Annotated in this window: 67 protein-coding genes (2 of these 67 only partly in view); 60 read left to right on the top strand and 7 right to left on the bottom strand. The window is 35.7% G+C overall.

Annotation, left to right across the window (positions count from 1 at the left end):
- Positions 1–1,465, top strand: the 3' portion of a protein-coding gene (locus SLW70_RS14510; protein ID WP_320889339.1) for an alpha-L-fucosidase. The gene continues 56 nt to the left of window position 1, outside the view; 1,465 of the gene's 1,521 nt are visible here — the last part of the coding sequence; the start codon falls outside the window, past its left edge; the stop codon is at positions 1,463–1,465.
- Between the two features lie 334 nt (positions 1,466–1,799).
- Here the strand turns inward: SLW70_RS14510 and SLW70_RS14505 are convergent, their stop codons facing one another.
- Genes SLW70_RS14505 through SLW70_RS14495 form a run of 3 tightly spaced genes read right to left on the bottom strand, consistent with a single transcriptional unit; the run spans position 1,800 to position 6,668 of the window.
- The gene (locus SLW70_RS14505) at positions 1,800–2,723 is read right to left on the bottom strand and encodes a hypothetical protein (protein WP_320889338.1); all 924 of its coding nucleotides are present in this window, start codon (positions 2,721–2,723) and stop codon (positions 1,800–1,802) included.
- On the bottom strand, positions 2,689–4,104 hold the full coding sequence (locus tag SLW70_RS14500; protein ID WP_320889337.1) for a hypothetical protein: 1,416 nt from the start codon (positions 4,102–4,104) through the stop codon (positions 2,689–2,691). Before SLW70_RS14500 ends, SLW70_RS14505 begins: the two co-directional genes overlap by 35 nt.
- A 5-nt stretch (positions 4,105–4,109) precedes the next feature.
- Positions 4,110–6,668: a glycoside hydrolase family 3 C-terminal domain-containing protein gene (locus SLW70_RS14495; protein ID WP_320889336.1), complete on the bottom strand. Its 2,559-nt coding sequence runs from the start codon at positions 6,666–6,668 to the stop codon at positions 4,110–4,112.
- A gap of 388 nt (positions 6,669–7,056) precedes the next feature.
- Between SLW70_RS14495 and SLW70_RS14490 the strand changes: the two genes are divergently transcribed.
- The 3 genes from SLW70_RS14490 (at position 7,057) to SLW70_RS14480 (ending at position 12,045) form a co-directional block, all read left to right on the top strand.
- Positions 7,057–8,229 carry a helix-turn-helix domain-containing protein gene (locus tag SLW70_RS14490; protein ID WP_320889335.1) on the top strand — a complete coding sequence of 391 codons (1,173 nt, stop codon included), beginning with the start codon at positions 7,057–7,059 and terminating at the stop codon, positions 8,227–8,229.
- 531 nt (positions 8,230–8,760) lie between these two features.
- Positions 8,761–9,462 carry a hypothetical protein gene (locus tag SLW70_RS14485; protein ID WP_320889333.1) on the top strand — a complete coding sequence of 234 codons (702 nt, stop codon included), beginning with the start codon at positions 8,761–8,763 and terminating at the stop codon, positions 9,460–9,462.
- Between the two features lie 150 nt (positions 9,463–9,612).
- Positions 9,613–12,045 carry a T9SS type A sorting domain-containing protein gene (locus SLW70_RS14480; RefSeq protein WP_320889332.1) on the top strand — a complete coding sequence of 811 codons (2,433 nt, stop codon included), beginning with the start codon at positions 9,613–9,615 and terminating at the stop codon, positions 12,043–12,045.
- A gap of 310 nt (positions 12,046–12,355) precedes the next feature.
- Here SLW70_RS14480 and SLW70_RS14475 read toward each other — a convergent pair whose 3' ends face one another.
- Entirely contained in the window at positions 12,356–13,369 is a 1,014-nt protein-coding gene (locus tag SLW70_RS14475; protein ID WP_320889331.1) for a LacI family DNA-binding transcriptional regulator, read from the bottom strand.
- Between the two features lie 284 nt (positions 13,370–13,653).
- On the opposite strand from SLW70_RS14475, the gene SLW70_RS14470 reads away from it, so the two are divergent.
- From SLW70_RS14470 to SLW70_RS14400, 15 genes are all read left to right on the top strand, one after another.
- Positions 13,654–15,300 (top strand): sodium:solute symporter family protein, encoded by a 1,647-nt coding sequence (locus SLW70_RS14470; protein ID WP_320889330.1) that lies wholly within the window; start codon positions 13,654–13,656, stop codon positions 15,298–15,300.
- A 26-nt stretch (positions 15,301–15,326) separates the two neighbouring features.
- Positions 15,327–17,606, top strand: coding sequence for an FAD-dependent oxidoreductase (locus SLW70_RS14465; protein ID WP_320889329.1), 2,280 nt, complete (start codon positions 15,327–15,329; stop codon positions 17,604–17,606).
- 10 nt (positions 17,607–17,616) lie between these two features.
- Positions 17,617–20,637 (top strand): glycoside hydrolase family 2 TIM barrel-domain containing protein, encoded by a 3,021-nt coding sequence (locus SLW70_RS14460; protein ID WP_320889328.1) that lies wholly within the window; start codon positions 17,617–17,619, stop codon positions 20,635–20,637.
- 25 nt (positions 20,638–20,662) lie between these two features.
- Entirely contained in the window at positions 20,663–21,991 is a 1,329-nt protein-coding gene (locus SLW70_RS14455; RefSeq protein ID WP_320889327.1) for a family 16 glycosylhydrolase, read from the top strand.
- Between the two features lie 6 nt (positions 21,992–21,997).
- On the top strand, positions 21,998–23,251 hold the full coding sequence (locus SLW70_RS14450; protein ID WP_320889326.1) for a family 16 glycosylhydrolase: 1,254 nt from the start codon (positions 21,998–22,000) through the stop codon (positions 23,249–23,251).
- Between the two features lie 3 nt (positions 23,252–23,254).
- Complete coding sequence (locus tag SLW70_RS14445) at positions 23,255–24,949, top strand: glycoside hydrolase family 2 protein (RefSeq protein ID WP_320889325.1); 1,695 nt, start codon at positions 23,255–23,257, stop codon at positions 24,947–24,949.
- A 65-nt stretch (positions 24,950–25,014) separates the two neighbouring features.
- Positions 25,015–26,295 (top strand): glycoside hydrolase family 117 protein, encoded by a 1,281-nt coding sequence (locus tag SLW70_RS14440; protein ID WP_320889324.1) that lies wholly within the window; start codon positions 25,015–25,017, stop codon positions 26,293–26,295.
- Position 26,296: 1 nt separating this feature from the next.
- Positions 26,297–28,480, top strand: coding sequence for a glycoside hydrolase family 3 C-terminal domain-containing protein (locus SLW70_RS14435; protein WP_320889323.1), 2,184 nt, complete (start codon positions 26,297–26,299; stop codon positions 28,478–28,480).
- Between the two features lie 7 nt (positions 28,481–28,487).
- Positions 28,488–29,768, top strand: coding sequence for a glycoside hydrolase family 117 protein (locus SLW70_RS14430; protein WP_320889322.1), 1,281 nt, complete (start codon positions 28,488–28,490; stop codon positions 29,766–29,768).
- Positions 29,755–30,858 (top strand): glycoside hydrolase family protein, encoded by a 1,104-nt coding sequence (locus tag SLW70_RS14425; RefSeq protein ID WP_320889321.1) that lies wholly within the window; start codon positions 29,755–29,757, stop codon positions 30,856–30,858. The genes SLW70_RS14430 and SLW70_RS14425 overlap by 14 nt, the downstream gene beginning before the upstream one ends.
- A gap of 3 nt (positions 30,859–30,861) precedes the next feature.
- The gene (locus SLW70_RS14420) at positions 30,862–32,421 is read left to right on the top strand and encodes a sulfatase (protein ID WP_320889320.1); all 1,560 of its coding nucleotides are present in this window, start codon (positions 30,862–30,864) and stop codon (positions 32,419–32,421) included.
- A 10-nt stretch (positions 32,422–32,431) separates the two neighbouring features.
- Entirely contained in the window at positions 32,432–33,709 is a 1,278-nt protein-coding gene (locus tag SLW70_RS14415; RefSeq protein WP_320889319.1) for a glycoside hydrolase, read from the top strand.
- 58 nt (positions 33,710–33,767) lie between these two features.
- Positions 33,768–34,883 carry a glycoside hydrolase family protein gene (locus tag SLW70_RS14410; protein WP_320889318.1) on the top strand — a complete coding sequence of 372 codons (1,116 nt, stop codon included), beginning with the start codon at positions 33,768–33,770 and terminating at the stop codon, positions 34,881–34,883.
- Positions 34,883–36,331, top strand: coding sequence for a sulfatase (locus tag SLW70_RS14405; protein ID WP_320889316.1), 1,449 nt, complete (start codon positions 34,883–34,885; stop codon positions 36,329–36,331). The genes SLW70_RS14410 and SLW70_RS14405 overlap by 1 nt, the downstream gene beginning before the upstream one ends.
- A 10-nt stretch (positions 36,332–36,341) precedes the next feature.
- A complete protein-coding gene (locus tag SLW70_RS14400) occupies positions 36,342–37,400 on the top strand; it encodes a glycoside hydrolase family protein (RefSeq protein ID WP_320889315.1) in 1,059 nt (352 codons plus the stop codon).
- A gap of 5 nt (positions 37,401–37,405) precedes the next feature.
- On the opposite strand, the gene SLW70_RS14395 is transcribed toward SLW70_RS14400, so the two are convergent.
- Positions 37,406–37,636: a substrate-binding domain-containing protein gene (locus SLW70_RS14395; protein WP_320889314.1), complete on the bottom strand. Its 231-nt coding sequence runs from the start codon at positions 37,634–37,636 to the stop codon at positions 37,406–37,408.
- Between the two features lie 307 nt (positions 37,637–37,943).
- Here SLW70_RS14395 and SLW70_RS14390 point away from each other — a divergent pair, with 307 nt between their 5' ends.
- The 19 genes from SLW70_RS14390 to SLW70_RS14300 all read left to right on the top strand — a co-directional run bounded on the left by SLW70_RS14390 (position 37,944) and on the right by SLW70_RS14300 (position 73,170).
- Positions 37,944–39,458, top strand: a complete 1,515-nt coding sequence (locus SLW70_RS14390) for a sulfatase-like hydrolase/transferase (protein WP_320889313.1) — start codon at positions 37,944–37,946, stop codon at positions 39,456–39,458.
- A 29-nt stretch (positions 39,459–39,487) separates the two neighbouring features.
- Positions 39,488–42,709: a glycoside hydrolase family 2 TIM barrel-domain containing protein gene (locus SLW70_RS14385; RefSeq protein WP_320889312.1), complete on the top strand. Its 3,222-nt coding sequence runs from the start codon at positions 39,488–39,490 to the stop codon at positions 42,707–42,709.
- 2 nt (positions 42,710–42,711) lie between these two features.
- Positions 42,712–44,112 carry a sulfatase-like hydrolase/transferase gene (locus tag SLW70_RS14380; protein ID WP_320889311.1) on the top strand — a complete coding sequence of 467 codons (1,401 nt, stop codon included), beginning with the start codon at positions 42,712–42,714 and terminating at the stop codon, positions 44,110–44,112.
- A gap of 25 nt (positions 44,113–44,137) precedes the next feature.
- Entirely contained in the window at positions 44,138–45,829 is a 1,692-nt protein-coding gene (locus SLW70_RS14375; protein ID WP_320889310.1) for a hypothetical protein, read from the top strand.
- Positions 45,830–45,939: 110 nt separating this feature from the next.
- Positions 45,940–49,116: a glycoside hydrolase family 2 TIM barrel-domain containing protein gene (locus tag SLW70_RS14370; RefSeq protein ID WP_320889308.1), complete on the top strand. Its 3,177-nt coding sequence runs from the start codon at positions 45,940–45,942 to the stop codon at positions 49,114–49,116.
- Between the two features lie 47 nt (positions 49,117–49,163).
- Complete coding sequence (locus SLW70_RS14365; RefSeq protein ID WP_320889307.1) at positions 49,164–51,002, top strand: sulfatase-like hydrolase/transferase; 1,839 nt, start codon at positions 49,164–49,166, stop codon at positions 51,000–51,002.
- Between the two features lie 385 nt (positions 51,003–51,387).
- Complete coding sequence (locus SLW70_RS14360; RefSeq protein ID WP_320889305.1) at positions 51,388–53,145, top strand: arylsulfatase; 1,758 nt, start codon at positions 51,388–51,390, stop codon at positions 53,143–53,145.
- 217 nt (positions 53,146–53,362) lie between these two features.
- The gene (locus tag SLW70_RS14355) at positions 53,363–55,567 is read left to right on the top strand and encodes a glycoside hydrolase family 3 C-terminal domain-containing protein (protein WP_320889303.1); all 2,205 of its coding nucleotides are present in this window, start codon (positions 53,363–53,365) and stop codon (positions 55,565–55,567) included.
- Between the two features lie 63 nt (positions 55,568–55,630).
- Entirely contained in the window at positions 55,631–58,177 is a 2,547-nt protein-coding gene (locus SLW70_RS14350) for a glycoside hydrolase family 2 TIM barrel-domain containing protein (protein WP_320889302.1), read from the top strand.
- A gap of 123 nt (positions 58,178–58,300) precedes the next feature.
- Positions 58,301–60,097 carry an alkaline phosphatase D family protein gene (locus SLW70_RS14345; RefSeq protein ID WP_320889301.1) on the top strand — a complete coding sequence of 599 codons (1,797 nt, stop codon included), beginning with the start codon at positions 58,301–58,303 and terminating at the stop codon, positions 60,095–60,097.
- A 22-nt stretch (positions 60,098–60,119) separates the two neighbouring features.
- Positions 60,120–61,406 (top strand): beta-porphyranase D, encoded by a 1,287-nt coding sequence (locus tag SLW70_RS14340; protein ID WP_320889300.1) that lies wholly within the window; start codon positions 60,120–60,122, stop codon positions 61,404–61,406.
- A 39-nt stretch (positions 61,407–61,445) separates the two neighbouring features.
- Positions 61,446–62,933: an arylsulfatase gene (locus SLW70_RS14335; RefSeq protein WP_320891802.1), complete on the top strand. Its 1,488-nt coding sequence runs from the start codon at positions 61,446–61,448 to the stop codon at positions 62,931–62,933.
- Positions 62,934–62,937: 4 nt separating this feature from the next.
- Positions 62,938–65,304 (top strand): glycoside hydrolase family 3 N-terminal domain-containing protein, encoded by a 2,367-nt coding sequence (locus SLW70_RS14330; protein WP_320889299.1) that lies wholly within the window; start codon positions 62,938–62,940, stop codon positions 65,302–65,304.
- Positions 65,305–65,638: 334 nt separating this feature from the next.
- On the top strand, positions 65,639–67,057 hold the full coding sequence (locus SLW70_RS14325) for a sulfatase-like hydrolase/transferase (RefSeq protein WP_320889298.1): 1,419 nt from the start codon (positions 65,639–65,641) through the stop codon (positions 67,055–67,057).
- A gap of 147 nt (positions 67,058–67,204) precedes the next feature.
- Positions 67,205–68,488, top strand: coding sequence for an MFS transporter (locus SLW70_RS14320; RefSeq protein WP_320889296.1), 1,284 nt, complete (start codon positions 67,205–67,207; stop codon positions 68,486–68,488).
- Between the two features lie 19 nt (positions 68,489–68,507).
- Positions 68,508–69,665, top strand: coding sequence for a mandelate racemase/muconate lactonizing enzyme family protein (locus SLW70_RS14315; RefSeq protein ID WP_320889294.1), 1,158 nt, complete (start codon positions 68,508–68,510; stop codon positions 69,663–69,665).
- A gap of 37 nt (positions 69,666–69,702) precedes the next feature.
- On the top strand, positions 69,703–70,707 hold the full coding sequence (locus tag SLW70_RS14310; protein WP_320889293.1) for a sugar kinase: 1,005 nt from the start codon (positions 69,703–69,705) through the stop codon (positions 70,705–70,707).
- Complete coding sequence (locus SLW70_RS14305) at positions 70,704–71,339, top strand: bifunctional 4-hydroxy-2-oxoglutarate aldolase/2-dehydro-3-deoxy-phosphogluconate aldolase (protein WP_320889291.1); 636 nt, start codon at positions 70,704–70,706, stop codon at positions 71,337–71,339. Before SLW70_RS14310 ends, SLW70_RS14305 begins: the two co-directional genes overlap by 4 nt.
- Positions 71,340–71,781: 442 nt before the next feature.
- Positions 71,782–73,170, top strand: coding sequence for a family 43 glycosylhydrolase (locus tag SLW70_RS14300; RefSeq protein ID WP_320889290.1), 1,389 nt, complete (start codon positions 71,782–71,784; stop codon positions 73,168–73,170).
- Positions 73,171–73,355: 185 nt separating this feature from the next.
- Here the strand turns inward: SLW70_RS14300 and SLW70_RS14295 are convergent, their stop codons facing one another.
- Together SLW70_RS14295 and SLW70_RS14290 are read right to left on the bottom strand one after the other, a co-directional pair.
- Positions 73,356–77,570 (bottom strand): two-component regulator propeller domain-containing protein, encoded by a 4,215-nt coding sequence (locus SLW70_RS14295; protein ID WP_320889288.1) that lies wholly within the window; start codon positions 77,568–77,570, stop codon positions 73,356–73,358.
- A 106-nt stretch (positions 77,571–77,676) separates the two neighbouring features.
- Entirely contained in the window at positions 77,677–78,759 is a 1,083-nt protein-coding gene (locus SLW70_RS14290) for a LacI family DNA-binding transcriptional regulator (protein ID WP_320889287.1), read from the bottom strand.
- Positions 78,760–78,916: 157 nt separating this feature from the next.
- Here SLW70_RS14290 and SLW70_RS14285 point away from each other — a divergent pair, with 157 nt between their 5' ends.
- The 22 genes from SLW70_RS14285 to SLW70_RS14180 form a co-directional block, all read left to right on the top strand.
- Positions 78,917–79,930 (top strand): zinc-binding alcohol dehydrogenase family protein, encoded by a 1,014-nt coding sequence (locus SLW70_RS14285; RefSeq protein WP_320889286.1) that lies wholly within the window; start codon positions 78,917–78,919, stop codon positions 79,928–79,930.
- Between the two features lie 11 nt (positions 79,931–79,941).
- A complete protein-coding gene (locus SLW70_RS14280; protein WP_320889285.1) occupies positions 79,942–81,591 on the top strand; it encodes an altronate dehydratase family protein in 1,650 nt (549 codons plus the stop codon).
- A 96-nt stretch (positions 81,592–81,687) separates the two neighbouring features.
- Complete coding sequence (locus SLW70_RS14275; protein ID WP_320889284.1) at positions 81,688–83,148, top strand: tagaturonate reductase; 1,461 nt, start codon at positions 81,688–81,690, stop codon at positions 83,146–83,148.
- 4 nt (positions 83,149–83,152) lie between these two features.
- Complete coding sequence (locus tag SLW70_RS14270; RefSeq protein ID WP_320889283.1) at positions 83,153–83,980, top strand: amidohydrolase family protein; 828 nt, start codon at positions 83,153–83,155, stop codon at positions 83,978–83,980.
- 5 nt (positions 83,981–83,985) lie between these two features.
- Positions 83,986–84,936, top strand: a complete 951-nt coding sequence (locus SLW70_RS14265) for an aldo/keto reductase (protein ID WP_320889281.1) — start codon at positions 83,986–83,988, stop codon at positions 84,934–84,936.
- A gap of 98 nt (positions 84,937–85,034) precedes the next feature.
- Positions 85,035–86,357: an L-fucose:H+ symporter permease gene (gene fucP, locus SLW70_RS14260; protein WP_320889279.1), complete on the top strand. Its 1,323-nt coding sequence runs from the start codon at positions 85,035–85,037 to the stop codon at positions 86,355–86,357.
- Positions 86,358–86,361: 4 nt separating this feature from the next.
- Positions 86,362–86,706, top strand: coding sequence for an L-rhamnose mutarotase (locus tag SLW70_RS14255; RefSeq protein WP_320889278.1), 345 nt, complete (start codon positions 86,362–86,364; stop codon positions 86,704–86,706).
- 413 nt (positions 86,707–87,119) lie between these two features.
- Positions 87,120–90,209: a TonB-dependent receptor gene (locus SLW70_RS14250; protein WP_320889276.1), complete on the top strand. Its 3,090-nt coding sequence runs from the start codon at positions 87,120–87,122 to the stop codon at positions 90,207–90,209.
- A gap of 33 nt (positions 90,210–90,242) precedes the next feature.
- Entirely contained in the window at positions 90,243–92,033 is a 1,791-nt protein-coding gene (locus SLW70_RS14245) for a RagB/SusD family nutrient uptake outer membrane protein (protein WP_320889274.1), read from the top strand.
- A 50-nt stretch (positions 92,034–92,083) separates the two neighbouring features.
- Positions 92,084–93,682, top strand: a complete 1,599-nt coding sequence (locus tag SLW70_RS14240; RefSeq protein WP_320889272.1) for a hypothetical protein — start codon at positions 92,084–92,086, stop codon at positions 93,680–93,682.
- 229 nt (positions 93,683–93,911) lie between these two features.
- Positions 93,912–97,058: a TonB-dependent receptor gene (locus SLW70_RS14235; RefSeq protein WP_320889271.1), complete on the top strand. Its 3,147-nt coding sequence runs from the start codon at positions 93,912–93,914 to the stop codon at positions 97,056–97,058.
- 47 nt (positions 97,059–97,105) lie between these two features.
- On the top strand, positions 97,106–98,878 hold the full coding sequence (locus SLW70_RS14230) for a RagB/SusD family nutrient uptake outer membrane protein (protein WP_320889270.1): 1,773 nt from the start codon (positions 97,106–97,108) through the stop codon (positions 98,876–98,878).
- Positions 98,879–98,911: 33 nt separating this feature from the next.
- On the top strand, positions 98,912–100,522 hold the full coding sequence (locus SLW70_RS14225; RefSeq protein WP_320889268.1) for a hypothetical protein: 1,611 nt from the start codon (positions 98,912–98,914) through the stop codon (positions 100,520–100,522).
- A gap of 460 nt (positions 100,523–100,982) precedes the next feature.
- Entirely contained in the window at positions 100,983–102,665 is a 1,683-nt protein-coding gene (locus SLW70_RS14220) for a sulfatase (protein ID WP_320889267.1), read from the top strand.
- Positions 102,666–102,676: 11 nt separating this feature from the next.
- Complete coding sequence (locus tag SLW70_RS14215; RefSeq protein ID WP_320889266.1) at positions 102,677–104,305, top strand: DUF5060 domain-containing protein; 1,629 nt, start codon at positions 102,677–102,679, stop codon at positions 104,303–104,305.
- 112 nt (positions 104,306–104,417) lie between these two features.
- Positions 104,418–105,965 carry an alpha-L-fucosidase gene (locus SLW70_RS14210; protein WP_320889265.1) on the top strand — a complete coding sequence of 516 codons (1,548 nt, stop codon included), beginning with the start codon at positions 104,418–104,420 and terminating at the stop codon, positions 105,963–105,965.
- Between the two features lie 76 nt (positions 105,966–106,041).
- Positions 106,042–108,231 carry a glycoside hydrolase family 3 C-terminal domain-containing protein gene (locus SLW70_RS14205; RefSeq protein ID WP_320889264.1) on the top strand — a complete coding sequence of 730 codons (2,190 nt, stop codon included), beginning with the start codon at positions 106,042–106,044 and terminating at the stop codon, positions 108,229–108,231.
- 3 nt (positions 108,232–108,234) lie between these two features.
- Positions 108,235–109,824 (top strand): ThuA domain-containing protein, encoded by a 1,590-nt coding sequence (locus SLW70_RS14200; RefSeq protein WP_320889263.1) that lies wholly within the window; start codon positions 108,235–108,237, stop codon positions 109,822–109,824.
- Positions 109,825–110,079: 255 nt separating this feature from the next.
- Complete coding sequence (locus SLW70_RS14195; RefSeq protein ID WP_320889261.1) at positions 110,080–112,716, top strand: right-handed parallel beta-helix repeat-containing protein; 2,637 nt, start codon at positions 110,080–110,082, stop codon at positions 112,714–112,716.
- Positions 112,713–113,399 (top strand): hypothetical protein, encoded by a 687-nt coding sequence (locus tag SLW70_RS14190; protein ID WP_320889260.1) that lies wholly within the window; start codon positions 112,713–112,715, stop codon positions 113,397–113,399. The genes SLW70_RS14195 and SLW70_RS14190 overlap by 4 nt, the downstream gene beginning before the upstream one ends.
- A 26-nt stretch (positions 113,400–113,425) precedes the next feature.
- Positions 113,426–115,105 carry a sulfatase-like hydrolase/transferase gene (locus tag SLW70_RS14185; protein WP_320889259.1) on the top strand — a complete coding sequence of 560 codons (1,680 nt, stop codon included), beginning with the start codon at positions 113,426–113,428 and terminating at the stop codon, positions 115,103–115,105.
- A 201-nt stretch (positions 115,106–115,306) separates the two neighbouring features.
- Positions 115,307–115,343: the 5' end (the start) of a VPS10 domain-containing protein gene (locus SLW70_RS14180; RefSeq protein WP_320889258.1), read on the top strand. 2,522 nt of this gene lie beyond the right edge of the window; the window shows 37 of its 2,559 coding nt (coding positions 1–37); its start codon is at positions 115,307–115,309; the stop codon falls past the right edge of the window.

Here is a 115,343-nt window from a genome sequence, read left to right as displayed (position 1 = left end):
GTTACAACAATCACAATCAACTCAAGTACATCATTACGAACCTAATCATGAATCACTAGCCAAACATAAAGCAGCTCCCGAATGGCTAGCCGATGCAAAATTGGGAATGTATTTTCATTGGGGACCTTATAGTGTGCCCGCTTATGGAAGCGCTTGGTATCCTAGTCATATGTATATGAAAGGTGGTCCAATAAATAAATGGCATGAGGAACATTTTGGCCCTATAGAAGAATTTGGATATGAAAAGTTCATTCCGATGTTTACCGCAACTCATTTTGATCCTGAAGAATGGGCCGATTTATTTCAAAAAACAGGAGCCAAGTTTGCGGGACCTGTTGCAGAGCATCACGATGGTTTTGCTATGTGGGATAGTAAAATCAACCCTTGGAATGCCGCTAGTATGGGACCTAAACGTGATATTTTAGGCGAATTGTTTCAATCTTTAGAAAAAAGAAATATAAAAACATTGGCAACTTTTCACCATGCCCGAAACGGACAGCGTAATGCCAATACACCCGAACATTGGGGTAAAAATGGGTACAACAGTCATTATCCCTATCATCCGGATTTGCCTACTGCGACCAAAGACCCTATGTTGCGTAAATTATTTGGAAACTTTGAAACGATTGATGAATTCAATACGTACTGGTTAGACCAAGTCAATGAAGTAGTCAAAAAGTACCATCCAGATTTAATTTGGTATGACTCGTGGTTGAATCTTATTCCAGAGAAAACCAGATTGGAAATGGTTTCGACTTATTTTAATAATGGAGTTAAAAACGGTCAGCAAGTGGTTATTTGCCGCAAACAAGATGATTTACCATTAGATTATAGTATTGAGGATATTGAACAAGGCGGACGCAAAGATATTTACCCCACTACTTGGATGACTGATATTACTCTAGGGGAAAGTAGATGGATGTATGTGGAAGGACATAAATACAAAAGCGCCGATTTAGTCATTCGAAACATGATTGATGTATGGAGTAAGAATGGGGTGGTGTTGTTAAATGTATCTCCTCGCGCTGATGGGGTTATCAATCAAGAACAGCGCGATGTTTTAAAACAAATTGGGAATTGGTTACAAATAAATGGCGAGGCGGTGTATGGCAGTCGTCCTCATACTATTTTTGGTTATGGACCAGCCCAATCAGAAGATGGATCTCATGGTGGTCAATCTTCCAAAATTCAGTACACCGCTGATGATGTTCGTTTTACAGTCTCTAAAAATAAAAAAGCAATGTATGTCTTTTTCTTGGGGAAACCCAAAGTGGGAAAACGAATAGAAATGCGTGCTATAGGTGGTTATCACCGCAACATACCGCCTAGTCCCATCAAGAATGTGACACTGTTAGGTTCATCGGCGAAGGTTAAATGGGAACATACCACCGAAAGTTTTTTCTTGACTATTCCTGATGTTCGGTTGGATGATTTAGCCAACGTTTTTAAATTTGAATTGGAATAAACGGCTAAGTGTTTTTTAAGAAAGGTTTTCCAAATAGTTTAAAATTTTGGCGAACTGTATTCGTGAAGTATTGAACCCAAAAACAACATTAGGATTTTATTGGTTTTTTTACACTGATCTGACTGAAAACACCAGCCTAGACAGATTTCTGCATATTTGATGATGTAAAATATATAAAAAATCTGCGTAAATCCGTTTTATCTGTGTTATCAGTGTTCCAATGCATTTTTCGGTAAAGAATACAAAAAAAAAACAATGAAACTGCAGGGAGTTAGATAAATGATCTAAAAATCCACTGCAGTTTCATTTATTTATAAACTAAGTTTTTTTTGGGCTACTTTTTATTTCTTTTTGTTGGAATACCTTCCCCAATAAAAGCTTTAAACTTTTCAGGATTTCCTTTTTCATCTCCTATAAGAAGGTAATACAACAAACCACAATCAGAAATATCAGCTACACCATGACTATGCGCTTGCATGCGGGTATACAACCACTGAATGTTTGGGTCAGCATGATCGCGCATCCAGTACCAAACCGAAAAATCTTTATCTGAATTCCATAAGTCATTGGGATTGTTTTTGTTGTTTTGATCTATGATTTTTTTGTATTGCAATTTATTCCCGGATAGTTTTTGAATATCACTCCAAGTGTGGTGGTAGGGACGTCTTTTTTCGTTTTCATTAAAACCACTATGAGACAGTACATAGACATGCTTTAAAGCCGTTGAATCCTTTGATTTCGCCACCAGCTCAACTGCTTGGTACACAAATTCAGATAGCCCAGCGTGCATGAAATACAACGGATCTTTAGCGGTTGATTTAGCCATTTCAGCGGCCAAATGTTTTTTGGCTTTTTCTAATTGCGTAGTGACATCAAAGAGAACGGATTTATTAAAATTCCAACGCTCGGCTCCTCCTTCTAGGCTGATTTTGAGTTGGTTTTCACTATCTGGACCTGCGGGTGCATCAATGAAATTATTATACGAACAATGAACCAGTTGTTTTTGAAGGTTTAATTTGGCTAAAATGGCAAGACTTGCCGCCGAAGCACCCCAATCATCGGGGTCGCCAATAGGCCATTTATACTGATTGTCTGCCGCACTATTGCCATCGAAACTAATGGCAATACGATTGTTATTGTACTGCCAATTTTGAGCAAATCCACAAAAGGAAATGAGTAACAATATTACTAGAGTAGGAGTGGGTTTCATCATAAAAATAGACTTAATAGTTAGTGATTTCAAGTGCTGTAATGGCATTGGCAGCTAATTTCAATTTGAACGGCTTTTTGTTGACAGTAACTTCAAAAGTTTTGTCTTGTGGATTCGTATTTTGAAACAATACCTTGATGGTCCCCTCAGGAGATTTTACGGTAATCATAGGATATTTTCCTTTATTCATAGAAGCAATTCTAATATCTCCTGGTTGAATAAATTTACTAATGATATACATGGCATTGTAATCAGGATTGTATTGTATTTCTGCTGTTTTCCTGTTAATATTGATAAGCGAATTTTGAGTCCAGTCCCAACCGCTTTTGGTGGTTTCGTTCAAAATCATATTCCAGTAAGTAAAAGTCGTACTACCGCTATTAATATAACTAGCCACTTCTTCCAAACGATTTTTAGCTTGTTCTATCGAATTTTCTCCGTTGTAGCAATTGCCTTCGGTATGAAATAGTTTAAGATTAGGCATAAAGGTTTTAGCGTCTGTCAATAAGCGGGAATCGGTGTATTGAATCCCTACACCTGCCAGTTTTTTGGTGTTTTTGCATTGTGTAAAATCCAATACATCCATTCCGAGAGCGGCTCTAAAAGTACCCGCATAAATGGCTGTTTTTACCCTGTTTTTTTTAAAAGCGGGAATTAAATAATCATTGGCAAATGCCACCATCTCTTTGGCGGGGAATACACAACTAGGATATTTTGTATTGGCATCGTTTTCGTTCTGAATACAAATGCGGTCAATTTTCACCCCGTTTTTTTCATATTCTTCTAAATATTTGACAAAATACAAGGCATAAGCTTTATATATTTTGGAGTCATCTATCAGTTGATTAGGCTTTTGTTTCAAACCTTCCATTTCGCCGCTTAGTTTCATCCACCCCGGAGGACTCCAAGGAGAGGCGAATAAAGTTAGGGCTGGATTTTCTTGTAAAGCACTTTTGAGGTAGGGTAAAACGTATTTTTGGTCTCTTTCGATAGAAAAATGCTCCATTTTAAAATCATTAGGAACCATGGCATAACTATAAGCATCAATACCAAAATCACTAGCTCCAATGGCGGTTCGACAAAAACTAAAGCCCGCTCGGTCAGCTGCAAATAAATTTCGCATGAGTTCCTGTTGTTGTTCTTTTTTTAAACTCAACAACGCTTCTCCACCTATTTCGTTAAAAGCACCTCCAATACCTTCCATTTTTTGAAAAGTGATTTCTGGCTGAATAAAAATTTGATTTTTCCATTCCACTTTTTCCTCACTGTATTGGGTTTTAATTTCCTTAAGAGGCATTGCTTGCCCTTGTGTAATGGGAACTTCCCACAGTTTTACAGAGCTAGTTTGTTGCGCAAAAAGGGAGGCCGTAAACAAGAGCGAGGCTATGATTTTTTTGTTGGATGAGCTAATCATCGTTTTCTTTGTCATGATTCTTATTGGTTTTTTGGGTATATAAGATAAGGTTTTACATTCCCTGGAGGTATAATTTTGATAGACTCAATAGCTATTTTTCCTTTTAACGGAATCGCTTTTAGAATCACCTCTTTACCATATTCAGGTGGAATAGGAATTTTTACTGATAAAGTTTGTACTTCATCATTTCCTTTACTGACTTTATAAGTATCAATTTCATTGTCAAGCATGGACAGTTTAAAAATAGCTTCGTCAGTTTTGAGTTTTAAATTAACTACAGCATCCCAAGTATTTACATAAAAACCAGGGTCAGTAAAAGTGGTTTTGAACTCGATTCCTTTTTCTTCTTTGGTTGTCGCTTCGCTGTTTTCTAAAAATGATTTGTCTTCATAAATTGCATCCCAATTTTTAGAGCGATTCGGGTCGTTTGGATTAAAATAAGCCGATTTGTTTTTGACATTAATAACAGGAATTGTTCCTGATTTGAGCTGGATTGTTTCTTTTACCAATAGGTTGTCTGAAGAATTACCCACCAAGATTTCAAAGCTACCATTTTTGACTTCAAAACGCTGACGTGCTACATTATAATAGCTAAAGGCTTGATAAGGAACGCTAAGTTGGACTGTTTTTGTTTCTCCTTTTTTTAAATGAATACGCTCAAATCCTTTTAACGCTTTTGCAGGAGCCTCATTAGCTGAGTTTAAATCTCGTATGTACAATTGCACTACTTCGTCGCCATCTACTTTTCCGGTATTAGTCACTTGTACGGAAACAGATAGATTTTCGGTACTTTTTAAGGCTTTTTTATCTAGTTTTAAATTTTTGAATTGGAAGCTAGTATAGCTCAAACCATAGCCAAAAGGATACAATGGTTTGCCTTTAAAATACATATACGTTCGACCATTTTTGATATTGTAATCATGCATATCAGGTAAGTCATTGTCTGAGGCATACCAAGTAGAATTTAGTTTCCCACCTGGGTTATATTCTCCCCAAAGTACGTGAGCAATAGCATTTCCTTGTTCTTGTCCGTTAGGCCAAGCACAAATAATTCCAGGTAGTTCTTTTTGTGCATTTCCAAGGGTAGTTGCACCGCTCGGAATCATAATTACTACTGTGTTTTTGTTAACTTTTAAAACCTCTTCAATCAATTTTTGTTGTGCTCCAGGTAAACTTAACGATTGACGGTCTTTATTTTCAGTAGCTGTTTTTTCATCGTTTCCAACAAAAAGTAAGGCTACTTCTGATTTTTTGGCCGCTTCTACAGCTTCTTTGATTTTTTGTTCATCCAAAGGCGCAATTACATCACAACCTTCAGCATAATTCACAGTTGCCTGTGTGTATTTCTTGATTCCCTGTAACGGACTTACTTTACTTTGAGGGAAGCCTGAGTAAATTCCCATCCAGCAACGATTAGCAAATGGTCCTAGAACTGCGATTGATTTTATATCTTTTTTTAGCGGCAGGATCCCCTCATTTTTTAATAATACAATGGATTGTTCAGCTGCTTTCAATGCTAATTTTTTATGGGCATCACTTTCAAGAACGGTTTGTGGTATTTTATGCCATGGATTGGCTTCGGGTTTATCAAAATCGCCTGTCAAGAAACGCAAACGTAACAATCGCGCCACAGACTGATCTAATTCGGCTTCCGTAAGCAAACCTTGTTCAATGGCTGGTTTAAGATTTTTGACCATTGGCGAAGCTTTAGGACGGAAACATTCTTGGTCACAGGTCGCTTTGATGGCCAGTGCTGCCGCTTCAGGATACGATTTGGCATATTTTTGATTTTTAAACATACCTGAGGCCGCATTCCAATCGGCTACTACATAACCTTCAAAGCCCCATTCTTTTCGCAAAACGTCATTGAGTAGCCAGTTATGCCCTGAACTAGGAATCCCGTTTAATCCATTGAGTGCCGACATGATACCACCTGCTTCTTCATCAGCCACACAGGTGCGATACGCTGGCATATAGTATTCGCGTAAATCTTTTTCGTTTATATTCGATTGGATGGATTCTCTACGATTTTCGACATTATTTGCAATATAATGCTTTACAGTACAAACAGTTTTAAGGTATTTTTTATCATTTCCTTGCATGCCACGTACATACATTCGTGCCATTTCAGACATCATAAAAGGGTCCTCACTATAGCACTCTTCGTTACGTCCCCAGCGCGGATCACGAGCCATATTAATCGTAGGGGAGAACATCATCACTTCCTTTTGACCACTATTTTTTAAAGCACGTGCCTCATTTGAAATGGCTGTTGCTACATCAAACATTAAGTTAGGATTCCAAGTAGCTCCCATGGCAATATTTTGTGGAAACGAGGTGCATTTCCAGGCAATAACACCGTGTAAGGCTTCGGCGTACCACATATAAGAAGGGATTCCTAAACGTTCTATGGCCGGAATATCTGAGCTACATTGACTAATTTTTTCTTCTAGAGTCATTTTTGACAATAAGTCTTTTACACGATCATTTACTGGCGCATTGGGATTTTTCCAAGTTTGCGCATTCAAACAATGAACGAACAGGAAGGCTGTAAGGGCAATTTTATTTAATTGTTTCATATTGCTTTATAAAAATTATTTAAGTTGTTGAAATTTTAAGCTGTTAGGTTAAGGGACTTTTCGATTTTAATCTATTTCAAAAGAAAAGCGATGCAGTCCATTTATTTTTTGATACTAAAAAGGAAGCGGGTTGATATACACGAATTGTGATGTATCTCAAACAGAGAGAAGTTAGGCATATGTTTTTTTGGTTTATTTGGTTGGTTTTATTTTAATAGAACAAGTTTAGTGTATTTAGTCGCCATTAAGCGTCAAATTAGTCTAAAAACGGTTGCTATCACTGTAGTTTTAACGGTTAAAATAGGTATTAAGTTGTTGTTATTTAATCATTTGTATTTGTTATTTTGCTTTTCTTTGTTTTCTGTAAAAAAGCTTTAATTTTGGTTTCATGAGTAAAGGTATAGATCCAATTGTAGTACAAGAAGCCCTTCAGCGAATGAGTAAACATCCATTGTTTATTAATTCGTCTGTGTATAGTAGATTGTTGGCCTACTTGGTTGAAAAGGCATTAAAAAACGAAGAAGTTAAGGAGTTTACTATTGGTGCCGACCTTTTTCAAAAAAACTACAACTACGATAAAAATGATGGTACTGTACGCTCTCATATGTACAACTTGCGGAAAAAATTAGCCGAGTACTATCAAAAAGAAGGAGCCTCTGAACTTCTTATATTTACGATTAGTAAAGGACAGTATAATCTAGACTTTATTTGGAGAGAAACAGTTACCAAACAGCAGTTGTCTCGGGAGCGGGTGATTCGTGTTCCCATTTCATATATCCGTTGGGGAGTGTTGGTGACAATAATTCTTTTGGTAGTATTTTGGGGCGTAAAGCAATATTGGAATCAACCACCACCTTTTTGGGAAGCTTTTTTTAAACCAAATCAGAAGAATTTAGTAGTAATTTCAGATCAATATGTAGTTCACGAAAAACTTGCCGATGGTAACTGGCATACGGTTCTTTATGGCGACATCAACAATAATGAAGATTTGATTGATTATACTACTAAAACGGCTCGAGACCTAAAGATTACGGATTATACGTTAATGTCCAAAATGGCGCCTTATTGTGTTAAAAACATATCCGAATGGTTTTTAGAACATCAACAAACATTTGATTTAAAATTAGAGAGCAATCTTAATTACGAAGATATTCGTGATGTCAATCTTATATTTATTGGACAATTTAAAACAATGAATATATCAAAAAACTTTTTTTTAAAGGATAGCCGTGATTTTAGACTGTACCAAGATGGATTTCAATACACCAAAAATGGAATTCAAAAAATATATGATACCCAATACAATCAGAGTAACAGAATAGAATATGCAATGGTTTCTTATACCTCATTGAGTCCCGGAAAATCTGCTTTTTATTTTGTGTCTAACAATGATATTGGTGTGATGGCTACCTTGAGCAAATTCACCGATAAGGAATGGTTGAAAAACTTTCAAAAACAATTAAATAACCAAGATGGGCATTTTAACGCATTGTTTGAAGTGAGTGGTTTACAGCGTACGGAAGTCAGTTGTAAGTTAGTTGCTTTAGAAGAGGTTAAGTAGTGAGAGCACTTGTACTCAAAACAAAAATATAGCCAGAAATAGGTGATGAGTTTTGATAATAGTAATTGACAGCATCGTACTTATTGTTTTTATAATCGCTACAATAGATAAAAGGAAAAGTCAAGGCTTTGGTTGTATAACCGAAGCCTTTTTTGATTTATAGCTAGCGAAGATGAGGTTGTTGCTTTTTTAAGTAAAACCAAAAAATGCGGTTTCTTTTTTTACTTCAAACAGTCTTTATATTTGATACTATTCAAAATAATAAGTTTTAGTATTTGTAACTTTTTAATAATCAATGTAGTATGTTTTATTGGGGAGACCTAAAGGAATAAAACTTAATAAGAATAGGAAGTTGTTTTCTTTATAAAGTAGAGGAAAAATCAAAAAAATCATATGGTGCTTCTTTTTAAACATATGCTTTACTAATAAAAATGGCAGGATTAGATTTACGGATTAAATTTACAAAAGTTAAAATGCATCCTAAGATGCAAGTTAATCAACCAAAAAATAACCAACCAAATTTTTAAAATTATGAAAATCAATTTTTATTTAATGGCCGCATTTTCAGTATTGATGTTGTCGTGTAGCGATTCATCAAATGATGATTTACCAGAAGTAAAAGAAGTTGTAAAGGAAGGCGAAGTAGTTGTTGTTCCTGAAAAAAAATGTCAAATAGTGAACAAGGATGGTCTTTTGATTATTGAAGGAGAGAGTTTTGCTTTAAAAGGGCAGTGGAGAATAAAAGAAGATGCAAAAGCTTCTGCTGGAAAATATATTGAGTATTACGGAAGCAACAGTTATAATGCACCTAATTCAGCTAGTGAAATTTCAGTGAAATTTTATGTGGATAAAGCGGCTACCTATTTGGTTCGTTGGTATATGAGACAACCCGATGAAGCGGCAGGGGATTTATCAAATGATGTTTGGATTTATTTTCCAGGAGATATTGGTTTAGCCAAAAGAGATGGAATTGATGTGACACTAACCAAATTTGAAAAATTTGTAAGTAGAGGAAAAGTTGATTTTACATATGGTGGAGCTTTAGATCTTCATAACCCTACAACAAGTTCATGGATGAGAGTTAAGTTTCCTGCAGCTGGTGAATATACTCTTAAAATATCAGGAAGGTCTTCTTTATTTCAACTTGATAAATTTGTTTTATCATCAGGCATTTCAGATACGGATGCACAAACAAATTCGAAAGAACGCACCGAAGCCATTAAATGTGAATAAATCATTTATTTACTGAATACTGAGAACAGTACGTCAAAATTTCTTAAGAAGATTAAGGAATTGTTTTGTAGCAAAATTCAAATGATAAACAACCCAAATAAATTAAAAACTGAGATATTTTATTTCTAAAATCAAAAAACCAAACCAATTATGAGTAAAAAAAGTACACAAAAAAAACACTACTTATGTTGTTTAGCATTATCCTTACTGTCCCTATTTGGTTTTGCAAAAGACATTCATGTGGCGAAAAATGGTGCAAATGCTTTAACGGGCAGAGGTTCTTCATCAGCACCTTATTTAACCATCAGTTATTTATTTACAAACAATTTGGTTAGTCCTAACGATGTTATTATTATACATGAAGGAGTGTATAGAGAAACAGTTATTGTAAATGTTAGTGGTGTTACCCTTAGAGCTAATACAGGAGAGGATGTTACCATTTCGGGGGCCAATTGGTATGGCGATTCGAGTTGGTCGGATCCTGATGGTGATGGGATTTTTGAATTGGCTTTGAGTACGAGTCAGGTAGAAACCCCTTTTACGCAACTATTTGTAAATGGTCAAGACAAGCAAATTGCTCGTTTTCCAAACAATACGTCTCCTTATAAAAACTACATCTCAGGTTCCAATCGTGAAATGATGGAGCCAAGAGACCAACAAACAGGATTTGCAGTATTATTAAACGCTAGTAAACCAGCTGGTGCCAATCAAACGGGGAATGTAACTTTTTCATGGCATGGCGGAACACCTATGATTCCCAATGTCACTTTTACAAACGAAGCAATTGTACGTGGATTTATTGGGAAATTACGAAATAATATTTTCTCTTATTCTGGAGATTTAGGAGAGGTAACTCGAGCTGGCGATAGACTCGTAACCTTTAAGTCAGTCAATACTCAAGGAAATATTTGGGGAGATACCGATGCGGTAAGTCAGCCAGAAGGTTTTGGTTATATTATGGACTTTTCGGTTTTAGACTACGAAGGCGAATGGTTTTGGCGTAAAAATCTAAATAAAATATATTATAAGCCTGAAGGGGGTACAGTTACGGGGAAAAATTTTGAAATTCAACGAAGAAAATTCACGCTCAAAGTTCAAGCGAATAATGTAAAGATAGAAAACATTGATTTTAAAGTTGGTGAAGTGGAGTTGACCAATGCCAATGCAACGATGTTTACCTATTGTACATTTACGTATTTATCTCCTTATCAATATCGAAGAGAGTATGGTGTTTTTGAACAAGGAATTAAATTAACGAATGCTGATAATACAACTTTTGAAAGTTGCTACATAGGTCATACTTGGGGGAGCGGAATTATCATCACACCAGGATCAGATAACACTATTATAAACAACAGCTATATTGAAGATATCGGTTGGATGGGTCAGTTTACAGTAGCCGTTTTAAACAATGGTAACAATACACAAATTACTAAAAACACCTTTGGTAAAGCCTCTCGTTTTCATATTAGAACGACAGAGTCGGTATTTATGAATGTTACCGATAATGATTTTTTTGGGGCTATGGCAATGGGAGAAGATGCTGGTTCTATCATGTTTACTAGTACGGGTAAAACAGCTGCCTTGGATATGAATGAAACAGTGATTGCGTGGAATAAAATTCGCGATCAGAAGGGAATACCTGCTTTTGAACCTATAGAAAGCAGCCGAAAGTATATGGTAGCACTATATTTAGAAGATGTTGAAAATTACACCGTACATCATAATCTAATTTATAATATTGATGATGAATATACCAGTGTAAGATTAAAAAGTGATGGTACACCTGAAACCTTGCAAAACATTAATTTGGTTGGGTATTTTGGGCCAAGAGATCGAAATATAACTAAGAAAATGGATCTTTTTAATAATACCTGTTGGGGATATAATAAACTCATAAGTTTTTGGCACCGAACTTCCACGGCCGATATTAACGATATGAATCTTAAAAATAATCTTTTTATGACGGGTAAAGAAAGCTCGGTAGGCACTGTTAAAGATACTGATCTTTATAATTTTACTGTTAAAGCTGCAGCTACCTATGGCTATGATATCTCTCTTGAAACGAATGGATTTGTTACGAATGCTGCGGATCATTATGTAGATGCTGCCAACTGGAATTTACGATTAAAACCTGCTTCTGTCTTTAATTCAGGAGGAACTGTTATTCCGGGCATTACAACACAAACTAGCCCTGCTATTGGAGCATGGGAAGGGTCGACAACGGCATTAAAAGATAGGGTTTTTAATGCGGGCTCTAATCTAACGACTGCCTCATTTTTGGGTACAAGTGTGCTTTCAAAATCGTCTTTCAAGTTCACTACTCAAAATGATACGGAAGTAATAATCTATCCCAATCCATTTACAAATTACATAAAAGTTATTATAGAACCTGAGATAGTGTTAAGTCAAAACATTTCTGTGAAAATAATGGATAGTTTGGGTAGAATGGTAGTGCCAGAAACTAGAACCTTGTTAAAAAGTAATGAACTAGTATTGAATACAGAACATTTGAATACAGGTGTTTATATTGTAGAGATTAGTTATAATGGAGGTAGAATCTTTAAAAAAATAGTAAAATAAATTGTAAAGCTTTTATTGCTTTTCGACAATCAATAAGCTGTTGAAAGAAGAGACTCACTATATTTATTGTGTCCAATTGAAAAGCAGTTGTTTTCTAAAAGAAATATCTGCTTTTATTGGTCCCAAAAATAGTTAAAACTATGCACTTTAGTGCATTTCGCTTTAGCTCCTAAAAAATTTTTGCCACAGATTATAAAGATTCAAAGGATTAATCTGTGCTAATCTTTTTAATCTGTGGCTAATTATAGCGTTTTCAAATGCAGACCTTTAGTCTGACAACCAAATCTATGGACTTTCAGTCCTTAGTGGTTTAGTTTCTAATAGATGAGGTTCTAATATTTAATTCCCCATTTAAGGTGATGGTTTTAGGTTTAAATTCTTTGGCGTTTTCAATTTGTTCCAAAAGAATTTTAGCGGCTTCAATCCCAATTTGTTTAGCAGGTTGTGCTACCGATGTTAATTGTGGTTCGATAATCGTAGCCATTTGGGATTCTGTAAAACCTACAAAGGCAATATCCTTTGGAATAGCATAACCATTTTTTTTGAATACTTGCATCGCACCTATAGCCACTGGGTCGTTAGCAGCAAAAATAGCATCAGGAATGTTTCCAGAGTCAATGATTTTTTGTGCGGCTTGTTGGCCATCTGCTAGTGTAAATCCTGTTGGAATAATTTGATTTTTATCAAAAGGTAGTTTGTGCTTTTGATGCGCATCGATAAAACCTCTCATGCGTTCGTTGGTTAATGAAATACCTTCGTTACCTTTTAAATGTACAATTCGGGTATAACCTTGTTGGATTAAATGTTCAGTTGCAAATAGGGCCCATTTATAGTCATTGAATACAATTTTAGAACAAGGAAGTTGGTTGTTCACTCGGTTAAATAACACGATTGGAAAACCGGAATCGATTAAATTTTGATAATACTCCATGTTTTTGGTCTCACTAGAAATGGATACAATTAAACCATCGACCATGCTGTCTTCAAGTGTTTTACAATTTTTTAATTCGGTTTCATAGCATTCACTAGATTGTGTAATGAGCAACTGATAGCCTTTTTCAAATAAAATTTCTTGCACACCTATAATTACTTCTGGGAAAAAAGCATTGATAAACTCAGGAACAATGATACCGATAGTAAAAGAACGTTGTTGCATTAATTTTTTAGCGATAGGATTGGGACGATATCCTAATGCTTTGGCCGTTTTTAATACTAATGCTTTGGTTTCAGGATTGATATCGGCTTTATCGTTAAAGGCTCTCGAAACCGTAGAAACTGAAGTGTTCAATTGTTTAGCAATGTCTTTGATGGTAATGTATTTCATGCGAATTAAACTAGTTGAAAAGATTATTTTACAAATGAAAATGATTAATAGGTTATAAAAATACAATAATTTTCGGTAACGTTCTCGAAAGATTTAATAAGCTTCGGTAACGTTCTCGGTAGAGCTTTTAAAAAATATAATTTAATCCCATTTATTCTATTCTTACTTTTAATAAAAATTAAAAAAAGGTTATGAAATCGCCTTTAAAGAAAGCTTTGCGTATGCAAATAAAATTGGTTAAAAAGCGATTCTATCTATGACCACTAAAAAACAAATTTACTTATATGAAAAACATTGATATTTGGGTGATTCTGATTTTTTCTGCACTCATTTTTGTTTGCGGTTTGGCTTTTTCCAAAACAGGAAAAAACATGAAGTCTTATTTTGCTGCTGGAGGCGCCTTGCCTTGGTGGATGAGTGGTTTATCCTTATTCATGAGTTTTTTCTCGGCAGGAACCTTTGTGGTCTGGGGTTCTATAGCTTATAAAAGTGGTTGGGTTGCAGTGAGTATTCAATGGACTATGGCTATTGCAGGTATCCTAATTGGTTTTTTTATTGCTCCCAAATGGCGCAAGACAAATTCGCTAACCGTAGCCGAATACATAACCAATCGTTATGGTTTTAAAATTCAAAAAACATATACCTATTTATTTCTACTGATTTCTTTATTTACCACAGGAGCGTTTTTATATCCTGTGGCCAAGATTGTAGAGGTTTCTACAGGGATTCCTATTTACACCAGCATCATCAGTTTAGGGATTTTAATTTTAATCTACACCGCCGTGGGAGGACTTTGGGCAGTTATCGTTACCGATGTGTTGCAGTTTGTGGTTTTAACAGCCGTTGTCATAATCATAGTTCCATTAGCTTTTGATAAAATTGGAGGTGTTGACCAATTTATAAAACTTTCACCTGAGACTTTTTTCAATTTGGTAAACGAAGAATATTCCATTGCTTTTATAATTGCTTTTGGACTTTATAATTTATTCTTTTTGGCGGGTAACTGGGCTTATGTGCAACGTTATACCTCTGTTGCGACCCCAAAAGATGCTCAAAAAGTGGGCTGGTTGTTTGGAGCTTTGTATGTGATAAGTCCGTTGTTTTGGATGTTACCTCCTATGATTTACCGCATTCTAAACCCAAATCTTGTTGGAGTAGAGTCAGAAGGTGCTTATTTATTAATGTGTAAAGAAGTTTTACCAGCAGGAATGCTTGGTTTAATGCTTGTTGGGATGATATTTGCCACTTCTAGTTCGGTAAATACCACTTTAAATATCGCCGCAGGAGTATTTACGAATGACCTTTTTAAACATTTCAAACCTCAGGCAAGTGACGCTCAATTGATGCGTGTGGGGAAAACGGCTACCGTTGTTTTAGGCTTGATTACCATTGGGGTAGCTTTGGTTGTACCACTTTTAGGAGGTGTTGTCAATTTTGTTTTGAGTTTAGCAGCGGTAACAGGAGGAGCCATGTTTTTGCCTCCGTTGTGGACTATTTTCTCTAAAAAACAAACAGGGACTAGTATGTTATCGGTTACCTTAATCACCTTATTAATTACGGGTTTTTTCAAATTTTTAGCCCCACAATTACTAGATATAACCCTAAGTCGTAGTGCCGAAATGATTCTAGGTGTTGCTGTTCCGATGGTTTTAATGTTAGTATCAGAATTGTATTTAATCCAAACCAATACATCCCAAGATACTTATGAAGCTTATGCACAAAAAACAGCTATTGGTGAAAATGTATATGAAGACGATTCGGACGGAAGTAATAAAAAAGGGGGAAGAGTCATTGGAATTGGAGTTGCCTTAACAGGAGCTTTAATACTTTCATTAGAATTTATTTCTACTAGTTTAATTCCTATCGTGGTAGGAGTGGGCGCAGCCGTTTGCTTATTAGGCATCTTCATAGTTTATAAAAATAAAGAATAAATACATACGATTTAATTAAGAAAAAAATGCAAGTAGAAAGCTTTAGTTCAAAAGTAAGATCCAATAAAATTACTACAATTCAATCTGATTTAGTCGTTGTTGGCGGAGGATTAGCGGGAGTTTGTGCGGCCATTGCTGCGGCTCGCGAAGGGGTAACTGTAACCCTAGTTCAGGATAGACCTGTTTTAGGTGGTAACGCTTCGAGTGAAGTTCGTTTGTGGACTTTGGGCGCAACCTCACATATGGGGAACAACAACCGTTGGGCTCGTGAAGGCGGAATCATCGATGAGATTTTAGTCGAAAATTTGTATCGAAATAAAGAAGGAAATGCGCTTATTTTTGATACGGTTTTGTTAGAAAAAGTTTCGAATGAGAAAAATATAACGCTGTTATTAAACACCGCAGTTTATGAGGTAGAGAAAGCGGATACCAAAAATATAAGTCAAGTTACTGCCTTTTGTAGCCAAAACTCAACGACCTATATTCTCAAATCGAACTTGTTTTGTGATGCTTCGGGAGATGGAATCGTAGGTTTTCAAGCAGGAGCTGCGTTTAGAATGGGTGCTGAAACGGTGGAAGAATTTGGAGAGAAATTTGCTCCAGACCTATCATACGGAGAATTACTAGGGCATACCATTTATTTTTACAGTAAAGATACGGGAGCACCAGTAAAATATGTCGCTCCTGAATTTGCCTTAAAAGACATTACCGAAATACCACGATATAAAAGCTTGAGTGATAAAGATTCGGGTTGTCGTTTGTGGTGGTTGGAATATGGCGGGCGAAAAGATACCATTCACGAATCCGAAGACATCAAATGGGAACTATGGAAAGTAGTTTATGGGGTTTGGGATTACATCAAAAACTCGGGCGAATTTCCAGATGCTGCCAATTTAACCTTGGAATGGGTAGGAACAATTCCTGGTAAGCGTGAAAGCCGCCGTTTTGAAGGGCATTATATGATTAAACAACAAGATCTAATCGAACAAAATACGTTTGAGGATGCGGTGTCTTTTGGAGGCTGGGCAGTCGATTTACATCCATCGGATGGGGTTTATGACAGTCGTCCGGGTTGTACCCAATACCATTCCAAAGGAGTATATCAGATTCCGTTAAGTACCATGATAAGTCAAAATATAGAGAATTTATTTCTTGCCGGACGTATCATCAGCGCTACTCACGTTGCTTTTGGTTCGACCCGTGTGATGGCAACTTGTGCTCATGCCGCACAGGCTGTTGGATACGGAGCGGCACAATGTGTGACAAACAATTTGAAACCAGCCGAATTATTGAAATCCAATAATCTAAAAGAATTGCAACAAACTCTGAGTATCAATGGGCAAAGCATTCCAGGGATAGCCATTGATAAAACTCAAAATTTATTGAACCAAGCAACCATCCAAGCTTCCTCTACTTTAAAATTAAGCCAAATAGATTTTGATGGTGAATATACCTCACTAGAAGTGGCAGTTGCCCAATTATTGCCTTTCAAAGCCCATCAAAACTATGGTTTTAAAGTAAAAGTAAAAGCCCAAGAAGCTACGTCACTAACAGTACAATTGCGTACTTCGGCCAAAGCCAAAAATTACACGCCCGACATTATTTTAGAAACGATAGAAATAAAAATAAGTCCAGGCGAACAAGAAGTAGCTTTTGAATTTAAAACAGCCACGACTGAAAATCAGTATGCTTTTGTTACTTTTTTGGCAAATGACAAACTGAGTATTCAAAGCAGTACAAAACGATATACAGGTGTTCTATCGGTCTTTAACGGACAAAATAAAGCGGTAAACAACAACGGAAAACAAACACCTCCTGACAACATCGGTATTGATGCTTTTGAATTTTGGATTCCGTTTAGAAGACCTAAAGGACAAAATATTGCCATGCAAATCGAACCAGCCATTGCGTGTTTTGGAACAGAAAATCTAACTAATGGTTTTGTACGTCCTTATGGCAGTGCCAATGCTTGGTTGGCCGACCTTACTGATACCAAACCAACGCTAAAAGTGGAATGGGAAACCGAAGTGGCACTTTCTGAAATAAAACTATTCTTAGACCCTGATTATGATCACCCCATGGAATCGACCTTAATGGGACATCCCGAAGAAGTAGTTCCGTTTTGTGTACAGAATTACACCATCAAAGACAGGAGTGGAACTGTTTTATTCGAAAAAAAGAATAATTGTCAAGCAATTAATACTTGGACTTTCAATTCAAAAATAAAAACTAAAGGATTTACCATCGAATTGGAGCAAAGTAATCCACATGTGCCTGTAGCTGTTTTTGAAATTTTTTGCCAATAAAATTGTTAAAATGAAATATATAGCCCTCTTGATTTTTTGTCTCTCCAGTTACTTTTGTTATGCTCAAAAGCAAACGGATTATGCTATTTCTTTAAACGGTGATTGGAAATTTCATGTAATTGATGGTCAAGGCTCTAATCCTTTGAATGTAGTTGAGGAAAGTTCAGATATTATCATCGATAATAGGAATACCAATCAAGTTGAAATAAAAGGAAATTGGAAACTGAAAACCGAGGGGGCAAGAGGTTCCACAGTATATCAAAAGGATTTTATAGAACGTAATTTTACAGGTAAGGAAACAGAAGCTAATTATGTTCGGTTTTTTCCAAAATTTAAAAAATCAGGTTATTACGAAGCTTTTGTAATGATGCCTTTTGGGACTCATTTAACCGCTCAAGTTAACGTAAAACAAGGAAGTCTAAAAGAAACAGCTTACTTAAACCAACGTGTGCGTTGTGGGCAATGGATTAGTTTAGGGATTTTTAATTTTGATAGCGCAGAAGAAAATTATGTAGAATTGACCGCTATTACCGAAGGCTCTGTAACAGCTGACGCAGTGCTTTTTAAACCTATATCGCAAGCAGCTTATTTGAAAGCCAAAAATGAACCCAAACAAGTTTTTTTAACGAATTATAATGATTCCAATTGGTTAAACTTGAAAGTGCCTGGGCATTGGGGAATGATTAATTCTTACTCTAATTATGTAGGCAAAGCATGGTACCGCAAAACATTCGATTTACCCAAAAACTGGAAAAAGAATCCAAACGACAAAATCCGACTACAGTTTGCAGCTGTGTATCATCTTTCAAATGTATATGTCAACGGGCAATTTGTAGGCAAGAATCAAGGAGGATTTACTCCTTTTGAATTTGATATTACCGATAAATTGTATTTTGATAAACCCAATCTCATTGCGGTTGAGGTAGATAACAACTTTTTGGTAGGTGCAACTTGGAATTGGGGTGGTATTATTCGAGAGGTACAATTGGTCAAAAATCAATCGGTTCGCATTCAAAATCAATACATAAACGCTACTCCAAATTTAAAAACAGGCACAGCCGATTTGAATTTGAAAGTTTTTGTAGAAAACAATAGTTCCATATCAAAATCGGTTGCTATTCAGTCTGTTATTAGTTATAAAAAACAATTGATTACCCTAACTGCAAAAGCAACTATTGCTCCAAATGTAACCCAAGAAGTTGTCTTAAACGGGAAACTAAATGCAAAACAAGTTCAACTATGGCATTTTGATAATCCTGTTTTGTATCAATTAAAAACAAATTTAGTTGAAGAAAAAAAGGTTGTTGATACAAAAAGTAATCCATTTGGAATCCGAAAAATAGAAATAAACGCCTCACAAATGCTGTTGAATGGCGAGCCAGTACGTTTAGGTGGCTTTAACCGTGTCAGTGAACACCGCTATTGGGGAAGTTCTGAACCTTTAGAATTATTAGAAAAAGACATTCATTTGATGAAAGAAGCGGGAGCCAATTTCATGCGCATCATGCACGGCACACAAAACGAAAAGTTAATTCAACTGTGTGATGAAAAAGGGATTTTAATTTTTGAAGAAGTAAATGTGCGTGACCTGACCAATCCAGAATTTGATGTTCCAAAATATACCTTACCCAGACAATGGATAAAAGGCATGATTGAACGAGACTGGAATCATCCATCGATTATTGGTTGGAGTGTGGGGAACGAACTCTCAGACCACAATCAATACGCACGTGATATGATGAAAATGGTAAGAGAATTAGACCCTAACAGATTGGTTACTTGCGTGAGTAATACGGGACAAAAAGCAAGTTATACACCAGAAACTGATCCGAATTCAGACGTGGACATGATTATGCATAATATGTATGCTTGGCAAGGCAAGCCCTTGGAAATATTGGCTACTTTAAGAAAAAAATGGCCCAACAAACCTATTTTTATATCCGAATATGGTTTTGATCCTTTCCCAACGGCTTCCTTAGATAACGACAGAGCTGAAGTTACCGACTGGCACAACAATTTTAGAGGAAAAAATGACTTTGTAATTGGTGCTTCGTTATGGACATTTAACGATTATCGCAGTGGGTATGCCGCTACATCGGCTGAAGAAAATAGGGTTTGGGGTGTTGTTAATGTGTGGCGACAAAAACGCCGACTTTTTGACCGATTAAAACACGAAAATAGTCCTTTAAAAAATATAGAAGTCACCGATATTGATTTTGATAAAAAATCAGCCCAAGTTAAATTGGTGGTTAAAGGTCCTAAAGATTACCCAAGTTTTAGTTTAAGAAACTATCAATTAGTATGGCGTTTTAAAGACAATCAAGGGCGAATAATTTTCGAAAATAGAAAATCATTGCCATTAATTACACCTAGTCAAGGGGAATGGAAAGGAACAATTGAATGGAAAGGAAATCTGACTAACGCACAAAATGTAACGATAGAAGTGGTCAATTCACTAGGCTATTCTCGTGCCGAAAAAGTGGTTGATTTTACTGTTCCAAATAGTCCAGTAATAAAACAAATCATTTCAGGTGACGGAAAGGCTAGAATCCTTTTTGATAGTGTTTCTGGAGCTACAGAATATGGAGCTAGCTATGAAAATGATAAAGGTGAAGTAGTGGTGCTTCCTACCAAAACCATCGCCAATTATATTGATTTGGAAGGTTTGGAAAACAACAAATTGTATTTGGTTAGTGTTTTTGCTTTCAATGAAAAAGGAAAAAGTTTCGATGCTAAAAAAGAAAGAATAACACCCAATGGCAAGTTATTGCCGCCTGTAATTTGGGATACTTTTATTAGAGATAAAAAAATAGTCATAGGTTATTCCTCAGAAAACGAGGATAGTTTATATGAAGTACACTATGGAAAAGCGGCCACGAAATTGGATCAAAATTTCACCACTAATGTAAGAGGCATGTTGTCAATTGAAATTGATGATAGCTCAGTTATGTATTTTAAAATAAGAAGAAAAACAAAGGATAGAGAAAGCAATTGGTCAGAACTGAAACTTGTAAATTCTAAAACCAATTAAAACTAGTCAAAAAACCAAAAAAATTATGAAAAAGATTGTAACATATTCAAAAAACAGATTTGCTACCTTACTGGGAGTTGTTCTGATAAGTAGTTGTAGTACTGGGGATCAAGCAGTTGTTGCACAGCCTAAAGCTGAAGAAAAAATAGTAGCTGACTGCCTTGCAGCCTATCAATACGAATTTGAAAAACCAACGGAATTACACGATAGTTCCAAATGGAAATTAATTTGGGAGGACGATTTTAATTATCCAGATTCTCAGTTAGAAACCAATTGGACTTCTCAAAATAGTTCAAGTAGTCATATACTTTGTAGCCGTTGGAGAGAAAATGCAGTGGTCAAAGACGGGGTTTTAGAATTACAAGCTCGTAAAGAACAACGTGGAAATCTAGATTGGACTTGTGGTAATATTTGGACCAAAAAAACTTTTGGATACGGTTATTACGAAGCTAGATATAAATATGCTGGTGCTAGTGGTACCAATAATTCGTTTTGGTTATTTAATAGCATCAAAGGTACAGGAAATAATAGTAGTGGTGTTACCTGTGAGTTAGATGTTAATGAAGGCCATTTTCCAAACGAGGTGAATACTAATAGACACCACTGGGAAGGAGGAAAAAGTATTGAGAATAACCAACAACCCTATGCTGAGGGATTATCTCCTGCTTATGCGCATTCTTTTAAAACAGCTGTAAAAACTAAAAGGATTCGGTTTTCTTCAAAAAATGCTTCCCATTTTCATATCAGAGAATTTCGTATTTATGAACCCAATTTAAAATGTTATCCTATGAATATCCTTTCTACTTCAGCAGATGCAAGTGTTTCAGGTTTGGTTAATATCGCTAAAGGGAGTGATACTTCAATAACAGCAAGTGGAGTTTATAATAGCGACTCAAAAGCTGCTGCTGTTGCAGATGGAACAACAACTACGAGTTGGGTATCACAAAAGAGTGGCGAAAAATGGTTAGAATTTAATTGGCCTACCGAAAAAAGCATTGGACATATTCAATTTATAAATGGATGGCAAAGTGGAACAACTTGGAATGCCTTAATTTCAGATTATAAAATAGAAGCTTATGTTAATGGAAAATGGGTTGAAATTGCAAGTTATGATGTGAAAACAAATTATAACCATTCACAAGACTATCATGTATATGGTATGGATTGGTCTGCAACTGCTATTAAATTTTACTACGATAACAAGCTCATCCGAACCATTCCAAACACGCTTTGTAATGAAGATTTAAATATTTATTTGAGTTTGGCTATTTTAGAACATGCTGGGGAGGTAACCGATGCTATTAATGGAACCAGTATGAAGATTGATTGGGTGAGGTATTATCAAAAAAAATAATTTCAGATGAAGTTTAAAATGAAGCTCACTTTTTTTTGTTTGTTTAGTTTATTGGTAATGTCCAAGGGACAGGCACAAGAAATAAAACAATTCGATTATTCCAATTGGAAGTTAGTTTGGCATGATGAATTTGAATATGAAAACAAAGACCTCGATACCGAATGGATTTCTGCGAATCATCCAAGTAAAAACCTGTACTGTAGTCGTTGGCGTGAAAATGCCGATGTGAAAAACGGTCTTTTATATTTGGAAAACAGAAAAGAAAATCGTGGCGGTCAAGAATGGACATCGGGGAGTATTTGGACCAAAAAGAAATTTAAATACGGCTATTTTGAATGCAGATATAAATATGCAGCTGCCGAGGCTACTAACAATTCATTTTGGTTGATGACTCAAGGTCCTGAGCCTACTGAAGGAAAAAGATTTGAAATTGATATCAATGAAGGACATTTTCCTAACGAAGTGAACACCAATATTCACCAATGGTCGGATTTTACCATTGATGAAAAAGGAAATAAAAAGCATGCTACCAGCCACAAAGGATTTGCTTTTGGTGCAAAACCAGATTATATGATTCAATTAGAAACACCTATTGAAACGACTAAAATTCGATTTGTTTCTAACAATAAAGCAAAGTTCAATTTAGGTGAATTTAGAATTTATGGCGTGAACAAAGAGGGAAAATATCCAACAGTTCTATCCCAATCGGCTGATACGGATGTTCCAAATTTAGTAAATTATGCCCGAAGCAAAGAGGTTACCATTACTACTAGTGGTTCTTTTAACGGAAAGGATACTTCTCATTTCTTAACAGATGCTAACCCATTCACCTCTTGGACGACTCAAAATGAAGGGCAAAAATGGGTAGAATTTGAGTGGAAGGACAAAATTACCGTGGGAGCTATTCAGTTTGTAAATGGATGGAAAGACAGTAAAGGGAATTGGTTTGGTTTAATTTCTGATTACAAAGTTCAGTATTTACATAAAGGTGAGTGGAAGGTTATTTCGGTGTTAGATATAACTAAAAATTACAATTTTGCAGAAGAATTTCACACTTACGGTTTAGAATGGAATGAAAAAGAGTTAATTTTCTATTTTGACGGAAAAGAAATTAGAAGAGAAGAAAATACTTTTTGCCATAGCGAAACCCCTATTTGGTTGAGTCTAGCCATCATAAAATGGCATGGTACAGTAACCGATGCGATAGACAAAACGTCGATGAAGGTGGATTATGTACGTTATTACCAAGCTAAAAAATAAACAATGAAGAGATATTTAATTTTATTGCTATTCCTAGCAATATGGACGATGGAAGCCCAAACGATTTCATTAAATGGAAAATGGAATTTTAGAGTGGATTCAGATGGTGTAGAAACCTATTTACGTCCTGATTTTTCTAATTGGGATACTATGCAAGTACCTGGGAATTGGGATACCCACGAAAAATATTCGACTTATGTAGGCAAAGGCTATTATCAAAAAAACGTTACTGTTCCTCAAAAATGGCAAGGAAAACAAATCAGAGTTCAGTTTGAAGCCGTTTATGAAACCGCCAAAGTTTGGGTGAACGGAAAATTGATGGGAGAACATGTTGGAGGTTATTTGCCTTTTGAATTTAACATTACCCAAGAGGTAAAATTAGGAGAAACCAATTCGATTGTCGTAATGGCTGATAACTCTTATAAACGTGGCGCTTGGTGGGCTTGGGGCGGTATTAGCCGAGACGTTCGATTAGTCGCTAATAATGATTTGCGTTTGGTTTACCAACATATTGCATCCATACCTGATTTTGAAAAAGGAGAAATTAATTTTTCTATTAAATATAAAGTAGAAAATAATGGTTCCAATGCTGCTACGGCACAAATTCTACCGAAAATTAAGGGGATGGATTTAGCTCCTGTTTCGGTGAAAATAAACGGAAATACAACGACTATTTCTGAAATTAAATTTAAACGTAAGCTGGCTGATTTCAAACTTTGGGATTTTGATAGTCCTAATTTATACCAACTGACTAGCGAACTACAACTTGACGGAAAAAAAGTAGATGGTGCCAAAGATAATTTTGGTATTCGAAAATTTGAAGTTCGTGGTGAGCAGTTCTTTTTAAACAATCAAGCCGTACGTATGAATGGAGTCAATCGCGTACATGATCATCCTAAATACGGGAATACTGAACCTGATTGCTTAATTAAAAAAGACATGAAAGACATTCAGTCTTTAGGCTGTACGTTCTCCAGATTGATGCATGCGCCTTTGTCCAAAAACCTTTTGGATTATTGTGATAAAAACGGTTTTTTATTAGTCGAAGAAATTCCAGTTTGGGGTGATGATGACCCTCAATCGTTTCCAAATAATCCAGTATCTAAAAAATGGATGGCCGATATGATTGAAAGAGATTTTAATCATCCTTCTGTAGTGGCTTGGAGTGTGGGGAACGAATTGCGTGATGCCGTTGCACCTTGGGAAAACAAGGCGTTGACCAAAGACCAATACGGCTATGTGAATGAAATGTTAGATTATGTGGGTAGTTTAGATGCCACCCGCCTCAAAACCTATGTTACCATTACGTCTTATCGCAAGGGCGAAATTGGCACAGAACCTTATGAAAAAGTCGATTTTATTTCGATGAATAGTTATGGAAATGCACCAGTATTGGCACAAAAGACACATCAAAAATTCCCAGGCAAACCCATTTTTGTTTCTGAGATAGGGCTAAGCCAAATAGGAGCAGGGTCAGACGCAGAGTTAAGTAAAGATTTGGTAGGATATATAAAAGAGTTGAAAAAATTTCCATGGATTTCGGGTGTATCTCTTTGGAGTTACAATGATTATAGAAGCAATTACAAAGGCACACCCAAATCAGGTTATAGAGAATGGGGAATTGTAGATGCTTTTCGAAAAAAGAAAAAGAAAGCTTACCAACAATTGAAAACGCTTTATAAAGAATGGGAAGAATAATTTCTACAAAAAAACACATCCTAATACACTAATTGAGCAACCATAAAATAAACACACACGAAACGATGAAATTAGATATTTTAAATAAAAACCGAATTACCACCACATTTTCTATCGGTTTAGCGGCCTTAATTTTAGCCACTTCTTGTGGAAGTTCGAAACAAAAAGAAATTGGCGGTTATCCATGGGATATCCCACAAACCAAACCTAACCGACCTTTGAGCGCGGCTATGGAGCGTTTGTATGACAATTATTTAACCCCAAGACCTGAGGATAACGAACTCTTTTCGAGTTTTAAATATACACAATTAAAGGGGTTTGATTACCGCAATGGTGATGGAACCGTTTCCCGACGTGACCCTTCGAAAATTATTTTCGAAAATGGGAAATACTATGTTTGGTACACCAAACGAGATACTAAAGTACCCCCTATTGGTGCGCATAGAGCCAGTGAAAGTACAGATGTTATTCCGTCCACCGATTGGGATTTATGTGAAATATGGTACGCTACAAGCAAAGACGGATTGACTTGGGAAGAGCAGGGTGTAGCGGTCAAAAGACCACCGATGCCAGAAGTGGGTTGGCGGTCTGTGGCTACTCCGGATATCTTAAAATGGAAAGGGAAATATTATTTGTATTACCAAGGTTTTATGGAAGCTAGTGGGAAAAAAGGAGATCATTGTCCAGTAGCCGCTTCTTATGCGGATTCACCTGATGGTCCATGGACACCCGCCAATAAAGTAATTGTAGAAAATGGCCCAGCAGGAACTTGGGATCAATTTTCGATTCACGACCCGTATCCGTTAGTCTATAAAGGTAAAATCTATTTGTACTTCAAAGCGGCTTATGGTGACCGACCAGATTATTTGGTAGGCAACGGCTTGGCAATGGCCGATAATCCGTTGGGACCTTTTACTAAACATCCGTTGAATCCTTTGTTTAATTCGGGACATGAAACGGCTTTATTTCCTTTTAAAGAAGGTATAGCTGCCTTAATTACTAGCAACGGAAACGAAAACAACACCATTCAATATGCTAAAGATGGTATTAACTTTAATATAGCTTCAGTTTCGTCACTTTTTCCTGCTGCTGCAGGTGCTTATGTACCAGATGCATTTACCAGCAACGGTAACGGAAGAGGGATTAGTTGGGGATTGAGCCATTTTGTAAATGCAGGAACACCAAATAAAGGGTATAGTATTCTAGCCCGTTTTGATTGTGATTTGAGTTTGGATGTCAATGATCCTGAATTGAAAAAAACGCATTTATTTTTAAAACCAGAAGTGTACTTTTCACAAGGGCTTTCAGGAAAACAGTTGGAAAGAATCAAGAAAGAGGCAAAATAGGATGAAAATAAATTCTAAAATAATACTTTTTTTAATGCCATTTGTTTCGATGGCTCAAGAAGTCAATTTTAAATTCCAAGATGCTTCATTGTCAATTGATGAAAGGGTCGAAATTTTGGTTTCACAAATGACTGTTGAGGAACAAATGGGACAATTGCGTAACAATGCACCAGCCATACCAAGGTTGAATATTCCCGATTATGATTGGTGGAATGAAGCTTTACATGGTGTTGCTAGAAACGGAAAAGCGACTATTTTTCCGCAAGGAATTGGTATCGGAGCCACTTTTGATCCAGATTTAGCATTTAGAGTAGCTTCGGCAATTTCAACCGAAGCAAGAGCGAAGTATAATATTTCGCAACAAATGGGCAATCATAGCAAATTTGCAGGATTAACTTTTTGGACACCCAATGTCAATATATTTAGAGATCCTCGCTGGGGTCGCGGACAAGAAACTTATGGAGAAGATCCGTATTTAATGTCTAAAATTGGTGTTGCTTTTGTAAAAGGTTTACAAGGTGAGGATCCTAAATTTTTAAAATCAGCTGCTTGTGCCAAACATTTTGCCGTGCATTCAGGTCCAGAAAGTTTGCGATTGGTGTATAATGCCGTTCCAACCAAACAAGATTTATGGGAAACCTATATGCCTGCTTTTGAAGCCTTGGTAAAAGAAGCCAAAGTAGAAGGAGTGATGCCAGCTCACAATGCTGTATATGGCAAACCGATGGCTGCCAATCCAGAATTCTTGACGGATATTTTACGCACTCAGTGGAAATTTGATGGTTATGTGGTAACCGATTGTGGTGCAGTAAAATGTATTTATGATACACACAAATTTGTTAAGACAGAAGCCGAAGCAGCAGCTGTAGCCTTTAATGCAGGAACTAATCTTTTTTGTGGTGGTAATTTTGGAGAAATGAATGCTGCTTTGAAACAAGGATTGGTTTCAAAAGAAACAATTAGAGAAAGAACCAAACAACTCTTAAAAACACGTTTTAGATTAGGAATGTTTGACAAACCTGATAACAATCCTTATGCTAAGCTTGGAATCAATGAAATTCATTCACAAGAAACTATTGCACTAGCCAAAGAAGCAGCGCAAAAATCAATTGTATTGCTTAAGAATACAAACAACACTTTACCCATTTCTAAGAATGTCAAAATACCGTATGTAACAGGACCTTTTGCCAATTCGTCTGATATGTTGATGGGAAGTTATTATGGCATTAGTCCAGGAATTGTAACAATTTTGGCAGGAATCGCTGATGTGGTTTCGCCAGGAACTTCGTTGAATTATCGCAGTGGTGCTTTGCCTTTTCATGATAATTTAAATCCAAAAAATTGGGCACCCAATGTAGCTAAAGAATCGGACATTACGATTTGTGTGGTTGGTATTACTGCGGATAGAGAAGGTGAAGGGGTAGATGCTATCGCTTCTGACCACAAAGGAGATCGTAAAGATTTGAGTTTACCAGAAAATCAAGTGAATTACGTTAAAAAATTGGCCGAAAATAAAAAAGGACCTTTAGTTTTGGTTATCGCTAGCGGAAGCCCTGTTTCATTGGAAGGAATCGAAGATAAATGTGATGCTATTGTTCAAATTTGGTATCCAGGTGAGCAAGGTGGGAATGCAGTGGCTGATGTGTTGTTTGGAAACGTTTCCCCTTCGGGTCATTTGCCTTTGACTTTTCCTAAAAATCTGAAACAATTACCTCCTTTTGAGGATTATTCGATGAAAGGAAGAACCTATAAATACATGACCGAAGAACCGATGTATCCTTTTGGTTTTGGACTTACTTATTCTAAAACGGAACTTAGTAATTTAAAATTGAATTCGACTAAACTAAGGAAAAACGAAGGCCTTACTGTAAAGGTGGACGTTGCCAATGTGGGAGATTTTGATATTGACGAAGTGGTGCAATTATACATTTGTCCCGAAGATACTTCTGGTGGAATTCCGTTAAAAAGTTTAAAAGCATTTGAAAGAATAGCATTAAATAAATCAGATAAAAAAACAGTATCATTTTCAATTACAGCCGATGATTTAAAAGTTATTGATACCAATGGCAAAAAAGTGTGGCGAAAAGGAAACTATAAAATCGTGGTGGGAAATGCTTCGCCAGGAGCATTAAGCACTAAACTAGGAGCTGCTTTGCCTCAAGAAACAATAATTGAATTAAAATAAATTATTTATGAATACTAATAAAATTGCAACAATTGCTTTATTAGGTTTATCCCTAAGCTTGTCTTTGTTTGTTGAAGCTCAAACAAAAAAGAATACAAAATCAGCTCAAGTTTTCCCGCATAAAATGCCAACCGAAAAACCGAAGTACCCAATGAGTGCGGCTACTGATAGGATGTTTGATTATCCTGCTCCAAGAGTTCAGGATAACGAATTGTATTCGATGTTTAAATACACAGAATTAAAAGGTTTTGATTATAATAATGGAGACGGAACGATTTCCAGAAGAGACCCTTCAAGACCTATTTTGGTTAACGATACTTATTATATTTGGTACACCAAAAGACATACAAAAGTACCACCCATTGGTTCACATCGCGCTATGGAAGCTACTGATGAAATTCCTTCTACCGATTGGGATTTATGTGACCTTTGGTACGCTACAAGTAAAGACGGTTTTAGTTGGGAAGAACAAGGGGTAGCCGTTAAAAGACCCGAAAAAGGACAATTGGGTTGGCGTTCTGTAGCCACACCCGATATATTGGTATGGAAAGGGAAATATTATTTGTACTACCAAGCTTTTAATGAACCTAGTGGGTTAAAAGGAGATTGGTGTCCTATTTCGGTTTCCTATGCTGATTCACCTAATGGACCTTGGACTAATTTAGGAAAACCAATTTTCCCTTTTGGTAAAAAAGGCGAATGGGATCAAGATCAAAGTCAAGACCCTCATTTGATTGTAAGAGACGGGAAAATTTATTTATACTATAAAGCCGCCTTTAATAAATGGCCAGACAACAGAGAAAAGTATGCAGTAGCACATGGTTTGGCTATAGCCGAAGATCCCTTAGGACCTTTTGTAAAACACCCTTTGAATCCAGTATTAAATTCAGGACATGAAACGACTTATTTTCCTTTTAAAGAAGGAATTGCAGCTTTGGCCATTAAAGATGGAAACGAACGTGAATCCATGCAGTATGCAGCTGATGGAGTGAATTTTAAGGTGGCGGCCAATGTTACGCTGACGCCTACCGCTGCGGGCGCTTATACACCAGATGCTTTTACCAATACCAAATATGGTAGAGGGGTAACTTGGGGCATGTGTCATTTTACCAATGCAGGAACAGCTCCTAAAAGTTATTCGATTATGGCACGCTTTGACTGTGATTTGAGTTTGGATCTAAACGATCCTGAACTAAAACATACCCATATGTTTTTAAAGCCTGATGTTTATTTTTTACAAGGACTTTCAAAAAAACAATTAGAACGAATCAAAAATGAAAAAAAGTAATCTAAAGTTTTATTTCGTAGTTTTTGCTAGTTTCCTATTAGGAATTTGTACGGCTCAATCCGTTCAAAATGATAGCCCTATCACCCTTCCTGAAAAATTTGATAAAGCCAATATTATTCAAGAAAAGGATTATAATGTTTGGGGAACCAATATTTTAAAAGGGAAAGATGGCAAATACCACGCTATTTATTCCCGTTGGCTAAAATCGAGAGGACATTTGGGATGGGTGACACATTCTGAAATTGCACATGCCGTTTCGGATAAGCTCACAGGTCCTTATGTATTTAAAAACTTGGTACTTCCTCCAAGAGGAAACAAATATTGGGATGGTGATTGTACCCATAATCCTCATGTGTTAGAATACAAGGGTAAGTACTATTTGTACCACATGGGCAACCATGGTAGTGGTTACTGGGACAAAACAGCAGACACAGTAATGCCGAAATATAGTGACCCAGAATGGTGGGTAAATCGTAATAACCAGCGAGTAGGCCTCGCTGTTACTAATGACTTGAATGGAGAATGGACACGCTTTGAAAAGCCTTTAATCGATGTTAAAGGCAATCAAATGATGACTTCAACACCAACGATATCAATTCGGCCTGATGGTAAACTTTTATTGGCATACAAATATGTAGAGCCGAATGAGAAATTCAAAAACGGAAAAGTGATACATGTGACCGCATTAGCAGATGCTCCTGAAGGTCCGTTTGTTGATACAAGAAAACCTTTTATAATCCATCCTACGGCAAATTTTGCGATTGATGATCATGTAGAATGGGCTCAAAATGGGAAATATTATTGTATAGCCAAGGATTCTGATGGTTCGTGGAGCGATAATCCTCGTGGATCAACTTTATTATTTGAGGCTGATTCTTTCGGGTTTAATTGGAAGCTTTCTAAAAACTTTTTATTACTAAAAGCAGGCGAAATTAAATGGACAGATGGCACCATTACCAAAACAGAACGTACAGCCGATATGCCCAAATTATACATGGAAAACGGCAAACCAAAAGCCTTGATAATTGCCATTTTACCAAAGGACAGTGAAATTTCACATTCATTAGTGATTCCTTTATTAGATAAATAAAATATGATTAAAGTTCTTTATAAATATTCCTTTTTAGTTGCTTTTTGTGCTTTTAGCCTTTTGAGTTTGGCACAAAATAAAACGCCCAAAAATATCATTCTAATACTTTCAGACGATCATGCCTATCAAGCTATTAGTGCGTATAATGATAGATTAGCCACTATTGCGCCAACCCCTAATATAGACAAATTAGCCAATGAAGGGATTCGTTTTGACCGTAGTTATGTTGGGAATTCTATTTGTGCACCCTCACGAGCCACAATTTTGACAGGTAAACACAGTCATAAGAATGGAGTACTTACACTCAAAGAAAGCTTTGATGGCAGCCAACCTACGATAGCGAGTATCTTGCAAAATGCTGGCTATCAAACGGCAATTATTGGCAAATGGCATTTAAAAAGTGAGCCAGTTGGCTTTTCATTTTGGGATGTATTGATAGATCAAGGAGATTATTATAATTCGGATTTTAGAACAGCCAAAGGGACTGAAATTCATAAAGGCTATGTTACTGATGTGATTACTGATAAAGCAATCAATTGGCTTGAAAAAGGAAGGGACAAAAAACAACCTTTTATGATGATTGTTGGGAATAAAGCACCTCATGCCAATTGGATTCCGCCTTTACAGTATTTAAACACTTTTGATAATGTTACCATTCCAGAACCTCAAAATTTATTTGATACACATGATGGTCACATTAGCGAAGCCAAGCAAATCGATATGACTTTAGACGAAATGCCTATGGGATGGTACTGTGAAATTTGGTCAGAACCCAAAAATGTTCCTAATATCTACGAAGATTATGGCGGGAAATTATGGCAAAGAGCTTATGGAAGACTTTCAAAAGAAGAAAAACAAACTTTTGATAGTGCTTTTAAAGATAAAAATGAGGCTTTCGCCAAAGCAAATTTAAAAGGAAACGACCTAATCCGATGGAAGTACCAACGCATCATGCAAAATTATTTGGGTTGCATAAAATCAGTAGATGATAATGTGGGACGTTTGATGGCGTATTTGAAGGAAAATAAATTAGATGAAAACACCTTAGTGATTTATACTTCTGACCAAGGATTGTTTTTAGGCGAACATGGATTTTATGACAAAAGGTTGATGTATGAGGAAGCGTTTAGAACGCCATTGATTGCTTATTGTCCATCAATAATAAAAGGTGGAAAAGTGAGTAATGATTTGGTTCAAAACATCGATTATGCTCCCACTATTTTAGACTATGCAGGAGTTCAAATTCCGAAAGAAATTCAAGGGAAAAGTTTGTTGCCCGTGATGACTCAAAAGAAAGTTAAAAATTGGAGAAAGAGTTTGTATTACCAATATTATGATTTTCCAGGCGGCCACAACATTGCTAAACACGAAGGAGTGCGCACAGATCGTTATAAATTAATTCATTACTATGATTTGAATAAATGGGAATTTTATGATTTGAAAAAAGATCCTACTGAAATGAAAAGTCAATACATCAGTCCAGAGTATGCTAAAGATATTGCTTTACTGAAAATAGAATTAGCTAAACTGAGAAAACAATATCAAGTTCCATCATTAAAATAAAAATGAAGAAATGAAAAGTAAAATTATTATTGCATTAATAGGAAGTGTTTTAGTGTCATGTTCTGCAAAACTAGATACTTCTTCCAAAAAGAAATCAACTAGTGTTTTTCCATTCAAAATGCCTACTGAGAAACCTAACATTTCGTTAAGCACATCCTCTGAGCGTATGTTTGAATATTCAACCCCTAGGGTTCAGGATAATGAATTGTTTTCACAATTTAAGTACACCAGATTAAAAGGATTTGATTACAACAACGGGGACGGAACCATTTCTCGTCGTGACCCTTCAAGACCTATCTTGGTGAATGGTAAGTATTATATTTGGTACACAAAACGACATACAACTGTTCCTCCAATAGGTTGGGATCGTGCTGCTGAGGCTACGGATGTAATCCCATCAACAGACTGGGACTTATGTGATATTTGGTATGCAACAAGTACCGATGGTATTACTTGGGAAGAAAAAGGAGTTGCAGTGTCAAGACCTGCGAAACCACAATCGGGCTGGCGTTCTGTAGCTACTCCTGATATATTAGTTTGGAAAGGGAAGTATTATTTATACTACCAAGCCTTTGATGAACCTAGCGGACTAAGAGGTGATTTATGTCCTGTTTCCGTTTCTTACTCTGATTCGCCTGATGGACCATGGATACACGGAGGTGATAAAGTAATTCCTTTTGGAAAAGAAGGCGAGTGGGATCAAAACGCAACACATGATCCACATCCTATAGTTTACAAGGGTAAAATTTATATTTATTACAAAGCCGCTTATAACAAATGGCCAAATGATAGGTCACATTATGCCGTAGGTCATGGAGTAGTAATTGGAGAAGATCCTTTAGGTCCTTTCAAAAAACATCCATTAAATCCTGTTATGCAGTCGGGTCATGAAACTACCTATTTTCCATTTAAGGGAGGGGTTGCTGCTTTGGCAATTAAAGATGGTAACGAACGTGAAACGATGCAGTATTCAGAGGATGGAGTAAATTTCAAAATTGCAGCAGGATTGTCATTAACCCCTACTGCGGCAGCTCCTTTTTGTCCAGACGCTTTTACTAATTCAGGTAATGGAAGAGGATTTACTTGGGGATTGTGTCATTTTGTTAATGCTGGAACACCTCAAAAAAGTTATTCCATTATGGCTCGTTTCGATTGTGATTTAAGTTTGGACTATAATGAACCCGCCTTCAAAGACACTGGTGTTTGGCATAGGCCCGAAGTTTATTTTGCACAAGGTGTAGAATCTATTTATGAGCATCCAGAAGGCCGTGGCGTGAAAAAAAAGTAGTCTTTTTTATATTGGATTATTAAAGAAATAAATACCATCATTAATATAAAACAAAGGAATGAATAAATCAACTTTATGGTCACTTGTAATCACTTCAATGGTATTGATTTCTTGTGGTAAAAAAAACACCAAAACCAGTTCGACTATCAGTCCCGATTTCAAAATAGAATTTGGAAAAGTAGCCTCAAAATCGGTTTTTAGCGAAAAAGGAATGAGCGTTTGGGGAGGTTCATTAATCAAAGGAGATGATAATTTGTATCATTTGTTTTATTCCCGATGGCCAGAAGCTCCAGGCTGGATTTGGGTTTCACATTCAGAGATTGCTCATGCGGTTTCTACTTCTCCTTTTGGACCATTCAAATTTAAAAATGTAGCCCTTCCCGCAAGAGGAGTAAACTATTGGGACGGTTTAGTGACACATAATCCCACTATCATAAAAGTCAAAGGCAAATATTATTTGTATTATATGGGAAATACAGGGGATGGTAAAGTTTTAGGAGTTCCTGGTAAAGAAGAATTGAACTGGGTACATCGTAACAACCAACGGATTGGTGTAGCAGTTGCCAATGATCCAAACGGCACATTTAAAAGATTTGACAAACCCTTAATTGATGTGAGCAGTGATGATAATGCTCCAGATGCTTTGATGACTTCTAATCCTTCTATTTGTCAACGACCTGATGGCGGTTTTACTTTAATTTACAAGGGAGTGGGTAAAAAATTTCCGTTGCCCAGTGGAGGCCCTGTGGTACATCTTGTTGCCACATCCGACAGTCCAACAGGCCCTTTTGTTAAATCAGAAAAATTAGTTTTTCATTTTGAAGGCGAACGATTTCCAGCCGAGGATCCTTATATCTGGTATCAAGACGGTAGGTACAGAGCCATTGTCAAACGAATTAAAGATACCGGAAAAAGTCGGATATTCTCACTGGTGCAATTTGATTCTGAAAACGGAATCGACTGGCAACCGGCTAAACATCACGAAATTTCGGAACGTATTGTACAATGGGAAAATGGAAGGGTACAGCAGTTTACTCATTTAGAACGTCCTCAAGTATATATCGAAAACGGAAAACCGATTGCCTTACTTTGCGCTGCAGATACTTTGGATGCGAATAAAGTAAGACACTCATTTAATATCCAAATTCCCCTAATTATCAAAAAAGATAAATAATGAAGTATTTTATAAATAGCATTTTTTTAAAAGCATTGCTATTGATGTTAGGAATCAATGGTTTGGCACAAAACCGCCCCAATATTCTATGGATAAATGCGGATGATTTGGGGATAGAATTAGGTTGCTACGGCAATCCAGATGTAAAAACTCCTAATATTGACCGCTTGGCCAAACAAGGAATTTTGTATAAAAGAGCCTATGCCAATGCTCCCATTTGCTCCCCAAGTCGCTCATCGATGATTACAGGTATGTATCCGCCATCTGTAAACAGTCACGACCATAGAACCATAAATATGACTCAGTTACCCCAAGGAACTGCACCCATAACCACTTATTTTAAAGCGCAAGGGTATTTTTGTACGAATGGGAATTCACATAATATGGCAAAGAGTGGGAAAGAGGATTTTAACTTTTTAGCAGAGAACCTTTTTGACGGAACCGATTGGAAACAACGAACCAAAGACCAACCCTTTTTTGCTCAAGTTCAAATTCATGAACCCCACCGCGATTTTGTCCGTGACAAAGATAATCCAGTGGCAGCTGATAAAGTGCATTTACCCGAATGTTATCCTGATTACCCCATTATACGAGCCGATTGGGCTTTATATTTAGAAAGTGTGCAAGAATGCGACAAACAAGTAGGGCTTATTTTAGACCGATTAGAAAAAGAAGGATTGGCCGATAATACGATTGTATTTTTCTTTGGCGACAATGGACGTCCGCATTTGCGCGATAAACAGTTTTTGTACGAAGGAGGTTTGAGAGTCCCTCTGATAGTGCGTTACCCCAATCATTTTAAACCAAAAATAGAGAAAGAAGAATTGGTAAGTTTGATTGATGTAACGGCAACTTCTTTAGCATTAGCAGGAATTGTACCACCAAGTAATTTGCAAGGAACTATTTTTTTAGGCAAAAAAGCGCAGAAAATAAAATACGTTTACGGTTTTAGAGATCGTGCTGGTGATGCTGTCGAAAATATGCGAAGTATTTGCAATGGCAGGTACAAACTCATCTGGAATCGAACTCCTGACGGCCCTTGGATGCAATTGAGTAGTTACAAAAAAGCCCAATATCCTGCCTTTTCTTTGTATAATGTTTTGTATAAAAAAGGAGAATTGACAGCACCATTTAATCAGTTTATGGCAGCAACAAAACCTGTAATTGAATTGTTTGATCTTAAAAAAGATCCAATGGAGTTTAATAACCTAGCCGATTCCAAAAAATATAAAAAAATAAAAAAGCAATTATTTCAAGAGATTTCGACTCAAATGGTGGCTTTTGAAAAAAACAGGATTCCAGAGGATGAAAAGACCATTAAAAAAGCAAAAAAAGAGTCTTTAGAATATTATGTAAAGCAAATAAAAACACATAATCAATCCTTTACAGCCAAAACTACAGATGAAGAATTGCTGAAAGATTGGGAGAATCGATTGTTGAAAAAATAAATTAATTCACATGAAATATATTGGAATAATACTGCTATTAGTATTTGTAAGTTGCAAAACAGCTAAAGTCGACGATGACTTTAAAATAACATTCAAAAAAGTACCATTATCTGCTAAGTTTGAGAATGACAGTATCAGCATTTGGGGAGCTTCTATAGTTAAAGGTGACGATAAACTGTACCATATGTATTATTCTAGATGGGATAAAGAGTTAGGTTGGGCTTGGGTCACGCACTCTGAAATCGCCCATGCGGTTTCCAAAAGTCCGTTGGGACCGTGGAAACATAAAGATGTAGCGTTACCCATTCGAGGGGCTAACTATTGGGATGGCTTATGTACTCACAATCCGACAGTTCACAAATACAATGGGAAATACTACTTGTATTATATGGGAAATACTGGGGATGGAAAAGCGATGGGGAATAAATTAAACCCCATTCATCGAAACAACCAACGCATTGGTGTAGCCTTTGCCGATAATCCAAACGGGCCTTGGCAACGATTAGACAACCCTATTATTGATGTGAGTCCAGATCCCCAAGCGATGGATGCATTGATGGTTAGCAATCCTTCTATTACTCAAAAACCAGACGGAACTTACTTGATGGTTTATAAGGCTGTTGGAAAAAAGAAGCCAGGTATTATGGGTGGTCCCGTGGTGCATTGTGTAGCCACATCGGATAATCCATCAGGGCCATTCAAGAAGTATGATAAACCAGTTTTCTTGGCAGAAGGCCATGATTTTCCTGCAGAAGATCCTTTTATTTGGTACCAAAAAGGAAAATACAGAGCTATTCTGAAAGATATGCATGGTGCTTTTACCAAAGAAGGGAAAGCATTGGTTTTATTTGAATCGAATGATGGTTATGATTGGAAATTATCCAAAAACGCATTGGTTTCTAAATTAGAAATTAATTGGGAAAATGGGAATCTTCAAAAAGTAGAACATTTGGAAAGACCGCAATTGTATATTGAAAATGGTGTGCCAAAAGTATTGCTTTGTGCTTCGGATATTGTTGATGAAAATGGTGTTTTACAGTCTTTTAATGTTCAGATTCCTTTGAAGTAGTTTGGTCAAATAATAATTTTAACCGAAGACTCTCTAATATTTAACATTCCATCTAGGACAATAGTTTGAGGTATAAATGTTTCAGGATTTTCTATCTGTGATAATAACATTTTTGCAGCTTCAACACCAATATTATTTACAGGTTGCATAACCGAAGTTAAGGGCGGGTCAATAAGAGTAGCTATTTTACTTTCTGTAAAAAATCGCTTAATTGTTCTTCTAGCACAAAGTATCAATGAATGGTTTGTATTAGAAACAAATAACTGTCGAGCTATTGTAGTTTAAAATATAATGTAAAAAGGTGTTTGTTGTAATACGCCAATTTTAATTTATTACTATCTAATATTTAGCATTTTGGTACGCTGAATCACTGTATTTTAAATGATTTAACCATTTGTTTCAGTTATAAAACCATTTGAAGCGTCCATTTTAAGATTAAAAATGAATCTTTGTCATGTTAGTTTTAGTTAGTTTGTTTAGTTATAATACTCGCTGCTCTTTAATTATGAGGGCGAGTATTACTTTTTTATTATTATCCCAAAAATGAAAATTAAATCTATTATATTTTTAGTCTTATTAATTACAAACTACAATGTTCATTTGTTTTCTCAAAAAGCCGAAAATAGAAAACCCAATATCGTTTTTATTTTTACAGATGATCAAACCTATACTTCCATTCATGCTTTAGGGAATAAAGAAATTCAAACACCCAATATGGATGCTTTGGTCAAAAACGGAACCACCTTTACTCATGCGTATAATATGGGCGCTTGGAATGGAGCTGTATGTGTAGCTTCACGTGCAATGTTGATTTCAGGCCGTTTTTTATGGAGAGCAAATGCCATTTCAGACGAATGGGCTCAAAAAGAAAAAACAGCACTCACTTGGGGGAAATTAATGGAACAGCAGGGCTATGATACCTATATTACGGGGAAATGGCATGTGGAGGCCGCTGTGGACAAGGTATTTCAACATACAAAGAATATTCGAGGTGGTATGGCAGCTGATGCTTGGAACCACGGCAAAATGGTTGCCACTTTTGAAGCTATTAAAAAAAATAATGGTTCTTTTGATAAGGTGCCAATGCCAAATGGCTACAACCGTCCGTTGAGTGAAGATGACAAATCTTGGTTGCCTTATAATACTTCAAAAGGTGGTTTCTGGCAAGGAGGAAAACATTGGAGTGTAGTTTTAAAAGATGATGCTATTGCGTATATCAATGAAGCAAAAACGAAAGAAAATCCTTTCTTCATGTATCTCGCCTTCAATGCTCCGCATGACCCTAGACAGGCGCCTAAAGAATATCAAGAAAAATATCCATTGCGTAAAATTTCGGTTCCCCAAAGTTTTTTACCAGAATATCCTTTTAGAAGAGATATGGGTAACAATAATAATTTAAGAGATGAGGCGTTGGCACCCTTCCCAAGAACAAAATACGCTGTAAAAGTACATACCCAAGAATATTATGCCAGTATTACCTATGCCGATGAGCAAATAGGTTTGATTCTAGACGCTTTGAAAAAATCAGGTAAAATGGACAATACTTATATCATTTTTACCGCTGACCATGGTTTAGCCATGGGGCGTCACGGTTTAATGGGGAAACAAAGTTTGTTTGATCATAGCATCCGTGCTCCCTTTGTCATAGTAGGTCCTGATATTCCTAAAAACAAAAAAGTTGATGCCGATATCTATTTGCAAGATGCCATGGCAACGGCTTTAGATTTAGCAGGTGCGCCCAAACCAAAATATGTAGAGTTCCATAGCTTGATGGATTTGGCCAAAGGCAAAACCACTAAGAGCAATTACAAAGGGATTTACGGAGCCTATTTGGATCTTCAACGAATGATTCGCAAAGACGGTTATAAGTTAATTGTTTATCCTAAAATCCAGAAAGTATTGTTGTTTGATTTGAACAAAGACCCCGAAGAAATGCAGGATATAGCAGGTCTTTCAGCTAATAAAATCAAAGTAAAAGCCCTATTCCAAAACCTACAACAACTCCAAAAAGAAATGGGTGATCCATTAGATATAAGCAATATATTTCAAACCTTATAAAACATAATTAAATTTTAAATATCAATCCCTTGAAAACTAGTATTCTTTTTTCGGTTCTTTTTTTATCCTTTAGTCTTTTTGCGCAACAAAATGATTGGGAAAATCCAGCGGTGAACCAAATCAACAGAATGGCAGCGAGAGCCACTTTTTATTCTTATGAAAATGAAACTTTGGCTAGAGAAAACCAAAGAGAAAAATCATCTTGGTTTCAATCCTTAAACGGGGATTGGAAATTCAGTTGGGTGGCTAAACCTGCTGATGCTTCGACAAGTTTTCAAAAATCAGATTTTAATACATCGGCTTGGAAATCAATTGATGTTCCTTCTAACTGGGAAATGCGTGGGTATGGAATTCCTATTTACACCAATTCGACCTATCCTTTTTTCAGTGATTTTCCTTTTATCAACCACCATGACAATCCTGTTGGGCATTATGTAAAAACCTTTGATTTGAACGATTCTTGGAAAGACAAAGATGTGATTTTACATTTTGGAGGCGTATCATCGGCTTTTTATGTTTGGGTCAATGGCCAATTTGTTGGTTATAGTGAAGACACCCGTTTACCATCCGAATTTGATATCACCAAACACCTTACAAAAGGCAAAAACAAAATTGCCGTAAAAGTATATCGTTGGTCCGATGGAAGTTATCTCGAAGCCCAAGACCACTGGAGAATGAGCGGAATCGAAAGAGAAGTCTATTTGCAAGCCGTGCCGAAAGTACGTTTGTCTAATTTCACCGTTCGTACCGATTTAGATCAGAATTACGAAAATGCCTTATTGCAAATTCGTCCTGCTTTTGTAGCCAATATTGCCGATAAATACATTGAAAAAGTGGGGCATTTTGGGGATAATCCATTGCATACAACGATGGATAATTGGACTTTAACCACCCAATTAGTAGATGCCAATGGAGTAGCTGTAGGGGATAAAAATGTAATGAAATTGCAAAAGTTTTTTGGCGAATATTATCCGCAACGTGACAATGTCGATTTTGCTATGATTGAAACCGAAGTAAAATCACCAAAAAAATGGTCTGCCGAAAATCCATATTTATATACTCTTTTATTCACGGTCAAAGATGACAAAGGCAATCCTATTCAATACACCAGCACCAAAGTGGGTTTTAGAGAAGTAGTAATTGACAACAAAGGGCGTTTCTTGGTCAATGGAAATCCTGTAAAAATGATTGGTGTAAACCGTCATGACCATCATATGACTAATGGGAAAACGGTTTCAAGAGCCGATATGGAGCGTGATGTGCAATTGTTGAAGCAATTCAATTTTAATGCTGTGCGTACCTGTCATTATCCAAATGACCCTTATTTTTATGATTTGTGTGACCAATACGGAATCTATGTAATGGACGAAGCTAATTTGGAAACCCACGGTATCAGAGGACGATTGGCAAATGAGCCAGAATGGGGTGCTGCATTTCTTGAAAGAGCCATTCGTATGGTCGAAAGAGATAAAAACCATCCGTCAGTGGTGATTTGGTCTTTAGGAAATGAATCAGGAAAAGGACCTAATCATGCGGCTATGTCGGCTTGGATTAAGGAATATGACCCTACAAGATACATTCATTATGAAGGTGCTCAAGGCGATGCGACGGATCCGAGATACCAAAAGAAATTCAATTCTAAAATGGCCAATCCTACCGACCCAAAATGGGTTGATATGTTGAGCCGTATGTATCCAACACCTCAGGAATTACAAGACTTGATTGACGAAACTAGTTTTGATACCCGTCCAGTGGTGATGTGTGAATATGCGCATTCTATGGGGAATTCTACTGGAAATATGAAAACCTATTGGGATGTGATTTACAAAAATGACCGTGCCTTAGGAGGTTATATTTGGGACTGGATTGACCAAGGATTGGTTAAAAAAGATAAAAACGGCAAAGAATTTTTTGCATACGGAGGTGATTTTGGCGACAAGCCTAATAGTGGTAGTTTTTGCTTAAACGGTATCATTACCGCCGACAGAAATCCAAAACCAGCGACCTACGAATGCAAGTACGTAAACCAGCCCGCAGTCATTACAGCTATTGATGCAGCCAAAGGGAATTTTGAAATCTACAATCGCCATCATGCAGTGGATTTGGGACAGTATGATTTAGTGTGGAATCTGACGGAAAATGGTAAATCGATTCAATCAGGAACGCTAGGTGCATTGGCTACAAAACCTTTTCAAAAAGAAGCTTTGAATGTGAATTTGAAAAAGATAAATTTCAAAGCAGGACAGGAATATTTTATGACTATCGAAGGGAAGTTGAAAGAGAACACCCTTTGGGCCAAAAAGGGATATGTGGTATTTGAAGAGCAATTTGAAATAGCAAACCCAAAACAAAAAGAGGTTTCGACTTCGAAAACATCTAGTTTAGAAGTACAGGAATCAGCGCAAAACATTCGCGTAAGCAACAAAATGATTGAAGTGGAAGTTGATAAAAAATCAGGTTATGTACATCAATTGAAAACAAATGGGGTTGAGGTTTTAGCAAGTCCGCTGAAATTAAATTTTTGGAGAGCAGAAACAGAAAATGATGAAGCCTACCGTAATGCTAAAAAGCTTTCGGCTGAACTAGATTGGATGAAAGCAGGAGATCGTTTGGAAGTACAGTCGGTAAAAGTAAATGCAACTGATAAATCAAATGTTGCCGTAACTGTAAAAGGATTGATTGCTAAACCTAAAACTGAAATTACTTTAGTATATACAATCCAAGGAGACGGAAAACTAAAAGTAGATTATTTGGCATCAATTGATAAAAACGCTCCGAATGTGCCTAAAATCGGGATGCAGTTTGATACCAATAACCAATACCGTAATCTAAGTTATTTTGGAAAAGGGCCTTTCGAAAATTATCAAGATAGAAATCTAGGTTCCAAAGTAGGTTTGTATAGCGGAGATGTTTTTGCTTTAGACCAAAGTTACATTTACCCAGAGGAATACGGAAATCGAATGGATACCCGTTGGTTCATTTTGAACAACAAATCAAACAAAGGATTTAAAGTTGCTCAAGGAGAAAAAAGACTCAATTTTAGTGTTGTTCCTTTTAGCACGATGAATTTACAAGAAGCCAAGCACACCAATGAATTAGAAGACAGAAAGGTTTTGACTGTAAATATTGATTTGATTCAAATGGGTATTGGCGGAGATGATACTTGGTCAAAAAGAGCAGAACCTCACCCTCAATTTATAGTAAAGCCAGGCACTTATTCCTATTCATTTTATATTCAATCAAATAATTAAAAATGATTCAATCAAAAATTGCTGTAGCTTCAATATTGGTTTCAGGGATATTTTTATCCACTGTTATTCAAGCACAAAATAAACAACAAAAACCCAATATAATTGTCATTCTTACCGATGACCAAGGTTGGGGAGATGTAGGTTTTAATGGGGCTACGGACATCCCCACTCCCAATTTAGATCGAATAGCTAAAGAAGGGGTGATTTTCTCTAATGGGTACGTTTCGCATCCCTATTGCAGTCCGTCGAGAGCAGGATTAATTACGGGGCGTTACCAAGCGCGTTTTGGTCACGATTGCAATATTGCCGATGATGGTTTGAACAACCCAACAGTAGGAACCCCACTTTCAGAAAAAATGATTCCAGAGGCTTTGAGAGAGCAAGGGTATCGAACCAGTGCCATTGGGAAATGGCATTTAGGAGATCATCCTGATTTGCGTCCCAATAATCAAGGTTTTGACCATTGGTTTGGTTTTCCTGGTGGCGGAATGAATTATTGGGGAACTCCAACAGATGCGATTCACACGGTTTATCGCAACGGTATTCCTGTTCCAGAAAAAGAACTCAGCTATTTAACGGATAATTTTACGGAGGAGACTATTAAATTTATCAATCAAAAAGATAAAAAACCATTCTTTATCTATCTAGCTTACAATGCGCCGCATGCTCCAGATCAAGCGACTAAACAATATTTGGAAAACACCAAACACATTGAATACGGTGGCAGGAGCGTCTATGCCGCGATGGTCAATGGAGTGGATGCAGGGGTGGGCAAAATCGATTCTACCTTAGTGGCAAATGGGATGAAAGACAATACCATTATTGTTTTTTTGAGTGATAATGGCGGTCGTGCTGAACATGCAGACAACCGTCCCAATCGTGGTCACAAAGGGATGATTTTTGAAGGGGGTATCAAAGTACCTTTTTTCATGACTTGGAAAAACGGACTAAAAGGAAATCAAGTATATCAAAATGTGGTTTCATCCTTGGATTTATTCCCCACTTTCTTAGACGCCGCTGGTGCCGATTTTCGTAAAGAAAAACAATTGGATGGAACCAGTTTGTTGCCTTATGTGAGAGGAGAAAATAAAGGGAAACCAAACGATTTATTGTTTTGGCGTTCCGTAGGAGGTTTTGAATACGCAGTTCGCAAAGGCGATTATAAATTGTATAAGAGTGCGTATAAGAACAAAACCATGCTTTTTAATCTCAAAACTGATGCTTTAGAGCGTTATGATATCGCTGCGGCTAACCCTACTATCGTTAAACAATTAGAAAAAGAATATCAACTTTGGGATGCCAAAAATCTTGTGCCAGGATGGCTTGACCCACATCCAGAAAATGTTATCAAAGAAGAGAAGGTTTTGCAAGATACCCGTAAAAAGTCTCTCCGTAAATTATAATCAGTAAACAAGAGTAGTTATATTTATGAAAAAGACATTGTTTTTTTGTATCGCATTCGTTTTTCAGTTACAACTAGTATTTGCTCAAGTAAATGAAGTTTCTGAAAGATACCCAGTGCTTTACAATATGGTGCATCACAATCCTGGTGAACCTAGATTTAATACAAAATATACTGCTCCTGAAAGCATTAAACAATTGGGGTATAATGGACAGGTTCCTAAATTTGAAATCCAATGTGCCGTCACTTATGATGATTATGAAAACAACTTAGTGCCTGATAGAACCGCTGAAAAATTATGGATTGAACGTAAATCTGCAGATGTCAGGATACAATTAGATAAAGCTGTTAAAGCGGGAATGCCTTTTTATCCTTTTATGGATGTATTGGTAGTACCACAATCAGTAATGAAGAAGTTTGGAGAGGAAATGAAAATAGACGGAAAATTGTCTATTCAAAAAACAAGAACCCAAGAAATTTTAAAAGCACAAATAGCTGAAATTTTTTCAAAGTTTCCCGAATTAGGGGGACTTACTATACGTTTTGGAGAAACCTATTTGCACGACACTCCTTTTCACGAAGGAGATAGGCCTGTGTATTCTCCCGAAGATCATATTAAAATCATTAATATCTTAAGAGATGAAGTCTGTGTAAAACGAAATAAAAAACTGATTTATAGAACTTGGGATTGGGGGAAGATCAAGAGAAAATTCCATTTGGTACCCGAGGTCTATCTAGATATTACAAATAATGTTGAGCCCGATGCTAACCTGTATTTTTCAATTAAACATGTTAATGGAGATTTTTTACGGGGATTACCTTTTAATAAAACAATTGGAATTGGTAAACACCAACAAATTGTTGAAGTTTCCATTAATCAGGCAGGAATGTATGGCAAAAATGCGTACCCTTATTACATTGGGAAAGGAGTGATTGAAGGTTGGCCAGAAATGGAACAAAAAAAAGGTATTCGTGACTTATACAATAACAAACAGGTAAAAGGATTCTATACCTGGACATGGGGCGATGGGTGGTTTGGCCCTTATTTTGGAAATGAATTTTGGATGGATCTAAACACTTATATCATTAAAGAATTTGCCAAAAAACCTTTGCAATCGGAAGAGCAAATTTTTAATGATTATACTAAGAATGTATTAAAAATGACTCCAGAAAATAGTCGTAAACTAAGAGAATTATGCCTGCTGTCAGTGGATGCTGTTTTCAAAGGACAAGCAACAAGCATTCAGGACACCTCTCCATGGTGGATTCGAGATCATTTTTTTACTGCTCAAAATATGTCAGTTTTTGTGAAAAATGGTGTGGATAAACAAGTATTAGAGGAGAAAAAAGAAAACCTTAAAAGCTGGTATGCAATGGAAAAAATAGCTAGCAGCATCAAACTTCCAAATAAAGTGGATGAAGATTTTATAAAGGTATCAACTACTTACGGACGTATCAAATATGAGTTGATAGAGTTAATTTATCGTACTCAAATTATGTTTGCTAGAATGGAAGTAAAAGGTGAAGTTTTAGATCGTAATGAAGCCCAACTAATTGTGAAAAATTACAAAGCAAAGTGGGATGAGTGGACCAAATTAAAAAAGGAGAATGCCAATTGCCCAACATTATCTGTTGATTATGAATCGATTCATTGTGAAGGAAACCTCCCCTTTATAAAATCTATCGAAAAATTAGAGGAGTTGTTGAAAACAAAATAAAAAGGAAATCTTAGAAATTTTTCTTAACCACTTAGTTTAAAGTTTAAAAAAAAATAAAAGCACAAGCAATCTAGTTACGTACGATTGATAGTGCGAAAAAATAATAGGAAATGAAAAATATAACTTTTTTAATTTTATTGATAGGACAGTTTTTTTCCTATGCGCAGGAATTTCACAAAGACAAACAAGTCTATACTGTAGGAACTGAACCCCATGTGGCTACACATTATATACTTAAAGATAGTACTGTAGCTTTAGGTGGAGATTATAAAACGTCTCCTTATTTCAAAAGTTTAGATGGTAACTGGAAATTCCATTGGGCTGAAGATGAAACGAAAACTCCTGCCGATTTTTATAAAGTTGATTATGATGTTACTAGTTGGAAAACGATTCCTGTGCCTTCTTGCTGGGAAAGACAAGGTTATGGTGTGCCTTCACACCGTGGATTGGAAACTTTAATTAGAGGAGGAAAAATTAAGGTGCCTAATTTACCAAAGGACAATCCTGTAGGTAGCTACCAAACGACTTTTGAAATTCCAGACAATTGGCAACAAAGACAAACTTTTTTACACTTTAATGGTGTAGGTAGTGCCTTTTATGTTTGGGTAAACGGAAAAAAAGTGGGCTACGATGAAGACTCTTTCACAAGTTCGGTTTTCAATATTACTCCCTATTTACAAAAAGGGAAGAACACTTTGGCTGTTCAGGTGTATCGATGGTCAACGGGCAGTTATTTAGAATGTGGTGACACTTGGACTTTTAGTGGGATTTTTAGGAGTGTGTTTTTACAAAGCCGACCTAATGTACAAATACGGGACTTTTTTTTAAGTTCAGATTTGGATTCTTTGTACCAAAATGCCGAATTCAAAGCTAAAATTAAAATTTACAACAATACGGATGAAGTAATTCAAAAATACAAAGTACAGATTGGTATTTATGATGAAAGGAACAAATTAATTTCAGACCCTAAATTTGGCACCAAAGGAATTGGTTGGAAACAAGGTGGCCCAGGTACCGAAACAGTTTTCGATTGTTCCACCCTGATAAAGAAACCAAAACTGTGGTCAGCGGAGCATCCAAATTTATTTACAGTAGTATTGACCTTAATTGATCCAAAAGGCAAAACAGTTGAAGTAACCCGTAGTCGATTTGGTTTTAGAAAAGTTGAAATCAAAAATTTACAATTGCATGTAAACGGCCAGCCTATTCTCATAAAAGGAGTCAATCGAGGAGAATCTGACCCCAAAAGTGGCAAGACTTTATCCACTGAAACCATGATTCAGGATATAATTTTGATGAAACAGCACAACATCAATGCCGTTCGTTCTAGTCATCATCCAAATGATCCACGCTGGTATGCGCTATGTGATGAATACGGACTTTATGTGATGGATGAAGCGTTGGAATCAAGTGATCAATCCATTCGAACAAATGTATTGCCGGGGAGTGATATCTCTTGGTTACAAAGTTCTTTGGATAGAGTAATTGCTATGGTGGAGCGCTCTAAAAACCATCCTTCTATAATTATTTGGTCATTAGGAAATGAATCGGGTTACGGACAAAATTTTGCATTATTCAGTGATTATATCAGAAGATTTGATCCTACTCGTCCTATTTCTTATGACGGTAGAGAAACCGATTGTTGGAATGTAAAAGATTATTTTGACATGAACAGTTCCATGTATCCTTTTATCGAAGACGCTCCTAAACAAGACCATTGGAAATTGTTGAGTTTTTGGGCTAAACCTAAATACAATAAACCCTATATCATGATTGAATATGCACATGCTCAAGGGAATTCCTTAGGGAATTTTGGTGAATATTGGAGGGTGGTTGAAAAAACACCTAGTTTTATGGGAGGATATATTTGGGATTGGGTGAATCAAACCTATGATGAAAAAATGCCTGATGGAACTGTACGCCAAAGCCACCGATTGGATTATCATCCTGTTGACAGCTTAGCGGTAAATGGTGATTTTTCAAAAATTGATGATTTAGATAACGAATGTGCCAAAGGAATCGTATTTGCTGACCGTACGCCAAAACCATCTTTATTAGAAGTAAAAAAAGCGCATCAATTTATCGATACAAGATTGGATACGGAACGAAATACATTTGTAGTTAGAAATAAATACAGTTTTACTAATTTGAATGCATTTTCTGGAAATTGGACCATTTTAAAAAATGGTGTTGTGGTTAAGAAAGGGACTCTAACTAATCTAGATGTTGCGCCAAAAACTGAAAAAGGCTATTTCATAAATCTACCAAAGTTTGAAAATAATGCCGAATATACCCTTAATTTTAGTTATCGATTGATAGAAGATGCCTCTTGGGCAAAAGCGGGTTTTGAAATAGCCAAAGAAGAAATTATTTTACAAAAAACACAGCCCCAACTTACAAAAGCATCCGGTACAGTAACTTTAGGGGAAACAACAACTGAAATCACTACAAAAAGTAGCAGTGCACAGGTTCGTTTTGATAAACAAAGTGGAAAAATTACCTCAATTAAAGTTCGTGACAAAGAGTTGATTGCACAAACAGGAGAAATAACGGGGCCTTCGCTAAATGTATATCGTGCTCCTTTAGAAAATGATAAACCTTATAGAAAAAATTGGAGATTAGCTCAATTGGATAATTTAAATCAGAAAGTACTTTCTATCAAAACAGCGCAGCTAAACAAATCATTGGTGAGAATTAGTATTGTAAAGGAATTTGCTGCTGATTCCCTTGTTTTGCAACATGAATGTGTGTATGATATTACAGGGCAAGGTCAAATTAGAATGAAAAACAAAGTTATTCCTCAAGGCGGAAAAAGTCTAGAAACTTTACCAAGGATAGGATTGAAATTAGGACTTTCAGAAGGTCTTGAGCAAACAAATTGGTACGGGAGAGGTCCACACGAAAATTACCCCGATCGCAAGGAATCGGCCTTTTTAGGTAATTACCAAGCAACTGTAACTGATATGTTTACACCTTATGTTGTTCCACAAGAAAACGGAGCCAGATCAGATGTACGAAGTTTATCCCTTTCATTAAAAAATGAAAAACGACCTGCCATGCAAATTACATCAGGTACACCTTTTATTTTCTCAGCGCTACATTATGACGCGAGTGATTTAATCAAAGCTTCACGCCCAGAATTTTTAAAAAAGAGAAACGAAACAATTCTGTCATTAGACGCTGAAATGCTTGGGGTAGGAAATGCAAGTTGTGGACCTAAGCCATTACAACAGTATTTCGTTCCTGTTAAAACCTATGAATTTGACTTTACACTTCATTTGAACTAATAAAAAAAATCAAAAACTATTAATATCATTCCTTTAATCTATTTTTTATGAAAATCAGAAGAATTTTAAATTGTTGCTTGTTAGCGTTATATGCTACTACTAATTTGGGTTTCGCTCAAAAAGTGCAACCTAATATATTATGGATATTGACAGACGATCATCGTTATGATGCTGTGCGTTCTTTTAATAAAATGCTCACCGGAAATGAAATGAGTGAACTGGGTTATGTTGAATCACCTAATATTGATCGTTTGACAACTATGGGAACTACTTTTGTTAATACCTATTGTCAGGCTCAGGGTTGTGCTCCTTCGCGAGCGTCTCTGCATCTAGGAAGGTATCCTTTTCGTTCAGGGGTATACGAATTTGAATACTACAACAATAAAGCAGCACATTTTAAACCCACCTTACCAGAGCAATTAGCTAGTTTAGGGTATCAAACGTTTCGTATTGGGAAATTGGGTATGCGTATCAAAACACTTAAAAATGGTAGAGCAGTACCACATGAAATATACCAAAACAACTTTGATTTTAAACCCTTACATAAAGACGGTTATACCGATTGGGGTAAAGATTGGATGTATGAAATGGATGGGATAAAACTAGATAAACCCATACAAGATGTACAGTTTTTTGTAACCCCTGAGGGAAAGTTTGAGTATGCTTCTAAAAACTTAGAAAATTATGATCCAAAATATAAAGGAACTGCTGCTGCGGCTATGAAAAAATATGATTTGTTGAGACATTACAATAAAAAAGAAACCACTAACGACCCATTTGCATCGGAAATTTTGGCTGGGGTAAGTCCACGCAAAGCAGGTGAAACAAAGGATGGTTATTATGCTTCAATTTTTCAAGATTATCTTAAAAATCAAAAGCCAAAATTTACTGTGGGCTCTCAAACGGTTAACGGAATAGATGCGTCCAAACCTCAGTTTTTTTATATAGGATTTGATTTTCCGCATACTCCTGTCTTACCTCCGGCAGATTATAGAGCGCGTTTCCAAAAGCATACCTATAAGGTACCTCAATTTGATGAAAGCGAACTAAAAACGATGGCGAAACAAATGAAAAAGCAAGTGGAAGCGGGATACAGTGATCATTTTTCTGAAGCCGATAAACATAAGATGATCCAAGATTATTTTGCCTTCTGTGCGTATGGGGACGATTTAATTGGAAAATCGGTTGATGCGTTTATCGCCTATAATGAACAACAAAAAAAACCTTGGTTGATTGTTTACATAAACGGTGACCACGGTTGGAAACTGAATGACCATGGCGCGGTTGCTAAATTTACACCTTGGGACATAGATGCTCATAACCCTATAGTAGTGGTTTCTTCTGATAAAACTAAATTTCCAGCAGGAAAAGTGGTAATGGATTATGCTGAGTTTGTAGATGTGGCGCCCACTATTTTGGCAGCGGCTGGTGCTGATATCAAATCAGAACCTTATAAGTACTTAGACGGTATGGATTTAGCTGCGGTTGTGGCCAATAAAGCTCCTAAAAGAGATTATGTGGTAGGTGAAAGTCATGCTGTGACTGGACCTAGAGCTTTTATTAGAACAAAAGACTATGTCTTTTCGATGCAAACACGTCCAACCAAAGAACGAGGAAAAGACATGGACTGGGCTTTAAATGCCAGTTATGAAGCGTTGGATCCTGCCTTATACGATATGAAAAAGGATCCTCATGAGGTGAATAATTTAGCTTTTGATAAAAAATACCAAAAAATAGCTAATGAAATGAAAGAAAAGCTAATAAATATAGTATTAGGTGATAATAGAGTGGAAGTAGGATGGGGAAATAAAGCTGATGGAACTACAATTTATACTAGTAATTTTGCTCCTGGCTCGCATGATTATAAATTACAGCTAAAAAAATAATACTATTTATTTTAAACACAATCAACCATCATAACGTTATTTTATGATGGTTTTTTTATTGTTTCTTTTTTAAAGGTTTAATGTTTTTTGAATTTTGTTAAAAAATATTATTATTCAATAATGAATCTTGTTTCATATATAAAACTAATAAAAAAAATCATATCTTGCACTCTATTAACCAAAGCTACTAATAGATTAAAAAATAATCAAAGAAATTTACATGCTATTAGATTTGAAATAGGTCTGTTGTGTATAAAGTCTTTGCTTATTACTATTTTTTTTAAAAGAGAATTTAAATGAGGACTTTTTATTGAAGCAAATTAACCCGTGTTTCAAAAGTTTTCTAATGCTTAAATACTCATTTTAAAACTATAAATTAATTTGAATGAAATATTTATATCATTTTTTAGTATTGATTTCAGCAGTGATGTTTGCTCAAAAGCAACCCAATGTAATCTTAATTTTGACTGATGATCAAGGGATAGGAGATTTGGGATGTCAGGGCAATCCATGGCTAAAAACACCCCATTTGGATGCCTTTTATAAGCAATCTGTTCGAATGACTGATTTTCATGTGAGTCCTTATTGCGCCCCTACACGTAGCGCTATTATGACGGGTAAATATCCCATTAATAACGGCGTTTGGGCCACTTACAAAGGACGCGATGCCTTATCGGGTAATCCAACTACTATGGCCGATGTTTTCAAACAAAATGGGTATAAAACAGCATTAATAGGAAAATGGCATTTAGGTGATAATTATCCGAGTCGCCCTACTGATAGCGGTTTTGACGTAGCTATTCAACACAAAGCAGGTGGAGTAGGTGAACTATCCGATTATTGGGGAAATACTTATTTTGATGACACTTATTTTGTAAACAACGAACCCAAACAGTTTAAAGGCTATTGCACCGATGTTTGGTTTGACGAAACAATGAAATTTATCGATACGAATAAAAACAAACCTTTCTTTATTTATTTGCCAACTAATGCACCGCACAGTCCTTGGAATGTGGAAGCCAAGTATGCCGCACCGTATAAACACTTGGAAGGAAATACAATTGTTAATGCTAATTTTTACGGAATGATTGCCAATTTAGACGAAAATTTTGGCAGACTCAATCAATTTTTAAAGGACAAAAATTTACTTGAAAATACCATAGTCATTTATATGACTGATAATGGTACTAGTGGTGGATATAGTCGCAATGGAAAATTAGGATATAACAAAAATTTTAGCGGTGTAAAAGGAGATAAAAATGAAGGAGGACATAGAGTTCCTTTCTTTATTCGTTGGTCTAATGGTAAAATTGAAGGAGGAAAAGATGTAGAAGCCTTAACAGCGCATGTTGACTTGATTCCTACTTTGGCTAGTTTATGTCAATTAAAATTGCCCAAACAAGCGGACTGGGACGGGATTGATTTTTCCGCACTTTTAACGCAAAAAAAAGATAAAGTACAAGAGCGTACCGTTTTCGTGCATCATAGGCAAGATTGGCGTCCACCAATGGATATTGATGAAACTTGTGTAATGAAAGAACAGTGGCGTCTTATCAATGGAAAAGAGCTATATGATATTCATAACGACACAAAGCAACAGCACAACTTAGCCAGTCAGTACCCTGAAATAGTGGCTTTGCTATTAAGAGAGAACAAACAGTTTGTTGATAATGCCAAAAGAAAATCGGAATACATTGAACTTCCTATGAGCACCATAGGAAGTAAAATACAAGACGAAATAAAATTAACTATTCAACATGCCATTGGTGAAGATGCTGGAATTTGGAAATGCGAGCAAGTAGCGGAAGGAATCAAAAACAGAAACAATACTCATGCTCTCGAAGTTGCAAAAACAGGGGAATACCAAATAAGCTGTAGAAGATGGCCGAAAGAATGTCCGGGAACAATTTTAGGAATCCCAAAAGAGAACCCTAAAAATTTATTTGAATACAAAACAATTAAACCAACCAAAGTAAGGATTTCTATTGCAAACCAAATGTTGGAAAAAGAAATTTTACCCACAGATGAAGAGGTGAATTTTAAAGTTCATTTAGACAAAGGAAAAACTCTTTTGGTCAATGATTTTGTTGAGGGAAAAGAATCATACGGAGTATATTACACTTATATCCAAAAAATAAATTAAAACGATGAAACTCTCAATGAGTAACACCGCTATTATTATGCTCCTTTTTTAGGATGTATTTTGCTTTGAATAATCGGGAAAAGTTCAATGCTAACAAGTCAATGAATAGGAAACAAAGTTAAAAGTTTAATGATAAGCTGAGAAAACGTTTGAATAAAGAAACAGAAACAATAAAACGATAATTAAGAATTATACAAACAAATTTTACCCATTACCCATGTACATCAACCGACAATCTATTTACAAAGGATTTACTGCTTTTATGGTAGTGACTGCCTCTTTTGCCCAAAACGTCGATTTTTCTTTTCAAAACAATCATTTACCGATTGACAAAAGAGCTGAAATTCTTGTCTCACAAATGACCATTGAGGAAAAAATTAACCAATTGAAAAATGGAGCTGCCGCTATTCCAAGGTTGAAAGTGCCTGATTACGATTGGTGGAACGAAGCCCTGCACGGAATTGGTAGAAACGGTAAGGCTACCATCTTTCCTCAAGCGATTGCATTAGGAGCTACTTTCGACCCTCAATTAGCCGAAAGAGTAGCATCGGCCATATCGACTGAGGCTCGTGCAAAATATGCAATTTCGCAAAAAAATGGCAACCATAGCAAATATGCGGGATTGACATTTTGGACACCTAATATCAATATTTTTAGAGATCCACGTTGGGGTAGAGGGCAAGAAACCTATGGAGAAGATCCGCTTTTAACATCCAGAATTGGAGTTGCTTTTGTAAAAGGACTGCAAGGAAATGATCCTAAATACTTAAAATCGGCAGCCTGTGCCAAACATTTTGCGGTACATTCAGGACCCGAAAATATTCGCCATGAGTTTAATGCCGAGCCTAATAAACAGGATTTGTACGAAACCTATTTGCCTGCTTTTGAAGCCTTAGTCAAAGAAGCAAAAGTAGAAGGAGTAATGGCAGCCTACAATGCTGTATATGGAAAACCTGCTTGTGCTAGTGATTTTTTATTGAAAGAAACCCTAAGAGATAAATGGAAATTTGATGGCTATGTCACTTCAGATTGTGGAGCGGTTAGTGGTGTTTATAACAAACTAAAATATGTGAAAACTGCTGTTGAGGCAGCTGCTGTGGCTTTAAATTCCGGAACAAATTTAGAATGTGGGACTACTTATAGTCAATTGAAAAAAGCCATAGACCAAGGTTTGATTACAGAAAAAATGATTCACGACCGTACGGTTCAACTGTTTAAAACACGCTTTAGACTAGGAATGTTTGACGAAAAGGGTACGGATAATCCGTATTTGAATTTTGGGATTGAAAAAATTCATAGTCCAGAACATATTGCGTTGTCTAAAGAAGTAGCTCTAAAATCAATCGTACTCTTAAAAAATAAAAATAATATTTTACCCTTGTCCAAGGACATCAAAATACCGTATGTAACAGGCCCTTTTGCTAATTCTAATGATATGTTGATGGGAAGTTACTATGGCGTAACATCGGGTATGGTAACTATTTTAGAAGGAGTTGCCGATGTGGTTTCGCCTAGCGCTTCGTTGAATTATCGAAGTGGGGTTTTGCCGTTTCATAAAAATATCAATCCAAAAAATTGGGCACCTTTTGAAGCAGGAGAATCAGATGTAACCATTTGTGTGGTAGGATTAACAGCCGATAGAGAAGGGGAAGAAGTAGATGCTATTGCTGCTGAAAATGTGGGCGATAAAGTTGATTTGAAATTACCTCAAAGCCAGATTGATTATGTCAAAGAAATTGCTAGCAAGATAAAAGGGAAACCCTTAGTTCTTGTAATTGCGAGTGGAAGTCCTGTTTCGCTAGAAGGAATTGAAGAGCTATGTGATGCGATTGTTCAAATTTGGTACCCAGGTGAACAAGGCGGGAATGCCGTAGCTGATATTCTTTTTGGAAACAGCTCTCCTAGCGGACATTTGCCTATTACTTTTCCTAAGAATGTGGCGCAATTACCAGCTTATGAGGATTATTCTATGAAAGGTCGTACATATAAATATATGACTGAAGAGCCGATGTATCCTTTTGGTTTTGGGTTAACCTATTCTAAAACCGAATTTAGGAATCTGAAGTTGAGTACTAGTAATTTAAAAGAAAAACAAACCTTGACAGTGACGGTTGAGGTAGCTAACACAGGAAATTACGATATCGATGAGGTAGTGCAATTATATGTGAATCCAATGGAACTGAGTGGAGGAATACCATTAAAGAGTTTAAAAGCGTTTGAACGTATAAGTTTGAAAAAAGGAGAAAAGAAAAGCATCAACTTCAAGCTTACTCCCAATAATTTAAAAGTGGTTAACGAGCAAGGACAAAGTGTTTGGAGAAATGGAAACTACCAGCTTGTGGTAGGGAATGCATCGCCAGGAGCATTAAGTACAAGGCTAGGAGCGGCAACACCACAGACGGCAATATTGCAATTAAAATAGAGTGAAATAAAAACAGTAATATTCAATTCGGATTAAAAGAAATCCTCAAAATGTAATTTAAGAATGATGCAAAATATTAAAACAAAACGAATTGCCTTTTTGCTATTATTAGCCTTGTTTGCTAATGTGACAATGGTAGCACAAGAACAAAGAGAACAAGACTTTAATTTCGATTGGAAGTTTCAATTGCAAAAAGATACTAAAATCGCAACAAAGCTTCCGCTAAATGACGCCGATTGGCGTGAGGTTCGTTTGCCACACGATTGGAGTGTCGAATTCTCTTTTGATAAAACCAAAGAAGGTGCAACGGGTTATTTAGATGGAGGAGTAGCTTGGTACCAAAAACATTTTTCGATTCCCAAATCCGACAGTGGTAAAAAAGTGTACATCCTTTTTGATGGGGTGTACAATAATGCCAAATTTTGGTTAAACGGAAAACTATTGGGTGAAAACCCTTATGGTTATTCGCCTACCTATTTTGATTTAACACCTTTTTTGACAAAAGATGGAAGTCCTAACGTAATTTCAGTACACGTAGATCACTCGCGTTATGCGGACAACCGCTGGTATTCAGGTAGCGGAATTTATAGAAATGTCAAATTGATTACGACAAATAAACTTCACATTCCTGTTTGGGGAACTTTTGTAACCACTCCAGAGGTTAGTAAAGAAAAAGCAAAAGTACAATTGAAAGTAAAGGTAGCAAACGACTTTTCGGCTTCGAATACTTTTGAATTAGCTACCAAAATCATCGACGAAAAAGGAGCGGTTGTAGCACAGCAAAACAATTCTTTAAAAATAAAAGGAAATACAAACACAGAGTTTACACAACTTTTTGCCGTTGCAAATCCAAAGCTTTGGGATATAGAAACGCCTACTCGATACAAAGCCATTACAACGCTTTCTTCAAAAGGAAAAGTGGTGGATCAATATACAACACCATTCGGGATTCGTAAAATTGAATTTAAGGCGGGTGAAGGTTTCTTTTTGAATGGAAAATCAACCTATATGAAAGGAATTTGTATTCATCATGACGGAGGTTTGGTAGGAGCAGCAGTGCCAGAAGGAGTGTGGCGCAGACGATTGACTTTGTTAAAAGAATGTGGCGTTAATGCCATTAGAACTTCGCACAATCCTTTTTCAGAGGAATTCTTGAACCTTTGTGACGAAATGGGGTTCTTGGTTCAAAATGAATTGTTTGACGAATTTGATTTGCCTAAAGATAAAAGACAAAATTACCATGACAGACACGATGATTATATCACTCGTGGCTATACGGAACATTTTCAAAAATGGGGAAAAAGCGATTTGACTCGTACGCTGTTGCGTGACCGCAATCATCCAAGTGTGGTACAATGGAGTATTGGTAACGAAATTGAATGGACGTATTTGCATTACCGTTATATTTCTGGTTTTTGGAAAGATGAAAATAACCCTCAAAATGCAGGAGACTATTGGGGAAGTTTGCCGATGTATTCACCAGAGGAGTTGAAGAAAAGATACGACGGATGGGACAAAGGCAAATACATTTTGACTGAAACAGCGCAAAGACTGAACAAATGGGTAAAAGAATTAGATGATACCCGACCTACAACGGCCAATTTGATTTTGCCACAAGTAAGTCATGTGAGTGGCTATGCTGATGCGGTGGATATTGCGGGTTATAGTTATAGAAATGTCATCATTCCATGGGCACAAAAACATTTTCCTACCAAACAAGTAACTATTAATGAGTGTCCAGGAACTTGGGACGATTGGAAGCAAGTGTTAGAAAATCAAGGTGTCTTTAGTATGTTTATGTGGACGGGAATTGATTATTTAGGTGAAGCACATAATGATTGGCCACAAAAAGGATGGGATGGTGATCTACTGGATTTTGCAGGCTTCAAAAAACAAGGATGGAATTATTTTAAAAGTCTTTGGGTCAACACACCTAATATCGCCATAGGAACTACACTAGTCAAAGACTCGGAGTTCAAAGTGGATGAATTGAGTGGTAAACTCATTCAGACTTCAAAAAAAGAATTGAAATGGAACAATAGCAGAGCCAATTTCCATTGGAATTATTCCCCAGGCGAAATGGTAATTGTAGAGGTAAGTTCTAATCTTGCACAAGTAGAATTGTTCTTAAACGGACGTTCGTTAGGGGTAAGAAGCATGTCTGAATGTCCGGATCGTATTTTCCGTTGGGCAGTGCCTTACCAAGCGGGTACCTTGACAGCCAAAGCAGGATTTGATGGAGCTGAAGTAAAAGCCGAATTAAAAACGACTTCGGAACCTGTTAAAATTCGTTTGACGACTGACCAAACGCAGTTAAAAGCCGATGGTTATGATGTGGCTCATGTCATTGCGCAATTAGTAGATAAGGACGGAAATGAAGTCACTACTTCTGAAGCAAAACTGACTTTTGATGTAAAAGGAGAGGTTAAAGTTTTAGGTGTAGATAATGGTTGGAATAAAAGTATTCAGGATTATCAAACGAATACAGTAGAGACACATAATGGTCATGCTTTACTCTTAATTCAATCCCTACGAAAAGGTAGCAATGTCTCCGTAAATGTTACTGCCAAAGGTTTAAAAAGTAATGCAATTGCAATAGAAATAAAATAAGGTAGAACCATTTAGAAAAAGGAACTAAATGTTCTTATGATTATATTAGTGTAGCCAAAACGCAATGGGTTTTGGTTACACTTATTTTCGTTTTCAATATCAGTTGATAAAATCATTTTAGTTATGAAAAAAATTATTGTATTTGTTTTTATTATTCTCAGCTATTTTTCTTTCGCACAAAAAAAGAATGTACTGGAAATTACCAGAAATCAAACACCTAGTGACCGAATTTGTTTTGCACTTTATACGGTGCATAACAACATTGTAAAGTTGACGGCTCAGTTTTATCCTATCAAGGATTACGAACCTTTTAGAGCGGTACTCCAAATAAAAAAAGGAGCAGATTGGGAAACCGTTCAGGAATCAGAAATTGAATATCCTGGATATACTGCTCATTTCAGAATCGAAAAATGGGATGATTCTCAGGAGGCAACTTACCGTGTTGTACACAATAACAAAGCTTTTTATGAAGGAACAATTCAAAAAAATCCAATCCATAAAAAGGAGATTACAATGGCTGCTTTTTCCTGTTGGTCATTGTATGAAAGACATGGCGGGCAAATTCCTGCTACTGATATTGTAGATAATTTAAAAAAATTAAAACCAGATGTACTATTCTTCTCAGGAGATCAGGCGTATGACCATAGCGAACATTATAAATATTGGTTAAAGTTTGGAGAATCTTTTGGAGACATCATTCGCAATACACCAACTATTTGTATGGTTGATGATCATGATGTGGGTCAAGGAAATATTTGGGGTGATGGCGGAAGAAAATCTGCCACTCGCGATGGGGACGAAGGCGGTTATTATATGCCTGTTTCCTATATAAAAGAAGTTGAAAGAGCGCAAACCAGCCATTTGCCAGACCCTTACGACCCAACACCTATTGAGCAAGGAATAGGAGTTTATTATACCCAAATGACTTGGGGAGGCATTAGTTTTGCCATCATTGAAGATCGAAAATTCAAATCGGGACCCAAAAGAGTTTTAGAAAAAAAACACTATTCTGATACTAGAGATATGAACGTTGAAGGTGCAAGTTTGTTAGGCCAAAGACAGCTAGATTTTCTGGAAGACTGGACTACTAAGTGGAAAGATGCCGAGATGAAAGCCGTTTTGTCACAAACCATCTTTACGAATTTAGCTACTCATTCACCTACAATTGATAAAAAACAAGGATACAGTACCGATTCCAATGGCTGGCCACAAGCAGGGAGAAACAAAGCTTTGAGTGTGATTAGAAAAAGTTATTCCTGTATGATAGCAGGTGACCAACATCTAGGTTCAGTCGTACAACATGGTATTGAAGACTGGAATAATGCAGGCTATTCTTTTGCAGTACCGGCTGCTGCCAATTTTTGGATGCGTTGGTGGAATCCTGAAGAAAAAGGAAAGAATCATATCAAAGGAATGCCAGATTATACAGGGGAATACGAAGATGCTTTCCATAACAAAATGACAGTTCACGCCGTGGCAAATCCTACGCATAAGGACAATACACCAAGAGAAGATTTGTTAAAAGGAAGAGCCGCTGGATACGGAATCATTAAATTCAATAAGGAAAAAAGAGAAACCACTTTTGAATGTTGGGAACGTAATGTGGATATGTTTGCACCAGGAAGTAAACCTTATAATGGCTGGCCAGTAACTTTTTCGCAGCTGGATAATTTTAAAATAAAAGACGGTTTTGAATTACCAATCATCAAAATAAATCAAGCCAATCAAGTGGTAACAGTACGAAATTATTATACCAGCGAAGTGATTTTATCTTTGAGAATTAAAGGAAATCAGTTCCAACCTAAGGTAATGCAATCGGGTAAATATACGATTGAGGTAGGAGAAGGAAAAAACATAAAACGTTTCTACGAAATAGATGCGGTAAAGAAAAATAAAGAAGTACTCCAAGTATCACTTTAACTATAAATAGAATAGAAAAAATATGATAAAGCTTGCAAAAATAATAATGGGATTAGTTGCATTTGGTAATGTAGTGGCAGGATATTCTCAAACCGTATCTTCAGGGCCACCAGAACCTCCTTTAGGAAAAAGATGGGTAGTAAATCCTGATTTCTCAGATGAATTCAACGGAACGCAATTGGATACCACCAAATGGTATGACCATCATCCTACTTGGAAAGGAAGAGAGCCTGGTATCTTTTTGTCTTCTCAAGTTTCGGTCAAAGATGGTTTTCTTCAAATTAAAGGGGAGAAACTGAAAAAAGACACCATTGTTAAAGCGTATGGAAAAGAGTCGATTTACAACATAGCTGGCGGTGCTGTAGTGTCAAAGAAATCAGTACTTTTTGGGTATTATGAAACCAAAGTGAAAGCGGCGGCTACATCCATGTCTACTACTTTTTGGTTCTCAACGAATGGTACTAAAAAAGGGGCTAAAGACTGTGATAATTATGGTTTAGAATGGGATATTCATGAGTCTATAGGGAGAGATGGTAATTTTAGTGGTAGTTATTTTGCCCATGGTATGCACTCCAATTCACACTATTGGTACACGGATTGCAACAAAGAAAAACACGATTACCGCGCTGCAGCTGTTAATTTTAATAACCCTGAAGTTTCTTCTGCTAGATTCCATGTATATGGTGGTTGGTGGCGTGATGAGCAAAATGCTAGTTATTATTACAACAATAGCGAACCCAAACATCAAAAGTTTTATGATAAAATAAGCGACAAACCCTTTGACAGACCGATGCATATGCGTTTAGTATCCGAAACCTATCCTTTTCCGTGGATTGAATTGCCAACAGATGAAGAATTGGCTGACCCTACTAAAAATGTGGTTTATTATGATTGGGTACGTGGGTATAAATTAGTCGATGTGACTGATGCTAATAAAGATGCTATTCATGACCCGTCGGTGAAACTTTTTGATGAAACCATCCTTTTCCACTCAGCTACTATTGATTTACCAGCATCTAATGTTTTAAAAATACCGTTGGCTTATAAAGCCCTCGAAGACCGTGAAATTTTTCTAAAATTATCAGATGCAGATGGAAAGAAAATCACTGAAACGAAGTGGGTTGCTTATGCCGGTTATGCTCATTTAGAATATGAATTGAAATTGGATAAGCCAATTGAAGTTAACAAAGGCTATTCGTTGATGGCAAAAATTCGTCCACTGAATGTAGCTAAGCCTAAAGATATTGATATGAGTACCTTGATAATTAATGTAACAGAGAATAAAACAACTAAGAATAAAAAGAAGTAAATGATGAAATTAAGAAAGCTAGCAATTTGTTTGTCGGTAATGGGAATGATTAGTTTTCCAATTTGGGCACAAAAAAAGAATACTAAAAAACCAAATATTGTGATTGTCTATTTGGATGATTTAGGATACGGTGATTTGAGCTCGTATGGCGCTACTGAAATTAAAACGCCTAATATGGATGTATTGGCCAAGGGAGGAATTAAATTCACCAATGGCTATGCTACCTCTGCTACTTGTACTCCTAGCCGTTATGGATTATTGACTGGAGTGTATCCGTGGCGCAATGACGATGCTAAGATTTTACCAGGCTCAGCCCCATTGATTATTTCAACCCAACAAGAAACTTTGCCAAAAATGTTGAAGCGAGCGGGCTATCAAACAGCCGTAGTAGGTAAATGGCATTTAGGATTAGGAGTGGGAGAAACCGATTGGAACAAAACTATTTCTCCAGGAGCAAATGAGGTAGGTTTTGATGAATCGTATATTTTGGCAGCCACACAAGACCGTGTTCCTACTGTGTATATTGATAACGGTCGTGTAGATAATCTAGACCCTAAGGATCCTATTTTTGTAAGTTATAAAAAGAACTTTGAGGGACAACCTACAGGAGTTGACAATCCAGAATTAACTACGATGAAATGGAGTCACGGTCACAATCAAAGTATTGTAAACGGTATTCCGAGAATAGGTTATATGAAGGGTGGAGAAGCTGCAAAATGGACAGATACCGATATGGCAGACCATTTTTTAATCAAAGCTAAAAACTATGTTCGCGAGCACAAAAGCAAACCATTTTTCTTGTATTATGCTTTGCAACAACCGCATGTACCGCGCACACCACATCCTCGTTTTGTAGGTAAATCAGGAATGGGACCTCGTGGAGATGCTATTTTGGAAGCTGATTGGTGTATTGGTGAATTCATGAAAACTTTAAAAGAAGAAGGAATTTTAGAGAATACGTTAATTGTTTTTTCAAGTGATAATGGCCCTGTTCTTGACGATGGCTACCATGATGAGGCTGTTGAAAAATTAGGAAAGCATACGCCAGCAGGTAAATTGCGTGGGGGTAAATATAGTTTGTTTGAAGCAGGAACACGCGTACCATTTATGGTGTATTGGAAAGGAACTATCAAGCCTCAAGTATCAGACGCTTTAGTGTGTCAAATGGATTTATTGGCCTCTTTTGCTTCTATGTTGGGAGTAAAAGCGAGTATGGGTGATAGCCAGAACACAATTAATACTTTTTTAGGAAAAGATAAAAAAGGCCGTCAAAACTTGGTTACCGAAGCAGGCTCTAAAACAGCTTTCAGAACGGGAGACTGGATTATGATTCCACCTTATAAAGGAAAAGCGATGAACGAGCAAACGCACACTGAATTAGGAATTGATACCCAATTTCAGCTGTATAATTTGAAAACGGATATCGGTCAAAAAAACAACCAAGCGGCTGCTAATCCTAAATTGGTCAACAGTTTTTTTGAGCAATATAAAAAAATAGTAGGAGACAAATACACACCTATAAAATAAAGTGATGAATTTTAAAACATTGCTAATTGGATTCTCTTTCGGCTTTAGTGTTTTGCTAAATGCTCAGGCACGAAAGACAGTTCCCTATTCAACACCCGAAATAGATGCTAAAGTAGAAGCCCTCATGAGCAAAATGACCATGGAGGAAAAATTAGCACAAATTGTTGGAACTCGTTTGAAAGAAATTATGGTCGATGGAAAAGTTTCTTTACAAAAATGTAGAGAACAAATTCCGTATGGAATAGGTCATTTTTGTCAATTTTCATCAGGATTAACATTAGAACCTGAAAAATTAAGGGATTTGGTTCGTGAGGTACAGCATTATTTAATGACAGAAACCAAGACTAAAATCCCCGCAATATTTCATGAAGAAGCCATTACGGGTTTTGCTACACAAGGAGCCACCACCTTTCCGCAACAGATAGGTGTGGGTTGTTCTTGGAACCCAGATATAGTTCAAAATAATTCAGCATCAACGGCTCGAACCATGCGTGCTGCGGGAGCGACTTTTGCTTTATCGCCCATGTTAGATTTAAGTAGAACAGCCCATTGGAACAGATTAGAAGAAAGTTATGGTGAAGATGCCTATTTGACTTCAAAAATGGGGGTTGCCTTTGTAAAAGGCTTGCAAGGAGATGATTTTAAAACTGGTGTTGCGGCAACGGTCAAACATTTTGCGGGTTATGGTACTTTTAACAATAGTGAAAAAGAATTATACGAAGAATATTTAATGCCACATGAAGCCTGTATCAAAATAGCAGGTGCCAAGAGCGTTATGCCTTCTTATGGTAAATACAAAGCTTTGCCGGTAGTAGCAAGTCCGATTATGCTTGACCAAATGTTACGCAAAGAAATAGGTTTTGATGGATTGGTAGTGAGTGATTATTTTGCGGTTTCCAAAACGTATAAAGGATACAAGCAAGCACCATCTGAAATGGTGGCAGGAGCTATGGCCATTAATGCTGGAGTTGATATTGAACTTTCTTCTCCTATTGCTTATCCTTTATTACCTGAAGCGCTTAAAAACGGTGAAGTTTCAATAGAAACTATCAATCAAGCTGTAAAAAGAGCGCTTATCATGAAAGCCAAGTTAGGTTTATTAGATGAAAATCCCATCATTGGAACCGAAGGGACATTAGATTTTGATCCGCCTGCCAATAGAAAATTGGCTTATGAAACTGCGGCTCAATCTATTGTACTGTTAAAAAACAATGGTGTTTTACCTTTGAAAAAAGGAGTCAAGAAAATTGCATTACTAGGGCCTAATGCGGCTACTTATCAATGCTTGTTAGGAGATTATACCTATCAGTCTATGATTTCTTTTTGGCACAGTACAGCGTTTGATCCTACCAATCCTAAGTTAATTACATTAAAAGAAGGGTTAGAGAATAAAGTAGCAAAAGATGTTCAAATTTTTCATGAAAGAGGTTGTGATTGGAGTGCGGCATTAGAATCAAAAATTGATAATAGTGGTTTAGGTGATGATCGTTTGAGCAAGTTAAAATTATTAAGCATCAAAGGACTTCCGCAGCCGGATTTACAAAATGCCTTAAAAATAGCGACAGAAAGCGATGTGATTATTGCGGCTATGGGCGAAAACTTGTATTTATGTGGCGAAGGAAGGGAACGAAAAGGAATTCGTTTACCAGGTGAGCAGGAAGCGTTTGTTGAAAAATTAATTGCTACGGGTAAGCCTGTGATTTTGGTTATGTTTGGTGGTCGTCAACAACTGGTAAGCAAATTTGAAGACAAATGTGCTGCCATCGTTCAAGCTTGGTTTCCAGGGGAAGAAGGCGGGAACGCATTGGCTGATATTTTGGTTGGAAATGTAAATCCATCAGCTAAATTATGTGTGACCTATCCTCGTACCGAATCTCGTGACGAAATTAATTATAAAAATGGGTACGAAGAGGCTTCTTTGGTACAATATCCATTTGGTTACGGACTGTCATACACAAACTATGAATATTCGAAATTTAAAATAAAATCAGCTGTTAAGATTACCGATGATCGTTTTGCCATTGCTGTAAATGTTAAAAACACAGGAGAACGTGCTGGGGACGAAATTGTGCAATTGTATGTTTCGCCAGTGGATAAAGCATCAACCCAAAAACCGATACAATTAAAGGGTTTTGAGCGTGTGGCTTTAAAAGCAGGCGAAGAGAAAACTGTAATATTTCATGTATCTCCGCAACAATTGGTGCAGTATAAAAATGAAAAATGGATTGTTGAAGCAGGAAAATACGAATTCAAAATTGGCGCTTCCTCCACAGACATTCGTCAAAAAGGGATTATTGAATTTAAAGGAAAGGACTTGATTTTAGAGCATGGAAGGGAAGTTTTTTTTACTGAAAATGAAGTGAAAAACTAAAGCTTATTTTAAAGATTGATTCAGTGCTATTATCAATATATTGGTCCCAAAAATAGTTAAAACTGTACACTTTAGGGCATTTCGCTTTAGCTACTAAAAGTATTTTACCACAAATTACACAAATTCCCATAAATATATTTGTGTTAATTCGTGTAATTTGTGGTTTAAAAAATGCATTCTTTAGCCTCGCAGACTTTAAGTCTACTAATAAAATCTATGAACTTTCAGTCCATAGTGGTTTAGTAGATTAGATGATTTTATTTGGACTAATCGGAATTTGTCTAGTTTTTACGAAGGGTCACGCCCAAATTAAATGATTAAAATTAACTGATTAATGAAACAAACTAAGAACCTTTTTTTATTAATGATTGTTTTTTTATTGGCATTTTCACCAATAAAAATAACAGCACAAAAAAAAGCGCCTAAAACAAATATCATTTTCCTTTTTGCTGATGATGCTGGGTATAATGATTTTGGATTTCAAGGCAGTAAGTATTTTTCGACTCCTAATTTAGATAAGCTAGCCACCGAAGGAATGGTTTTTAAAGAAGCTTATACAACTGATTCTGTATGTGGACCTTCGAGAGCGGGTTTGTTAACAGGGATGTACCAACAGCGTTTTGGTATTGAAGAAAACAATGTGCCAGGCTATATGAGCGAATCCTCACGATTGAATGATGACGAAATGGGATTGCCGTTACCTATAAAAACCATTGCCGATTACTTGAATCCATTGGGTTATAAGTCTATTGTTTTAGGGAAATGGCATTTGGGGAATGCCGATAGATACCACCCTTTGAAGAGAGGTTTTGATGAGTTTTACGGTTTTAGAGGAGGCGCTAGAAGTTTTTGGACTTTGACAGAAACCGAAGCCAAACAAAGACCAGAAGATAGATTGGAGCAAGGTTTTGGGAATTATGCAGAACCACAAAAATATATCACCGATGATTTTGCAGACAAAGCCTGTGAGTTTATGGAACGCAACAAGAAAAATCCATTTTTTATGTATGTTTCTTTTAATGCCGTGCATTCGCCATTGCATACTACCGAGGAAGATATGGCTAAAATTAAACATCTAACAGGGAAACGGAAGCAATTGGCAGCTATGACACTTGCCTTAGACCGTGCTTGTGGGCAAATTTTAGACAAACTAAAAAAGCTAGGTTTAGAGAAAAATACGCTGATTGTTTTTGGGAATGATAATGGTGGGCCTGATGTTACCGAAACTTCTAATTACCCATTGAGTGGTTGTAAATCGACTTTATTAGAAGGAGGAATTCGAGTACCATTTATCATGAAATTACCCTCGGTTATTAAAGCTGGAACGACTTATGATAAGTCGATAAGCATGTTGGATATGACACCTACTTTTATCAATCTGGCAGGAGGAAACGCTGCTCAAATTAAGGCATTAGATGGTGTTGATTTAATGCCTTTTATCACCCATAAAAACACTGAAGCTCCTCATCAAAGATTGTTTTGGAAAATAGCCAATAGAGGCGTAGTTCGGGAAGGCGATTGGAAATTGTTGCGTTATCCTGATAGACCTGCTGAGTTGTATAATATTACTCAAGACGTAGGAGAGAAAAACGATTTGGCTACTCAATATCCAGAAAAAGTGAGAGCCTTGTATAAAACCTTATTTGACTGGGAAGCGGGATTAGAACGTCCTTTATGGATGTTAAAAACCATTTATGAAGTGAATGCTGTGCATCGCACAGATGAAAAAAGAGATCCAGTGATTGATAAATAAAATAGAATTTTTATGATTTTTGGTAAAGCTTTAACTAACATATCTTTATAAACGAAACAACTTAGAATTTTTATAAGATCAATTGAAAACAATTAAAATTTAAACATAAGAATCTTATTAATTACAAATACTTTTAGACATACTTAAATGACAACAAAACCAACTACAAAACAACGATATAAAATTCTTATGATGGTTTTTATAACCGTTGTAATAAATTATTTAGATAGGAGTAATATTTCTGTAGCTGCTTTTGCAATTGCTGACGATCTTGATTTAAATTCGGTACAAATGGGATTAGTTTTTTCTGCTTTTGCATGGACTTATGCAGGATTACAAATACCTGGAGGAATATTGGTTGACAAAATTAAGGCTAGATTTTTGTATTCTTTAATGCTAGTTTTGTGGTCATTTGCAACTTTATTACAAGGTTTTGTTAATTCTTTTTCGATGTTAATAGGTTTACGAGCTAGCGTAGGAATTTTTGAAGCACCTTCTTACCCAACTAATAATTCAATAGTAACTAAATGGTTTCCCGAAAAAGAACGTGCAAGTGCTATTGGCATCTATACTTCAGGACAATATATTGGTTTAGCTTTTTTAACTCCTTTATTAGTTACTATTCAAAACTATATGGGATGGAGGGGTTTATTTATCGTTTCAGGTGTAATAGGTTTAATTTGGGGTATTATTTGGTTTAAAATTTATCGTGATCCAGAAGATTCAAGAAAAGTAAGTGAGTCTGAATTAGAATATATAAATCAAGACAACAAAAATTATTCAAATGAAATCAAATTGAAAAAAAAATTTGAATGGAATGATTTAAAACATGCTTTTATATACCGAAAGTTATGGGGTTTATATATAGGTCAATTTTGTTTAGGAGCTACCGCTATTTTTTTTCTAACTTGGTTTCCAACCTATTTGGTTAAATACAGAGGTCTTGATTTTTTACAATCTGGTTTTTTAGCTTCGATACCTTTTTTAGCTGCTTTTTCCGGAGTTATTTTAGCGGGTTTTACTTCTGATTTTTTAATAAAAAAAGGATATTCAAACGAATTTTCAAGAAAAATGCCCATAATTTTTGGAATGTTGCTATCCACCTTTATTATCGGTGCAAATTATACAGACAATACTTTTTTCGTGATTTTATTTTTATCCTTGGCTTTTTTTGGCAATGGATTAGCAAGTATTACTTGGATTTTTATTTCATTAATGGCTCCGAAGAGATTAATAGGACTAACTGGAGGTGTTTTTAACTTAATTGGAGGATTGTCATCTGTAGTGATACCTGTATCAATTGGTTTTTTAGTTAAAGATGGAGACTTTAAACCTGCGTTGTTTTTTATTGGAGGTTTAGCATTAATAGGCTTGCTATCCTATGTATTCTTAGTAGGAGATATAAAACGAATAGAAATTGATGAAAACTAATTTTATTTTTTTTTAAAATATGAAAATAACAAATATTAAAACCTATCCAATAAATGTTGGTACAGGAACCCAACTAGTAATTAAAATAGAAACAGATGCTACGATTTATGGTTGGGGGGCTTCAGGATTATCAGGTAGAGAACTGGCTGTAATTGGAGCTATTGAACATTTTAAACCACTATTAATAGGAAAAGATCCAAATCAAATAGGAGCAATTTGGCAAGATTTATATAGAGGTCAATATTTTGAGGGAGGGAGAGTTTTAACTGCTGCCATTTCTGCCATTGATATCGCTTTGTATGATATAAAAGGCAAGTATTTGGGGATTCCTGTTTATGAATTATTAGGAGGAAAACAAAGAGATTTTGTAGAATGTTTTGCCTCAGTACGTTTTTCAACATTAGATGAATTACTGAGACTTTCAAAAGGGTTAGTAAATGAAGGATGGAATATGTTACGATTAGCTCCTGCTGAATTTGAAGAACAAACCGATAAAACAATTTTTGAACCAAGGGAATCCATAGCTACTATTGCAGATTGGGTTACAAAATTGAGACAAGAAATTGGACCTAAAATTACTATCGGAATTGATTACCACACTCGTCTGACATTACCAGAAACATATTCTTTTATAAATAGAATGCCTACTGGAACGATTGATTTTATTGAAGAACCTATAAGGGATGAAAACCCAGAAGCTTATGAAGCTTTAAGGAAACTTATTAATGTACCTTTTGCAATTGGGGAAGAGTTTTCTAGTAAATGGCAGTTTTTACCATTTTTAGAACGTAATATAGCACAATATGCACGTGTTGATGTATGTAATGTGGGTGGACTAACAGAAGCTATGAAAGTGGCATCTTTGGCGGAGGCACATTATATTGATTTGATGCCGCATAATCCTTTAGGACCTATTTGTACTGCAGCTACGATACATTTGGCAGCTGCTTGTCCTAATTTTAGTTGGTTAGAAGAAGTAAATACAGGAGCACACGTATTAACTAATGACCCTAAATTTTATCCTGTACAACCTAAACTAGAAGGTACAAGATATAAAATTCTTGATTCTCCTGGCTTAGGGGTTGAATTCAATGAAGAATATGCAAAAAGCCTCTCTTTTAGACCTACTGAAATTCCTCGATTAAGACGTAAGGATGGTTCTTTTACCAATTGGTAATATTGCCTAATTAAATAGTAAAAATTAAAAAAAAAATATGAGTTTTATAACTTTTGGTGAAATAATGGTTCGTTTTACACCTATTAAACAGGGTGAAAAAATATATTCATCCCGCTCATTTGATCTCAATTTCGCTGGTTCCGAATCAAATGTAGCCACCTCATTGTCTATGTTACATAACAAAGTGAGTTTTGTTACTAAATTGCCTGAAAACCAATTGGGAGACGCTGCAATAAACGCTATCAAAGGTTACGGAATAAATGCCCATAATATTATTAGAGGTGATGGAAGGATCGGCACCTACTTTATAGAAATAGGTTCTTCCATACGACCATCAAGTGTTATTTATGATCGAGCCCACTCATCTTTTAGTCAAATCGAAAAAGGCGAATTTGATTGGGAGGATATTTTAAAAGATAAAGAATGGTTGTTTTTATCAGGAATAACAGCATCACTTTCGAATCAATGTGCTCTTGAATCTATTGCCATTACTAAAATAGCCAAAAAGCTAGGGGTTAAAGTTTGTTTTGATATGAATTACAGACGTACTTTATGGAAAAGTGTTACAGATGCAAGGAATATTTTTGATCAAATTATTGAAAATACAGATATTTTGTTTGGAAATTTAGGTGTTTTGAAAGATGTATATCAAATGGATTATTCGGATAATTCTATTGAAGAAACTGTTGAATCCATGACTAAAGTGCAGCAAAAATTTGGAGTTAGTAAAATCGCTTTTACAGTTCGAGATCATATATCTGCAAGTGAAAATAAATTAACAGGTATTATTGTTTCAGGTACTAACCATTACATATCACAAACATTTAATGTGTTAATAACGGATAGGTTTGGAACAGGAGATGCTTTTGCTGCTGCTTGTATGCATGGGCTAAATGCTGGTTGGAACTATCAAAAAACAATCGAGTTCGCCGCCTCTGCTTTTGCTTTAAAGCATACCATTCAAGGTGATCAACATACAAGTACCGAAAAAGAAATATTATCAATAATGGAAGGTAACACTTCAGGACATGTTTTACGATGAATAGACAAGAAATAATCAAAATCATAAGGAAAGAAAAGCTAGTTGCAATACTAAGAACCAAGAATCAAGAGATAATTGAACTTGTTTTAGAAACAGTAATTTCAGAAGGAATTAAAGTACTTGAAATAACGTCTAATACTCCAGGATATTTAGCGGCAATATCAAAAGCTCGTAAAAGTTATCCTGACGTTTTGATAGGTGCTGGAACTGTTATCAATACTAAAATAGCTGAAAAAGTAATTCAAGCTGGAGCTCAATTTTTAGTGACCCCAAATGTTAACCTAGAGGTGATAAGAGTAGCTCATCAAAATAATATACCAGTTATAATGGGAGCTCTTACTCCAACCGAAATTTGCGAAGCTCATGAAAATGGTGCTGATATTGTAAAGTTATTTCCTGCCGGCAATTTAGGAATTGAATATTTTAATGCGATAAAGGGACCATTAGATAATATACATTATTTTGCTGTTGGTGGCGTTGAATTTTCTGATGCTAGAAAATGGTTTGATGCTGGTGTAGAAGGGATTGGTTACGGATGTCTTATGAAAAACCCGGAGAACGGTGCCATTGATATTGAAGAAACTAGAAAAATAGCTCGAAATTACGTAAAACTTGTAAAGGAAAACTCATGAATATAGCATAAGTAAGAGTAATTATTATTTATCTACCAACTCTTTTTTTTCGCAAATGCAAGTAGGTGGGGATAAGAAAATAATATTGTTTATCTTGTTCAGAAATAACCTACAGAATATCTAGCGAATCTTTCTTTCTGCAAATTTAATCTTATTCATATCATTATCTATTTATTGCTAAATATAAAAAAGAATTCAATAAGCATATAAGTAATTGAAATTGTACGGTCGCGATTTAACCAAATTATTTAAGTAGATACAATTTCGTTAAAAACCATGTATGACTGTTATTTTTTTTGACTCAAACTTTGATTTTAGATGAATTGACCTAGAATAAAACATATATTATACTTATAAATGAATATGTTTTATACAAATTCGATTTAAACTTATATTATTGTTGGACTAAAATTTAATATTTCAATTACAAATAAAGAGCAGAATGATTTTTTTTAAAAACTATACACTAGTAGTACTAGGATTAATTACCCACAGTATTGTGGCACAAATAGGAGTGAAACACGGTAAAGATGATCATCGTAGCAGTTGGGGAATCAATCCTAACGCACTTCATGTGGATGTCATTGCTCCTGAACACGGAATGGCCGACCCTCATGCTTGGGTACAAAACGATACCGTTTATGTGATTTGTGGGCATGATGAATCGTGGGAAGGCAAAGGCTCTTTTAGAATGGATCGTTGGGAGGTTTGGTCTTCGGGCGATTTAAAAAATTGGAAACACCGTAGAAATATTTATCCCTCCCAAACCTACATTGGCAATCAGCCGAATTGCTGGGCAGGAGATATAACGGAACGGGATGGAAAATTTTATTGGTTTTTTTCCAACAGAAACAAAGATACAGGTGTCATGGTGGCTGACCATGCAACTGGGGAATACAAGGATTTGTTAGGAAAGCCTCTATTGCCTGAAGGGATTGTTCCAGTACATCCCTATGATCCTGAGGTTTTTGTAGAAAACGATGTTTATACCATTTGTTTTGGAGCAGGAACCTACTATATGGCTACTTTATCTAAGGATATGAAATCGTTGGCAACAGAACCCAAAGCAATTATTATTCAGGATGAAAAGGGACAAAGGATGAATACAGAAGATAAGTCAACGTTATTCAAACGCAATGGTTATTATTATTTAGTGTTTGGAAGTAGGTATGCGATGTCTAAGAATTTATATGGCCCCTATGAATTTAAAGGCGCTTTCTTAAAAGGCGGACATACTAGTTTTTTTGAATGGAAAAATCAATTGTATGTGCTACAAGAAAACCATGATATTAGTGCGTTTTACAGAGGAGCAAGTTTAAAACCTGTTTTTTTTAACAAAGACGAAACTATTATTATTCCTAAAGAAGATCGAATGTATCCTTCTCCTGGCAGGCCTTTTGAATTTAAAAACAGTACCATGGGGTGGAGTGCTTTAGGAGGTACAGCAATTTCATTTAAGGATGGGAAATTAATTGGAAAAATTACAGCCAAAGAGGCAATTGTTCAAAGTGCGCCATGGTTATACACTGAAACAGCATCATGTTCAAAAATAACCATTAAAATAAAAAACAACAGCAAAGCCAAGGAATTAAAACTAGCGCTTTATACCCGTAATCGTTCTGCTAATTTTTGGTCTACAGGAACAGGACAAATAGATTGGAGTAAACAAGAATGGATTTCAGTTCCTATAACAGCCCAAGATACAAAGTTCAAAACCTACACGATTGACTTATCGAAATTTCATCAAATTAACGAAAGATTGATGCAAGTAGGTTTGCAATTGAGCGCTGAAAAAGGAAATTGGGAAATTGATGAAGTGTTGGTAGAATAAGTTTATTTTGCAAAAAAAAAAAGATTAATGCTGTGATGCATTGAAAAATAGAATATCCCTAAAACTTATTGAAATTTATTTCAGTAAGCTTTAGGGATATTTTTTGTTTGTAATGTTTTTGATTGCTTTTATTGACCAAGAGCAAAGAAGAGTTCTTGTCAAGATAGAAAACAAAACAAGACAATTTATTCGGTATCCTCCTCCTTTGAATCGATTTCGTTTGATTCATTTAAATCGGACTCATCCATTTCCTCTTCTCGTAAATATTTACTAGGAATCACTCCAAATTGTTTTTTGAAGCATTTTGAAAAGTAGGAAGCGGTATTAAAACCAGTCATATACATAATTTCTTTGACAGAAAGATCGCTTTGTTCTAATAATTGCATCGCTCTTTTTAAACGAATGTTTCGAATAAATTCACTCGAAGATAAACCTGTAAGTTCTTTAATTTTTAAGTACAAATTGCTTCGGCTCAAAGCCATTTCTTTGACCATCAATTCCACGCTAAACTCGGTATTCATCATGTGTTTTTCAACCACTTCAATTGCTTTTTGTAAAAAGCGTTCGTCAGCTGAGGTTACCGTAACTTCATTTGGTTGTAAGGTCGTTTCTCTGTTGAATTTTCGTCGCAAATCTTCTCTGTATTTGAGAATGTTTTTGAGTTTCAATTCTAATAATTCCATATCAAATGGTTTACGAATGTAGCCATCGGCACCATTTTTTAAACCTTCTTTTTCCCATTCTGTAGATGTTTTTGCAGTAAGCATCACAATTGGAATATGACTGGTCTCAGAAGTGGTTTTGAGTTTTTCACACATTTCAATTCCATCCATAATAGGCATAAAAATGTCTGTCAAAATAATATTCGGCATTAATTTATTTGCCAACTCCAAACCTCGTTGTCCATTTTCGGCTTCATAGATATCATATTGTTTTTCCAATCCATTTTTAATTAAAATGCGAATATCAGGATTATCCTCAACGATTAATAAAACAGGTAATTTAGATCTTGATTTGTGTTCGTTTTGATCTACAATTTCATCCAATACTTCGACGGCATGTGTCTCAGCATTTAATTCGGTAGTGAAAACATTATTTTCTGTTTCACCTCCAAAAGTGATTCCATTGATATTTTCATAGGCACCTTTGTTTTTAGGCAACCAAATAAAGAAGGAAGCACCTCGTTTTTTGTTATTAGTAACTTCGATCTGGCCTTGATGTAATTCGACTAATTTTTTAGTAAAATCCAAACCAATTCCTGTTCCTTGCGTATTCACTTTTCGATAATCTTTATCGACATAAAAACGTTCAAAAATAAATTTTAATCGGTGCGGCGGAATTCCTAAACCAGAATCTTTTACTTTGATGATGATGTAATCGGATGGATTTGCATTAATTTCCATATCAGAAACAATAGTATGGTCTTTACCATCCAATATTTCCACAGTAATTTTTCCTCCTTCAGAAGTAAATTTGAATGCATTAGAAAGTAAATTATTCATAATTTTTTCTAGTGCATCAGTGTCAAACCATAGTATAGGGTTTTCAATTTTTGAATTGATTTTAAAGTCAATATTTTTTTTATGGCTCAAAAACTGAAAGGGTTCGCCAACTAATTTCAAGAATTCCAAAAGGTTGCTTTTCCAAACGATCAAATCCAGTTTCCCCTTGTCCATCTTGCGGAAATCTAACAATTGATTTACCAATCGCAATAGGTAATCAATGTTTTTATGCATGATTCCATATTGTTCGTTGACTTTCTCTGTTGAAATCGTACCACTATTTTTTTGCAAATATTCTAAAGGCCCTTTTATTAAAGTTAAAGGGGTTCTGAATTCATGAGAAATATTGGTAAAAAATTCTAATTTCAAACGATGCATTTCATCGTGTTTTTCTTTTTCAAATACTTCTAATTCCAATTGATGTTTTTTGGCAGAACGAATAATTTCAAACCTTCTAAGTGCCATTAAAAAACCTATAAATACTATAAAATATATAAAATAGGCAAAATTTGTTCTCCAAAACGGAGGAACAACTGTGATTTTTATTGATGCGGGCGTTTCATTCCAGACCCCATCATTGTTAGAGGATTTAACCAATAAAGTATAGGTTCCAGGCGCTAAATTGGTATATGTAGCCAACCTGTTTTTGTAGGAAGTATAAATCCAATCGTCGTTAAACCCTTCTAATTTATACGCATAACCATTTTTTCTAGGGGCAGTATAATTCAAGGATGAAAATTCCACAGAAAAGCTATTTTCACTATACAATAATTCTATTTCATCAATAGTATTAATGGATTGATTTAAAATAACTCTGCCGTTAAATTCTTCCCCTATTGCGATAGGTTTGTTGAAAATTGAGAAAGAAGTGAAAACTGTTTTGGGTTTCACTAAGTTGTCTTTAATTTGATTAGGATAAAAAGTGTTAAAACCATTTATTCCACCAAAAAGTAATTCTCCATTTGTTCTCTTGAGATAGGCTAATTCACTAAATTCATTACTTTGTAAGCCATCATTAACATCATAGTTTTTGAATTTTTCAGATTTGATAGTAAAGCGAGAAAGTCCCTTATTAGTGGATAGCCAGAGATTACCATAACTATCTTCTAAAATACCTTTGATTACATTGTTTGGAAGTCCGTCTTTCTCAGAATAAGATTTAAAACTTTCCTCTTTTCCAATTTTAGCAGGGATTAATTTGTTTAGTCCACCTCCAAAGGTTCCTATCCATAAATCCCCATAGCGACTCTCATGAATGGCCAAAATATAATTATGACTTAAACTGGATGGATCATTAGTCTTGTTTTTGAAAATTTCAAAATTAGGATTGTTTTTCCTTATCTGGTGTGCAGGTAGTTTATTGAGTCCATCTGCTGTCCCAAACCAGATATTTCCTTTGCTGTCTTCGTATATAGAACGTATGATGTTGTTCGAGATACTTGTTGGTCGATTGCTATTTTGATATAGAATATCTTTTTTGTAAACTCCAGTTGTTTCCGTTGCCAACCATCGCTGAACACCGCCATTGTAGGTTCCTATCCAAACATTTTTCTTAGAATCTACTAAAATGGAAAAGACACTATGGTCTATTTGTTTTATATTTTTAATTTGAGCTTTTGATATTGAATTGGGATGGGTAATATCTAATTCGTATAATCCGTTAGTTCCTTCGGCACCAATAAGTAATTTTTTAGAATTGCCTTCTTTTACTTCTGCTAAGGCAAATATCTTAAGTGTGGAAAGTAAATTAGTAAAATCAACATATTTTTGTCCTTTTTTAATATAATTCAGACCTCCTCCTTCAGTACCAATCCACATATATTGATTACTATCTTCAAAAATACAACGTACTTTATCGTTAGAAAGACTTGATGGGTTAAGCGTTTTTTTGATATGTTTAAATCTCTTAACGTTGGGATTGAATTTGTTGACACCTCCACCATTTACACCAATCCAAAGTATGCCCCCTTTATCTAAAAACAATGATTTAACATCACTTTTACTTAAACCTAGTTCTGGATTTTTAGGGTCATAACTATATTTTTTGATCAGATAAGGCAGTTTTAAAGTAGAAGCATTTTCAAAACGATACAATCCATTTGAACTCCCTGCCCACAAATATCCTTTGGTAGAGAGTAAGCAGGTAAAAATTTCATTACTAATTAAATCAACAGCTATCTTGTTGTTTTTTGAAGATATGATAAACAAACCGTTATGAGCTCCGATAATCAGTCTGCCAAATTCATCTTCAGCGATACTTCTGACAGAGATGTTAATTAGTCCTGTGTGCTCAAAATAGTTTTCTCCTTGTCTGTTTTTTACTAGTTTAAATAAACCAAACTTACTGCCAACCCAAATGTTATTTTTACTATCTTCAAATATACTATTGACGTTACTACCATCCCATGAATTTATATGTTGTTTTAGATTAATTTCATAATGATTAAAAACAGCGTTTTTTATAGGTTTGTTTAAATCAAGCATGTCAATTCCTTTAGGAGTACCTATCCATAATCTGTTTTTTTTATCTTTATATAAAGCGCTAATAGTATTACTGACAACACTCAAGTTATTACCAACTTCATTTTTAAAATGAGTAAATGTTTCTGTTTTTTTATCAAAAAAATTCAGTCCACCACCAGTAGTTCCAATCCATAAATTATTATGCTGGTCTTCAACAATTTTCCAGACTAAGTTACTACTGATACTTTTTTTATCGTTTAAATCAGGTTTATAAACAGAAAAATTATAACCATCATATTTATTAAGACCATCATGAGTTCCAAACCACATAAAACCTTGTTTGTCTTGATAGATGGTATTGATATCGCTTTGAGACAAACCGTTATCGGTATTTAGATGTATGAAGCTGTTTTCTTCTTGTGCACTAAGCTGCATAGCAAAAAACAATAAAAAAAATGTTTTAAGTAGGGTGGAACAAGAGTAGGAGCGGGTTGGGTTAGTTAGTTTAGGCATTCTATAGTGGTATTAAATTTGGTTTTTCTTATAGTACATTTTTATTAGAGGATTCTCTAATAATCAATTCAGGAGTTAAAATTATTTTATTCAAACTCGTTTTCTTTTTCGGATTTTTCATTCTTTCCAAAAATGCTTCAGCGGCTAATTTTCCAATTTGGTTACTATGTTGATTGATGGTAGAAATAGAAGGCTTAACCAATGAAGTGAAAGGTTCGTCACTAAATCCCACCAAAGCTATTTCTTCTGGAACTTTTATGCTTTCTTCAAGTAGGACCTGCAAAGCTCCTAGTGCAGCATAATCCCCAGCGGCATAAACCGCATCAGGTCGCTCAGGCAACGCTAATAATTCTTTCATTATTCTCCTACCATCTTCCACACGTAAATTACTTTCAATAATCATTTCCTCGTGGATGGGCAGTCTTGCTTTTTCCATAGCGTCTCTAAATCCTATAATCCTGTCTTTATAGATGCGAGTATGGTTAAAACCCGCAATATGGGCTATTTTTTGGCAATTTTGACTCACTAAATGTTCTACAATCAAATGGCTACTTTTATAATCATCAATCCCTACATAGTCCACCTTAAGTTCGTCCTCACCTCTATCAAACAAGATTAAGGTGACTCCTTTGGATTTTATTTTTTCGTAATATTCTAAATTGATGGTCTCATTAGCCATCGAGGCAATAATGCCATCCACCTGAATTCCTAATAGAGAGTCAATGCTTTGACATTCTTTTTTATACAATTCGTTGGATTGTGTCATTAGCATATTATAGCCATTTGCATTCAAGACATCTTCCATCTCTTGAACCACTGACGAAAAGAAATTACTATTTACTCGCGGAATGATTACCCCTACTAAATTGCTTTTTCCTTTGCGTAAGGCACTCGATAAATAGTTAGGTTGATAATCCAATTCAATAGCCATTTGTCGCACCGCCTCTTTGGTTTTATCACTAATTCGAGGATGATCACTTAACGCTTTTGACACCGCTGAAGGAGTCAAGTCCAAAGCATTAGCAATATCTTTTATGGTTGATTTTTTTTTAATTTCCAATTTCTTTCTATATTTGTTCAATCGTTTGAACAAATATAGATTCTTTTTCATTAAAAACAAAATATCAGATTACAATAAGAAAACAACGGAAACCTAAACGAATACAGGATTTTACGAATAAATACTAATTTAAAGATTTGCTAAAATCTTTTATTTTTCAAAAACTGTTCAAACGTTTGAATAAAATAATAATAAACAAAAAAATAAAATGAAATACATTGTTTGCGAAAAGCCAGGAGAATTTTTACTGAAAGAAAAAGAAGCTCCTATCAGAAAAGAAAACGAAGCTTTATTACAAATTAATAAGGTAGGAATTTGCGGAACCGATTTGCACGCCTATAGTGGCAATCAAGCTTTTTTTACCTATCCTAGAATTTTAGGACACGAATTGGCTTCAACTGTTTTAGAAATTGGGGATAACCCAAGAGGAATCAAAGCAGGTGATAAAGTAGTGGTGATGCCATATATCAGTTGTCAAGAATGTATTGCCTGTCGTAATGGAAAAACCAACTGTTGTACCAATATCAGAGTATTAGGAGTACATACTGATGGCGGCATGCAAGAACAAATTACGGTTCCTGCCAACATTTTATTACCAGCGAATCATTTGTCAAATGACCAAATGGCAATTGTAGAACCGCTTGCTATTGGTGCACATGCAGTACGTAGAGCTGGAATTGTTGCTGGTGAAACAGTAGCCGTTATTGGTTGTGGTCCTATTGGGATTGGGATTATGAAGTTAGCCCAAATTGCAGGTGCGAAAGTAATCGCTATCGATATGAATGAACAGCGTTTGGCCTACGCCAAAGAAAAAATTGGAGTTGATTATACGGTTATAGCAGGCGAAAATGCTGTTGAAGCAATCAAGGAAATTACCAATGGCGATCTATGTACAGCGGTTTTTGATGCTTCAGGACACAAAGGAGCTTTAGAATCGGCACCAAATTATATGTCACACGGTGGTCGTTTTGTACTAGTGGGCTTATCCAAAGGGGAATTGACTTATACACACCCTGCCATTCATGCCAAAGAAATGACTTTGATGTGCAGTCGTAATGCCACTACAGAGGATTTTGAACACGTAATCAATGTATTAGACCAATTCCCAACAGATTCTTTCATTACACATTCAGTGCCTTTTACGGACATGATTGCAAATTTTGATAGCTGGTTAAATCCTGCAACAGGTGTTATCAAAGCCACTGTCGAATTTAATTCTTAATATTTCTTATCATGTCAAAAACATTTGTACAAATACATCCCAAAGACAACATTATTGCTGCCTTAATTGATTTACCCAAAGGAACTATTATTCCGCATAACGGAGACGAAATCACTTTGGTACAAAACATCAAACAAAAACATAAATTCACCACCGTTGATTTAGCTGTGGGTGACGAAATTTATATGTATGGTGTGCTGATTGGAAAAGCGATGTTGCCTATTCAAAAAGGAGAAGCGATTACTATCGAAAATACCAAACACGCTTCGGCTGATTTTAATGATTCCAATGAAAAATTTGTTTGGAACGCTCCTGACACTTCAAAATTTGAAGGACGTACTTTCAACGGTTTTCATAGAGCAGACGGTAGCGTAGGCACAAGAAATTACTGGTTGGTGATTCCACTTACTTTTTGTGAAAACAGAAACATTGATGTACTCGAAGGGGCTTTAGCCGAAAAATTAGGATACGAAACAGTCAAAGATTTTGCTGTGGATACCGATGCTTTAATCCAACAATACAAAGCAGGTGCAAGTGCTGAAGAAATCCTAAACACTCCGATTATTTCCACCAAAGAGGAAATCGCTAAAAACCGACTTTTCCCGAATGTGGATGGCATCAAATTCTTGAAACACGATGGTGGTTGTGGTGGCATCCGTCAAGATTCTGAAGCACTTTGTAATTTGTTGGCAGGCTATATTACCAATCCAAATGTCGCTGGAGCAACCATCTTTAGTTTAGGGTGTCAAAATGCACAAATTCATATGCTCCAAAAAGCGATTGAAGACAGAGATCCAAACTGTAAAAAAACTATCCATTATTTAGAGCAACAAAAAAGTGCGAGCGAGCGTCAATTGATCGAAGAGGCTGTAAAACATACTTTTTTAGGATTAATTGAAGCCAATAAAATCGCTCGTCAACCAGCTCCTATCAGCAAAATTGTTTTGGGATTAGAATGTGGTGGCTCGGATGGATTTTCTGGTATTTCAGCCAATCCTTCTCTTGGCTATGCTTCTGATTTACTAGCCGCTATTGGAGGTTCACCCGTACTTTCGGAATTTCCTGAATTAAACGGTGTGGAACAAGACATCATCAACAGATGTAAAACAGAAGAAGATGCGAAAAAGTTCTCTCAATTGATGAGAGCCTATTCTGCTGCTGCCGTTGCCGTAGGATCCGGATTTGAAAACAACCCTTCGCCAGGAAACATCAAAGACGGTTTAATTACCGATGCTATGAAATCAGCAGGTGCTGCCAAAAAAGGAGGAACTTCACCAGTCGCTCAAGTATTAGATTATACCGAAAAAATAAGAAAACCAGGATTGAACTTGCTTTGTACGCCTGGAAATGATGTAGAAAGCACCACAGCCTTAGCGGGTTCTGGTTGTAATGTGGTGGTTTTTACCACTGGTTTAGGAACGCCTACAGGAAACCCTATTGCACCGGTTTTGAAATTGTCGAGCAATACCACTCTTTTTAACAAAATGAACGACATCATTGATATTAATGCGGGAACGGTCATCACAGGTGAAGACACCATTGAATCGATGGGCGAAAACATCTTAGAACACATCATCAGAGTGGCAAATGGCGAAATTTCGAAAGCCGAAATCAAAGGTCAAAACGATTTTATTCCTTGGAAAAGAGGGATTTCGCTTTAAAAAAGGCGCTAAGATACTGAGTTACTAAGGTTCTAAGAATTTTACAACTCAATATCTTAGTGACTCAGTCCCTTACAAACTTAGAACCTTAAGAAAATGCAAAAATTAAATAGAACAACAGCAAATAAAACCACTATAGCTCCAGAAAGAGTGATGCAATTTGGCGGTGGAAACTTTCTACGTGCTTTTACGGATTGGATGTTTGATGTTTTGAACAAAGAAACCAACTTCAACGGAAGTATTGTCATTATCAAACCTACTAAAAGAGGGGATTATGACGAATTAAAAGAACAAGAGGGTTTGTTTCACCTGGCTTTGGACGGAATCAGAAATGGTGAATTAGTTTCTACCGTTACCTTAGTCGAAAGCGTTAGCCGAGTGATTCAACCGTACACCCAATGGGAGGAATATTTAAAACTGGCTGAAAGTCCTGATTTGAGATTCATTGTATCCAATACAACGGAGTCTGGAATTAAATTTTCGGAAGCAGATGCTTTCAATGACAATCCACCTCATGAATTTCCAGCAAAATTGATTGTCTGGTTGCACCATCGTTTTCAATTTTTTAACGGAGATAAGTCCAAAGGTTGCATCATCATGCCTTGTGAACTGATTGAGCAAAACGGAGACGCTTTGCATGCTACACTTTTGCAATATGCTAAACATTTTAATTTATCAGAGGCTTTTATCGAATGGTTGAATAACTCCAACTATTTCTGTAATACTTTGGTGGACAGAATCGTTTCGGGTTATCCTACGGATCGTGCTGAAAGTATTTTGAACCAAATTGGTTATGAAGACCCTTTATTAGTTGCCGGTGAAGACTATCACAGTTGGGTGATTCAAGGGCCAGCAATTGTACAAACCGAATTGCCATTTGCAAAAACGAATTTGAATGTTCAGTTTGTAGATGATGCTCGTGCGTATCGCGAAATGAAAGTGCGCATCTTAAACGGAGCACATACTTCACTTGTTCCAGTGGCGTATTTGTCAGGATTACGCACGGTTAAAGAGTCGATGGATAATCCTTTGATACTGCAATTTGTAAACGAAGTTTTATCCGAAGAAATCACGAAAACCCTTCAGAATTTCCCTGAAAAAGAATTAAACTATTTTGTAAAGGCCGTTTTAGACCGATTCAAGAATCCTACGCTCAAGCATTTCTTGATTAGTATTTCGTTGAATAGTACGTCTAAATTCATGGCGCGTTTGTTTCCCGCTTTAAGCGAATATACCGTTGCTTATGATGAGTTGCCTAAACGAATTGTGTTTTCATTATCCTGTTTAATCCGTTTTTACAAAGGGGAATTTAATGGCGAAGCGATTGCGGTTAATGATGCCCAACCCACTTTGGATTTTTTCAAGGAAACTTGGAAACAAAAGGAGGCCGGTGAAATTACTACTACTGAATTAGTACAAACTATTCTTTCGAATACTACTATTTGGGGACAAAACCTAGATGCAATGGCAGGTTTATCTTTGGCTGTAGCCAAAAATATCGAAGCTATTGAGAACAACGGAATGGAGACTGAAATCAAAAATATTTTAGCAAAATAGCGCTATGGCAATAGATTCACACCAACATTTTTGGCAATACGAACCCAATAAACACGATTGGATTGACGACGAAATGGCTGTTATCCGTCGCGATTTTATGCCTGATGACCTAGCTATTGTATACCAAGAAAACGGAATTGATGGTTGCGTAGCTGTTCAAGCTGATCAGACTCTAGCCGAAACAGATTTTTTATTAGAACTCGCCACTAAGAATGATTTTATCAAAGGAATTGTAGGCTGGGTGGATTTAAGAGCTGCTAATATTGATGAAGTACTGGCTTTATACAGCCAATATCCCAAAATCAAAGGGTTTAGACATGTGGTACAAGGAGAACCAGATCACAACTTTTTATTGAGACCCAACTTTTTAAGAGGTATTGCCGCTTTGGAAAAATATAATTTCACTTATGATATTCTGATTTTTCCACACCAATTGGGTCCCGCTTTAGAATTAGTGAAAAGATTCCCCAATCAAAAATTTGTAATTGACCACATTGCGAAACCGTATATTAAAGATGGTTTTTACGAAGGTTGGGCAACGTTGATGTTAGCCATTGGTAAACAAAAAAATGTGTATTGCAAATTATCAGGCATGACTACTGAGGCGGATTATAAATCTTGGACACCTGAACAAATTCATCCCTATATGCAACTGGTACTAGAGGCATTTGGAATAGACCGAATTTTATTTGGTTCTGATTGGCCGGTATGTTTAGTAGCGGGAAATTATACCCAAACAAAAGAATTAGTAACTCAATTTATTGCGCCCCTTTCTGTTGAAGAGCAAAGTAAAATTATGGGACAAAACGCAATTAATTTTTATAACTTATAATAAAGATGACAAATACAAAACCCACATATATCACAGGCGATTACACAAAAAGTCCTTTTTTTAATAACGAAAGTCGTTTGGTTGTTGGCTGTTCAGGGCTTGGCGGCGTTTGGAGACCAATTGAAGAAAAAGTGGCTATTGACACACTATTGCATGCTTTAGAGGATGGAGTACGTGTTTTTGACACCGCACCTTCATATAATAAATCCCAATTTTTTTTAGGAAAAACACTAAAAGAATGGTCAGGTGAAAAACCTTTTATCAGTACCAAAGTCGGTCGTCTTCGTTCTGAAAAGGCTGATGATTGTATTGTAGATTATTCACCAGAAACGATGAAAAAAAGTCTTTACGAAAGTTTAGAAGTGTTAGGCTTAGACAAAATTGATTTGTTGTTTTTGCATGAACCGCATTTGGTTCCTGTTGAAAAAATGGATGAAATCATGGATTGTTTGCATTCTTTTCAAAAAGAAGGTATTGTAGGGCAATTAGGTGTTGGTGGAAACCCGACGACTCCTTTTTACCCGCATATGATTAAAGAGAATTTTGATGTGGTTTCAGGATTTTTAAAATTAGACGCTTGTAATATCACTGCTTTTGACAAAGATATTCCACAAATCAAAAGAGAAGGGATGGGGTATTATGCCGCTTCAGCTTTGCATATGGGATTATTAGGTAGAAGATTAGAAACCTATGCCGAAGAGCGTCCAAATAATGAATGGATAACCAATACAGATGTTGATGTTGCATTGAAAATAAATGAAATCGCTAAAAAACATGACATTCCATTATCACGATTAGCGCTTCGTTATGTTTTCTCAACCCAAGAAGCGGATAGAGTAGTTGTAGGTCCTACAACCAAAGACCAATTAATTGATTTATTAGATGCTTGGAAAGAAGGCAAGCTAGAAGAGTCTGTTTTTGACGAAATTACAAATACAATCATTTCAAACCGATAAACCATAAGTGTTACTATTAAAGACAATCCTTATATCGAAGAAGAAGAATCTTTAATAATTTGCACCTAAAAATTAACTAACCTTTAAAAATATTTGCAATGGCGCAAACAGCTAAAATCTCAGTAGTTCGTAAAGACCTACTTTTTCCTTTTGTTATCATCACTTCCTTATTTGCTTTATGGGGAATTGCTAATGATTTGACCAATCCAATGGTGTCAGCATTTAAAAAAGTAATGCCTGAATTGTCTAATATGCAGGCTTCATTAGTACAATTTGCATTTTATTTTGGCTATTTTTTCATGGCATTACCAGCAGCACTTTTCATTAGAAAGTACAGTTACAAGTCGGGAATAATAGTGGGTTTGCTTTTATACGCAACAGGGGCATTTTTATTTTATCCTGCTGCGGCTTATCAAGATTATACTTATTTTCTTCTTTCCTTATGGATTATCACTTGTGGACTGGCTTTTCTTGAAACCACATCCAATCCGTTAATTTTATTCTTAGGAGATCCCGAAACGGCTACCCAACGATTGAATTTAGCGCAAGCTTTCAACCCTATTGGTTCGCTATCAGGAATGATTATGGCACAAGTTTTTGTGATTAATGCCTTAAAGTCGGATGATTATTCAGAAGTAGCTTACAAAGCTTTGTCCTCAGATGAGGTAGCTGCGATTAGAGAAAATGACTTAAATGTTATCAGCGGTCCTTACATTGGATTAGGAGTTTTGGTTTTGATTATTTTAGGGATTATTATTTTTACTAAAATGCCTAAAACTGCCGAAGAGGACAAAATGTCTTTATCGGAGTCCTTTACCAAATTATTTGCTAATAAAAACTACAAATTAGGTGTGGTGGCACAAGCTTTTTATGTAGGGGCACAAATTATGTGTTGGACATTTATTTTCCAGTATGTAGATAACATTAACCAAACTTTCGGACTGGAATTGACTGCTACTTATTTTAATGTGGCTGCAATGATTGTTTTCTTAATAGGAAGATGGATTGGAACTGCCTTAATGAAAACCGTTAACCCTTCTAAAATTTTAATGTTTTTTGGTATTGGTGGAGTGGTTTGCTGTGCAGGAGCCATCCTTTTGCAAGGGATGCCAGGATTAATTTCATTGGTTGCTATTTCGGTATTTATGTCTATTATGTTCCCTACTATTTATGGAATTGCTTTAAAAAACATGGGAGAAGAAGCTAAAATTGGTTCGGCTGGTTTGGTGATGGCTATCGTTGGTGGTGCTTTGATGCCTGTATTACAAGGAAGTATTTTAGACTGGGGAGGACCTGGGTTTTCTGATGTGAAAATTTTAGGATTCATTCCTGAGGTTAATTTCTCCTTCATCTTGCCTTTAATCTGTTTGTCAGTTGTGGCGTTCTATGGTTATACTACTTTTCAACAATCAAAAAAATAAAAAAATGGGGATAACACGTCATTGTTTTTCATGTGATTTGAAAGACGATTCTAAATTAATAGCGGAGTATAAAGCCTACCATGCCGAGGGTAAAGCTTGGCCAGAAATAACTAAAAGTATTAAAGAAGCTGGAATTGTAGACATGCAAATCTACCTTACAGGAAATCGTATGTTTATGATTATGGAAGTAGATGAAACTTTTAATCCAGCTAAGAAAGCGGAGATGGATGCTACTAATCCTAAAGTGCAAGAATGGGAAAACTTAATGTGGAATTACCAACAAGAATTACCATGGGCAAAAGAAGGAGAAAAATGGATTCCTTTAGAAAAAGTTTTTCAATTAATTTAACATTTTAACTGTTAAAAAATACAAATGGCTATCTGTGAAGATAGCCATTTTTTGTTTTCTAGGTTTATTAAGTTCTAATCTTATAGCGGATACATGAACTAGATAAAAACTAGACAAATCTATTTATTTATTAAATTATTGGAGTTTTAAAATTAAATTTATGGCTGTTTTTTTTACGCCTAAACCCTTTGTAATGTTAGTGTTAATATTTTTTGTTGAGTTTTTTTTAAGTTGAAAACGAATGAGTTGATAGTGTTTAAGAATAATAGGACATTATCTTTAAATATAAATATTATATTCGCTAATAAATTATTTTATGTATACCATTTGTTGCATATTGAAAGACATATGTTTCGTCCGTTTTGCTAATAAAATCTAACCTTTGTTAAATAAATCAAAAAAACCGACTAATTATGAATTTAAAATTTCTCATTAATTCAAAGCTAAAAACTATCGTGATGATGGTATTACTGTTTTTTGGCTTTGGATTGATTCATGCACAAACAAACTTTGTAAAAGGAAAAGTACTTGATAACCAGGGAGCGCTACCAGGTGTTAGTGTACTGGTTAAAGGAACTACAACAGGAACCATCACTGATTTTGATGGAAATTATACCATTAAAGCAAAACCTACAGATGTATTAGTATTTTCTTATTTGGGTTATGAAAACACAGAAACCAAAATAGCGAATAGAAATACTATCAATATTATTTTAAAATCTAAGGTATCCTCATTAGATGAAGTAGTAATTGTGGGTTATGGTATTCAGAAAAAAACAGAAGTAACAGGAGCCGTAAGTCGTGTTAAAGAAGAGGATGTTGCTAAAACTGCTACAGCCGATTTAGGTTCAGCGCTTCAAGGATTGATAGCTGGTGTAAATGTAACATCTAGTTCAGGTGATCCAGGAGCTGAAGCTAATGTTCAAATACGTGGTTTGTCCTCTGTAACAGGTAATAACAGGCCGCTCTATGTTGTTGATGGAATTCCATATGAGAACAATCCAAATATCAGTATGAACGAAATTGAAACCATTGACGTCTTAAAAGATGGTGCTTCGGCAGCGATATATGGTACTCGTGGTTCAGCAGGGGTAATTTTAATTACAACCAAAAAGCCACAACCTGGAATCATGAAAATTAGAATGGATAGTTATTATGGTGTACAAAAAAATTACAGACACATACCTGTTCCAACAGTGGAAGAGAAATTATACATTCAATTTTTGAATAAGTATAATCAAAGTGGTACTGTGTTTGGAAATTCATGGACTACTATCGAGGCAAATCCAACGCAATTAACTAATAATAGTAATTTTTACGATGTAATCGAAAATGACTTAGCTCCAATTCAAAGTCACAACTTGAGTATTTCAGGAGGTAAAGACGGTTTGTCTTATAACATTAATGGAGGTTTCTTCGGTCAAGAAGGGTCTTTAATTAAATCTAATTATGAGCGTTACAACGTAAGAGCAAATACCCAATACAATAAAGGAAAATGGAAAATTGCTACAGGTATGTCGGCGAGAAATGAATATACACAGTACTCACCTTGGGGATTGATTCTAGATGCTGTAAGATATAATCCATACGCAACAGCTGTAACAGCTGATCAAACTTCAATAGAAAACACTGGTGGTGATAATACTGAAGCGACTCGTTTGTCATACTTAGGTTATAAATTACAAACCTCTGACAAAGCCTTTAGAGATTATTTTGACGGTAATATTAGTGCTGAGTACAGTTTTAATAAAAACTTTAAATATACTGCTCGTGGTGCTGTAAGTTATGATAACTCAACAAGATACACTATCAATCCTTCTTTTATTGCTTATGATACTAAAGGGGATTTGGTACCAAGTCAACAATCAAGAGTGAGAAATTCAAGCTCTAGAGCTACTAAACGAACATTAGAGCACATTTTAAATTACAACAAATCATTTGGTAAGCATAATTTAGGACTGACTGCTGTATATTCCGCAGAACGTTACCAATACAGTGAGTTTTTTGCAGAAAAATTTGACATTGTAGATAATGAAATCACGGTTTTAAATGGTGCTAACGGATTAGCCAATGCGGGTTCAGGAAACAATCAATGGACGCAAAACAGAGTTACCAAATTTATTGGTACTTTAGGTAGAGCACAATACAACTACAAAGGAAAATACCTATTGAGTTTGAGTGCTCGTCGTGATGGTTCGTCTAAATTCAACGAAGAACACTATAAATGGTTTCCTTCTGCCTCTATAGGTTGGAATGTTTCTGACGAAGATTTCTGGAAGCCATATAAGAGTACAGTATCTAATTTCAAAGCTAGAATGAGTAGAGGTACAACAGGTAACTCAGGTGTTGGAGATTATTCTTATAGTGCGGGTATTATTTTAAATAATGATTATGTTTTTGGAACAGGAACAACTAATCAAAATTTTGTCCAAGGTGCTACTCAAACTGATTTTCCTAATAAATTTGTAAAATGGGAAACATCGGTATCGACTAACTTAGGTTTTGATTTTGGTTTTTTCAAAAACAAATTAACCTTGACCTCTGATTTTTATGTTACAGAAAAGCAAGACATGTTGTTCCAAGTATTATTACCTCCTTCAGCTGGTGGAGGCTCAGGGGCTCAAGTAGTGTTAAACGTGGGGGATATGAGAAATACAGGTATCGAATATACATTAAACTACCGTACAGGTAAGAAATTTAAACATAATATTAATGTTAATTATACTCAAAATTCCAATACTATAACTAAAATGAGTGGAACCAACAAATTATTATATTTTGATGATAGTACGGTTTCAGGACACAGTAATGATCAAGATAAAGTATCAGCTTTGGCTGAGGGTTATATTGCAGGTGCTTTCTTTTTAATGAAAACGGATGGTGTTATTCAAAACGAAGCTGAATTATTAGATTATCAAAAAATAGAACCTACTGCTAAAATTGGTGATTTGCGTTATGTAGATACTGATGGTGATGGAAAAATCACAAATGATGACCGTAGATTTGCAGGAAGCGGAACTCCTGATTTTGAATTAGGGTTAAATTATTCGGCTGAATATAAAAACTTTGATTTCTCAATGCAATGGTATGGATCTTTTGGTGCTGAAATCATTAATGGTGGAAAAGCATTAGGGTACAAAGAATCAAATAACAAAGATTTAATTTACCAATGGACTCCACAAAATCCAACTTCTCAAGTTCCAGCAGATAGAGGGGCATTGCATAACAACTACAGAGGATGGTCAGACTATTGGCTAGAAGATGGAACATTTGTAAGGCTACGTAACGTATCATTAGGGTATACGGTACCAAAGAAAGTAATTGATAAATTGACCTTATCAAAACTACGTTTCTTTGTAACAGCTCAAAATCCTCTAAGGTTAACAAATTATACAGGATACGACCCTGAAGTAGGGAACAATGGTTTAAGCACAAGAGGAATAGATAAAGGAACTGTGCCCCAAAGTTCAAAAATTACAGCTGGTATGCAGTTAGAATTTTAATTAAGAAAACGAACCAACTTAAAAATGAAAAAAATGAAAAAATATATGTATGCCAAACTTTTAATAGCATTGGCAATAATCCTAACAGTAACTAGTTGCCAAAAAGACTGGTTGACTGAAACCAATCCAAACTTGATTTCAACAGATAATTTTTGGAGAGATACTAAAGATTTGCAAACTGGTTTAACAGCAGTATATAAAGCTTTTTCTTCTTCTCAAAACCATGCACTTATTCAAGAGCTAGCTCGTACTGATTTAGCTTGGGCAAATGGATTTCAGAGACCTAGTAACACGAATCCTTATTACTTGCAAATTTTTACCAATGCAGAAACACCTATTAATAATAAATGGGCTGCTAATTATACGACTATTTTTAGAGCCAATCAAGTGATTCTAGCTGCAGAAAAAATTATTCCTACTTTAACAGTAGCTGCGGATATAGAATTGGCTAATAAGATATTAGCCCAAGCACGTTTCTTAAGAGGTTTTCATTATTTTAATTTGTACCATTCATTTAACGAAGGGAAATTACCAATTTTTGAAGATGTTCCAGTTAATGAAGCTGATTTTTACAAACCACTTCAAACCGCTGAAACCGTTAAGAATTTCTTTTTAGCAGACTTGCAGTATGCGGTTAAAAATTTACCTCCAACTTGGACAGGAAAAGACAAAGGTAGAGTAACAGCAGGAGCTGCAGAGGCTTTGATTGGTCAAACTTATTTATATGAAAATAAATTTGATGTAGCAGCTCCTTATTTTAAAAGAGTTATTGAGAATTATGGATATAAGTTAATGCCTAATATTGGAAGTAATTTTACAACCATGGACGAATTAAATGATGAATCAATTCTTGAAATTTCATATGCAACTGGTTATACAGATAATTATAATAATTATGACTGGAGAGATGTAGCAAGTACTGCTGGATTGCAACTACAATTTACAGGGGTTTCAGGAACTTACTTTGGTGCTGTTGCTGCCAACTGGTTGATTAAAGAGTATCGTAATGATCCTATGGACACACAGGATGAGCGTAATTATACTATTGATAAAACAACTGGTAATAAGCGTCTTAGAAAATTCAGTCAAAGAACTTCTTGGTCTGTGGCACTTGTTGATGATATTGATATGCCTTATTACTTAAGAGCTGAAACTGGACAAGCGGCAAACTTCAATGTGAACATGACTTGTTTTTGGAGAAAACATACCAATTGGGATTTAACAAGAGGTGAAAATATTCTATCTCCTGGGAAGGTTCGTTCTGGTGTAAACGAGAGATTGATAAGATTAGGTGGTATTCATTTACAATATGCTGAATGTTTAATTGAAATGGGACAAATAGATGAAGCATTAGTTCAAATCAACAAAGTAAGAAGACGTTCTGGCTTGCAATTATTAGGGCTTGTGGGAACAGGAGAATTCCCTACTAATGACCATGACAATGTAAGTTATACTGCTGAAACCTTGAAAAAACATTTAAGATACAAAGAGTATCCATTGGAATTATCTGCTGAAGGTTACGGTTGTGAAAGAAACGTTGACTTGAGAAGATGGGGTGTAAAAAAACAACGTTTTCAAGAATTAGCTGCTCGTAGATATTATGCACAACATTTTGTTGTAAAAGATGAAATTACAGGAAACAATGTGACAAGATGGCAATCGATTGTGACAGAAGTTACTCCAACTGATCCATTAGCCAATCCGGCTTGGAATGAATTTCAAGAGGCAGCTAAAAATTATAATGAAGCTGCTCATGCATATTTCCCTCTACCAAACGGTGAGATCTTAACCAATCCTAGATTATACGAAAATATTGTAAATTAATCTTTCAAGGAGCGTATTAAAAACAAACTAGAATTTAAAATATAATTACGATGAAAAATAAATTAATCATAATCGGACTAGTATTATCTGGCATCTTTTTCGGGTGTCAGACTGAATACGAGGCGCCAAATTCATTAAGTGATGTTGGCTTTTATAATAGTGCTGGAACTATAAAAACGTTGAATGTTGCGTTAAACAAATACATGTCTTTCACTGATTTGTCACAAGGTGCAATTGAACATTCTTGGCAGATTGAAAAAGGGGTTAACTTTCTTCAAGGGCCTATTAAAGTGAAAGATACTACTTATACAGTAATTAAAAAAGGAGATACTATTACAAAAGACTTAACTGTCATCTTACAATTTAATAAAGCGGGATGGAGTAAAGTAAGACTTTACAATGTGTTTAAAGACTCTGTTACTTTTAGAGGAAATAATGCTAATGTAAACTACTTCAAGGGGTCTGTGAAAATTGCCGAAAATAGATGGGTAATTGATACTACTTTTATGGTAAAAGTATATGATACTATTTCTCCTAAATTTGAAGTGAAGCAAAATGATGTTACGCTCAATCTTAAAAATAAAGATACCATTTATGTGGAAGCAGGAGACAAATTACATTTTTCAGATCTAACAACTCAAGGTGAACCAACAGGTAGAGTATGGTCTATCAAGTCAGTGGCGGCACCAATAACTGTAGTCGCATCTAGTACTAGTGCAGAAGCCGACATTATTTTTAAAAAATTAGGTGTTTTTTCAGCTAGTCTAAATGTAACACGCTCTGGTCAAAATATTCCAAGTGCTTCAAAAACGGTTGCAATTAGTCGTCCTATAAAAGTAATTCCCTCAACTAAACCATTTGTTCTTTCGGGTACTATTAAAGAATTAGAAAATGAAACCATCCAGATTCCTTTTGCTGGAGAATTTGCAACTTTCTCAGATCCTAAAGCAAGTTTTACGGTAAAATTAAATGGTTCAACTGCTGCTATTGCATCTGTTACTTTGAACGCAACAGATAAAACATTTCTGGATCTTAAACTTACTCAAAAAATATATCGTCCTGATGTAATTACGATTTCATACAATGGAACGTCATTAAAATCAACAGATGATAGAGTATTACAGCCTTTTACTGATATTAAAGTGGCAATGCACGATGTTAATTTACTAGGTACTCCAGGTCTTGCAGGATTTGAAGATGGTGGTGTTGCTTGGAAAAAATATTCGTCAAGTGATGCACCTGCTGTTATATCTACTGAAAAGCCTTTTACAGGAAATTACAGTGCAAAATTATCATTAACTACAGGACTTAAAGAATCATCAGTTTCTACATTACCTGCTGGTGGAACTAATTTCCCAGCTATTGTGAATAAAACAGGAGCCAATTATGTGGTTACTTGGAAAATGTTCATTACTCCAGAATCGGATATCGTTGGGAAGAGTATGGGATTATTTTATATTCCTGCATGGGCACAATTATGGGTAAATTTAGCTGATAAGCCAAAAGGTGAATGGTTTACCGTGACGGGTGAAATACCTGCGAGCACATTAACTGGTTTATACTTACGTTTGTTGGATAATAATAAATTAACAAATGTGACTTTATATATCGATGATATGAAAATTGTCGAAAAAGAAGTTAGACCATAGTTAAAAATAATTTTAATTGCTACAAAGAGCTCGATATTCTATCGGGCTCTTTTTTTTGTGCAAAAAAAAAATTGAGTATGAATGAAAAAATGTGATATTATAGAAAATCTTAGTATAATTTTAACTTCTATTAACATTTTGTCCATTTGTTACATTTATAAAAACATATGTTACTAGTTATATATATCTTTTACGAAACCTTTGTATTCTAAATTTAAACAACCAAAGTATGAAATTCAAACTATTAATTAATTGGAAACTCAAAGTTCATTTAATAACACTTCTGTTATTATCCTGCTTTGATGTAACGCACGGGCAAACGGCACAAACAATAACAGGAAAAGTATCTGATGAAGGTGGAGTTTTACCTGGTGTAAGTGTACTTGTTAAAGGGACGACAACTGGAACCATAACAAATTTTGATGGTGTTTATCAAATAAAAGCTAAAGATACTGATGTCTTAGTTTTTAGTTTTTTAGGCTATGGAAAAAAAGAAATTAAAGTAGCAGGAAAAAAACAAATTAATGTTGTCTTGGATTCTGATGTAACTAATCTTAAAGACGTTGTCGTAATTGGTTATGGTACTCAGAAAAAGAAAGAAGTAACAGGCTCAGTAGGACAAATTCAGGCTGAGGATTTGATTAAGAACTCCACTTCTGATTTAGGACAGGCATTACAAGGGCAAATTACAGGAGTAAATGTAACAGCAAGTTCAGGAGAACCAGGAGCCGAATCTAATATTTCTATTAGAGGACTTAATTCGATTACAGGTTTTAATGGACCATTGTATATCGTAGATGGAATACCTCAAGATGGGAATCCTAATTTGAGTAATAACGAAATTGAAACTATTGATGTGTTAAAAGATGCCGCATCAGCAGCCATTTATGGAACTCGTGGTTCTGGAGGTGTTATTTTAATTACCACCAAAAAAGGAAAAGAAGGTAAAATGAAAATTAAATTAGATAGTTATTATGGAGTACAAAATATCTACTCTGAAATTCCTAAAGCTAATTTTGAAGAAGATTTGTATATCCGTTTAATGAAATTACAAACTTTAAACGGTACTACTTTTAATAATTCATTTACTCCATTAGAACAAAATGTTTCACAATTTACTAATGATACCGACTTGTCTAAAAGGTTATTAATAGACAATGCTCCTATTCAAAACCACTCTTTAAATGTTTCTGGAGGAGCAAAAGGAGCTACTTATAGTGTAGTAGGAACTTTTTTTAATCAAGAAGGATCAGTAATCAACTCGGGTTATGACCGTTTTAATATTAGAGCAAACTCACAATTAAGTAGCGGAAAGTGGACCGTAACCACCGGATTTGGAGCTAGAGTAGATAATAGACAGTTTTCAACGGGACAATTATTAACGAGTCTTTATACCTATCATCCTTATCAAGCCGATTTAATTCCAGGTGCTCCCGTAATTGAAGACGCAACACAACAAATATCAGATCAAAATACAACCACCACTCTAAATGCATATATCAATAGAAAGGACAACAATAAAGGGACCAACTTTACTGGAAATATGACTATTGATTTTGAATTAACAAAAAATTTAAAATTAACATCAAGAACAGGTATTGGATATACTAACAACAACAGAATTAGAATTAATCCAAGTTTTAAACTTTTTGATGTGGATGGGAATTCTATCCCTTCTCAAATACGTACTGGAGTTTATAATTACACCAGTAGTGCTAGTAATTACTCAATTGAAAACATCATTACTTACAAAAAATCATTTGGAAAACATAATTTCAATTTATTAGGGGTGTACTCAGCAGAGGAATATAAATTTCAATCTTTTTCAGCAGAGAAGTTTGATTTATTTAATAATGACGTTACTGTACTTGATGGCGCAATATCCGAAGACCGATTAATTAGTTCAGGAGCTAATGACAAGACTAACACATTGACTGGAGCATTAGCAAGATTGCAATACAATTACAAAGGGAAATACTTGTTAAGTTTAAGTGCAAGACGAGATGGCTCATCAAGATTTGGAAGTGCGAACAGATTTCAAACCTTTCCATCTGTGTCGATGGGATGGAATATCTCTGATGAAGACTTTTGGAAACCTTATAAGGATATAGCCAATAGTTTTAAAATGAGAGCGAGTTATGGTACCACAGGTAACCAAGGAATCGCTGATTACTCTTATGCTAATACTATTACACTTCAACAAGATTATGTTTTAGGAGGTGGTTCTTCAAATGTATTAGTAAATGGAGCGACACAAACGGGTTTTGGAAATCCTGATGTAAAATGGGAAACCTCTATTCAAAAAAATATTGGATTTGATCTTGCTTTTCTTAAGAACAGACTTACTTTGACCACAGACCTTTATGAAACCAATAAAAAAGACCTGCTTTTACCTGTACTTTTACCTAATTCTACAGGTGGAGCTGCAAACAATGGAGATAATGGAACTATCGTTCAAAACATTGGAGACATGAGGAATATTGGTATTGAGTATGCTTTAAATTATAAATCAAAAGGGAAAAACTTCAATTGGAACACTGCACTTACTTATTCTAGAAATCAAAACAGAATTACGAAGTTAAATGACGGAGTAACCATTTCTTATTTAGCAAATAGTGTTGTGGTACAAGGGGTACCTAATGAAGATTTAGTTTCGGCCATTGCATTAGGTCATGAAGCAGGTTCGTTTTTCTTAATTAAGACTAATGGAATTATAAAAACACAAGCAGAATTAGATGCTTACAATGCTGAATTCCCTGGTATTGGTGCAAATTTGGGAGATTTAAGATTAGTTGATAATCTCACAGTGGATACAAATGGAGATGGAATTCCAGACAAAGGCGATGGAGTTATCGATTCAAGAACGGATAGACAATATGCAGGAAGTGGAACACCAGATTTTGAATTAGGTTGGAACTTTAATGCTTATTATAAAAATTTCGATTTTTCAATGCAATGGTATGGATCCTTTGGTGCTGAAGTGATTAATGGTAGTAAAGCAGCTGGGTATAAATATGAAACCCATAAGGATTTAGTATTTGCTTGGAGCCCGCAAAACACAGATACTAATATCCCGACTAATAGAGGTCGTGATTATATCAACTTTAGAGGATATACTGATTATTGGTTAGAAGATGGCACATTTGCTAGATTGAAAAATATTGCAGTGGGCTATTCTTTACCTAAATCATTACTTAAAAAAATGACGGTATCAAAATTAAGAGTCTATCTTGCTGCTCAAAACATTATTACGTTGACCAAATATTCTGGATTTGACCCTGAAGTGGGGAATAATGGATTAAGTACAAGAGGTATCGACCGAGGAAATTATCCTATAACTTCTCAATTAAGAGCAGGTTTACAATTAGATTTTTAACTTATAAGTTAGTTAACAGAATGGTTTAACATTTAAACTTTAAAAAAATGAAAAAAATAATTAATACTAAAATAACGGTAATTTTAGCCCTAGCTATACTAATTGCTGGATGTAGCAATGATTTTTTGGATCAAAAAAATCCAAATGAAACTACTACCGATACTTTTTGGAGAGATGCCAATGATTTATCATTTGGACTTGTAGCAGTTTATAATGCGTTTAAAGATCAGGACATTATGTTACTTCGAGAAGAAACTTATCGTAGTGATATATCATGGCCAGGTTTTGGAAGACCAACAACAGACAATGTTTATTATTTACAAACCTTTAATAATTCAGCAAGTGCACCTAACCTAAAGTGGGCTGCTTTGTACACTGGAATCTTTAGAGCTAATCAAGTAATAAAAGCTTATGAAAGAATTGCTCCAACCTTAACTAGAGAAGCTGATATTGCAAATGCGAAACTGTATAACGCTGAAGCAAGAGCACTTAGAGGATTGTTTTATTTTTATTTATATACTTCCTTTAATAATGGTTCAGTACCACTTTTTGATTTCGTTCCACTTGCAGGTAAAGACTTCCAACAACCTTTGAGTCCTGCAGAAACGATTAAAGATTTTTATATAAAGGATTTTGAGTTTGCTTTACCACTTTTACCTAAAACATGGACTGCAACAAACAAAGGAAGAATGACAGCTGGAGCTGTTACTGCTTTGTTAGGGCAAAGTTATCTTTATGAAAAAAATTATCCAAAGGCTACTGAATTATTAAAAAAAGTAATTACTGATTTTGGATATACTTTGACTGCAGATATAGGAAGTAATTTTACAACAAGAGATGAACACAACTCGGAGTCTATTTTAGAAATCAATTATTCAGTTGATTTTAAAAGCGGAATTGGAGTAAATGATGCGCAACAAGTTTCTAATTCATTGGGTTCATTAATGACGCCTGCACCTGTAGGAGGATTTAGATCCTTATTACCATCATCTTGGTTGGTTATGGAATATAAAAATGAAAAACCTGATGTTACTGACCCACGAAATGTTGCTGTAGCAGCAGACGGTACTACTAAAGTAAGAAAGTACAGTCTAAGAGCTTCGCAATCATTAGCCCTAGTTGATGATGAGTTTACGCCGTATTATCAACGTCCTACGGCTGGTGAAGCAACTATATTTAATTCAAATGAAACGGCATATTTTAGAAAATATTCAAACTGGGATATTGTTTCTAATGAAAAACTAGTAGCATCTTCTTTTTACCGCTCTGGTATTAATTATCGAGTACTTCGATTGGCTGATGTATATTTAATGTATGCCGAAGCTTTAATTGCAGGAGGAACCAATAATGCAGGAGTAGAGGAAGCTTTATTATACATCAATAAAGTAAGAAGACGTTCAGCAGTTCAATTATTGGGACCTATTGGCTCTGGTGAATTTCCTTCAAATGACCATAATGATATCACTTATACTGCTCAAACTTTAATGAATCACTTAATGTATGTAGAAAGACCATTAGAATTAGCATTCGAAGGCCATGCGATAAGAACTATTGATATGAGACGTTGGGGGATTGCTAAAACACGTTTTCAAGAACTAGCTACTAGAAGATATTATGCTACTCATTATACCTTTAAAAATTCAACAGGAGCAAATGTAACGCGTTGGACTTCAGTCTTACATAATGCTAGCGAAAGTCCAACTACGCCTATTGATCCTAATTTTAGTGAATTTGGAAATACTGCGGTAAACTTTAATCCCGCTGTTCATTCTTATTGGCCACTACCTAATACTGAATTAGCTTCTAACAGTGGTCTTTAATTTTGTAAGTTTTAATTTAAAAAAAAATATAAAATGAAAAATTTAATCAAAATAATTTGTTTACTAACAGTGGGCTTTTTTGCTGGCTGTTCAAGTGATACTTACGAAGCGCCTGATTCCATATCTGATGTGGGTTGGTACACTAGTGCGTTTAGATCAACAACAATGGTTGTAGGTAGATTTAAGTATATGTCTTTTTCTGATTTATCACAAGGTGAAACGAGTCATAAATGGACTATTGAAGAAGGAAATTTTTTCTTAAAAGGACCTATTCCTTTAAAAGAAACAAAATATAATAAATACATAACTAACCCTGGCACAACGGAAACGACAGATAAAACAATCCATGTGCTATTTGCTAATCCTGGGGAGCAAAAAGTCCGACTTTATAATACGTTTAAAGATTCCGTTGCTTATAGATATGTTGTAAATACCTATTCAGGTGGTGTTACTATTCCAGTAAAGAAAACCTTTAGCTCAAAAAGAGTAGGAAATGAATGGGTTATTGATACTACTTTTAATGTAAAAGTATATGATACTATTGTGCCTTTGATGCAAATAAAACAAAATGGAGTAGTGGTTTCTCACGAAAACCCAACAGATGTTATTACAATTGAAGCTGGAGATAAATTAGAATTTACGGATTTAACTACACAAGGAGAGCCTACAGCTCGTTCATGGAAAATTGGTACTGCTACAGGTTCATCAGTTGTTTCTACTATTACCTTTAATAAATTGGGTGATTTTAAAGGAACTTTTACAGTTAATAGATCTGGGAATGAAATTCCAGGAGATAGTGATACCTATCAAATTCCAGCAACTTTTAGAGTGATTCAATCCACAAAACCTTTTGTATTAACAGGGACAATTGCTGAGCAAGAAAATGAAACAATTCGCATCCCTTTTAATGGAGAGTTTGAGCCTTTCATAACGGACCCTAAATCACATTTTACTGTAAAAGTTAATGGTATTGTATTTCCAATTAAATCAGTTAGCCTAGCTTCTACTGGAACGAGCTTAGATCTTGTATTAGTTGATAAAATCTACAGACCTGATGTTATTACTGTTTCCTATGATGGAACAAGTACTTTGAAGTCGGTAGATGAAAGAGTTCCAGGAGCATTTACAGATAAAACAGTTAAAATGCATGATGTAAACTTAATAGGCGATGAATTTGGTGGTTTTGAAAGTGGTACTGCTACATTTACGCCTACAGGAACAAGTGATGGTAGCTTCAGTTTTACAACTGAAAAGGCAGCTAGTGGTACTACTAGTTTAAAATTGGTTTTAACACCAGGTAAAGCAAAAGCAGAAATTTCAGCTCCTATAAATCCTGGAGTAGTTTTAAAACCTGGTAAAACCTATATTTTTAGATATAAATCGTACATCGTATCAGGGGCTACAGGTGTAGAAGCTCCTGCTCAAACAGGAATTGCTTTTAATAGTTATACCAATCAATTTTTTAGTACTGTAAGAGCTCCACGTCCAACAGATGTGTGGGAAACACAACAAAAAGACGCAACCTTTACAGATGTTTCGCTATCTACTTTATTCATAAGAATATTAGCCAATACTCCTCGAACAACTAATGTTACTGTTTATATCGATGATATTTATATAGTTGAGAAAGAAGTAAGACCATAACTTAAATAGTTTTTATTTTTAGAGCCACTTGGGAGTTACCAAGTGGTTTTTTTATTGGTTTCAAAAATAGTTGAAACTATGAACTTTAGTACATTTCGCTTTAACTTCTAAAATTTTTTGCCACAGATTATAAAGAATCATAAGATTAATCTGTGCTAATCTTTATAATCTGTGGCTAATTATAGCGTTTTCATATACAGACTTTTAATATGATAACCAAATCTATGGACTTTCAGTCTATAGTAGTTTAGTTTTAGAATAAACATTGATAGTATTAATAAATCTAGATTTTAGTTAATATGAGCTATTCTCGAACTAGATATCGTCTAGTTTTGTATAAAAACAGTTTTATGGAAGCGTTTCTTTAATTTCAAGCCTTTTATTCTCTTAATAAAACCATTTGTGGTAATCCTTATGGTATAATTTTCCGAATTTTATTCCATTAAAAATTATAGATATAATGAATTTCAAAACAATTACTTCATTTACCCTTGCTTTGATTGCATCTACGAGTTTAGTGGCTCAAAAAAGCAATAAAAAAGCCCAAAAACCAAATATTATTTACATCATGTCTGATGACCATACCTCACAGGCATTTGGTATTTACGGCAGTCGCTTGGCTAAATTGAATCCTACACCCACCTTAGATAAAATTGCAAAAGAAGGAATCATCTTTGATAATTGTTTTGTAAACAATTCGATTTGTACTCCTAGTCGTGCTTCAATCCTTTCAGGCCAATACAGTCAGGCTAATGGAGTACTTGACCTTGAGGGCGAATTACCAATGGAAAGACAATATTTGCCTATCGAATTGAAAAAATTAGGCTATCAAACGGCACTTATTGGAAAATGGCATTTGGAAGCACAACCTAATTTTGATTACTACAATGTATTGACACAACATGGAGGCCAAGGTTCTTATTTTGATCCGTATTTGACCGAAACAGAAATGCCTTACGCCAAACCGGATGCAGCCAAACAACTAGGCAAACAATACCAAGGGCATAGTACCGATGTGATTACCGATATTTCTATCAATTGGTTAAAAAACAAAAGAGATAAAAACAAGCCTTTCGTTTTATTTCATCATTACAAAGCGCCTCATGATAATTTTGAGTATGCTCCACGCTACAAAGATTATTTAGAGAATGTTGAAATTCCCGAACCTGCTAGTTTGTATGATAATAAAAACAATGGCTCCATAGGAACTCGTGGAGTAAACGATGCGTTGATTCATGACATTGGTTCCTCAGTGTCTAAAAGAAATACTATTCGTAGTCAAGGGATGATGCTGTGGGATAAAAACTCGGTAAAAAACTCAGATCCAAATTTTGACCCAGCCAAGAAAATTCGTGATGATATGTCTGGTAGAGACTATACGCATGCCACTTATCAAGAATATTTAAAGCGTTATTTGCGTTGTGTAAAAGGAGTGGATGACAATGTTGCCCGATTAGTCGCTTTTTTGAAAAAAGAAGGGTTGTATGATAATACGATAATCATTTACACAGGTGACCAAGGATTTATGCTAGGAGAACATGATTATATCGACAAACGATGGATGTATGAAGAGTCTATGCGTATGCCATTTTTCGTTCGTTTTCCAGAGAAAATCAAAGCAGGTCTTCGTACGGATGCCATTATCAACAATACCGACTTTGCACCAACCATCATTGAGTTAGCAGGCGGGAAAGCCCCAAAACAAATGCAAGGTCATAGTTTCAAAAAAGTATTAGAAACAGGAAAAGAACCAAAAGGATGGCAACAATCCACTTATTACAGGTATTGGATGCATATGGCACATGCCCATGCGAACCCAGCTCATTTTGGTATTCGAACAAAAAAATACAAATTAATCTTTTTCTATGGTAAATATTGGGTAGATACCCAAGACCCAAATGCCGATTGGAACAAAAAAAGTTGGGGAAATCGTTTTACGTTCGATACACCAGCGGCTTGGGAGTTTTATGATTTAAGCAAAGACCCTCAGGAGATGAACAATGCGTATAGGGACCCCGCTTATAAAAATATCATTGCCGATTTGAAAAAACAACTCGTAACAAAAAGAAAAGAACTCAACGAAGAAGACGGAGCTAAATTTCCGCACATTCAAAAAGTAATTGATGCTCACTGGAACGATTAATTTCTACCAATATGAAACCATTTTTTAAAATAGCTTTTATTGCTTTGCTACTGTTTTCTTTGCAAAGCAATAGTCAAACTCGTATCGAAAATTACAAACCCAACAAAACCTATACGGTTCCAAAATGGGAGGTAATTGATATCAATATCACTACAAAAACACAGCTAAAACAACCCTTTACGGCAGAATTTGGCGCTATTTTCACTCATAAAAATGGGCAAAAACAACAAGTGCCAGGTTTTTATAATGGAAATAACGAATGGGTAATTCGTTTTTCAAGTTCGCTTGAAGGAGAATGGAGTTACATAACTTTCGGCGACGATAAAGCATTAGCAAATAAAAAAGGAAAGGTTTCTGTCACCAAGAACAAAGCTGACAACCATGGCGCTATTGTTATAAATAAAGAAAAACCACAACACTTTTTTTATGAAGATGGCACGCCTTATTTTCTGTTAGCTTTTGAGTGTGACTGGTTGTACGCTTTGGATTATCATAACGATAAGGGATTACCTAAATCAGACCATTTGTTGAATTTAATCCAAGAAAATGGATTCAACCAAGTGGTGATGAATGTGTTTTCGTATGATGTGAGTTGGAAAAAAGATCCTAAATTAAAATTACATCCTGAACATGAATTTGGAGCGCCTCAAGATATTTTTCCTTTTTTAGGGAATAATAAAAAACCAGATTTTAGTGCATTAAATCCTGAATTTTTCAAAAAACTGGACCGCACCATTAGTTTAATGCACGACAAACGCATCGCTTCACACCTGATGATTTATGTTTGGAACAAGTTAGTAGCTTGGCCTGATATGGATACAGAGGCTGATAATATGTATTTTGATTATGTAATCAAACGTTACCAAGCCTTTCCAAATATCGTGTGGGATATTTCCAAAGAAGCCTTGTTTTATGGCAGAGCCGATGAAAAATACATCAACGACCGAATCGAAAGAGCTCGCAAAGCGGATCAATTTCATCGTTTGTTATCTGTCCATGATTTTAAATTTTGTACCAAATATCCAGAGAACGTTGATTTTATCTCCACTCAAGACTGGTCTGATAATATTTATAACAAAATGTTAGAAGCCAAAAACAAATTCAAAAAACCAGTTTTTAATATCGAACATGGAGGTTATGAAGAATCACCTTATGTGGTTTTCACTGGTGATTATGTCAATGCCGAACATTGTTTGCGTCGCAATTATATGTGTCTTTTTGCGGGTGTTTACACTACTTATTATTGGCAAGGAGCGTCTTGGAATGCGATTATTTACAATCCGTTTGAACAAGCATCTGATTTTATCAAACCTCATTTTGATTATTTCAAGCACATGCAAAAATTATTCACTACAGTTGATTTTACCAAACTAAAACCAACTCCTAATAAAAATGGTAGCGGTTATTGCCTAACGGATGATGATGGAACCACTTTATTATATGTCAACAAAGAAAATTTCGGAATCAACACCTGGCATTTGAAACCAGAGCATGGAGCGAGAACATTACAGTGGATGAATGTTATTACTGGGGAATTCACTCCTGAGGAAACTGTAACGGGTAAAGAAAAACAAATTTCTCCGTGGGCAAATAAAGCAGATGCTATCCTGATTTCAAGATTAATCACTAAAAAAAACTGACAAAAACTAGACAATAATCATTTAAGATACCATTTTAGACATACGTAGCCCTCTAAAAAAACAGTTCTACCGAATTTTGTCAAGTAAAATAACATCATTAATACATTATACAATGAAATTGAAAAAATCAAACGTATTGATTCCATTTGTATGTTCGTTACTATTTTTGTCATGCAAATCACAAAATAGTGCTAAGACGTCAATTGCTGTATCAGGGAAACCAAAATTTGAAGCCAATTGGGAGTCCATTAAGGCAAATTACAAAGATCCAGCATGGTTTAACAAAACTAAATTTGGAATCTTTATTCACTGGGGGGCATACTCTGTACCTGAATTTGGTTCAGAATGGTATCCACGTAATATGTATATGGATTCCATTAAGTTTTCGGCTCAATTGAAACCAGATACCAAAGGTCCTGCTAAAGAATACTTACATCATATTGAGAAGTATGGTGACTTAAAAAAGTTTGGTTACAAAGATTTTATCCCAATGTTCAAAGGAGAAAAATTCAATGCTAACGAATGGATTGATTTATTCAAAAAATCAGGAGCCAAATATGTGATTCCTGTTGCGGAACATCATGACGGATTTGCGATGTACAAATCGACTGTTACCAGATGGAATGCCGTTGACATGGGACCTAAAAGAGATATTTTAGGTGAGTTATTTAAAGCGGGTAGAGAAAAAGGCATGATTATGGGATGTTCTTCTCACTTTGCTTTCAACTGGTCGTATTATAATAAGAAAGATAAGTTTGATACCACTGACCCTCAGTTTTCTGATTTGTACTCTAAAAAAGGGAAAAATATCAACGAACCTACATCGGCGGAATTCAAAGACCTTTGGTGGAGACGTACCAAAGAAATTATCGATGTGTACCAACCGGATATTTTATGGTTTGATTTTATGCTAGATATTCCAGATTTTGCTGACCAAAGACCAAAATTAGCGGCCTACTATTACAACAAAGGAATTGAATGGGGGAAAGAAGTAGTTTTACAAGATAAAAACTTTAGTCATGAAGCCTTTCCAGAAGGAACAGTAATCTATGATTTAGAAAGAGGGAAGTTACCTGGTATTCGAAAATTACCTTGGCAAACGGATACTTCTATTGGAAAAAACTCTTGGAGTTATGTTTCGAATTGGCAGTCAAAAACAGCTAATGAAATTGTAGATGATTTAGTAGATATCATCAGTAAAAACGGTTGTTTATTATTGAATGTAGGACCTAAATCAGACGGAACAATTCCACAAGATCAAAAGGATATTTTACTTCAAATAGGAAGTTGGTTGGAAATGAATGGTGAAGCAGTATATGATACACACTATTGGAAAACTTTTGGAGAAGGACCAACAGAAGTTAAAAAAGGACACCATTCTGAAGGGAATAATAAAGGATTGTCATCCAAAGACATTCGTTTTACACAAAAAGGAAACAAATTATACGCCATTGTCCTAGACTGGCCAGCGGATGGAAATGTAAACATTGAAACATTGGCAAAAAACAATCCGTATGCTAAAGATTTAAAAATCAAAAAAATTAGTGTATTGGGTAGCAAAGAAAAAATCCAATGGAATCAAACAGACAAAGGATTACAAGTAAAAATGCCATCTTCTAAACCAGGAGATTTTGCTTATACGATTGCAATTACTTTATAATATTCAGAATTTTAATTCTCATGAAAGCACATTTTTATCAATGTGCTTTCGTCGTTAAAATAAAATACTAGTAACCATGAAAACCAAAACCACCTCCTTAACCAAAGCCTTATTGTTCACCACTGTCCTGGCAGTAAGTAGTTCTTGGGCGCAATTAAAAACGGATACCAAATTCAAATGGGAAAATCCTAGTTTATCTCATCAAGAACGCATCGACGCTTTGGTTAAAGAAATGACCTTAGAAGAAAAAGTTTCACAAATGCTTGATGTATGTCCTGCTATTCCCCGTTTGAATATTCCAGAATACAACTGGTGGAACGAAGCGTTGCATGGGGTTGCGAGAAATGGTAGAGCCACTGTTTTTCCGCAAGCAATAGGTTTAGGAGCTACATTTGATGATGATTTAATTCAACGTGTAGCTACTGCTATTTCTGATGAGGCTAGAGCCAAATACAATGAAGCCATCAAATTAGACAATCGCAGTCGGTATGCAGGTTTGACTTTTTGGTCACCAAACGTAAATATCTTTAGAGACCCACGTTGGGGGCGTGGTCAAGAAACCTATGGTGAAGACCCGTATTTAACAAGTCGTATTGGGGTGGCGTTTGTAAAAGGATTACAAGGCAATGACCCTAAATACATGAAAGTAGCGGCCTGTGCGAAGCACTATGCGGTACATTCTGGTCCTGAAGAATTTAGACACGAATTTAATGCAGTTGTGTCCAAAAAAGATTTGTTTGAGACCTATTTGCCTGCTTTTAAAGCTTTGGTTCAAGAGGCCAAAGTGGAAGGGGTGATGGGAGCTTATAACCGTACTTTGGGCGAAGCTTGCTCGGGTAGCCCGTATTTGTTGCAGCAAATTTTGAAAAAAGATTGGAGCTTCAAAGGCTATATTGTTTCCGACTGCGGGGCAATCCAAGATTTTCATCAGTTTCATAAAATCACTAAAACACCCGAAGAATCAGCTGCTTTGGCCTTAATCAACGGAACCAATATCAATTGTGGAAATGTTTACAAAGTACTTAAAAGTGCTTTAAATCAAGGCTTAATTACCCAAGAGTTGATTGATATTCGTTTAAAAGAAGGCTTGGCTACTCGTTTCAAATTAGGAATGTTTGACCCCATTGGCACCAATCCATACGATAACATCAAAGCTACGGTAGTCGATTCGGAAGCGCATAGAAAACTCGCCCGTGAAGCAGCTCAAAAATCTATAGTTTTATTAAAGAATAGCAACCATGTACTCCCTATCAAAAAAGACACTCGAACAGTTTATGTAGTGGGACCTCATGCGGCAAGTGAAGAGGTTTTATTAGGGAATTATTATGGCGTGAGTAGCAGTACCCAAACCATTTTGGATGGTATTGTGGGCAAAGTCAGCCCCGGGACTAGTATTAATTACAAATCGGGGATTTTACCTTTTTCAAATAACAACAACCCAATTGATTGGTCAACAGGAGAGGCTAAAAGTTCTGATGTGTGTATTGCCGTAATGGGAATTTCAGGCTTGCTTGAAGGTGAAGAAGGCGAAGCTATTGCTTCAAAAGACAAAGGAGATAAGAAAACGCTCAGTCTCCCTCAAAACCAAATTGATTATTTGAAGAAATTAAAAAAAGGAAGCAAAAAACCGTTGGTTGTTGTTTTAACAGGTGGAAGTCCGATTGCTATTCCTGAAATTCACGATATTGCTGATGCTATTTTATTTGTTTGGTATCCAGGAGAAGAAGGTGGGAATGCGGTGGCAGATGTTCTTTTTGGTGATGTTGCTCCTTCGGGAAAACTGCCCATTACTTTTCCTAAATCTGAAAATCAATTGCCAGCTTTTGACGATTATACTATGGCGGGTCGCACTTATAAGTACATGACAGAAGAACCTTTGTATCCTTTTGGTTTTGGTTTGAGTTACACCACATTCGATTATAAAAATCTAAAAATAAATAAAGATTTTTCGATTACAGTGGAGGTTACCAATACTGGAAAAACAGGTGCAGAGGAAGTAATTCAATTGTATATCAGTTCGCCTTTGGCAGGAAAAGGAGATCCTATTTACGATTTAAAAGCATTCAAAAGGGAGTTCTTAAAATCAGGTGAAACCAAACAACTCATCTTTAATTTAAACAAAACCAGTTTCAATCAAATTGATAAAGAGGGCAAATCGGTTGCTAGAAAAGGAGTTTATACTTTATATTTGGGAAGTTCGCTTCCTTCACAAAGAAGTTTGGATTTAGGAGCATCACCTTATACTAAAATCAACTTTAAATTATAAATAATGTTTAAACTATTCAAAAAAAACGGGCTAGCTATAGTGACTAGTTTTATACTTATCATTACGTATAGCTGTAAAACGAATTCCACAACTGCTTCAGCTGAAATAAAAACGGCGAAAAATATATTGGTTTTTTCTAAAACTTCAGGCTTTAGACATACATCAATTCCAAAAGGGATTTTAGCACTTCAAAAAATGGGAGACCAGCAACATTGGAAAATGACTTTTACAGAAGATGCGACACTCTTCAATAAAGAAACATTATCTGATTTCAATTTAGTCCTGTTTTTGAATACCACTGGTGACGTTCTAAACCGAAGTCAAGAATTGGCCTTTGAAGAATACATGCATAAGGGGGGAAGTTATGTAGGAGTACACGCTGCATCAGATACTGAGTACGAATGGCCTTTTTATGCTGAAATGGTCGGAGCACAATTCAAGTCGCACCCAAAACAACAAAAAGCGGTTTTGAATGTAGATACCAGTAATCCACATCCAGCAACTTCACATTATCCAGCTTCTTTTGAGAAGTTTGACGAATGGTATAATTTTAAAAAACCGGTAGCAAAGCATGTTAATGTGATTTTATCTATTGATGAAAACAGTTATCAAGGAGAGCGCATGGGGAGCCATCATCCCATTTCGTGGTATCATATATATGAAGGTGGTCGTGTTTTTTATACGGCAATGGGGCATACTGATGAATCTTACAGTGATGTTAATTTTTTGAAACACCTTCAAGAAGGAATTCGTTGGTCATTAGGAGAAACGGAAGTTGAAATAGCAAAAGGGGGCGAAAATTTATTGGATGCTAATTTATCAAAATGGGATGTTTGGATGGGGGCGGTTCATCCTACAGTGGACATTGATTTTGAAAAATCAACTAATGTACAAACTGGCAAACCCATGGGCTTAAACAATGATCCTAAAAAAGTTTTTTCAGTCCATAAAGAAAACGGAGATAATATACTTCATATTACTGGCGAAATTTACGGCGGTTTAACCACTAAAAATGAATATGGAAACTACCATTTAAGTGTACAATTTAAATGGGGAGACAAACAATGGGAACCTCGTTTAAAAGACAAAAAAGATAGTGGTATTCTCTATCATGCCAAAGGGCCTCATGGTACGTTTTGGAAAGTCTGGATGCACAGTTTAGAATACCAAGTACAAGAGCAAGATTGTGGTGACTTTATAGCCTTAGGACAGGTTTACGGAGATGTTCCTGCTACTGAAAAAATACAAACTAACGGAAAATCTACATTTATTTATAATCCCAGCGAAAATAATGTTCCCATAAAATATGCTCCTGGTTTTAAATCAGGTAGAGTTGCTAAATCTGCCCTGTATGAAAACCCAAATGGAGCATGGAATACACTGGAAATATACTGTTTAGGCAACCAAAGTATTCATTTGGTAAATGGTCATGTAGTCAATCGGGTTAATAATGCTCGTTATGATGTGGGAGGAAAAACCATTTCTTTAGACAAAGGAAAAATTCAATTACAATCAGAAGCGGCAGAAGTTTTTTATAAAAATATGCGTATTGAACCTATTGTGAATTTTCCATCTAAATTCAAAAAGTTATAATGCAGTAAAAAAAGGACTCCTTTTTTCGAAACTCATAAAGCCTTAGGTTTACTATTAAACCCAAGGCTTTTTCTTTTTTCTTTTTTATAAAAACCATTCGTGTTATTCTCTAAATCATTTGTTCAAGTAAATCATTTGCTCTTGATTTAAATTTGTTTACCATTTAAACTACCAATAAACCAAATTATAAACAATGCTATTGAGATGAATTTTACTTTGAAAAAAACGATAACCGTCCTCTATTTATTTTTGGTAATGACTACATCAGCTAAAAATATCTATGTTGCCAAAAACGGAAATGATTCTAATGCAGGAACCGAGGCCAGTCCGTATTTGACTATTTCTAAAGCAGCTACTGTGGCTGTTGCGGGTGATGTCGTTTATATAAAACAAGGGACTTATGAAGAAACACTAACGCCAACCAATTCTGGAACAGCTGGAAATCCGATAGTATTTCAGTCCTATCCTGGCGACAAAGTGATTATCAGTGCGATGCAGGCACTTTCGGGTTGGACTTTAGATAGTGGAAATGTCTATAAAACAACGATACCATTTGCATCATTGGGTCAGGATAATTTTGTAATGAACGGAGCAACTGCTTGTGATTTAGCTCGCTGGCCTAACAAAATAGATAAAAATCCATTTGCACTCAATACCCTTCGTAATACGGGGGGAAGCGGTAGTGATGTAGCTACGGGTGCGTATTTACTTTCGAATCAAATACCAGCTATTGATTGGACAGGAGGTACACTTTATTTTTATGGAGACAAAGCAGGTTCGGGTTGGTTGGCTTGGAAAGAAACTATCACCAGTAGTTCATCGGGTAGAGTCAATTTTGAACTTAATAAAAATCCCACTTGGATTAGAACGGCACATGCCCCAGCAGATTTAGGGGACTTTTACCTTGAAGGGGTCAAAGGTGCTTTGGATTATCAAAATGAATGGTATTTTAATGAAACGACTAAGGAACTGTTTTTGCAATTTCCTGCTGGAGTAGTTCCTGCAGATGGTGTGGTCAAAATGAAACGTCGCAATTTGACGGTAAATTTAAATGGTAAGAAATACATCGAAATTAAAAATCTAGCGGTCTTTGGCGGACGAATCGAGATAAAAGGAACCACTACAACAAACAATACACTCTATGGAGTAACGGCTTTGTATTGCAATCATACCTTAGGGGTTTTTTCAGGATTTTCAGCTAATAAACCTGCCGTTTTTATTGAAGGAACAAATAATTTGGTTGATAAATGCGATATTGGTTTTGGTGCTGCTTCAGGGATTCAAATTGCAGGAACTTATAACAAAGTAACCAACACTCGCATCCATGATTTTAACTATTTGGGGTCTTATGATGCGCCCTTGATGGCTAGAGGAGGCAACTACAATACCTTTAAAAATAATTCGATTTTTAATGGAGGACGTGATGCCATTCAATATTTTGGTCAATATTGTGAATTTGCTTATAATGATGTTTCTAAAAGTAATCTTATCGCTGACGATTGTGGTTTGTTTTATACCGTGGGCAAACAATTAGGAACTGAAATACATCATAACTGGTTTCATGATGCTGCTTCAACAGGCACAAAATATAAAGCAGCTGGAATTTACCTTGACAATGATGCCGAAAGTTTTTCAGTACACCACAATGTGGTATGGAATACTGAATGGTCAAGTATTCAAATCAACTGGAACGGAAAAGACATCAATATTTTTAATAATACCTTATGGAATGGCAGTACGGTCATGGGTGCTTGGCATAAAGAAGGAACCGCATTTTCGAATGTGAATGTTTGGAACAATTTAGGCAGTAGTGATAGTTGGGAGCCGCAATCGGATAAACAAAATAATTTGGTGGTTACAACAACCGTTTTTGAAAACAGTGCGTTGGGAGACTTTAGATTAAAAGCGAATGCTTCGCCAATTGACAAAGGAAAAATAATACCAGGAATTACTGATGGCTACGCAGGTGTTAGTCCAGATGCAGGTGCTTATGAGTTTGGTGATAATTGGGTAGCAGGTACCAATTGGAATCCTAAATACGGCCCAACAGGAATGGGATGCTACGGTGTACCAGGAGAAGATTGTATAAACGATGCTGACAAGGACGGAATAGAAGATGCGCTTGATTTGTGTCCTAATACACCTGTGGGAACTAAAGTAAACAGTACCGGATGTGCTTATTTTGGATTACCAAATGATAATTTTAAAATTCAAACAATAGGGGAAAGTTGTAGAAACAGTAACAATGGAAGTATCCTTATTACTGCCAAGGAAAACTTGAATTACACCGTAACGTTAGAAGGTACCACGCAATTTAAAACGTTTTCAACTAGTACCCAATTTGATAATTTAGCTGCGGGAACTTATACGCTTTATATCACTACAACTGCCGATGCTAATTATAAACAATATTTTACGGTTGTCATTACAGAACCTAGTGACTTAGCGGTTTTGACCAAGAAAAATACAATCAACAACGAAATCACCTTAACGCTTTCAGGTTCTGACTCCTATAAAATTGATTTAAATGGCGAAAGTTTTAAAACAAACCAATCTCAAATTACCTTAACATTAAAAGAAGGCCTTAACGATTTGACAGTAAAAACCGAAGCGGAATGTCAAGGTATTTACGAGGATAAAATTTTAGTTTCCACCAGTCAAATTTATTATACAAATCCAGTAACAAACGAGTTAAAAATAGAAGGTGATTTTATAGGTAAGCCAATTTCGTATAGTTTAGTTTCATCATCAGCTCAGCGTATTATCGAAAAGTCATTTCAAGCTACAGAAAATAGCATTGTAATTCCAATGGCAAATTTATCCGAGGGAATTTACTTTTTCACGATTAACTATTCAGCCAAAATCAAACAATTAAAAATTATAAAGCAATGAATCATTTTTTAAAAATCATTATGTTATCAATGCTTTTCCTATCTATAAGTTGTAGTAAGGACACAGCTGAAACGAGTCCGAGCCCTGTTGCTGCTCTATTAACATCTCCTTTGAAAGATACGGAATGCAATACAGGAACCCTTGTTTCAACTACAGAGAACAAGGTGGATTTCCAGTGGAAAGCTTCAAACCATACCGATAAATACACTGTTGTGGTGACTAATTTGAATACCAAAGTTGTAACTGAGAAAGAAGTAAGTACTCCTGCAGCTACATTTACTTTAATAAGAGGCGTACCTTATTCTTGGAAAGTAATTTCAAAATCAAATAATACCACAGTAACAGCTAGCTCTGAAACTTGGAAATTTTACAATGCAGGGGAAGGGATTAGTAATTATGCCCCTTTTCCCGCGGATGTTGTAAGTCCACTAATGGGAAGTACTGTTTCATCAAATCCTGTAACGCTACAATGGAATACGACGGATATTGATAACGATATCTCAAAATATGAGGTCTATTTTGGAACTACAAATCCTCCAACTCTTTTACATACGACAACAACCAATAAATCAATTACAAATCTAAATGTAACGCCTAAAACAATTTATTATTGGAAAGTGATAACCATTGATGCTAAAAACAATCGTTCTACTTCCCCTATATTTGATTTTAAAACACAATAAATAAAAACGATCACAAAATTTATCCAATGAAAATATTCTGTTATGTATTGTTGACCGCTGTTACGATTACTGGTTTTGCTCAAAAAAATAACAACCAGCGACCTAATATTATTCTTTTATTTGCTGACGATATTAGTGCACGTGAGCTTCCCATTTATGGTTCTACTGTATGGAGTCCGCCGTCTGGAGGTGATACCTCGGATAAACAGTATAGAGCTCAAACACCTGTTTTAGATAAGATAGCTAATGAAGGCTGTTATATCACAACAGCTTGGGCGGGAGTGGTTTGTTCACCCAGTAGAGCCATGATGATGACAGGGCGATATGCTCATTTACATAAATGGTGGGATAACAAACACATCGGGAAATTTACAGATGAAAACGGAAAATTAACGACTTACAACTTATATTCCAGTTCTCCTTATACGATAGGAACTATTGCTAAAAAAGCGGGCTACGCTTCTATCTGGGCAGGTAAATCCCAAATGCGAAGTGCCGATTTAGAAAAATTTGATTTTGATGAAGGAATTTTTACTCCAGGCGAATCTTCTAGTAAAATGGAAACCAATCCGTTTACAGATTTCCGTTTAGAAGAAAAAATGATAGACGGCAAAAAGCAATTGGTCAATGTCAATAATGGTGCTATCGTAAATTCATATGCGCAAGATGGTTGGTACTGGAGACCTCATGTGTTGTTATTGAATCAACCCAAATCAAAAAAGAAGTACCAATGGTGGCCTAACACCCCCGAAAGCATTAAAAACTATAGCACCAATACCTATGGTCCTGATGTGGAACTAGATTTTATTTTGGATTTTATGGAGCGAAAAACCAAAGAAAACAAACCTTTCTTTATCTATCATACCTCACATCTAGGACATGATGCTATGGATTTTTTGCATCCAACAGAAAATAATAAATGGCCTGGAACACCCATTGTCAAATGGAACGGAACACAATATACTCGTACGCAGCCTAATATAACAGGAGAAAAAGGAGTATATGACACCCATGAAACCGTAACTGGTCCTGGAATTCACAATCATGTTAATTATCTTGATTACCAAGTTTCATTGTACTTGAAAAAGATGAAAGACCTTAAAATTGAAAACAACACCATTTTTATATTCTGTGCTGATAACGGAACTAGTGGTTATGGAAAAAACAGTCCTGTTAGTCAAAAAGGGTGTCATGTCCCATTTATAGTGTATGCTCCAGGAATGAAAATGACTAAAAAAGGAAAACAAGAGGTATTAGTAAATATTTCTGATGTTCTTCCTACGATTGCTGAACTCACAGGTGTTAGTTTACCTAAAGATTATGAAATCAATGGTGAAAGTTTAGTTCCTTTTTTAACAACCAACAAAAAAACGCATCGTGATTGGTTGTATTCGTATAGTGTTGGCATGCAATTAATTCGTGGTAACACCGTTCTGAAAGATGGAAAAGATAAATGGTACGATGTCTCTAAGACACCAGCCGATTTAATCAGTTTTCCTTTCATAACAGATTGGTCTAAAGCCACAGCTGAACAACGAAAAGAAAGAGATTTATTCAAAACCATTTTACCCCGTTTTGACAAATTTTCTGAAAGTCCAAACGGCCCTTTGTCCGATAAAGATCAAGCTAAAATTGATGAAATAGATAAAAAGCAAGCCACTAAACAAGGAACTAAGAAAAAAAATAAAGGAGGAGATGAGGATTAAACTCTTTTATTGGGCGTGTCCCTCCGCAATCCCGAAGCTTCGGGACGGGTCGGGCTATCGGCTACAAAGGCAGTTCACTGAACTCCTATTAAAATTTATTACTAAGTGAAGTAATCTTTAGATGGCATAAAAGTCCGCCATCAAAACGATTTTCGCTTCTATCCCTCACGCAATGCAGTACCATTTACAACAACCCTTACCATGAAAAAAACAATAATCCTTCTCTTTTTGGCTAGCC

This window comes from Flavobacterium sp. NG2 (assembly GCF_034119845.1).
Lineage (GTDB): Bacteria > Bacteroidota > Bacteroidia > Flavobacteriales > Flavobacteriaceae > Flavobacterium.
Note: the sequence above shows the minus strand (reverse complement) of the source record. Positions and strands in the feature narration are given on the sequence as shown.

Coding starts and splice junctions, on each gene's coding strand:
- SLW70_RS14505 (WP_320889338.1), bottom strand. CDS start 2,723: ATGCCATTACAGCACTTGAAATCACTAACTATTAAGTCTATTTTTATG.
- SLW70_RS14500 (WP_320889337.1), bottom strand. CDS start 4,104: ATGACAAAGAAAACGATGATTAGCTCATCCAACAAAAAAATCATAGCC.
- SLW70_RS14495 (WP_320889336.1), bottom strand. CDS start 6,668: ATGAAACAATTAAATAAAATTGCCCTTACAGCCTTCCTGTTCGTTCAT.
- SLW70_RS14490 (WP_320889335.1), top strand. CDS start 7,057: ATGAGTAAAGGTATAGATCCAATTGTAGTACAAGAAGCCCTTCAGCGA.
- SLW70_RS14485 (WP_320889333.1), top strand. CDS start 8,761: ATGAAAATCAATTTTTATTTAATGGCCGCATTTTCAGTATTGATGTTG.
- SLW70_RS14480 (WP_320889332.1), top strand. CDS start 9,613: ATGAGTAAAAAAAGTACACAAAAAAAACACTACTTATGTTGTTTAGCA.
- SLW70_RS14475 (WP_320889331.1), bottom strand. CDS start 13,369: ATGAAATACATTACCATCAAAGACATTGCTAAACAATTGAACACTTCA.
- SLW70_RS14470 (WP_320889330.1), top strand. CDS start 13,654: ATGAAAAACATTGATATTTGGGTGATTCTGATTTTTTCTGCACTCATT.
- SLW70_RS14465 (WP_320889329.1), top strand. CDS start 15,327: ATGCAAGTAGAAAGCTTTAGTTCAAAAGTAAGATCCAATAAAATTACT.
- SLW70_RS14460 (WP_320889328.1), top strand. CDS start 17,617: ATGAAATATATAGCCCTCTTGATTTTTTGTCTCTCCAGTTACTTTTGT.
- SLW70_RS14455 (WP_320889327.1), top strand. CDS start 20,663: ATGAAAAAGATTGTAACATATTCAAAAAACAGATTTGCTACCTTACTG.
- SLW70_RS14450 (WP_320889326.1), top strand. CDS start 21,998: ATGAAGTTTAAAATGAAGCTCACTTTTTTTTGTTTGTTTAGTTTATTG.
- SLW70_RS14445 (WP_320889325.1), top strand. CDS start 23,255: ATGAAGAGATATTTAATTTTATTGCTATTCCTAGCAATATGGACGATG.
- SLW70_RS14440 (WP_320889324.1), top strand. CDS start 25,015: ATGAAATTAGATATTTTAAATAAAAACCGAATTACCACCACATTTTCT.
- SLW70_RS14435 (WP_320889323.1), top strand. CDS start 26,297: ATGAAAATAAATTCTAAAATAATACTTTTTTTAATGCCATTTGTTTCG.
- SLW70_RS14430 (WP_320889322.1), top strand. CDS start 28,488: ATGAATACTAATAAAATTGCAACAATTGCTTTATTAGGTTTATCCCTA.
- SLW70_RS14425 (WP_320889321.1), top strand. CDS start 29,755: ATGAAAAAAAGTAATCTAAAGTTTTATTTCGTAGTTTTTGCTAGTTTC.
- SLW70_RS14420 (WP_320889320.1), top strand. CDS start 30,862: ATGATTAAAGTTCTTTATAAATATTCCTTTTTAGTTGCTTTTTGTGCT.
- SLW70_RS14415 (WP_320889319.1), top strand. CDS start 32,432: ATGAAAAGTAAAATTATTATTGCATTAATAGGAAGTGTTTTAGTGTCA.
- SLW70_RS14410 (WP_320889318.1), top strand. CDS start 33,768: ATGAATAAATCAACTTTATGGTCACTTGTAATCACTTCAATGGTATTG.
- SLW70_RS14405 (WP_320889316.1), top strand. CDS start 34,883: ATGAAGTATTTTATAAATAGCATTTTTTTAAAAGCATTGCTATTGATG.
- SLW70_RS14400 (WP_320889315.1), top strand. CDS start 36,342: ATGAAATATATTGGAATAATACTGCTATTAGTATTTGTAAGTTGCAAA.
- SLW70_RS14390 (WP_320889313.1), top strand. CDS start 37,944: ATGAAAATTAAATCTATTATATTTTTAGTCTTATTAATTACAAACTAC.
- SLW70_RS14380 (WP_320889311.1), top strand. CDS start 42,712: ATGATTCAATCAAAAATTGCTGTAGCTTCAATATTGGTTTCAGGGATA.
- SLW70_RS14375 (WP_320889310.1), top strand. CDS start 44,138: ATGAAAAAGACATTGTTTTTTTGTATCGCATTCGTTTTTCAGTTACAA.
- SLW70_RS14370 (WP_320889308.1), top strand. CDS start 45,940: ATGAAAAATATAACTTTTTTAATTTTATTGATAGGACAGTTTTTTTCC.
- SLW70_RS14365 (WP_320889307.1), top strand. CDS start 49,164: ATGAAAATCAGAAGAATTTTAAATTGTTGCTTGTTAGCGTTATATGCT.
- SLW70_RS14360 (WP_320889305.1), top strand. CDS start 51,388: ATGAAATATTTATATCATTTTTTAGTATTGATTTCAGCAGTGATGTTT.
- SLW70_RS14355 (WP_320889303.1), top strand. CDS start 53,363: ATGTACATCAACCGACAATCTATTTACAAAGGATTTACTGCTTTTATG.
- SLW70_RS14350 (WP_320889302.1), top strand. CDS start 55,631: ATGATGCAAAATATTAAAACAAAACGAATTGCCTTTTTGCTATTATTA.
- SLW70_RS14345 (WP_320889301.1), top strand. CDS start 58,301: ATGAAAAAAATTATTGTATTTGTTTTTATTATTCTCAGCTATTTTTCT.
- SLW70_RS14340 (WP_320889300.1), top strand. CDS start 60,120: ATGATAAAGCTTGCAAAAATAATAATGGGATTAGTTGCATTTGGTAAT.
- SLW70_RS14335 (WP_320891802.1), top strand. CDS start 61,446: ATGGGAATGATTAGTTTTCCAATTTGGGCACAAAAAAAGAATACTAAA.
- SLW70_RS14330 (WP_320889299.1), top strand. CDS start 62,938: ATGAATTTTAAAACATTGCTAATTGGATTCTCTTTCGGCTTTAGTGTT.
- SLW70_RS14325 (WP_320889298.1), top strand. CDS start 65,639: ATGAAACAAACTAAGAACCTTTTTTTATTAATGATTGTTTTTTTATTG.
- SLW70_RS14320 (WP_320889296.1), top strand. CDS start 67,205: ATGACAACAAAACCAACTACAAAACAACGATATAAAATTCTTATGATG.
- SLW70_RS14315 (WP_320889294.1), top strand. CDS start 68,508: ATGAAAATAACAAATATTAAAACCTATCCAATAAATGTTGGTACAGGA.
- SLW70_RS14310 (WP_320889293.1), top strand. CDS start 69,703: ATGAGTTTTATAACTTTTGGTGAAATAATGGTTCGTTTTACACCTATT.
- SLW70_RS14305 (WP_320889291.1), top strand. CDS start 70,704: ATGAATAGACAAGAAATAATCAAAATCATAAGGAAAGAAAAGCTAGTT.
- SLW70_RS14300 (WP_320889290.1), top strand. CDS start 71,782: ATGATTTTTTTTAAAAACTATACACTAGTAGTACTAGGATTAATTACC.
- SLW70_RS14295 (WP_320889288.1), bottom strand. CDS start 77,570: ATGCAGCTTAGTGCACAAGAAGAAAACAGCTTCATACATCTAAATACC.
- SLW70_RS14290 (WP_320889287.1), bottom strand. CDS start 78,759: ATGAAAAAGAATCTATATTTGTTCAAACGATTGAACAAATATAGAAAG.
- SLW70_RS14285 (WP_320889286.1), top strand. CDS start 78,917: ATGAAATACATTGTTTGCGAAAAGCCAGGAGAATTTTTACTGAAAGAA.
- SLW70_RS14280 (WP_320889285.1), top strand. CDS start 79,942: ATGTCAAAAACATTTGTACAAATACATCCCAAAGACAACATTATTGCT.
- SLW70_RS14275 (WP_320889284.1), top strand. CDS start 81,688: ATGCAAAAATTAAATAGAACAACAGCAAATAAAACCACTATAGCTCCA.
- SLW70_RS14270 (WP_320889283.1), top strand. CDS start 83,153: ATGGCAATAGATTCACACCAACATTTTTGGCAATACGAACCCAATAAA.
- SLW70_RS14265 (WP_320889281.1), top strand. CDS start 83,986: ATGACAAATACAAAACCCACATATATCACAGGCGATTACACAAAAAGT.
- fucP (WP_320889279.1), top strand. CDS start 85,035: ATGGCGCAAACAGCTAAAATCTCAGTAGTTCGTAAAGACCTACTTTTT.
- SLW70_RS14255 (WP_320889278.1), top strand. CDS start 86,362: ATGGGGATAACACGTCATTGTTTTTCATGTGATTTGAAAGACGATTCT.
- SLW70_RS14250 (WP_320889276.1), top strand. CDS start 87,120: ATGAATTTAAAATTTCTCATTAATTCAAAGCTAAAAACTATCGTGATG.
- SLW70_RS14245 (WP_320889274.1), top strand. CDS start 90,243: ATGAAAAAATATATGTATGCCAAACTTTTAATAGCATTGGCAATAATC.
- SLW70_RS14240 (WP_320889272.1), top strand. CDS start 92,084: ATGAAAAATAAATTAATCATAATCGGACTAGTATTATCTGGCATCTTT.
- SLW70_RS14235 (WP_320889271.1), top strand. CDS start 93,912: ATGAAATTCAAACTATTAATTAATTGGAAACTCAAAGTTCATTTAATA.
- SLW70_RS14230 (WP_320889270.1), top strand. CDS start 97,106: ATGAAAAAAATAATTAATACTAAAATAACGGTAATTTTAGCCCTAGCT.
- SLW70_RS14225 (WP_320889268.1), top strand. CDS start 98,912: ATGAAAAATTTAATCAAAATAATTTGTTTACTAACAGTGGGCTTTTTT.
- SLW70_RS14220 (WP_320889267.1), top strand. CDS start 100,983: ATGAATTTCAAAACAATTACTTCATTTACCCTTGCTTTGATTGCATCT.
- SLW70_RS14215 (WP_320889266.1), top strand. CDS start 102,677: ATGAAACCATTTTTTAAAATAGCTTTTATTGCTTTGCTACTGTTTTCT.
- SLW70_RS14210 (WP_320889265.1), top strand. CDS start 104,418: ATGAAATTGAAAAAATCAAACGTATTGATTCCATTTGTATGTTCGTTA.
- SLW70_RS14205 (WP_320889264.1), top strand. CDS start 106,042: ATGAAAACCAAAACCACCTCCTTAACCAAAGCCTTATTGTTCACCACT.
- SLW70_RS14200 (WP_320889263.1), top strand. CDS start 108,235: ATGTTTAAACTATTCAAAAAAAACGGGCTAGCTATAGTGACTAGTTTT.
- SLW70_RS14195 (WP_320889261.1), top strand. CDS start 110,080: ATGACTACATCAGCTAAAAATATCTATGTTGCCAAAAACGGAAATGAT.
- SLW70_RS14190 (WP_320889260.1), top strand. CDS start 112,713: ATGAATCATTTTTTAAAAATCATTATGTTATCAATGCTTTTCCTATCT.
- SLW70_RS14185 (WP_320889259.1), top strand. CDS start 113,426: ATGAAAATATTCTGTTATGTATTGTTGACCGCTGTTACGATTACTGGT.